The organism is Phascolarctobacterium sp. ET69 (genome assembly GCF_023336935.1).
In the GTDB taxonomy this organism is placed as follows: domain Bacteria; phylum Bacillota; class Negativicutes; order Acidaminococcales; family Acidaminococcaceae; genus Fusicatenibacter_A; species Fusicatenibacter_A intestinipullorum.
In genome coordinates, this window is record NZ_JAMBLR010000002.1 from 1 (window position 1) to 115,343 (window position 115,343).

General features: G+C 44.0%; 115 protein-coding genes and 1 pseudogene. 53 read left to right on the forward strand and 63 right to left on the reverse strand.

From position 1 onward, the window contains the following. Positions 1-49: 49 nt before the first annotated feature. The 5 genes from M3079_RS02755 to M3079_RS02775 all read right to left on the reverse strand — a co-directional run bounded on the left by M3079_RS02755 (position 50) and on the right by M3079_RS02775 (position 5,362). On the reverse strand, positions 50-670 hold the full coding sequence (locus tag M3079_RS02755; protein ID WP_249077112.1) for a hypothetical protein: 621 nt from the start codon (positions 668-670) through the stop codon (positions 50-52). A gap of 170 nt (positions 671-840) precedes the next feature. Continuing rightward, complete coding sequence (locus tag M3079_RS02760; protein ID WP_249077113.1) at positions 841-2,244, reverse strand: alanine/glycine:cation symporter family protein; 1,404 nt, start codon at positions 2,242-2,244, stop codon at positions 841-843. A 24-nt stretch (positions 2,245-2,268) separates the two neighbouring features. Next, complete coding sequence (locus M3079_RS02765) at positions 2,269-2,634, reverse strand: DUF1667 domain-containing protein (RefSeq protein WP_349293333.1); 366 nt, start codon at positions 2,632-2,634, stop codon at positions 2,269-2,271. Positions 2,635-2,639: 5 nt separating this feature from the next. Continuing rightward, complete coding sequence (locus M3079_RS02770; protein ID WP_349293334.1) at positions 2,640-3,905, reverse strand: NAD(P)/FAD-dependent oxidoreductase; 1,266 nt, start codon at positions 3,903-3,905, stop codon at positions 2,640-2,642. Further along, positions 3,902-5,362, reverse strand: a complete 1,461-nt coding sequence (locus tag M3079_RS02775; RefSeq protein WP_249077115.1) for an NAD(P)/FAD-dependent oxidoreductase — start codon at positions 5,360-5,362, stop codon at positions 3,902-3,904. Before M3079_RS02775 ends, M3079_RS02770 begins: the two co-directional genes overlap by 4 nt. Positions 5,363-5,563: 201 nt before the next feature. Between M3079_RS02775 and M3079_RS02780 the strand changes: the two genes are divergently transcribed. After that, positions 5,564-6,154, forward strand: coding sequence for a hypothetical protein (locus M3079_RS02780; RefSeq protein WP_249077116.1), 591 nt, complete (start codon positions 5,564-5,566; stop codon positions 6,152-6,154). A 57-nt stretch (positions 6,155-6,211) separates the two neighbouring features. Here the strand turns inward: M3079_RS02780 and gyrA are convergent, their stop codons facing one another. From gyrA to dnaA, 11 genes are all read right to left on the reverse strand, one after another. Then, positions 6,212-8,653 carry a DNA gyrase subunit A gene (gene gyrA, locus M3079_RS02785; protein ID WP_349293325.1) on the reverse strand — a complete coding sequence of 814 codons (2,442 nt, stop codon included), beginning with the start codon at positions 8,651-8,653 and terminating at the stop codon, positions 6,212-6,214. A 16-nt stretch (positions 8,654-8,669) separates the two neighbouring features. After that, positions 8,670-9,437: a TSUP family transporter gene (locus tag M3079_RS02790; protein WP_249077118.1), complete on the reverse strand. Its 768-nt coding sequence runs from the start codon at positions 9,435-9,437 to the stop codon at positions 8,670-8,672. 16 nt (positions 9,438-9,453) lie between these two features. Further along, positions 9,454-10,164, reverse strand: coding sequence for a thiamine diphosphokinase (locus M3079_RS02795; RefSeq protein ID WP_249077119.1), 711 nt, complete (start codon positions 10,162-10,164; stop codon positions 9,454-9,456). Next, positions 10,164-10,463, reverse strand: coding sequence for a hypothetical protein (locus M3079_RS02800; RefSeq protein WP_021715280.1), 300 nt, complete (start codon positions 10,461-10,463; stop codon positions 10,164-10,166). The genes M3079_RS02795 and M3079_RS02800 overlap by 1 nt, the downstream gene beginning before the upstream one ends. 14 nt (positions 10,464-10,477) lie before the next feature. Further along, positions 10,478-12,400: a DNA topoisomerase (ATP-hydrolyzing) subunit B gene (gene gyrB, locus M3079_RS02805; RefSeq protein WP_021715281.1), complete on the reverse strand. Its 1,923-nt coding sequence runs from the start codon at positions 12,398-12,400 to the stop codon at positions 10,478-10,480. Positions 12,401-12,411: 11 nt separating this feature from the next. Further along, complete coding sequence (locus tag M3079_RS02810; RefSeq protein WP_021715282.1) at positions 12,412-12,693, reverse strand: extracellular matrix regulator RemB; 282 nt, start codon at positions 12,691-12,693, stop codon at positions 12,412-12,414. A gap of 1 nt (position 12,694) precedes the next feature. After that, on the reverse strand, positions 12,695-13,507 hold the full coding sequence (locus M3079_RS02815; RefSeq protein ID WP_249077120.1) for a DUF721 domain-containing protein: 813 nt from the start codon (positions 13,505-13,507) through the stop codon (positions 12,695-12,697). Then, complete coding sequence (gene recF, locus M3079_RS02820; protein ID WP_249077121.1) at positions 13,507-14,637, reverse strand: DNA replication/repair protein RecF; 1,131 nt, start codon at positions 14,635-14,637, stop codon at positions 13,507-13,509. The genes M3079_RS02815 and recF overlap by 1 nt, the downstream gene beginning before the upstream one ends. Then, on the reverse strand, positions 14,627-14,851 hold the full coding sequence (locus tag M3079_RS02825) for an RNA-binding S4 domain-containing protein (protein WP_249077122.1): 225 nt from the start codon (positions 14,849-14,851) through the stop codon (positions 14,627-14,629). The genes recF and M3079_RS02825 overlap by 11 nt, the downstream gene beginning before the upstream one ends. A gap of 1 nt (position 14,852) precedes the next feature. Further along, positions 14,853-15,962 carry a DNA polymerase III subunit beta gene (dnaN, locus tag M3079_RS02830; protein ID WP_249077123.1) on the reverse strand — a complete coding sequence of 370 codons (1,110 nt, stop codon included), beginning with the start codon at positions 15,960-15,962 and terminating at the stop codon, positions 14,853-14,855. 252 nt (positions 15,963-16,214) lie between these two features. Further along, positions 16,215-17,648 (reverse strand): chromosomal replication initiator protein DnaA, encoded by a 1,434-nt coding sequence (dnaA, locus tag M3079_RS02835; protein ID WP_249077124.1) that lies wholly within the window; start codon positions 17,646-17,648, stop codon positions 16,215-16,217. Between the two features lie 285 nt (positions 17,649-17,933). Between dnaA and rpmH the strand changes: the two genes are divergently transcribed. From rpmH to M3079_RS02895, 12 genes are all read left to right on the forward strand, one after another. Next, entirely contained in the window at positions 17,934-18,068 is a 135-nt protein-coding gene (rpmH, locus tag M3079_RS02840; protein WP_021718820.1) for a 50S ribosomal protein L34, read from the forward strand. A gap of 53 nt (positions 18,069-18,121) precedes the next feature. Continuing rightward, positions 18,122-18,490, forward strand: coding sequence for a ribonuclease P protein component (gene rnpA / locus M3079_RS02845; protein WP_021715288.1), 369 nt, complete (start codon positions 18,122-18,124; stop codon positions 18,488-18,490). 10 nt (positions 18,491-18,500) lie between these two features. Further along, the gene (yidD, locus tag M3079_RS02850; RefSeq protein ID WP_021715289.1) at positions 18,501-18,710 is read left to right on the forward strand and encodes a membrane protein insertion efficiency factor YidD; all 210 of its coding nucleotides are present in this window, start codon (positions 18,501-18,503) and stop codon (positions 18,708-18,710) included. A gap of 51 nt (positions 18,711-18,761) precedes the next feature. Further along, positions 18,762-19,424: a YidC/Oxa1 family membrane protein insertase gene (locus M3079_RS02855; protein WP_021715290.1), complete on the forward strand. Its 663-nt coding sequence runs from the start codon at positions 18,762-18,764 to the stop codon at positions 19,422-19,424. A 15-nt stretch (positions 19,425-19,439) separates the two neighbouring features. Beyond that, complete coding sequence (gene jag, locus M3079_RS02860) at positions 19,440-20,213, forward strand: RNA-binding cell elongation regulator Jag/EloR (protein ID WP_021715291.1); 774 nt, start codon at positions 19,440-19,442, stop codon at positions 20,211-20,213. A 57-nt stretch (positions 20,214-20,270) separates the two neighbouring features. After that, positions 20,271-21,671, forward strand: a complete 1,401-nt coding sequence (gene mnmE / locus M3079_RS02865; RefSeq protein WP_249077125.1) for a tRNA uridine-5-carboxymethylaminomethyl(34) synthesis GTPase MnmE — start codon at positions 20,271-20,273, stop codon at positions 21,669-21,671. Between the two features lie 16 nt (positions 21,672-21,687). Next, on the forward strand, positions 21,688-23,571 hold the full coding sequence (gene mnmG, locus M3079_RS02870) for a tRNA uridine-5-carboxymethylaminomethyl(34) synthesis enzyme MnmG (protein WP_249077126.1): 1,884 nt from the start codon (positions 21,688-21,690) through the stop codon (positions 23,569-23,571). Beyond that, positions 23,564-24,280, forward strand: a complete 717-nt coding sequence (rsmG, locus tag M3079_RS02875) for a 16S rRNA (guanine(527)-N(7))-methyltransferase RsmG (protein WP_249077127.1) — start codon at positions 23,564-23,566, stop codon at positions 24,278-24,280. The genes mnmG and rsmG overlap by 8 nt, the downstream gene beginning before the upstream one ends. 13 nt (positions 24,281-24,293) lie before the next feature. Continuing rightward, positions 24,294-25,166: a nucleoid occlusion protein gene (gene noc, locus M3079_RS02880; RefSeq protein ID WP_249077128.1), complete on the forward strand. Its 873-nt coding sequence runs from the start codon at positions 24,294-24,296 to the stop codon at positions 25,164-25,166. A 161-nt stretch (positions 25,167-25,327) separates the two neighbouring features. After that, positions 25,328-25,606 carry a Lar family restriction alleviation protein gene (locus tag M3079_RS02885; RefSeq protein WP_249077129.1) on the forward strand — a complete coding sequence of 93 codons (279 nt, stop codon included), beginning with the start codon at positions 25,328-25,330 and terminating at the stop codon, positions 25,604-25,606. A 108-nt stretch (positions 25,607-25,714) separates the two neighbouring features. Continuing rightward, on the forward strand, positions 25,715-26,734 hold the full coding sequence (locus M3079_RS02890) for an alpha-hydroxy-acid oxidizing protein (RefSeq protein WP_249077131.1): 1,020 nt from the start codon (positions 25,715-25,717) through the stop codon (positions 26,732-26,734). Positions 26,735-26,747: 13 nt separating this feature from the next. Further along, positions 26,748-27,218, forward strand: a complete 471-nt coding sequence (locus M3079_RS02895) for a YbaK/EbsC family protein (protein ID WP_249077133.1) — start codon at positions 26,748-26,750, stop codon at positions 27,216-27,218. A 35-nt stretch (positions 27,219-27,253) separates the two neighbouring features. Here the strand turns inward: M3079_RS02895 and M3079_RS02900 are convergent, their stop codons facing one another. Further along, positions 27,254-27,760 (reverse strand): N-acetyltransferase, encoded by a 507-nt coding sequence (locus M3079_RS02900; RefSeq protein ID WP_249077135.1) that lies wholly within the window; start codon positions 27,758-27,760, stop codon positions 27,254-27,256. A 168-nt stretch (positions 27,761-27,928) separates the two neighbouring features. On the opposite strand from M3079_RS02900, the gene M3079_RS02905 reads away from it, so the two are divergent. The 9 genes from M3079_RS02905 (at position 27,929) to M3079_RS02945 (ending at position 35,995) form a co-directional block, all read left to right on the forward strand. Next, on the forward strand, positions 27,929-28,690 hold the full coding sequence (locus M3079_RS02905) for an AAA family ATPase (protein WP_021715301.1): 762 nt from the start codon (positions 27,929-27,931) through the stop codon (positions 28,688-28,690). Further along, positions 28,683-29,636 (forward strand): ParB/RepB/Spo0J family partition protein, encoded by a 954-nt coding sequence (locus M3079_RS02910; protein ID WP_249077136.1) that lies wholly within the window; start codon positions 28,683-28,685, stop codon positions 29,634-29,636. Before M3079_RS02905 ends, M3079_RS02910 begins: the two co-directional genes overlap by 8 nt. 53 nt (positions 29,637-29,689) lie before the next feature. Continuing rightward, entirely contained in the window at positions 29,690-30,388 is a 699-nt protein-coding gene (locus tag M3079_RS02915) for a DUF554 domain-containing protein (RefSeq protein ID WP_249077138.1), read from the forward strand. A gap of 15 nt (positions 30,389-30,403) precedes the next feature. Then, on the forward strand, positions 30,404-30,883 hold the full coding sequence (locus M3079_RS02920) for a DUF4446 family protein (protein WP_021715304.1): 480 nt from the start codon (positions 30,404-30,406) through the stop codon (positions 30,881-30,883). Positions 30,884-31,097: 214 nt separating this feature from the next. Further along, entirely contained in the window at positions 31,098-31,874 is a 777-nt protein-coding gene (locus M3079_RS02925) for a histidinol-phosphatase HisJ family protein (protein WP_249077139.1), read from the forward strand. After that, a complete protein-coding gene (locus tag M3079_RS02930; RefSeq protein WP_249077141.1) occupies positions 31,875-32,633 on the forward strand; it encodes a fumarylacetoacetate hydrolase family protein in 759 nt (252 codons plus the stop codon). Between the two features lie 113 nt (positions 32,634-32,746). After that, entirely contained in the window at positions 32,747-33,397 is a 651-nt protein-coding gene (locus M3079_RS02935; protein WP_249077142.1) for a DUF6198 family protein, read from the forward strand. Between the two features lie 103 nt (positions 33,398-33,500). After that, a complete protein-coding gene (locus tag M3079_RS02940) occupies positions 33,501-34,850 on the forward strand; it encodes an MATE family efflux transporter (protein ID WP_249077143.1) in 1,350 nt (449 codons plus the stop codon). Positions 34,851-34,870: 20 nt separating this feature from the next. Further along, the gene (locus tag M3079_RS02945; RefSeq protein ID WP_249077144.1) at positions 34,871-35,995 is read left to right on the forward strand and encodes a M20/M25/M40 family metallo-hydrolase; all 1,125 of its coding nucleotides are present in this window, start codon (positions 34,871-34,873) and stop codon (positions 35,993-35,995) included. 62 nt (positions 35,996-36,057) lie between these two features. Here M3079_RS02945 and M3079_RS02950 read toward each other — a convergent pair whose 3' ends face one another. The 6 genes from M3079_RS02950 to M3079_RS02975 form a co-directional block, all read right to left on the reverse strand. Continuing rightward, a complete protein-coding gene (locus tag M3079_RS02950) occupies positions 36,058-36,675 on the reverse strand; it encodes a flavodoxin family protein (RefSeq protein ID WP_249077145.1) in 618 nt (205 codons plus the stop codon). A 117-nt stretch (positions 36,676-36,792) separates the two neighbouring features. Further along, positions 36,793-37,740 (reverse strand): dipeptidase, encoded by a 948-nt coding sequence (locus M3079_RS02955; RefSeq protein WP_249077146.1) that lies wholly within the window; start codon positions 37,738-37,740, stop codon positions 36,793-36,795. A gap of 65 nt (positions 37,741-37,805) precedes the next feature. Next, positions 37,806-39,179: a C4-dicarboxylate transporter DcuC gene (gene dcuC / locus M3079_RS02960; RefSeq protein ID WP_021715312.1), complete on the reverse strand. Its 1,374-nt coding sequence runs from the start codon at positions 39,177-39,179 to the stop codon at positions 37,806-37,808. 165 nt (positions 39,180-39,344) lie between these two features. Beyond that, complete coding sequence (locus tag M3079_RS02965; RefSeq protein ID WP_249077147.1) at positions 39,345-40,304, reverse strand: sirohydrochlorin cobaltochelatase; 960 nt, start codon at positions 40,302-40,304, stop codon at positions 39,345-39,347. Between the two features lie 79 nt (positions 40,305-40,383). After that, positions 40,384-40,767 carry a metal-dependent transcriptional regulator gene (locus M3079_RS02970; RefSeq protein ID WP_021715314.1) on the reverse strand — a complete coding sequence of 128 codons (384 nt, stop codon included), beginning with the start codon at positions 40,765-40,767 and terminating at the stop codon, positions 40,384-40,386. Between the two features lie 93 nt (positions 40,768-40,860). Then, complete coding sequence (locus tag M3079_RS02975) at positions 40,861-41,352, reverse strand: hypothetical protein (protein ID WP_249077149.1); 492 nt, start codon at positions 41,350-41,352, stop codon at positions 40,861-40,863. A gap of 846 nt (positions 41,353-42,198) precedes the next feature. On the opposite strand from M3079_RS02975, the gene M3079_RS02980 reads away from it, so the two are divergent. From M3079_RS02980 to M3079_RS03000, 5 genes are all read left to right on the forward strand, one after another. After that, entirely contained in the window at positions 42,199-43,275 is a 1,077-nt protein-coding gene (locus tag M3079_RS02980) for an FkbM family methyltransferase (protein ID WP_249077150.1), read from the forward strand. Between the two features lie 185 nt (positions 43,276-43,460). Beyond that, positions 43,461-44,498, forward strand: coding sequence for an ABC transporter substrate-binding protein (locus M3079_RS02985; RefSeq protein ID WP_021715729.1), 1,038 nt, complete (start codon positions 43,461-43,463; stop codon positions 44,496-44,498). Positions 44,499-44,635: 137 nt separating this feature from the next. Next, positions 44,636-46,315, forward strand: coding sequence for an iron ABC transporter permease (locus tag M3079_RS02990; protein WP_044896735.1), 1,680 nt, complete (start codon positions 44,636-44,638; stop codon positions 46,313-46,315). Between the two features lie 15 nt (positions 46,316-46,330). Next, on the forward strand, positions 46,331-47,377 hold the full coding sequence (locus M3079_RS02995; protein WP_249077151.1) for an ABC transporter ATP-binding protein: 1,047 nt from the start codon (positions 46,331-46,333) through the stop codon (positions 47,375-47,377). A gap of 101 nt (positions 47,378-47,478) precedes the next feature. Then, positions 47,479-48,504, forward strand: a complete 1,026-nt coding sequence (locus tag M3079_RS03000; protein WP_249077152.1) for an extracellular solute-binding protein — start codon at positions 47,479-47,481, stop codon at positions 48,502-48,504. Positions 48,505-48,557: 53 nt separating this feature from the next. Here the strand turns inward: M3079_RS03000 and M3079_RS03005 are convergent, their stop codons facing one another. Continuing rightward, complete coding sequence (locus tag M3079_RS03005; protein WP_249077153.1) at positions 48,558-49,925, reverse strand: HAMP domain-containing sensor histidine kinase; 1,368 nt, start codon at positions 49,923-49,925, stop codon at positions 48,558-48,560. Further along, a complete protein-coding gene (locus M3079_RS03010) occupies positions 49,922-50,596 on the reverse strand; it encodes a response regulator transcription factor (RefSeq protein ID WP_249077154.1) in 675 nt (224 codons plus the stop codon). Before M3079_RS03010 ends, M3079_RS03005 begins: the two co-directional genes overlap by 4 nt. A gap of 170 nt (positions 50,597-50,766) precedes the next feature. Between M3079_RS03010 and M3079_RS03015 the strand changes: the two genes are divergently transcribed. Further along, positions 50,767-51,267 carry a PepSY domain-containing protein gene (locus tag M3079_RS03015; protein WP_249077155.1) on the forward strand — a complete coding sequence of 167 codons (501 nt, stop codon included), beginning with the start codon at positions 50,767-50,769 and terminating at the stop codon, positions 51,265-51,267. Positions 51,268-51,374: 107 nt separating this feature from the next. Here the strand turns inward: M3079_RS03015 and M3079_RS03020 are convergent, their stop codons facing one another. Beyond that, positions 51,375-52,058 (reverse strand): phosphoribosylaminoimidazolesuccinocarboxamide synthase, encoded by a 684-nt coding sequence (locus tag M3079_RS03020; RefSeq protein WP_249077157.1) that lies wholly within the window; start codon positions 52,056-52,058, stop codon positions 51,375-51,377. Between the two features lie 454 nt (positions 52,059-52,512). On the opposite strand from M3079_RS03020, the gene M3079_RS03025 reads away from it, so the two are divergent. After that, entirely contained in the window at positions 52,513-54,594 is a 2,082-nt protein-coding gene (locus M3079_RS03025) for a hypothetical protein (protein WP_249077159.1), read from the forward strand. Between the two features lie 60 nt (positions 54,595-54,654). Here the strand turns inward: M3079_RS03025 and M3079_RS03030 are convergent, their stop codons facing one another. Continuing rightward, a complete protein-coding gene (locus M3079_RS03030) occupies positions 54,655-56,964 on the reverse strand; it encodes a cation:proton antiporter (RefSeq protein WP_249077160.1) in 2,310 nt (769 codons plus the stop codon). Between the two features lie 96 nt (positions 56,965-57,060). Here M3079_RS03030 and M3079_RS03035 point away from each other — a divergent pair, with 96 nt between their 5' ends. Continuing rightward, on the forward strand, positions 57,061-57,678 hold the full coding sequence (locus M3079_RS03035; protein WP_249077161.1) for a YigZ family protein: 618 nt from the start codon (positions 57,061-57,063) through the stop codon (positions 57,676-57,678). Here the strand turns inward: M3079_RS03035 and M3079_RS03040 are convergent, their stop codons facing one another. Then, a complete protein-coding gene (locus M3079_RS03040; protein WP_249077163.1) occupies positions 57,679-58,329 on the reverse strand; it encodes a nicotinamidase in 651 nt (216 codons plus the stop codon). 142 nt (positions 58,330-58,471) lie between these two features. Here M3079_RS03040 and M3079_RS03045 point away from each other — a divergent pair, with 142 nt between their 5' ends. Genes M3079_RS03045 through M3079_RS03060 form a run of 4 tightly spaced genes read left to right on the forward strand, consistent with a single transcriptional unit; the run spans position 58,472 to position 61,764 of the window. Continuing rightward, positions 58,472-59,368, forward strand: coding sequence for a zinc ABC transporter substrate-binding protein (locus tag M3079_RS03045; RefSeq protein WP_249077165.1), 897 nt, complete (start codon positions 58,472-58,474; stop codon positions 59,366-59,368). After that, complete coding sequence (locus tag M3079_RS03050) at positions 59,365-60,084, forward strand: metal ABC transporter ATP-binding protein (protein WP_249077167.1); 720 nt, start codon at positions 59,365-59,367, stop codon at positions 60,082-60,084. The genes M3079_RS03045 and M3079_RS03050 overlap by 4 nt, the downstream gene beginning before the upstream one ends. An 11-nt stretch (positions 60,085-60,095) precedes the next feature. Beyond that, positions 60,096-60,959 carry a metal ABC transporter permease gene (locus M3079_RS03055; RefSeq protein WP_249077169.1) on the forward strand — a complete coding sequence of 288 codons (864 nt, stop codon included), beginning with the start codon at positions 60,096-60,098 and terminating at the stop codon, positions 60,957-60,959. Continuing rightward, complete coding sequence (locus M3079_RS03060) at positions 60,946-61,764, forward strand: PHP domain-containing protein (RefSeq protein WP_249077171.1); 819 nt, start codon at positions 60,946-60,948, stop codon at positions 61,762-61,764. The genes M3079_RS03055 and M3079_RS03060 overlap by 14 nt, the downstream gene beginning before the upstream one ends. A gap of 55 nt (positions 61,765-61,819) precedes the next feature. Here the strand turns inward: M3079_RS03060 and M3079_RS03065 are convergent, their stop codons facing one another. Further along, the gene (locus M3079_RS03065) at positions 61,820-63,133 is read right to left on the reverse strand and encodes an MATE family efflux transporter (RefSeq protein WP_249077173.1); all 1,314 of its coding nucleotides are present in this window, start codon (positions 63,131-63,133) and stop codon (positions 61,820-61,822) included. A gap of 156 nt (positions 63,134-63,289) precedes the next feature. Here M3079_RS03065 and M3079_RS03070 point away from each other — a divergent pair, with 156 nt between their 5' ends. Beyond that, positions 63,290-63,850, forward strand: coding sequence for a TetR/AcrR family transcriptional regulator (locus M3079_RS03070; RefSeq protein WP_249077174.1), 561 nt, complete (start codon positions 63,290-63,292; stop codon positions 63,848-63,850). 24 nt (positions 63,851-63,874) lie between these two features. Then, positions 63,875-65,008, forward strand: coding sequence for a DUF362 domain-containing protein (locus M3079_RS03075; protein ID WP_021715498.1), 1,134 nt, complete (start codon positions 63,875-63,877; stop codon positions 65,006-65,008). Positions 65,009-65,070: 62 nt separating this feature from the next. On the opposite strand, the gene M3079_RS03080 is transcribed toward M3079_RS03075, so the two are convergent. Further along, entirely contained in the window at positions 65,071-66,036 is a 966-nt protein-coding gene (locus M3079_RS03080; RefSeq protein ID WP_249077176.1) for a M14 family metallopeptidase, read from the reverse strand. A gap of 353 nt (positions 66,037-66,389) precedes the next feature. On the opposite strand from M3079_RS03080, the gene M3079_RS03085 reads away from it, so the two are divergent. The 5 genes from M3079_RS03085 to M3079_RS03105 are packed head-to-tail and all read left to right on the forward strand — an operon-like array spanning position 66,390 to position 71,070. After that, on the forward strand, positions 66,390-67,700 hold the full coding sequence (locus M3079_RS03085; protein ID WP_249077178.1) for a circularly permuted type 2 ATP-grasp protein: 1,311 nt from the start codon (positions 66,390-66,392) through the stop codon (positions 67,698-67,700). Continuing rightward, complete coding sequence (locus tag M3079_RS03090) at positions 67,682-68,362, forward strand: alpha-E domain-containing protein (protein WP_249077179.1); 681 nt, start codon at positions 67,682-67,684, stop codon at positions 68,360-68,362. The genes M3079_RS03085 and M3079_RS03090 overlap by 19 nt, the downstream gene beginning before the upstream one ends. Before the next feature lie 16 nt (positions 68,363-68,378). Continuing rightward, positions 68,379-69,146, forward strand: a complete 768-nt coding sequence (locus tag M3079_RS03095; RefSeq protein ID WP_249077180.1) for a transglutaminase family protein — start codon at positions 68,379-68,381, stop codon at positions 69,144-69,146. 53 nt (positions 69,147-69,199) lie between these two features. Then, positions 69,200-70,138 (forward strand): M14 family metallopeptidase, encoded by a 939-nt coding sequence (locus M3079_RS03100; RefSeq protein ID WP_249077181.1) that lies wholly within the window; start codon positions 69,200-69,202, stop codon positions 70,136-70,138. Further along, positions 70,135-71,070, forward strand: coding sequence for a M14 family metallopeptidase (locus tag M3079_RS03105; protein WP_249077182.1), 936 nt, complete (start codon positions 70,135-70,137; stop codon positions 71,068-71,070). The genes M3079_RS03100 and M3079_RS03105 overlap by 4 nt, the downstream gene beginning before the upstream one ends. 109 nt (positions 71,071-71,179) lie before the next feature. On the opposite strand, the gene M3079_RS03110 is transcribed toward M3079_RS03105, so the two are convergent. Both M3079_RS03110 and M3079_RS03115 read right to left on the reverse strand, forming a co-directional pair. Further along, positions 71,180-72,493: a DUF2130 domain-containing protein gene (locus M3079_RS03110; protein WP_249077183.1), complete on the reverse strand. Its 1,314-nt coding sequence runs from the start codon at positions 72,491-72,493 to the stop codon at positions 71,180-71,182. A gap of 13 nt (positions 72,494-72,506) precedes the next feature. After that, complete coding sequence (locus M3079_RS03115; protein ID WP_021715265.1) at positions 72,507-73,361, reverse strand: patatin family protein; 855 nt, start codon at positions 73,359-73,361, stop codon at positions 72,507-72,509. A gap of 149 nt (positions 73,362-73,510) precedes the next feature. Here M3079_RS03115 and M3079_RS03120 point away from each other — a divergent pair, with 149 nt between their 5' ends. Both M3079_RS03120 and M3079_RS09440 read left to right on the forward strand, forming a co-directional pair. Then, the gene (locus tag M3079_RS03120) at positions 73,511-73,903 is read left to right on the forward strand and encodes a pyridoxamine 5'-phosphate oxidase family protein (RefSeq protein ID WP_249077184.1); all 393 of its coding nucleotides are present in this window, start codon (positions 73,511-73,513) and stop codon (positions 73,901-73,903) included. A 110-nt stretch (positions 73,904-74,013) separates the two neighbouring features. Beyond that, positions 74,014-74,683 (forward strand): annotated as a pseudogene (locus M3079_RS09440) (DMT family transporter). Between the two features lie 102 nt (positions 74,684-74,785). Here M3079_RS09440 and M3079_RS03135 read toward each other — a convergent pair. From M3079_RS03135 to M3079_RS03150, 4 genes are read right to left on the reverse strand one after another with little or no spacing between them, the layout of a single operon-like run. Beyond that, positions 74,786-75,781: a hypothetical protein gene (locus M3079_RS03135; protein WP_249077188.1), complete on the reverse strand. Its 996-nt coding sequence runs from the start codon at positions 75,779-75,781 to the stop codon at positions 74,786-74,788. A 3-nt stretch (positions 75,782-75,784) separates the two neighbouring features. After that, a complete protein-coding gene (gene mnmA / locus M3079_RS03140; protein WP_249077189.1) occupies positions 75,785-76,867 on the reverse strand; it encodes a tRNA 2-thiouridine(34) synthase MnmA in 1,083 nt (360 codons plus the stop codon). Between the two features lies 1 nt (position 76,868). Next, positions 76,869-77,462 carry an HD domain-containing protein gene (locus M3079_RS03145; RefSeq protein ID WP_249077190.1) on the reverse strand — a complete coding sequence of 198 codons (594 nt, stop codon included), beginning with the start codon at positions 77,460-77,462 and terminating at the stop codon, positions 76,869-76,871. 43 nt (positions 77,463-77,505) lie between these two features. After that, a complete protein-coding gene (locus M3079_RS03150; protein WP_249077191.1) occupies positions 77,506-77,937 on the reverse strand; it encodes an Rrf2 family transcriptional regulator in 432 nt (143 codons plus the stop codon). 182 nt (positions 77,938-78,119) lie between these two features. Between M3079_RS03150 and M3079_RS03155 the strand changes: the two genes are divergently transcribed. The 3 genes from M3079_RS03155 (at position 78,120) to M3079_RS03165 (ending at position 79,873) form a co-directional block, all read left to right on the forward strand. Then, a complete protein-coding gene (locus M3079_RS03155) occupies positions 78,120-78,467 on the forward strand; it encodes a hypothetical protein (RefSeq protein WP_021715259.1) in 348 nt (115 codons plus the stop codon). A gap of 32 nt (positions 78,468-78,499) precedes the next feature. Continuing rightward, complete coding sequence (locus tag M3079_RS03160; protein WP_249077192.1) at positions 78,500-79,441, forward strand: AEC family transporter; 942 nt, start codon at positions 78,500-78,502, stop codon at positions 79,439-79,441. 120 nt (positions 79,442-79,561) lie between these two features. After that, a complete protein-coding gene (locus M3079_RS03165; RefSeq protein WP_021715257.1) occupies positions 79,562-79,873 on the forward strand; it encodes a LysM peptidoglycan-binding domain-containing protein in 312 nt (103 codons plus the stop codon). A gap of 81 nt (positions 79,874-79,954) precedes the next feature. Here the strand turns inward: M3079_RS03165 and dpaL are convergent, their stop codons facing one another. The 4 genes from dpaL to M3079_RS03185 form a co-directional block, all read right to left on the reverse strand. Continuing rightward, positions 79,955-81,154 (reverse strand): diaminopropionate ammonia-lyase, encoded by a 1,200-nt coding sequence (gene dpaL, locus M3079_RS03170; RefSeq protein ID WP_249077193.1) that lies wholly within the window; start codon positions 81,152-81,154, stop codon positions 79,955-79,957. Between the two features lie 73 nt (positions 81,155-81,227). Further along, positions 81,228-82,511 (reverse strand): adenylosuccinate synthase, encoded by a 1,284-nt coding sequence (locus tag M3079_RS03175; protein ID WP_249077194.1) that lies wholly within the window; start codon positions 82,509-82,511, stop codon positions 81,228-81,230. Between the two features lie 20 nt (positions 82,512-82,531). Next, positions 82,532-83,824: an adenylosuccinate lyase gene (purB, locus tag M3079_RS03180; protein ID WP_021715254.1), complete on the reverse strand. Its 1,293-nt coding sequence runs from the start codon at positions 83,822-83,824 to the stop codon at positions 82,532-82,534. 203 nt (positions 83,825-84,027) lie between these two features. Further along, a complete protein-coding gene (locus M3079_RS03185) occupies positions 84,028-85,137 on the reverse strand; it encodes an SLC13 family permease (RefSeq protein ID WP_249077195.1) in 1,110 nt (369 codons plus the stop codon). Positions 85,138-85,378: 241 nt separating this feature from the next. On the opposite strand from M3079_RS03185, the gene M3079_RS03190 reads away from it, so the two are divergent. Next, the gene (locus tag M3079_RS03190) at positions 85,379-86,242 is read left to right on the forward strand and encodes an EamA family transporter (protein ID WP_249077196.1); all 864 of its coding nucleotides are present in this window, start codon (positions 85,379-85,381) and stop codon (positions 86,240-86,242) included. 226 nt (positions 86,243-86,468) lie between these two features. Here the strand turns inward: M3079_RS03190 and M3079_RS03195 are convergent, their stop codons facing one another. Continuing rightward, complete coding sequence (locus M3079_RS03195) at positions 86,469-87,140, reverse strand: alpha/beta hydrolase-fold protein (protein ID WP_249077198.1); 672 nt, start codon at positions 87,138-87,140, stop codon at positions 86,469-86,471. A gap of 169 nt (positions 87,141-87,309) precedes the next feature. Between M3079_RS03195 and M3079_RS03200 the strand changes: the two genes are divergently transcribed. Next, positions 87,310-88,737 carry an RNA-binding domain-containing protein gene (locus tag M3079_RS03200; RefSeq protein WP_249077199.1) on the forward strand — a complete coding sequence of 476 codons (1,428 nt, stop codon included), beginning with the start codon at positions 87,310-87,312 and terminating at the stop codon, positions 88,735-88,737. Between the two features lie 266 nt (positions 88,738-89,003). Here M3079_RS03200 and M3079_RS03205 read toward each other — a convergent pair whose 3' ends face one another. From M3079_RS03205 to M3079_RS03240, 8 genes are all read right to left on the reverse strand, one after another. Next, positions 89,004-90,983 carry a hypothetical protein gene (locus M3079_RS03205; protein WP_249077201.1) on the reverse strand — a complete coding sequence of 660 codons (1,980 nt, stop codon included), beginning with the start codon at positions 90,981-90,983 and terminating at the stop codon, positions 89,004-89,006. 9 nt (positions 90,984-90,992) lie between these two features. After that, positions 90,993-92,489 (reverse strand): restriction endonuclease subunit S, encoded by a 1,497-nt coding sequence (locus M3079_RS03210; RefSeq protein WP_249077202.1) that lies wholly within the window; start codon positions 92,487-92,489, stop codon positions 90,993-90,995. Then, positions 92,486-93,964 (reverse strand): class I SAM-dependent DNA methyltransferase, encoded by a 1,479-nt coding sequence (locus tag M3079_RS03215; RefSeq protein ID WP_249077203.1) that lies wholly within the window; start codon positions 93,962-93,964, stop codon positions 92,486-92,488. Before M3079_RS03215 ends, M3079_RS03210 begins: the two co-directional genes overlap by 4 nt. A gap of 3 nt (positions 93,965-93,967) precedes the next feature. Further along, entirely contained in the window at positions 93,968-96,307 is a 2,340-nt protein-coding gene (locus M3079_RS03220) for an EcoAI/FtnUII family type I restriction enzme subunit R (RefSeq protein ID WP_249077204.1), read from the reverse strand. Between the two features lie 212 nt (positions 96,308-96,519). After that, entirely contained in the window at positions 96,520-97,656 is a 1,137-nt protein-coding gene (locus M3079_RS03225) for an aldo/keto reductase (protein WP_249077205.1), read from the reverse strand. Positions 97,657-97,785: 129 nt separating this feature from the next. After that, positions 97,786-98,370: a nitroreductase family protein gene (locus M3079_RS03230; RefSeq protein ID WP_249077206.1), complete on the reverse strand. Its 585-nt coding sequence runs from the start codon at positions 98,368-98,370 to the stop codon at positions 97,786-97,788. After that, positions 98,363-98,983 carry a hypothetical protein gene (locus M3079_RS03235; RefSeq protein WP_249077207.1) on the reverse strand — a complete coding sequence of 207 codons (621 nt, stop codon included), beginning with the start codon at positions 98,981-98,983 and terminating at the stop codon, positions 98,363-98,365. Before M3079_RS03235 ends, M3079_RS03230 begins: the two co-directional genes overlap by 8 nt. Positions 98,984-98,996: 13 nt before the next feature. After that, entirely contained in the window at positions 98,997-100,178 is a 1,182-nt protein-coding gene (locus tag M3079_RS03240; protein WP_249077208.1) for an iron-containing alcohol dehydrogenase, read from the reverse strand. Between the two features lie 152 nt (positions 100,179-100,330). On the opposite strand from M3079_RS03240, the gene M3079_RS03245 reads away from it, so the two are divergent. Genes M3079_RS03245 through M3079_RS03260 form a run of 4 tightly spaced genes read left to right on the forward strand, consistent with a single transcriptional unit; the run spans position 100,331 to position 102,742 of the window. Then, positions 100,331-100,762 carry a hypothetical protein gene (locus M3079_RS03245; RefSeq protein WP_021715245.1) on the forward strand — a complete coding sequence of 144 codons (432 nt, stop codon included), beginning with the start codon at positions 100,331-100,333 and terminating at the stop codon, positions 100,760-100,762. A gap of 14 nt (positions 100,763-100,776) precedes the next feature. Next, positions 100,777-101,478: a uracil-DNA glycosylase gene (locus tag M3079_RS03250; protein ID WP_249077209.1), complete on the forward strand. Its 702-nt coding sequence runs from the start codon at positions 100,777-100,779 to the stop codon at positions 101,476-101,478. Next, on the forward strand, positions 101,478-102,263 hold the full coding sequence (locus tag M3079_RS03255; protein ID WP_021715243.1) for a threonine/serine exporter family protein: 786 nt from the start codon (positions 101,478-101,480) through the stop codon (positions 102,261-102,263). Before M3079_RS03250 ends, M3079_RS03255 begins: the two co-directional genes overlap by 1 nt. Then, positions 102,251-102,742, forward strand: a complete 492-nt coding sequence (locus M3079_RS03260) for a threonine/serine exporter family protein (RefSeq protein ID WP_249077210.1) — start codon at positions 102,251-102,253, stop codon at positions 102,740-102,742. The genes M3079_RS03255 and M3079_RS03260 overlap by 13 nt, the downstream gene beginning before the upstream one ends. Positions 102,743-102,801: 59 nt before the next feature. On the opposite strand, the gene M3079_RS03265 is transcribed toward M3079_RS03260, so the two are convergent. The 6 genes from M3079_RS03265 to M3079_RS03290 form a co-directional block, all read right to left on the reverse strand. Beyond that, entirely contained in the window at positions 102,802-103,107 is a 306-nt protein-coding gene (locus tag M3079_RS03265) for a type II toxin-antitoxin system RelE/ParE family toxin (protein WP_249077211.1), read from the reverse strand. Further along, positions 103,100-103,369 (reverse strand): hypothetical protein, encoded by a 270-nt coding sequence (locus M3079_RS03270; RefSeq protein WP_249077212.1) that lies wholly within the window; start codon positions 103,367-103,369, stop codon positions 103,100-103,102. The genes M3079_RS03265 and M3079_RS03270 overlap by 8 nt, the downstream gene beginning before the upstream one ends. Positions 103,370-103,790: 421 nt before the next feature. After that, the gene (locus tag M3079_RS03275; protein WP_021715239.1) at positions 103,791-105,041 is read right to left on the reverse strand and encodes a site-specific integrase; all 1,251 of its coding nucleotides are present in this window, start codon (positions 105,039-105,041) and stop codon (positions 103,791-103,793) included. Positions 105,042-105,108: 67 nt separating this feature from the next. Continuing rightward, on the reverse strand, positions 105,109-105,315 hold the full coding sequence (locus M3079_RS03280) for a helix-turn-helix domain-containing protein (protein ID WP_249077213.1): 207 nt from the start codon (positions 105,313-105,315) through the stop codon (positions 105,109-105,111). Further along, positions 105,305-105,682, reverse strand: coding sequence for a hypothetical protein (locus M3079_RS03285; protein WP_249077214.1), 378 nt, complete (start codon positions 105,680-105,682; stop codon positions 105,305-105,307). Before M3079_RS03285 ends, M3079_RS03280 begins: the two co-directional genes overlap by 11 nt. After that, positions 105,663-107,606 carry a CpaF/VirB11 family protein gene (locus M3079_RS03290; RefSeq protein WP_249077215.1) on the reverse strand — a complete coding sequence of 648 codons (1,944 nt, stop codon included), beginning with the start codon at positions 107,604-107,606 and terminating at the stop codon, positions 105,663-105,665. The genes M3079_RS03285 and M3079_RS03290 overlap by 20 nt, the downstream gene beginning before the upstream one ends. A 224-nt stretch (positions 107,607-107,830) precedes the next feature. On the opposite strand from M3079_RS03290, the gene M3079_RS03295 reads away from it, so the two are divergent. Then, positions 107,831-109,330, forward strand: a complete 1,500-nt coding sequence (locus tag M3079_RS03295) for a hypothetical protein (RefSeq protein ID WP_249077216.1) — start codon at positions 107,831-107,833, stop codon at positions 109,328-109,330. Positions 109,331-109,461: 131 nt separating this feature from the next. On the opposite strand, the gene M3079_RS03300 is transcribed toward M3079_RS03295, so the two are convergent. From M3079_RS03300 to M3079_RS03335, 8 genes are all read right to left on the reverse strand, one after another. Next, positions 109,462-109,707, reverse strand: coding sequence for a hypothetical protein (locus M3079_RS03300; RefSeq protein ID WP_249077218.1), 246 nt, complete (start codon positions 109,705-109,707; stop codon positions 109,462-109,464). A 126-nt stretch (positions 109,708-109,833) separates the two neighbouring features. Continuing rightward, complete coding sequence (locus M3079_RS03305; protein ID WP_249077220.1) at positions 109,834-110,862, reverse strand: hypothetical protein; 1,029 nt, start codon at positions 110,860-110,862, stop codon at positions 109,834-109,836. Positions 110,863-110,941: 79 nt separating this feature from the next. Continuing rightward, complete coding sequence (locus M3079_RS03310) at positions 110,942-111,172, reverse strand: helix-turn-helix transcriptional regulator (RefSeq protein ID WP_249077221.1); 231 nt, start codon at positions 111,170-111,172, stop codon at positions 110,942-110,944. A gap of 153 nt (positions 111,173-111,325) precedes the next feature. Continuing rightward, entirely contained in the window at positions 111,326-111,949 is a 624-nt protein-coding gene (locus tag M3079_RS03315; RefSeq protein ID WP_249077222.1) for an ERF family protein, read from the reverse strand. A 115-nt stretch (positions 111,950-112,064) separates the two neighbouring features. Beyond that, positions 112,065-112,355 carry a hypothetical protein gene (locus M3079_RS03320; RefSeq protein WP_249077223.1) on the reverse strand — a complete coding sequence of 97 codons (291 nt, stop codon included), beginning with the start codon at positions 112,353-112,355 and terminating at the stop codon, positions 112,065-112,067. Between the two features lie 40 nt (positions 112,356-112,395). Then, entirely contained in the window at positions 112,396-113,286 is an 891-nt protein-coding gene (locus tag M3079_RS03325) for a hypothetical protein (protein ID WP_249077224.1), read from the reverse strand. 4 nt (positions 113,287-113,290) lie between these two features. Beyond that, on the reverse strand, positions 113,291-113,938 hold the full coding sequence (locus M3079_RS03330) for a hypothetical protein (RefSeq protein ID WP_249077225.1): 648 nt from the start codon (positions 113,936-113,938) through the stop codon (positions 113,291-113,293). 134 nt (positions 113,939-114,072) lie between these two features. Further along, positions 114,073-115,161, reverse strand: a complete 1,089-nt coding sequence (locus tag M3079_RS03335) for a DUF932 domain-containing protein (protein WP_249077226.1) — start codon at positions 115,159-115,161, stop codon at positions 114,073-114,075. Between the last annotated feature and the right edge of the window lie 182 nt (positions 115,162-115,343).

Below are 115,343 nucleotides of genomic sequence, written 5' to 3' on the forward strand. Positions count from 1 at the left end.
TAATAGCACTTACTTAAACCTGTGTCAACACTTTTTTTAGATTTTTTGTTTATTTTTTTACATATTTCAGATATTCAAATCCGTAATACTGCGTAATATTAAGCATTTCCAAGTAAACTATTACTTCTGCCAGTTCTTCCAAAATCTGATTTTGAGGATGAGTTAAAGCACTAAACCAGACATGTTCACCGCCATATTGCAAAATAAGAGCAATAATTCCAATAACCGCACTGATTATTGGAAATTTAATTTCAAAAATCAGTTTTTTCCATGGCATAAACTTATAAAACCCATATAAAATAACAACAATAACCGCACCAATAACGGCGTTAATAAAATTATGCTGAGGAATACTGTTCATACTTATAAACTCAGGCCCCATTTCAGTATAAATTCCTGTAGGGAAAAAGACCCTGCCCCAGCTCAGTTCCCTCATAAACATATCCAAATAGAGAAGCCCTACCGTAAATCCAATACCTTTAAAATAATAATAAGCACAGTTAAAGCAAAACATTGCGCCAATCAATAAAAGTATGGACTGAGCATTTTCTATAAAGCCGTTTTCCCAGCCGCATTCAGGCGGTAAAAATTGCGCTAACGGGTAACATGCCAAAAGCAAAAATATACTAAATAAATCCTGCGGTGTAACCTGAAATTTAAATTTTGGCATTTTATCATCCTTTTTTCATATAAATTTCATCTTATACTATTATAATTTTATTTTATATATTATACAATGACTTATCAGTCAATTTCAATATAAAAATAATACCCATACACTGCCGTAAATCAAAAGCAGTATATGGGTCTTTTTTTATTTATGATACTAGAAAAATCAAATCAATCTTTCCAAACTTCAACGCCGGTTTTATCTTTTAATACAGAAGCTTTAAAAACAGGGTCTTTAATACCTGCTTTTTTCTGTGCCAGATAATCTTTCAGCGCCAGATAAGCATTCGGAGCCAGCCTGCTGATAGCAATAAGGTTGGTAATTGCCATAAGCGCCATAAACAGGTCGGCAAGGTTCCAAACCAGGCTTACTTTGGCAACGGAACCAAACATAACCATTAATACTACAAATATACGGAAAATATTAAGCGCTTTTTTGCTCTGCCACATAAATGCAATATTAATTTCACCATAATAGTAGTTGCCGATAATGGAACTGAACGCAAAGAGGAAAATCATTACCGCCAGGAAAATAGACGACCAAGCGCCGATATGTTCAACAAGCGCATACTGCACAAGTTCAATGCCGCTGAGCCCTACGCCCATATAATCTTTGGAGAGCATTACAATAAATGCCGATGCAGTACATACCAAAAGCGTATCAACAAATACGCCCAAAGCCTGAATAAGGCCCTGTGTTACAGGATGATCGGTAGTTGCGGTAGCAGCAGCATTAGGAACCGAGCCCATGCCTGCTTCGTTAGAGAACAGGCCGCGCTTGATGCCGGTCATCATGGCAAGGCCCATGCCGCCGCCAAAAGCAGCATTCAGGCTGAATGCTGAAGTAACGATATCGTAAATAACCTGCGGCATTAAATTGATATTTTTAATAACAACATAAAAAGCAATTAACAGATAAATACCTGCCATTACAGGAACCATCCATTCGGAAACTTTGGCAATACGGTTAATACCGCCGAAAATAACCATGGCAGTCATAATGGAAACGATAATGCCCACGGTAGTCCTGTCAAAGCCAAAAGCGCCCTGCAAAGACAAAGTAATGGTATTTGCCTGCACGGAATTAAAAATAAGGCCATAAGTGCTGCATATTAAAACTACAAACAAAACAGCCATAAAATTATTATGCAGTGCATTTTTAATATAATAAGCCGGACCGCCGCGAAAACCGCCTTCTGCGCGCGGAACTTTATAAATCTGCGCCAGCGTGCTTTCAACAAAGCCGGTAGCAGAGCCTATAAGTGCCATTACCCACATCCAAAAAATCGCGCCCGGTCCGCCTACGATAATGGCGATGGCGATACCTGCGATATTGCCAACGCCTACGCGGGAAGCGGTACTGATACAAAAAGCCTGGAACGGGGAAATATGGTTTTTCTCGGTTGATGCACCAACATTAGTACAAAGCAGTCGTACCATTTCCTTAATGCAGCGCAGCTGCACAAAGCAGGTTCTGAATGTAAACCAGATACCAAGGCCGACAAGAAGAATAATAAGAACATAAGCGTATAAAACGTCATTTACCGAAAGAACTAAATTATCCAGAAAGTCCATTTAGGCACCTCTTACAATAAAATTTTACAGCATATCGCGGCTGGCAATAATATTAACGCCCAAACCCAATATATCCTTTACAATTACATCTCCGGTTTTTACCGGCGCTTTAACAGTTACGCCGCGCAAAAAAGCAGCGCAGTCCAAAACTTTTTCCTTCGGAAGCACAGTTTCGGACACTACCGGCAGTAAAGGCAGCATGCCGCCTTCAATACGTACGGTTGTTGTCAGCATTCTTTTGGGAGCAGTTACTTCGTCATTTGCATATTTTGCGCCGCGCGGGCAGGTATTGCCTTTCACATCAATAACCTTACCGTTTTCAACCGTAACAGTCATTTCGCAGCCCATAGGGCACATAATGCAGTTCATTACACGTGTTTCAGCCATCAGCCTTATCACTCCTTATCCAAAAATACAGTCAGGCTGTCGCCTATCAGTTCAGCTTTGGCAGCAGGTATATCAACAGCAATCATTTCGCTGGGTTTGGCAACCGGCAGCATTCTCTGCAAAACTACGTTTTCGCCGCTTTTTACTACCAATTTAACCTTGCGTTCGGGGTTTGCCACACGCATAAACAAGCGTACCTGTTCTCCTGCTTTGGGCAGATTGAGGCACTGGGGAACGCATGTGCGCACGCCTTTTTCTGCAGTTACCGTTACAAATTTAGTATCATTGTCAAGTTTTCCCTGTGCTTCAAGCGCAGCAAACTTACCGGCAATTTCCGCTTCTTCAGAAACAAAGTCAACAAGGTCATGCACATGCACAACGTTGCCTGCTGCATAAAAACCGGGCAGGCTGGTCTGACGGTGCTGGTCAACAACAGGTCCGTTGGTAAGCGGGTGCATTTTTAAATCCAGCCCGCGGCTGAGTTCGTTTTCCGGAATCAGGCCGACGGACAAAAGTACGGTATCACAGTCGATATCAAACTCCGTACCCGGAATCGGGCGCATTTTTTCATCAACTTTGGCAACAGTAATGCCGTTTACGCGGTCTTTGCCATGGATTTTTACAATTGTATGCGAAAGATACAAAGGAATATTATAGTCATTAAGGCATTGTACAATATTGCGTGTCAATCCGTTGGAGAACGGGCAGATTTCCAGAACAGCCTGAACCTTGCAGCCTTCAAGGCTCATACGGCGCGCCATAATAAGGCCGATATCGCCGCTGCCCAAAATTACAATTTTATGCCCCGGAATATAGCCTTCCATATTTACCATGCGCTGTGCAGCACCAGCTGTAAATACGCCTGCCGGGCGCTCGCCGGGAATACGGATAGCGCCGCGGGTACGTTCGCGGCAGCCCATGGTTAAAATTACGGTTTTGCCCTGAACTTTAATCAAACCGTGTTCCGGGCTGACAGCAATAACGGTTTTATCTTTTTCAACGCTCAAAACCATAGTATCGGTCAGGCATTCAATTTCAGGTTTGTCTTTTACAAGTTCAATGCAGCGGTGTGCATAACCGGGACCGGTCAGTTCTTCTTTAAAATGATGCAGGCCGAAACCATTATGGATGCACTGCTGCAAAATACCGCCCAGTTCACGGTCACGCTCAATTACAAGCACGCTTTTGGCACCGTTCTGCCATGCGCTGTAAGCAGCCGAAAGCCCGGCAGGACCGCCGCCGACAATTACTATATCATAAAGCTCTTTCATTATTCCTGTCCGCCTTTCACATCTGTTTTTTCGTAATATAAATGGGAATCTTTGCGTTCCTTCAGCACATCGGCAACGGAAATCCCAAGTTCACGTGCTAAAATCTGCGTTACGCGCGGCCCGCAGAAACCGCCCTGGCAGCGTCCCATACCGGCACGGGTACGGCGTTTAACAGCGTCAACGGTATTTGCACCGCAGGGAGCTTTTATGGCAGCTACAATTTCGCCCTCGGTTACTGTTTCGCAGCGGCAGATAACGCGTCCGAACAGCGGGTCTTTTTCAATCAAATCATGTTTTTCGTTATCAGTTAAACGTGTAAAGTGAATTTGTTTCGGCAAAGCAGCTTTAAAATCTGCTTTTTTCTCCAAAGGCATAAATTTGCCAACAGCTTCGGCAATTTCTTCTGCCACGGCAGGAGCTGCGGTTAAACCGGGAGACTGCATACCTGCAGCATTAAACAAGCCTTCAACTTCAGATGCACCGATAATAAAATCACCGGTATCAGAAACAGCACGCAGACCAGCAAATTCCGTAATGGCAGCGCCCATCGGCAGGTTCGGTATCAGCTTGCGTGCAGAAGCAATAATCTGGTCCATACCGCCTGCAGTAACGGAAGTATCTTCTTTATCTTCCATATCGTTGGCATTAGGGCCGATAAAAGTATTGCCATGAGTGGTTGTGCAAACCAGAATGCCTTTGGAATTTTTGGCAGGAGTAGGGAATACAACGCCATATACCAAATCATTGCAGGCAGTTTTGTCAAATAAAATATATTCGCCTTTGCGCGGATGAATTTTAAAGCTGTCATCACCGGCAAGATAGGCAATTTCATCAGCATAAACACCGGCCGCATTAATAACACATTTGGTTTTAATTGCGCCGAGATTTGTTTCAACAGCAACAATTTTGCCGTCTTCTTTAACAAATCCGGTTACGCGGCAGTTACGGATAACTTCTGCTCCGTTTTGAACGGCACACTGGGCAAAACGGAGCGCAGCTTCAAACGGCCAGCAAACACCGGCGCTCGGTGCCCACAAAGCGGCCACAGCTGTGGTAAGGTTAGGTTCTTTTTCCAAAACCTGTTCGCGGTTTAAAATTTCAAGGCCCTGTACGCCGTTATTTTTACCGCGTTCAAGCAGCTCTTTCAAGGTTTCAACTTCTTCATCATTAACAGCAACAACCAGAGAACCGGTCCATTTAATATCAAGGTCCAGCTCATCTTCCAGCTGATGATACAAACGGTTTCCCAAAACATTGGTAATTGCTTTCATGCTGCCGGTAGGTGCATCAAAACCGGCATGCAGAATAGCACTGTTGGCTTTGGTTGTACCGCAGGCAATATCCGGCTCTTTTTCAAGCAAAACACATTTTACATTATACCTGGAAAGTTCGCGCAAAATTGCACAGCCTACAACACCGCCGCCAACAACGACGATATCCGCCTCTTTGATAAAATCCATTTCGTCACATCCTAAACTGATTTCTTAATCATTATTTAAAGTAATTTTAACACATTTGTTACAAAAAAAGAATATTTTACGCGCCGAGTTTTCAGAAAAATTTAAGTAAAAACGCTGTGGGATAGACAATGTCCCGATTTTTTATTATTTGACACTGCCGTTACAGTATTTTAAAATTAAAGTAAGAAAGAAGGTGTGCCTATGAAAAAACTGGCTTTAATTTTAACCTTATGTTTTTTCTGCTTTGCCAATTTTGCTCTGGCAGCAGATAACGAAACAGAACAAACTGCCAAAGAACCGGCCGCTGCAGCCGAACAAAAAGAAGAAACAAAAGATAAAAACGCAAACGATGATATTAAAATTTTAATTGACAAAGAAGAAATGAACAGTGAACTTCAGCAGGGCACTAACAATAAATGCTACCTTGAACTTGAAGAAAACAAGTATATTGCTTATGTAATTGATACCAAGGATGACGATACGCGCCGCGATTTGTTCAAAAAAGCACCGGCAGAACGCGTAAACCATCTTTACACCAATAACGAAGAAATTTATAACTATCTTGTTAAATTTATCCAGAGCCGCGAAGAATCAGGGCGTAAATATTACGGTTACCGTATTACCGGCGGCATTGAAGAAAATGAAACTGCCGCCAACGGCACAGTTATTTATAAATTCTGGTTCATGAAACTTGATGAAGATACAGATAATGGCATGCACATTCCTATCGGAATAGGCATCGGCATAGGCGGCGGGCACCATCATGGTCCCTGGGTTGGCATAGGCTGGTAAAACTTAAAACTGCGTATAAAAAATCCGCACCGGAATATTCCGATGCGGATTTTATTTTTATTCGTTATCCTGCTGTACGGCGGCCAAAGATACTACTTTGTCACCTTCGTTCAAGGTCATCAGTTTAACGCCCTGTGCATTGCGTCCAAACTGGCTTATGCCTTCGCCGTCAATGCGGATGATGATGCCGGCTGCGGTTATTAAAAGTATTTCCTGCTCAGGGTTAATAACTTTCATACCAACAACAGCACCTGTTTTTTCGGTAACTTTAATATTAATTACACCTTTGCCGCCGCGGGTCTGCTTGCGGTATTCGCTGACCGCAGTACGTTTGCCAAGGCCTTCTTCGGTTGCCGTCAAAACTTCTTCATTTTCGTTGGTTACGCTGTCCATGGCAACAACTTCATCATCAAAGCCAAGCTGAATGCCGCGTACACCGTGAGCAGTACGTCCCATCGGGCGCACATCCTGCTCGTCAAAACGGATTGCAAGACCTCTGCGCGTTGCCAGCACAATTTCGCTGCTGCCATCGGTAAGCTCAACGCCGATAAGTTCTTCGTTATCATCCAGCGTCATGGCAATAAGCCCTGCTTTGCGCGCACTGTTAAAATCGTTAAGATTAGTCTTTTTCACAGTGCCATTATTGGTAGCCATAAACATGAACTGGTCTTCTTTAAATTCTTTAACCGGAATAACGGCAGTTATTTTTTCACCCTGTTCTATCGGCAGCAGGTTAATAATAGCCGTGCCCTTGGCAGTTCTGCCGGCTTCGGGAATTTCATAGCCCTTCTGGCGGTAAACCCTGCCTTTATTGGTAAAGAATAAAATATTATGATGCGTTGTGGAAAGGAACAAATGCTCTGCACAATCATCGTTTTTCTTGCCGCTGCCGCCGGTTTTGCCAACGCCGCCGCGTTTCTGGCTGCGGAAATTATCCAGCGTCTGACGCTTGATATAACCCTGATGGCTGATGGTAATAACAATATCTTCTTCGGCAATCAGGTCTTCAATTTCCATGGAAGAAGAATCAACGGAAAGTTCCGTGCGGCGTGCATCACCGAACTTTTTCTTCATTTCAAGCAAATCTTCTTTTATAATGCCCAAAACTTTATGTTCGTCTGCCAAAACACTCTCCAGCCAGTCAATGGTTTCCAAAACATCTATATATTCATCATCAATCTTTTTGCGCTCCAAACCGGTCAGCCTTTGCAGGCGCATATCCAAAATGGCCTGTGCCTGGCGCTGGCTGAGGCTGAATTTTTCCATCAGCGCAGCTTTGGCGGTATCGGCATTGGCGCTGCTACGGATAGTGCTGATTACTTCATCAAGATGGTCAAGCGCTATTTTCAAGCCTTCCAAAATATGGGCGCGTTCTTTGGCCTTGCCGAGCTCATATCTTGTACGGCGGGTAATAACGTCTTTCTGATGTTCCAGATAATAATTTAAAATCTGTTTTAAATTAAGAATACGCGGATGTCCGTTAACAAGTGCCAGCATAATAATACCGAAGCTTGTCTGCAGCTGGGTATGCTTATAAAGCTGGTTCAGCACAACATCAGGCACGGCGTCACTTTTCAGTTCAATTACCACACGCATGCCGCGGCGGTCAGATTCATCACGCAAATCAGTAATGCCTTCAATAACGCCGTCCTTTACAAGCTGGGCAATTCCTTCAATAAGGCGTGCCTTATTAACCTGGTAAGGAATTTCAGTTACAACAATGCGGTGCTTGCCTTTCTGCATCGGCTCAATTTCTGCGCGCGCGCGGATTTTAACAATGCCGCGTCCGGTATTATAAGCATTTTTAATGCCTTCAGTACCCAGAATTATTGCACCGGTCGGAAAATCAGGCCCTTTAATGGCAGTCATCAGCTGCGGAACTTCCACATCAGGATTATCAATAAGCATAACAAGACCGTCAACAACTTCACCCAGATTATGGGGAGGAATATTGGTTGCCATGCCTACCGCAATACCGGCGCTGCCGTTAATTAAAAGTGCAGGCACTTTGGCAGGCAGTACGCTCGGTTCTTTTAAAGATTCATCATAGTTGGGAACAAAATCTACCGTTTCTTTTTCAATATCTTCCAGCATGGTTTCGGCAATTTTTGTCATGCGCACTTCCGTATAACGCATTGCCGCAGCGCTGTCACCGTCCACGCTGCCGAAGTTGCCGTGTCCGTCAACCATCAGATAACGGGTGGAAAAATCCTGCGCAAGGCGTACAATGGCATCATAAACAGCCGTATCACCATGAGGATGGTATTTACCTAAAACTTCACCGACAATACGGGCGGATTTTTTATACGGCTTGTTGGAAGCCATGCCCGCTTCCTGCATAGCATATAAAATACGCCTGTGTACAGGTTTTAAACCGTCACGCACATCAGGCAGGGCCCTCTGCACAATAACGCTCATTGCATAATCAATATATGATTTCTGCATTTCTTCTTCGATATAAACGGGTAAAACCTTACCTGCTCCTGTTTCTAACTCCACAATATCACCTCAGTAATTACTTAAAGAAAATGTCATATATCTGTTTGCCTATTAAAAGCGTTGTTACCGTTAAAAATAATGGCCTTACATAAGCAGCCCCATGTTTTATTGCCATTTTTGTTCCAAAGTATGCGCCAGCTATCATGCTTAGGCCCATAATAATACCGTAAACCCATACCACGGAACCGTTAAAAATAAATGTTGCCAATCCGGCAAGATTACTGGCCGTATTAAGCGCTTTGCCGTTGCCGGCTGCCGTAACAAAATCGCATCCCAAAAATAAAAAACCGAAGATTAAAAACGTTCCCGTACCGGGTCCGAAAAAACCGTCATAAAAGCCCATGCATAAAGCCATTAAAAATGCCCCGGCCAGTGCCCAGAAACTAAAATCGGTACGGCTTTGAAAACTGCCCCATTCTTTATGACTGTAAGTATAAGCTGCAATCAGCACAAGCATAACTACAACTAGGTTGCGCATAAAATCCTGCGGCAGCAAATGCACCGTATAAGCACCGCACACGGAACCTATCATTGACATTGGCACCAGGGATATAACCAGTTTTTTATTTATATTGCCGGAACGCCAGAATGAAATTACGCTTGTAACGGCACCCATACTCGCGGCAAGTTTATTGGTTCCAAGCACCATGCTTACTGGCAGCCCTGATGTTAAAAGTGCAGGCACTGAAATCAGCCCGCCCCCGCCGACGGTGGAATCAATAAATGCAGCTACAAAACCGGTTGCAACAAATAAAACTATATTAAATAAATCAAGATTTTCCATATTTTACAAATACCTCTTACAGCAGTTCTTTACCTGCGGTTTTTAAATAAAAACCGGCAAAACCGCTGTGGCAGCTCATTTTTACAACTTCAGAAGTAATTTCATTGCTTATGGCATAAGGGTAACTTGTTAAAAGTTCTGCTTTTTTTAGCGGCCATCTCGTTCCGCTTAAACTTACACAGCTGTTTTCAAGCGGTATTAACGAAAGTGCTTTAAAATCAGCGCCAGCAGTAAATTCAAGGCTTTCGCCTGCTGCTAACAGAACCATCAGTTCCTGCTCATCAGCCATTATTACTGCTGTATTAGTTCTTTTTTTATAAGAGCATAACGAAAAGACATTGCTGTACAAATGGTCAAAACGCCCGCCCCAAATTCCCGTAATAAGCAAATTACTTTTTAAAGGCAAATTGTTTAAAAGAAGCTGCAAGTCGGTATCGTCTTTGGCAGGATTAAACAACAATGCTTTTATTTTTTCATCTTTTGCTTTCTGCAAATATGCCGGAGCGGTACTGTCAGCATCACCGCATAACAATTCAGGCTTAAAGCCTGCGTCAAAGCATATTTCTATACCTCTGTCGGCGCAGTAAATTTGTCTTCCGCAAGCAGCTTTTTTAAACCATGAAAGTTCAGGTTTTCTGCCACCGGCTGCGGCGATAACAAAATCCTCTTTTTCAGCACTGTTCTTTAATATAAAATTTCCCTGCGGTAAAGTTAAATTTAATTCCATCAGGATTTCTTTTTGGCTGCGGCAGGTTTAATAATAATCTGCCCGTTTTCTTTATAAACTTTCCAGTCTGCTTCGCCTTTGGTATTTTTAAACCAGTCCATACTTAATTCAAGCAGATAACGGTTTAATTTTTCAAGTGCTTCTTCCGGCAACAGAATTTCTTTGCCGCCTGCATTTTTAGCCGTTTTTATTTTTTTGTTTTTTACAGGCTCATCGCCGTAAACGGCATTTTCAAAGCTTACTTCTTCCTCGTAGCCTTTTAACATATCCTCATCAGATAAATTTTTTCTTATTTTCATTACATTTCACCTTATTACAAATCAAGATTACGTACCTTGCCGGCATTCTGCTCGATAAACTGACGGCGCGGCTCAACTTTGTCGCCCATAAGTACGGAGAAAATTGCGTCCGCCTCTGCGGCATCTTCCAGATGTACCTGCAAAACAGTGCGTGCTTCCGGATTCATAGTTGTTTCCCACAGCTGTTCCGGGTTCATTTCGCCAAGGCCTTTATAGCGCTGTACGTAAGGGTTATTATCGCGGCCTACTTCGTCAAGCACTTTCTGCAGTTCATCATCACTGTAAGCATACATGTGCTTCTGCCCTTTACGTACCAGATACAGCGGCGGCTGGGCAATAAACACATGCCCTTCCTTAATCAGCGGCTGCATATAACGGTAGAAGAATGTTAAAAGCAGTGTGCGGATATGAGCGCCGTCGACGTCGGCATCTGTCATGATAATAATTTTGCCATAACGGGCTTTGTTAATATCAAATTCTTCGCCAATGCCGCAGCCGAAAGCTGTAATCATGTTGCGGATTTCTTCGCTGCTTAAAATTTTATCAAGACGTGCTTTTTCAACGTTCAAAATTTTACCGCGCAAAGGAAGTATTGCCTGAAAACGTCTGTCGCGTCCCTGCTTGGCACTGCCGCCTGCGGAATCACCTTCGACAAGGTAAATTTCCGTTTCTGCGGCATCTTTACTCTGGCAGTCGGCAAGTTTACCGGGCAGGCTGCTTATTTCAAGCGCATTTTTGCGTCTGGTAAGTTCTCTTGCCTTGCGTGCCGCCAGCCTTGCGCGTGCGGAAATAATCGATTTTTCCACGATTTTCTTGGCAACAGCAGGATTTTCTTCAAAAAATTCTGCCAGCCCTTCGCTGACCATATTATCAACAATGGGGCGGATTTCGCTGTTGCCGAGTTTTGTTTTCGTCTGTCCCTCGAACTGAGGTTCCGGCACCTTTATGCTGATAACGGCAGTAATGCCTTCGCGCACGTCATCGCCGCTTAAATTATCGTCATTTTCCTTCAGCGTGCCGATTTTGCGGGCATAATCATTAATGGTACGCGTAAGCGCCTGTTTAAAGCCGCTTAAATGCGTGCCGCCTTCTTCGGTATTAATATTATTTACAAAAGTAAAAATATTTTCATTGTAAGTATCGCAATACTGTATTGCCACTTCTACAATATTGTTTTCCTTGATGCCTTCAATGTAAATCGGTTCTTCGTTAATTTTATCCTTATTTTCGTCAACGTATCTTACAAACTCAATAATGCCGCCTTCGTAATGGAAGGTTTCGGTTTTGCCGCTGCGCTCGTCGCTTAAAATAATTTTTACGCCCTTATTCAAAAAGGCCAGCTCGCGGATGCGGATTCTTAAAGTTTCGTAACTGTAAACAAGTTCGGTAAATATTTCGGCATCCGGTTTAAAATGCACGGTAGTACCGGTTTCTTCGGTAGTACCTTTTTCATACAGGGGAACCACCGTTTTGCCGCGTGCAAACTCAATGCCGTAAACTTTTCCGCCGCGGCGCACTTCAACTTCCATATGTTCGCTTAAGGCATTTACGCAGGAAACACCTACGCCATGCAGGCCGCCGGAAACCTTATAGCCGCCGTCGCCGAATTTGCCGCCAGCATGCAGTATCGTCATAACAACTTCCACGGCAGGCTTGCCTACTTTGTGCATATCAACAGGAATACCGCGCCCGTTGTCTTTAACGGTAATGCTGTTGTCATGATGAATAACAACCTCGATTAAAGAACAATAACCGGCCAGAGCCTCGTCGATACTATTATCTATAACTTCATACACCAGATGGTGCAGGCCCCTGCCGGAAATGCTGCCAATATACATACTCGGGCGCTTGCGTACCGCTTCAAGTCCTTCAAGAACCTGAATCTGGCTCGCGCCGTACTGACCTTTTACTTCTGTTGCTTCTTCTAAAACGGACATCTTTACCTCCATCAATTATCCCTGTCGCGGTTATAAACTTCAATGCCAAAATCATCTTCCGCACGCTTTTTCAGCGTAAGCGCCGAAATACCGGAAAGATAAATTTTGTCGTCAGTAAGTATACAGCTGGAATATTCACCGTTTTCCGATAAATCTATAACCTCGTATTTATGTTTTTCGCACTGCTTTTGCAGATAATTTTTAAATACATTGTTTTTCTGGTTTCTGATATTAAAAATAGCGATAATATCAGTATTTTTAATAACAAAATCAGAACCCAAATGTAAATACATGCTATTTCCCCCGCAAATTATTTAAAACATTCTGATATGTTTTATCATCAATCAAGTCAGGAGTTTTTCCTGTTTTAAAAATAACAGCCAGCATTTTTTCACTGCTGCTGGCAGTTTCATCCGCAACTTTGGCATAATAATGCTGCCGCAGATGATTTTTAACACTGTCATACAATATTTTATCACAATTCAGCGTTTTTTTACAATTTTCGTAATCGGACCACGGCTCCGTCAATAAAAATTTTACCAGTTCATCATGCAGTTTTTCCTGTTCATAACGGCTGCATACGGCACATAAATTGCCTTTTCCGTTAATAACGGCGCCGCAGCGGCTGCATTTTTTGCCGCCCTTTTTTAAAAGAGCTTTTTCGCGTTTTAACGCGGCGGCCTTAAAAGCCATCAATTTAAGCTGCAAACCGGTATTTTTTACGTTTCCTGCCAATGCGGAAATTTTTTGCCGTTCTTCTTCCTGCAGTTCAATTTTTTCAGGCTTATTTTCAGAAGCAGAGTCTTTTAAAAACTCGTTATCAACGCTGCCATTAAAAAATTTTAAATCTCCGACGGAACGTTTTTTTAAAACTCCGTTAATATTTTTTAAAAACTGCTTTTTCATTAAAAGCAGATGATTTGACCATACGGAACTGTCGGTATTAATATATAAAACTTTGTTTTCCAGCTTCACGGGCTTGGAATGTCTGGCAACATTTTCACCGCAAATGCTTTTCCACTTGCTTTGCAGGTAAAAAACAGTATAGGTATCGCGTTCTTCCTTGCCCGGAAGCATTTTCAGCAAAATCTGCTCCACATTATCCATCAGCCCTGCATTACCTTTCCGTTTTCAATATAAAAATAAGCGTTATTGTTTAAATCAGGTATTAAATGCTTGTCATTAACCGTAATAAAAGTCTGCACCCTGCCGTCGATAAACTTCAAAAGATGCGTGCGGCGTTCGGAATCAAGCTCGCTCATTACGTCATCAAGCAGAAGCACAGGATATTCACCGGTATTATTTTTCACATATTCAAGCTGGGCAAGTTTTAAAGCCAGTGCCGCGCTGCGCTGCTGTCCCTGCGAACCGAAGGCTTTCAGCAGCTTGCCGCTGACATAAAAGAATAAATCATCACGGTGCGGGCCAATGCTTGTATTTCCGCGCATAATATCCAGAGCCTGCCGCTCATGCAGTTCTTTTAAATAAAACTCCTGCCACTCATTTTCACTTTTATCGCTTTGCTGCAAAATAAAATCATTACTGGTTTTTAAAGCATAGTTAATCAACATGGTTTCGCTGCCGCCGGCAATGGAAGCATAAATGCCGGAAGCAATAACCAGCAGTTCTTCAAGCGCAGCCAGCCGTTTTTTTATGATGCGTGCGGCAGAAGCACTCAGTTCATTATTCCATAAATTCAGCTGGCTCTTATCGCCGTCATTATCGCGTATTTCTTTTAAAAGCCTGTTGCGCTGCTGCAAAAGGCGGTTATATTTTACCAGCAGTTCATAATAAGCCTTGTCGGTCTGGGCAATCTGCATGTCAAAAAAGCGCCTGCGCAGCTGAGGCTCTCCCTTAATAAGCTGCAAATCTTCCGGCGAAAACATTACCGTATTTAAAGTGCCGTAATGTTCTTTCGCCTTTATATTTACATTATCAAGCAAAAGTTCTTTTTTTATGCGCCCGTTTTGCTCGTAACGCTTTATTTTTATTTCATAATCAGAATCAAAACTCGTAAAATCAGCTTTTACGGCCATTTCACGCCGTCCGTCACCGAACAGGTCATCTTCCTGAAAAGTACGGTGCGACATGCCGAAAGCAGCATAAAAAATTGCTTCCAGCAGGTTTGTTTTGCCCTGGGCGTTTTTGCCGTAAAAAATATTTACCATTGCCGGAAACTGCAGGCTGCACAAACCGTAATTTCTGAAATTATGCAGATATAAACCTTTAATTTTCATTGCTTACAGTAATAGCTACCATGCCTTTAACGGTTACTTCGTCACCGGCGCGGATTTTTTTGCGTTTTTCCAGTACCGTCTGCCCGTTAAGGCTTACAAAGCCAGCTTCAATAAGTTCATGCGCCTGCCCGCCGCTCATTACAACACCGGCATATTTTAAAAGATTAGTTAAAGTTATATATTCCGTTTCAATCTGTACCGCAAGTTTTTCCATATCAGAACACAACCCTTACCGGAGTAACAATATAAATATAATTTTCTTCGCCCACCGGCTTAATGCATACAGGGCTTAAGGAATTATTCAGTTCCATAATGGCTTCTTCGTCGGAAAGATTCTTTAAAATATCAAGTATATACTTGGAATTAAAAGCTACGTTCAGTCCGTCGCCTTCGGTACGGCACTGAATATCTTCACGGCCTTTGCCGACATCAGGGCTGCTGGAGCTGATAATAATTTCCGTATCGCCGACGCTTACTTTTATAATGCTGTAATCGCCGTCGCTCGAAAACAAGGCAACCCTTTCCACAGCGCCTGCCAGTTCTTTAACATTAAACCTGGTTTTGGTATTAAAAGAAGGGGGAATAACACGTCTGTAATCAGGAAATTTACCTTCAATAAGCCTTGAAACAATTACTACCTGGTCTATTACAACCATAATCTGGTTATTTAAAAGAGAAATTTTAATTTCCTGCGGAATGTCGCTGTTCAGGTTGCGGGCAATTTCCGACAAAACCCTGGAAGGAATAATGATGGACATATCTTCATCGGAAGCATATGGCATGCTCTTAATGGCAAGCCTGTGCGTATTTGTACCGACAAAGGTAATCTTGCCGTCACTTATTTCCACAAGAATACCGGTAAACAAAGGCCTTGCTTCATCGGTAGAGCAGGAGAAAATAGTCTTTTTAATAAGCTCCTTTATTTTTTCGTCTTCCAACACAATCTGTTTTTCGGGATTAAACTCAGGAAATTTGGGATAATCATCTTCATTCATTAACAGCAGCTGAAAATCGGATTTTGCCGATTTTACGGAAATGGTTTTTTCTTCTTTATTTTTAATGATGGTAACGGTTTCTCCCGGGAGCTTGCGCATCAGCTCCGAAAAATGTTTGGCAGAAACCACAATTTCGCCGTTGGCTTCAGTATTGCTTTCAACGGTACAGGAAATTGCCATATTTAAGTCCATGGCCTGCACATATAAAATATTTTCGGCAGCAATGATATGGATACCGGAAAAAATCGGAGCGGTCGGTTTGGAAGAAATGGCTCGCTGTACAGTTTGAATTGCTTTGTTCAGGCTTGTTGTTGAGCATGTAAATTTCATGTTATGCAGACCTCCATTATTTTATAATAACTATATAGATTTAAAATAATTAGTAGTAGTTATAGTAGTAAGTGTGGATATGTGGAAATTATGTAAAGCCGCTGTAAAATCACATTTTAGCGCCTGTTTATAATATGTGGAAAACTGTTCATAACTTTTAACGTTATAAACTTTTCGTTTTCTGATTTTAATTTTTAACAAGTTATCAACAGGTTTAAACACATTTTCCACAGATAATTGTTGAAAACTTTATTACTGGTTAAGCTGCTCGGTTAAATAAACAATAGCTTTTTCTATTGTCGGGTCTTTTTTACGCTGGGCGTTGATTTTATCATAAGCATGAATAACGGTGCTGTGGTCACGCCCGCCATAGATTTCGCCGATGCGCGGATAGGATAAATCTATCAGCTCGCGGCAGAGATACATGGCAATATGCCTTGCCGTGGCAATGCTTTGGGTACGTTTTTTTGTAAATAATTCATCGGGCTTGATTTTAAAATATGCAGCCGTTGCTTCATTAATGGCTTCATAAGTTATTTGCCTGCTCTGAACGGTGGCTCCCATTTCGTCAAGAATGTTTCTGGCAAGTTCAACGGTTATGGGCATGCTCATAAGGCCGGCATAAGCAACTATTTTGGTATAGGCGCCTTCAATTTCCCTGATGTTTGTGGTAATGCTTGAGGCAACAAGCGTTATAACATCATGGGGAATTTCAATGCCTTCAAGTTCCGCTTTTTTGCGTAAAATTGCAATTCTTGTTTCAAGATCAGGTGACTGTATGTCGGCCATCAGGCCGCATTCAAAACGGGAACGCAGGCGGTCTTCGATATTTTTGATATGTTTGGGCAGTCTGTCGCTGGAAATAATAATTTGTTTGTTTTCTTCGTAAAGCGCATTAAAGGTATGGAAAAATTCTTCCAGGGTACGTTCACGTTTTTCCAGAAACTGAATGTCGTCTATAATGAGGCAGTCAATTTTGCGGTATTTGTTTTTAAAATTTTCCATTGTCCTTTTTTCAATGGAAGTAACAATTTCATTAAGAAATTTTTCGCTGGAAATGTAAAGCACTTTGGCATCCGGCTTATTTTTTTTAATCTGGTTGCCGATGGCATGCATTAAGTGGGTTTTGCCAAGGCCGACTCCGCCGTAAATAAAAAGCGGATTATAGGCAATGCCGGGTTTGGCCGCTACTGCCTGCGCTGCTGCATAGGCAAAACGGTTGGAATTGCCTATAACAAAAGTGTCAAAAGTATATTTTACATTTAAATTACTGGGAAACTGTTCTTCAAAAAGAACCGGCTGAACATAACTGCCGGTATATTCGGGCGGTTTTGCCGGCTGTGCCGGTGCCTGAACTTCTGTTTTTACCGGCTGCGGGGCAGGGGCAGGCGGTTCTTCCTTTGGAGCCTGCTTTTGTACCGGCGCGGCCGTAAAATCAAGGTTTTCTATCTGCAGGCTGAATTCCTTACCTGTTATTTCAGCAAGCAGATTTTCGATAATGGGTTTGTAATTTTCTTCCAGCCATTTTTTTAAAAAATTATTGTTAACGCCGATTATGAAAACTGTGTCTGTTGCCGAAAGCGGTACTGCAGGGCTGATAATAGTATTGTAAACTGTTTCGCTGACAGAATTTTTTAGCCTCTGAAGCAGTTGTTCCCATATTTCCGAAACATTATAGGAATTCATTATTGATAGTCCTTTCCACTGAATTATTTTTAATTTTTGCTGATTTTTCTGCAATATGTCTATCACTTTATTTTAACAAAATTGTCGTTTATTATCAATTGCTTTGTTTTTTTAATAAAATTACTGCCGTTAACCGGTTTTATGCGCAAAATTCTTGAAAAACTTTGTTTTAACGTATTCTTTATTCTTGACACTTAACGTACTATCTAATATAATTTTATCAGCTATCAATTCATTAAAATAGAGAATTTGATAAAACCGTTAATAGTAAGGAGGTAGCAGTTCATGAAGCGTACTTTTCAACCGAATAACCTTAGAAGGAAAAGAACCCATGGTTTCAGAGAAAGAATGAAAACTTTGGGCGGACGTCAGGTTTTAAAAAGAAGACGTGCAAGAGGCAGAAAGAAATTGTCTGCATAATATTATAAATAGGCCGCTCATACGGCCTATTTTTTCAATGCGGGCAGGTGTATATGCATAATTTGAAAACAGACAGTGATTTTTCTTTTAAAAAAGAAAACAGAATTAAATCGAAAAATGCTTTTCAGATTGTTTATAAGACAGGCAGGTCGGTAGTCGATTCCATGTCTGTAATGTACGTATTGGCAAATGATGAAAAAAATATAAAAATCGGTTTTGCTGTCGGCAAAAAAATGGGCAATGCTGTTGTACGCAACAGGGTAAAGCGGCTGATGCGCGAAGTTTTCCGCCACAGGCGCAGCGAGCTTAAGGATTCAATCCATATTATCTGGGTAGCGCGCAAAAAACTTATTGCTGCCGACATTTATACTTATGACAGGATTTTTATGCGTTTGGCCAAAAGGGCAGGTATACTAAAGTAAAGGTGAGAACATGAAAACGGTTATTATTTTGTTAATCCGTTTTTATCAGATATTTATTTCGCCGATGTTCCCTCCGCGGTGCCGGTTTTATCCTACCTGTTCACAGTATGCTTTGGAAGCTGTACGGAAAAAAGGCGCCGTTAAAGGAAGCTGGCTGGCGTTAAAGCGTATTTTAAAATGCCATCCGTTTCACCCCGGGGGATATGACCCGGTTGATTAAGCCGAAATTTATGTATTGCAATACATATATCAAATCAGGGAGTTGAAAAATTTGGACTTTTTAAGCAGTCTTGTACAGGAAGCAATTACTATTCTTTATAATATCAGCGCATCGTTTGGTTTTGCAAACTACGGCTTTGCCATTATTCTTTTAACTGTTATTGTAAAGATGGCAACTTATCCGCTTACCAAAAAGCAGATTCAGTCGATGAAAGCCATGCAGCGCCTTCAGCCTAAAATGAAAGCCATTCAGGAAAAATATAAGGGCGATAAAATGAAAGCCAACGAAGCATTGGCTCAGCTTTATAAATCCGAGGGCGTTAATCCTCTGGCAGGCTGCCTGCCGCTTTTAATTCAAATGCCTATCCTTATCGGTATTTTCTACGGCATCCGTGATTTCCAGTATGCAGGTTCCCCTTTGTTCATGGGGCTTGATATTTCCAGAAGCCTGAGCGAATTTATGTCTGCCGGCGGACCGGAAATGTATGCTTATGCTGTTTTGCCGGTATTGTCTGCATTAACTACTTTCCTTCAGTCTAAAATGACGATGCCTGATACTTCCACTACGCAAAATCAGGTTATGCTTTACGGCATGCCGCTGTTTATCGGTTATATCAGCATCAGCTTCCCGACAGGCCTTGTACTGTACTGGGTTGTAATGAACATTATGCAGATTGGCCAGCAGCTTTTTATGGAAAGAGGACAAAAGAAATAAAGGGAGATTTTAAAGATGGATTTTATTGAAAAAACCGGTAAAACCGTGGAAGATGCTTTAAATGACGCATTGGCTGAACTGAAAACTACTGCCGATAAAGTTAATGTTGAAGTTATAGAAGAAGCTAAAAACGGTATTTTTGGTTTATTTGCCAAAAAAGCCAAAATCAGGGTTACCTTAAAAGATGCTGCCAGAAAAATCGGTGATATTGTAGACGAAACAGTGGACAGCATTAAAGAAGATTATAAAGCAGGCAAACAGGAAGCTGCCGCTGCAAGGGAAGTTGCCAAAAAAGAAGAAGCAAAACCCGCAGTGCGCGAACATGTTATTGAAGAAGCTGCCGTTGAAGCCGCCAAAGAATTTTTGCAGAAGATTTTTAATGCCATGCGCATTGAAGTTGTAATGGAGAAATTCATCAACAAAAACGAAGGCATGGTTACTTTTAAACTTCATGGTTCCGATATGGGCATTTTAATCGGCAAACATGGCCAGACTCTTGATTCTTTACAGTATCTTACCAATCTTGTTGCCAACAAGAATTCTGCTGAGCGCATCAGAATTGTAATTGATATTGAAGATTACCGCGAACGCCGCGTTGAGACTTTAAACCGCCTGGCACTGCGCCTTGCCGATAAGGTTAAACGTACCGGCGAACGTGTTGTGCTTGAGCCGATGAATCCTCATGAAAGAAAAATTATTCATGTAGCATTACAAAACGACCGCCGTATTACTACGCTCAGCGAAGGTGAAGAACCGTACCGCCGCGTTGTAATTGAATTAAAAAAATAATTTTCTTAATTTTAAACCCAGTCGTTTGTACTGGGTTTTTCTTTTGGAGAACAGATTATGGAAAATACAGCAAAACAATATCAGGAAGAAACCATCAGTGCTGTTTGTACGGCTTTGGGCGAAGGCGCTATCGGCATTATCCGCATCAGCGGGGAAAACGCCCTTGCTGCCGGGGAGGCAATTTTTAAGGCAGCCTCCGGCAGAAAACTGGCTGATTATCCCGTAAATACTTTGGTTTACGGCCATGTATATGATGCAGACGGAAGCATGGTTGACGAAGTTATGGCCGTTTATATGCGCGGGCCTCATTCCTATACGGCAGAAGATGTTGTGGAAATTCAGTGCCATGGCGGTGTGCGTTCTTTGCAGAAAATTCTATCGTTAAGCTATGCCGCAGGTGCGCGCCCAGCTGAGCCCGGTGAATTTACCAAACGTGCTTTTTTGAACGGCCGTATTGACCTGGTGCAGGCTGAAGCCGTAATGGACATTATAAAATCCCGCAGTGATGCGGCCCTGAAGGTTGCGGTACGCCAGCAGGAAGGGCAGCTTTCTTCAGAGGTGCGCGGATTAAGAAAAGAACTGCTTGATGTAATTGTTAATTTGGAAGCGGTTATTGATTATCCGGAAGACGATATTGAAGAAATGACTTTTGCTTCCGTTTTGGATTCCGTAAATAAAACGGCAGAAGGAGTTAACAAACTTTTGGCAAATGCCCATACCGGTAAAATTCTGCGTGAAGGTTTGCGTGTGGCCATTATCGGTAAGCCTAATGTCGGTAAATCGAGCTTTTTAAACTGCCTTTTAAAAGAAGACAGGGCTATTGTTTCCGAATATGCCGGTACTACGAGAGACGTTATTGAAGAACAGTTTTTATTGGGCGGAATTCCTATTGTACTGGCTGATACTGCAGGTATAAGGGAAACGGAAGATTATGTTGAACGCATCGGCGTTGAAAAAAGCCGCCGTATACTGAATGAAGCAGAACTCGCAATTGTTGTGCTCGACGGTTCTGCACTTTTGTCTGAAGAAGATTTTGAAATATTGGAATTAGTTAAAGGCCGCAGTTATGTTATAATTATCAATAAGAGCGATTTGGGCAGCGCAAATATAAAGAACAGTTTAAACGGTGAATTTAAAAATGCGCCCGTTATTGAACTTTCTGCCAAAACAGGTGCGGGGCTTGATGTTTTTACAGGCTGGCTGCAAAAATTTGTTTATGGCAGTGATAAACATTTGGGCGACGGTATTTATGTTCAGAATGCCCGCCATGAAAATTTGCTTAAAAACAGCCTGGCAAGCATGCAGGATGCGCTTAGTGCTGCCGAAGCACAAATGCCTTACGACTGCATAATGATTGATTTGCGCAATGCGGCCGGTTTTCTTGGTGAAATAACCGGTGATACTGTGCGTGATGAAATAATAAACGAAATCTTTTCTAAATTCTGTATCGGTAAATAATTTTGCAGGTGAAAATATGTATATTACTGATAATTACGATGTAATTGTTGTTGGTGCCGGCCATGCCGGTGTAGAAGCAGCTTTGGCTGCAGCCCGTCTGGGCGGTAAAACGCTGCTGGCAACTCTTTCAATGGATAATATTGCTTTAATGCCGTGCAATCCTTCGGTTGGCGGCCCTGCCAAAGGGCATCTGGTGCGTGAAATTGATGCGCTTGGCGGTGAAATGGGCATAGCTGCCGATAAGGCCTGCATACAGATGCGCCTTTTAAATACCGGCAAGGGTTATGCTGTGCAGGCTTTGCGCGCGCAGGAAGACAAGCCTTTTTACCATACCATTATGAAGCAGACTGTTGAAAATCAGGACAGGCTTGATGTTAAACAGCTGATGATTGACAAACTGCTTGTAAGTAACGGCGAAGTAGTTGGGGTAGAGGCGGAAACCGGGGAAGTTTTTGAAGCCAAATGCGTAATTCTGGCAACCGGCACTTATTTGCGTGCCCGCATTGTTTACGGCCAGGTGAATTATGAATCCGGACCTAACGGTTTGCGCAGCGCCAATAAATTATCACAGTCGCTGCTGGAAAACGGACTGGAATTAATGCGCTTTAAAACAGGCACTCCGGCACGTATCGACGCCCGCAGCCTTGATTACAGCAAAATGGAAATACAGAGCGGCGACAGCAAGCTGCGCAATTTTTCTTTTATCAGCAGTATTACAGAGCGCAGCCAGGTGCCGTGCTGGCTTACTTATACCAATGAAAAAACACATAAAATAATCCGCGATAATCTGCATTTATCAGGTATGTTCAACGGTATGATTGAAGGCGTAGGGCCGCGTTACTGCCCTTCGATAGAATCTAAAATTGTGCGTTTTGCAAATAAAGAGCGCCATCAGCTGTTTATTGAGCCGGAAGGCCTGCGTACCAATGAAATGTACGTTCAGGGAATGTCAAGCTCGCTGCCGGCAGATGTGCAGCTGAAATTTATGCAGACAATACCCGGGCTTGAAAACTGCCGTATGATGCGTGCAGGTTATGCAATTGATTATGACTGCCTTGACCCGCTGCAATTAAAGGCTTCGCTGGAGCATAAAGGCATCAGCGGTTTATTTTCGGCAGGTCAGTCCAATGGCACAAGCGGTTATGAAGAAGCTGCGGCACAGGGCCTTATTGCCGGTATTAACGCCATGCGCAAAATTAACGGGCAGGAACCCTTTATTTTAGGCAGAAGCGATGCTTATATCGGAGTTTTGATTGATGACCTTGTTACTAAGGGAACTAACGAGCCTTACAGAATGATGACTTCGCGCGCGGAGTACCGCCTTTTGTTAAGGCAGGATAATGCCGATTTGCGCTTAACGGAAAAAGGGCGCAGCATTGGCCTTGTAAATGATGAACGCTACGAAAAATTTACAGCCAAACGCACTTTGCTGGAGCGTATTATTCATCAGCTCAGCACATCTAATGTGGCCCCTAATGCCGAAACCGAACAGAAAATTAAAAATATCGGTACTGCTCCGGTTAGGCCGGGCATGACTTTATTAGACATTTTGCGCCGCGGTGATGTTACTTATAAAAAACTGGCAGCGGAATTTGCTTTGCCTGAACTGCCGGAAGTTGTTGCCGAACAGGCTGAAATTTTTGCAAAGTATGAAGGTTATATAAACAAGCAGAAACAGGAAGTTGAACGTGCGCTGAAACTGGAAAACAAATTAATACCGCAGGATATTGATTACCATGCAATAAAGGAACTTTCTTCGGAAGCTGCCGAAAAATTAGCCAAGATTAAACCTGTTTCTATCGGCCAGGCATCCCGTATTTCGGGTGTATCACCGGCAGATATAAATGTCTTGATGATTGTTCTGGAAGTAAAGCGCCGCAGGGAGCAGGATAATGAGTGAATTTATAAAAATACTTGATGAAGCCGCTGGCAAGGCCGGTTTTAACCTTACGCCACTGCAGCTTGAACAGTTTGATACTTATTACAGAATGCTTGTTGAAACGAACAAGGTAATGAACCTTACTGCACTTACCGAACCGCAGGACGTTGCCGTAAAGCATTTTGTTGATTCTTTAATGGCTTACGATACTTATTTCCCGGGAAAAGTTTTGGCAGATGTCGGTACCGGCGCCGGTTTTCCGGGAATACCGCTTAAAATTTTCTGCCCTTCCTTAAAAGTTGTTTTAATAGATTCTCTTGCCAAAAGGCTGAATTTTTTGCAGAATGTTATTGAAGCTTTGCAGCTGCAGGATATTGAATGTGTGCACTTGCGTGCGGAAGATGCAGGAAAAAATGCCGCTCACCGCGAAAAATATGATATTGTAACGGCACGTGCAGTAGCAAGGTTGTCGGTACTTGCTGAATATTGCCTGCCGCTTGTTAAAACCGGCGGTATGTTTATAGCTTTAAAGGGTTCAAAATATAAAGAAGAAATTAATGATGCTACCAAAGCGCTGAATATATTGGGCGGCAAATTAGTTTCGGCACGTCAGGTGGAACTTCCCGGGCTTGATGACGGCAGGGCAGTTGTTGCCATAAAAAAAGTAAAGCCTTCGCCGAAGGCTTATCCGCGCAAGGCTGGTTTACCGGAAAAACATCCTTTGGAATAATGGAGGTTAGCCAATGTTTGTTGAAGATGGTTTTAAAATTTTACAAACAGAAAAAGAAAGCAGTTCTGTTATTAAACATTTCAGCAGTGAAATTAAGGTAGAACGTATCCCGGTTGAAAAAATTGTGCCCAATCCGTATCAGCCGCGTAAGGATTTTGAAGAAGATGCCCTTGACGATCTTGCAGCTTCCATTGCTGAATATGGTGTTTTGCAGCCGCTGCTTGTAGCCAGAAGCGATAATGGCGAATATGTGCTTATCGCAGGCGAACGCAGACTGCGCGCTTCCAAATTAGCCGGGCTGAAAGATGTTCCTGCCATTGTAAGCAGTTATACAAAGCAGCAGAGTGCGGAAATTGCTTTGATTGAAAACCTGCAGCGCGAAGATTTACATTATCTGGAAGAAGCAGAAGGCTATGAAAAACTGATGACGCAGTTTAACCTTACGCAGGAAGCAATGGCTTTGCGCGTGGGCAAAAAGCAGTCTACCATTGCCAATAAACTGCGTTTGTTAAACCTTCCTCCGGAAATCAGAACTGTTTTAAAAGAAAAACAGCTTACCGAAAGGCACGGCAGGGCGCTTTTAAAATTAAAAAACAAAGAGCAGCAGGAACAGGTTTTAAAACTGATTTTAAAAAATGGCTGGAATGTAAAACAAACGGATGAATATATTGCAAAATTCCTGGCAGACGAAGCTCCGAAGCCGAAAAAACGCCTTGTTATTGTTAATGATGTAAGAATTTATTTAAACAGTGTAAAAAAGATTGTCAGCACTATCAATGATGCCGGTATTCCTGCGCAAATCAAGCAGGAAGTTGACGGTGATGATGTTATTGTAACCTTGCGCATAAAAAATACCAAAAAACCTAATATTGCCAAAAATAATTAACTCTGTGGATAATGTTGTTATTTATGTTTAAAACAGAAACTGAAAATAGTTTCTGTTTTTATTTTGCCAGAATTTGAAATTTTATTATACTGTTAGATGAAGATATGGTACAATAAAAACAAGGAACGCTTTTATAAATTTAATTAAGGGGTGAGTTGTGTATGGGTGATATGATGATGTATGCCGTAATTGCAGGTATTGCTGCCGGAGTTTTTTTCTACATGTTTAAAAAAGTCAGCGGCGGCGATTACAAACCAATCGAACTTAAAAACTGCCCGTTATGCGGTAAGAAAACTGCAAAATTTGTTACCATGGGCACCTTTAAGCATGATACTCTGAATAAAGTTATCTGCACTTCATGCAGCGCAACTACCGATGAGTATACATCTTACAAACAGGCTGCCGAAGCATGGAACAACGGCAAAGTTAAAGTAAAATAAATTTTAAACTCCGGTTTATCAAGCCGGAGTTTTCTTTAATTTTATTAATGCTTTTTGTTTATAAATATAGTAAAATAGAATACAAAGCTGCTTTATGGAGGTATTGTTATGAATTATAATGATGTTTTGCAAAATGCACGTGCATGCATAGATACTGCTAAATGTAAGGCTTGCCCTGTATGCAACGGTCTTGCCTGCCGTAATACTATTCCCGGCCCCGGTGCTAAAGGGGTGGGGGATACTGCAATCCGCAACTATCAAAAATGGCAGGATATCCGCGTGCAGATGGATACTCTGCATGAAAATAAACCGGTTGATATGTCGGTGCAGCTTTTTGGGCGCAAGTTCAGTTATCCTTTTTTTGCCGGTCCGGTAGGTGCTATCGGCCTGCATTACGGCAATGCTTATGACGAACTTACTTATAATAAAATTCTGGTTTCGTCCTGCGCAGAAAATGGTATTGCCGCTTTTACGGGCGACGGGCTTGATGAAAAGGTAATGGTTAGCGCTTGTGAGGCGATTGCCGCTACCGGCGGAGCCGGTATACCGACTGTTAAACCGTGGAATTTGCCGCTTGTAGAAGAAAAATTGCAGCTTGTTAAAAAAAGCGGCGCTTTTGCCGTTGCAATGGATGTTGATGCCGCAGGGCTGCCGTTTTTAAAAAATATGCAGCCTCCTGCAGGAAGCAAATCTGTTGAAGAACTTGCTGAAATTGTAAAAGCCGCCGGTATTCCTTTTATTGTTAAAGGCGTCATGACCGTACGCGGCGCGCTTAAAGCTCATGCCGCCGGTGCTGCTGCCATTATAGTTTCCAATCATGGCGGCAGGGTTCTTGACCAGTGTTCTGCAACGGCAGAAGTATTGGAAGAAATCTGCCATGCAGTAGGCGGAGGCATGAAAGTACTTGTAGACGGCGGTATCCGCAGCGGCGTTGATATTTTTAAAGCTCTGGCGCTTGGCGCTGACGGTGTTGTAATTGCCCGTCCGTTTGTAACTGCTGTTTATGGTGGGGCAGAAGAAGGCGTTAAAGTTTATATTGAGAAACTTGCCGGTGAACTTGAAGATACCATGAAAATGTGCGGTGCCGAAAATATTGCCGCTATTTCGCGTGATATGGTACGCATTTAATGGAGGGGTTAATTTGTCGATTGAAAAAGTAAGAAAATATTTTGCCGCACGCGGCATGAAAGACCAGATTTTGGAATTTGATGTTTCCAGCGCGACGGTTGAACTTGCTGCCAAAGCCTTAAATTGCGACGGCTGCCTGATTGCCAAAACACTTTCTTTTTTGGTTCATGATGATGTAATTTTAATTGTTGCGCCGGGTGACGTTAAAATTGACAATCATAAATATAAAACGCATTTTGGGGTTAAAGCAAAAATGCTGCCTGCAGCAGAGGCTGAACAATTGATTGGTCATGCAGTTGGCGGGGTTTGCCCCTTTGCCGTTAATGAGGGTGTAAAAGTTTTTCTTGATGAATCTTTGAAACGTTTTGAATTTGTATATCCTGCTTGCGGAAGTTCCAACAGCGCCATTAAGCTGACGATACCGGAACTTGAAAAGAATACAGACCATTTTTCCGGATGGGTTGATGTTTGCAAGTTAAAATAAAAAATGCGGCTTAGCCGCATTTTTTATTTTCTGTATTAAACTATTTTAATTTCAGCTTTAATGTTTTTAAAAGTTTCCGGTACAAGTTCACATGCCAGCACAAATTTATCAGGAACTTCGCTGATGTTTTTTATATTATAAGTGTTTGTTTCCTTAAAACCAAAGCGTTTGTAATATAAAGGGCTGCCTATTAAAAAAGCCGCATTAAAGCCCTGTTTTACGGCTTCGTTTAAAGCGTATTTCATTAATGATGTACCTACGCCGCAGTTGCGATATTCTTTTTTTGCGCTGAGCGGCGCGACAAGAACGGCTTTAACCGGTTTGTTGCTTTTTAAATTTTGTCTGGTAAGCATTATGTGCCCGATAAGAATATTTTTATCATAAGCGGCAAATTCCAGTTCCGGTATGTAATTGCTGCTTTTACGCAGTTCCAAAACAAAATCCTGCTCGGTTCCGTCGCTTACTTCTGCAGTTTTAAAGGCTTCTTCTATAAAAGTATAAATTTTATCGTAATCATCTTTGTTAACTAATTTTATATCCATTTTAAGCTCCTTTCTTTGTTATTATATTTTAAATTTTTTCTTACGGCAAGTAATGCAATAAATGTTTCACGTGAAACTAAAAAACTTTTTCCTTTTCTATATGTTTGGCTGTGAAAATGTGATAAAATTATTAAGAAAGTTTTAGTGATTTTTTATGAGGTGAGTAGTTTGGTAAAAGTAATTGCAATCGCAAATCAAAAAGGTGGTGTAGGCAAAACAACAACTGCCGTTAACCTTGCAGCCTGCCTGGCGCAAAAGGGCCGTAAAGTTTTAATGCTTGATGCTGACCCGCAGGGCAATGCCACCAGCGGCCTTGGCTTTGATAAGCGCGATATAAAAAAATGTATATATGATACCTTAATTAATGATGTAATGATGAAAGATGTGCTTCTGCACAGCGATTATGAAAATCTGGATGTAATTCCGGCAACTATTCAGCTTGCCGGTGCGGAAATTGAACTCGTAAGCCTTATGAACAGGGAAGGTCGCTTAAAAAATGCGCTGGAACGCGTAAAACATGATTATGATTATGTTTTAATTGACTGCCCGCCTTCTTTGGGGCTTTTAACCATTAATGCCTTAACGGCTGCCAATTCTGTGCTTGTACCTATTCAGTGTGAATTTTATGCTCTTGAAGGTGTAAGCCAGTTAATGAATACCATTAAACTTGTGCAGCGCAACCTTAATCCGGCATTAAAGCTGGAAGGCGTTTTGATGACTATGTTCGACCAGCGTACCAATTTATCAAGCGATGTTGTTGGGGAAGTACGCAAATATTTTAATACCAAAATGTATAATACAATTATTCCCCGTAATGTACGTTTAAGCGAAGCACCTAGCCATGGGCAGCCTGTTATAGTTTATGACCCTAAATCCAAAGGCGCTCAGGTATATATGGAACTTGCCGCGGAGGTACTTGGCGATGAATAAAAAAGGTTTAGGAAAAGGGCTTGGCGCGATTTTTACGGATAATGAAACCATTGCGACGGTTGAAGAAGTACAGCCTCACGAAAAGGAAATAGAAATTGCTGTAAGTGATATAATTCCTAATCCGCTTCAGCCGCGTAAAACTTTTGATGCCGATAAGCTTGCTGAGCTTACTGAGAGTATTAAAGAACATGGCGTAATTCAGCCGTTAATAGTTAGAAAGAACGGTGGCAAATATGAAATTGTAGCCGGTGAAAGACGCTGGCGTGCTGCTAAAACTGCTAAGTTAAAAACTGTACCGGTTATTGTACGCGAATACGATAACGCTAAAATGGCAGAAATTGCCCTTGTTGAAAACATTCAGCGCCATGACCTGAATGCCATTGAAGAAGCTGAAGGCATTAAACGCTTAATGAATGAATTTGGCTTTAATCAGGAGCAGGCTGCAAAAAAAATCGGCCGCAGCCGTACAGCAGTTACCAATATTTTAAGGCTTTTAAATTTACCGGCAGCTGTGCGCGAAGCAGTTTCACGTGAAACGTTAACGATGGGGCAGGTAAGGCCGCTGTTATCGTTGGAAAACGCACAGGAACAGGAAAAACTTGCCCGGATAATTGCGGAGCAGGGGCTTTCTGCAAGAGCGGTTGAAGAAATTGTTAAGAAAATAAAAAACGGCGAAGAAATTACATTTGAAAACGATGCTGAAAAAACTAAAAAAGAAAAAACAGCCCGAAAAAATAAAAAGACGGAAATCAGCATTTATTGCAGAGATTTTCAGAACCGTTTGATTGAACTTTTGGGAACAAAAGTAAAAATTGTGCCTAAAAATGAAAAACAGGGTAAAATAGAAATTGAATATTATTCTGCTGAAGATTTGGAGAGAATTTATGAGCTGCTGGAGCAGCAGCCGAAGCAGAACAAAATTAAAAGAGAAAAATTTACAGTTTAATATGTTTATAAGGGTGAAAAGATGAGTGGGGTAATAAAAGGCGTGTGCTTATTATGAGCGGCCTGGGTACAATTGCCAATGCGGTAGCAATTATATGCGGAGCACTGGCCGGGATAGTTTTACGCAGGGGCCTGCCTGAAAAATGGCAGCAGACCATTATGCAGGGTGTTGCGCTGTGTATTGTGGTAATAGGGCTGCAAATGGCTTTTAAAACAGCTAATATTGTAATAGTTGTGGTAAGTCTTGTAATAGGTTCAATTATCGGCGAATATTTTGATATTGAAGGCAATTTACAGAAATTTGGCAGCTGGATAGCTTCCAAGGTGTACCATGGAAAGGACGGCAGCTTTGCAGCGCAGCTTGCGCGCGGGTTTATATCATCTACGCTTATTTTCTGCATTGGTGCAATGGCTGTTGTCGGAGCTTTGCAGGACGGGTTAAAACAGGACCCTACAATTTTATATGCCAAAGCAACGCTTGACGGTATTATTTCGGTAATTTTAACTGCAAACCTTGGTATAGGCGTGGCGTTTTCTGCTGTTAGTGTTTTTATTTATCAGGGCTGCTTAACTTTGCTGGCTGCTTTTTTACAGACGGTAATGACGGAAGCGGTTTTAAACGAAATAACTGCCTGCGGCGGTGTTTTAATAACTGCCATCGGCATAAATATGCTGAAAATATTGGAAATACGCATTTCGAATCAGCTGCCTGCAATATTTATTGCTTGTCTGCTGGCATACATATTTATTTAAAACGGAGGTAATATTTTGGAGAATATCAATTTAGTGCTGCAAAATTACTTGCTGCTTGTGATTATAGTTTTACTGGCATTGGTGATAATGTTATATGTAATGTATAAAGGCCAGAAAAAAGAATTGCAGGCACTTAAAGAAAAATATGATTTTTTTACCCAGGGTGATAATGTTAACTGGGATGAACTTTTAACAAAAACTTTAACGGAAGTGCGTGCTGCCAAAGCAGAGATGCAGGCGCTTGAAGAAAACCAGCAAGCAATGCGCGAACAGATGAAAGGCTGCGTTCAGAAGGTAAAACTTATGCGGTATAACGCTTTTGCCGATACCGGCAGTGATTTAAGCTATTCCTTATCTTTGCTTGATGAAAATAATAACGGCGTAGTGCTTTCAAGCATTTACGGCAGGGAAGACAACCGCACTTACGCAAAACCGATTGAAAACGGCAAATCAACTTATAATCTTTCCGAAGAAGAAAAAAAGGTATTGCCGTAAAATTTTGCTCTGAAAATTTCATGCGTTTAAATCGCTTTTAAGGAGCATAAAAAGCAAAATTAATATTCTGATAAGCGTTGACGCAAAAATACAGTTATAAACGATTTATATGGATATAACGGCGAAAAGGCAAAATATTATATTTAAGTAAAATGTTGAGTAATTTTAAAAATTTTATATAGATATGGTATAATAGTAAACACGAGGTTTGAAAATGATTTTTGATACACATATGCACTGCCAGTATTCCATAGATTCCAAAATGTCTGCTGAAGAAGCAAAAGCCGCTGCCTTACAGCAAAACCTTGGCATAATTATTACCGAACACTGGGATGAGGATTATCCTACCAACCCGGAGGCTTTTGTTTTTGACATTGAAGATTATTTTAAGCAGCTTGGCCCGTACCGCAGCAAAAAACTGCTGCTGGGAATTGAGGTAGGCATGCAGGAAGAAACAGCTGCTAACGATAATCTTCTTGGCAGAAAATATCCTTTTGATTTTATTCTGGGTTCTATGCACTGTGTGAACAGGCGTGATTTATATGAAGAAAAAACATACGCCGGAAAAACCAAACAGGAAGCCGTAGAGGAATTTTTGCTGGCGACGCTTGCAAACCTTAAGCTGCATGATAATTTTGACAGCTTTGCCCACATAGATTATATGTGCCGTTATATGCCTTACGACGATAAAGAACTGGTTTACGCAGAAGCGCCGGAGTTATTTGATGAAGTTTTTAAATTACTGGTAACGATGGACAAGGCAATAGAAATTAATACACGCAGGCTTGACAGTTCTGACGCGGTTAATTCTTTGCTTGTTTTATATAAAAGATTCCGCGAACTGGGCGGCAGGTATGTTACCCTTGGCAGCGATGCCCATTATAAAGAACATGTAGGCAGGCGCCTTGATATTGCCCGGGAAATAGCGGAAGTGGCAGGGCTGGTTCCGGTTTATTTTGAACAACGAAAAATGCAAAGGATGATTTTTTAAATGAAATGTATACGTTTTGAAGCGAATGGCAACAAAAGAATAGGTTTTATTGACGGAGATGTAGTAAGAACTGTTTATGGCAGCCTGGAAACTTTCTGGCGTATAACAGATGAAGTTTTCCGTTTGGAAGATGTTAAGCTTTTAGCGCCCTGTGTGCCTAAACAGATAATTTGCGTTGGTTTTAACTACCGCAGCCATGCTGAGGAGTTTCATGCTGAAGTACCGAAAGAACCGATGCTGTTCAGTAAGGCGGCACATACAATTATCGGTGACGGCGCTGCGATAGTATATCCCTGGCAGAGCAAAGAAGTAGTTTATGAAGCCGAATTGGGCGTAGTTATAAAAAAACGCATGCGCAACGTAAAACCGGAAGATGTAAAAGATTATATCTTGGGCTATACCTGCGCCAACGATGTAACTGCCCGCGATTTGCAGCTTGACGATGTGCAGTGGCTGCGCAGCAAATCCTTCGATACTTTCTGCCCGTTGGGCCCCTGGCTTGAAACAGACCTTGACCCGACTGACTTAAGCATTAAAACATATTTGAACGGTGAACTTAAACAAAACGGCCGTACAAGCGATATGGTATATAACCCGTATGAAATTTTAAGTTATATCTCCGAAAGCATGACGCTGGATGCCGGTGATTTGGTGCTGACAGGTACGCCGATGGGCTGCGGGCCGATGGTACCCGGCGATGTGGTTACGGTGGAAATTGAAGGCATCGGCAAACTGACGAATACCGTAGTAAAAGGCTGATTAAAAAGCTGACTAATATTATGTGGCTGTAAAAAAAGACGAGCTATCGTCTTTTTTTATTTGGGCAGCTTAAAAAATTTGCAAATGTATTTTTTTAAGGGGGATGATATATTTTGAATACAGAGCAGCATTTTAAAGCGCGGATTATTATGTTTATCTGCGGCATTGCTACAATGACTTTCGGCATAGCACTGTCGTGTAAGGCTAATTTAGGTACGTCGCCGATATCGAGCGTACCCTGGGTTTTAAGCCTTTGTACTCCGTTCAGCGTTGGCTTTTTAACCATAGCAATGAATTTGCTTTTTGTTGCCGTACAGCCGCTTTTACTGCGTGCTTTTTACTGGCGCGAACTGATGGGGCAGGTAATAGTTACCATTCCTTTTGGCAACAGCATAGATTTTTTTATGTGGGTTTTGCAGGATTACAACCCGGATACGCTTCTTGAACGCTGGATAGCCTGCCTTGCAAGCGTGGTTATTCTCGCCTCCGGCGTATTTTTGGAAGTGCGTGCTAAAATTTTTCTGGCAGCCGGTGAAGGCCTGGTAAATGTACTGGCATTTGTAAGCCATAAAAGTTTCAGCCTTATTAAAAACTGTTTTGATATTTCGCTGGTTACGCTTGCCGTTATTATTGCCTTTATGGAGTTCGGCGGCTTGCACGGCGTAGGGCTTGGCACGGTGGCTGCTGCCGTTTTGGCAGGCAGAATAATTTATTTATATGAAACCTACCTGCATTTTTTTGACAAATGGAAGGTAAAAGCCTGATTACAGGCGAATAATAAAATAGATTGTTTATTATTTAAAAAGATGTTACAATGAAAATGCTGACTAATAAGTCTGACTGATTAATATACAGGCAGGGATACTTATGAAAAATATGACGGAAGGCGAACCGCTGAAATTAATAATACCTTTTATGATACCGCTGTTAATAGGCAACGTTTTTCAGCAGCTGTACAATATCGCCGATATAATTATAGTTGGGCGTACCATAGGCGTTAACGCACTGGCAGCTGTCGGCGCAACCGCACCGCTTTTTATGATGCTGGTAATTTTAACGCTGGGCATGAGCGGTGGTTTCAGTGTTGTTACGGGGCAGCTTTTCGGTGCTGGAGATTTGGATGGCGTGCGCCGGAGCGCGGCAATGTCAACCATGCTTTGCACAATGTTTGTAATTATAATGATGGCCGCAGCGGTAATGTTTATTGACCCTGTATTGGCGCTTATGAACATACCGCCGGAGCTATATGCGGATGCCAAAAGCTATGTTATGATTATTGTTTACGGCCTGATTTTTATGATGGCCTATAACATGCTTTCCAACATTCTGCGATCGCTTGGCGACAGCAAAACACCGCTGTACTTTTTAATTGTGGCCACGCTGCTCAACATTGTTCTGGCGCTGGTATTCATTATCAACTTTGGCTGGGGCGTGCCGGGAAGCGCGCTGGCACTCGTAGTGGCACAGGGTTTTTCCGGGCTGCTTTGTATAATTTATATTGCCAAAAAGTTTCCGGTGCTGCATGTGCGTTTAAGCGATTTTAAATGGGACAGCCGTTTTGCGTGGGAACATATCCGCATGGGACTGCCGATGGCAGTGCAATTTTCGGTGCTTGGCCTTGGCATGATTATTATTCAGGCTATTTGCAATCAGTTCGGTTCCGAAACCATTGCTGCGTTTACTTCAGCTATGCGCATTGAACAGCTGGCCTTGCAGCCGATGATTTCATTCGGGCTTGCCATGGCTGTATATACGGCGCAGAATTTCGGTGCGCGCAAGTTTGGCAGAATAAGCCGCGGCGTAAAGAAATGCTCGCAGTTATCGCTGGCTTTCAGTCTGTTTGCAGCGGTCATAATGTATTTCTTCGGGCAGGAAATGATTGGCATCTTTCTGGATAACCCAAGCCCGAAGGTTATGGCAGAAGCCAAGCAGTATCTGCATTTAAGCGTGCCGTTCTATTTCTTTTTAAGCCAGATTTTTATTTACCGCAACTCTGTACAGGGCATGGGCATTTCAATGATTCCTATGCTTTCAGGCGTTGTGGAACTGCTTCTGCGTTCTGCGGCGGCCTCGTACTTAACCATTGATTACGGTTATACCGGCGTATGCTATGCCAGCCCGATTGCCTGGGTTGGGTCTTCTATATTTTTGTTTGCCAGCTACCATTACTTTTTAAGGTTGCTGGCGCGTAAAAATTTGGGTTTTAAACTAAAATAAATATCTGTTGGAGGTGCTGTATGGAAAACAAACAAATGCTGGAGGAATTTCTGGAGCTGGTACAGATTCCGGTAAACTCCCGTAATGAAAGGCAGATTGCCGATGTACTTAAAGCAAAGCTGGAAGCGCTGGGGCTGGAGGTTACGGAAGAAGACACCGGTGCCAAAATCGGCGGCAATGCCGGCAATATAAGGGCAGTGCTGCGCGGCACGGCAGATTGTGAGCCGCTGCTTTTTTCCGCGCATATGGACCGTGTTGCCAATAACGGTGCCATTAAACCGATTGTTGATGAGGAAAAGGGCATTGTGCATACCGACGGCAGTACGATTTTGGCTGCTGATGACGTTGCCGGACTGTGCATTATATTGGAGGCGCTCCGCAAATTAAAAGCCTCCGATAAGCCTCATGGAGATATTGAAGTGGCCTTTTCTGTCTGCGAAGAATTTGGCATTTTAGGCGGCAGGCATTTTGATTTCAGCAAATTCCGCGCTAAAAGCGGCTATGTTTTCGACGCTGAAGGCGATATCGGCGGCATTGCCATTCAGGCTCCGGCCAAATGCAGCTACTGCTATAAAATTCACGGCAAAGCCTCCCATGCAGGCGAAGCTCCGGAAAAGGGCATTAACGCCATCCGCGCAGCTGCAGCTTTGATACTGGCTATTCCGGATAACAGGCAGAGCGCAAACTCTACTGCAAATATTGCTTCGGTGCATGCAGGCGGCCCGGCGCTGAACATTGTATGCGATTATGCCGAAGTAAACGGTGAAATGCGCAGTACTGATGCCGGTGAATTTGAAGCGCTGCTTAAAAAATATGCAGATGTAGTGCCTGTGATTGAAAAAGAATACGGCGTTAAAGTAGATTATTCTTCGGACGTGCTTTATAAAGCCTTCTGCCTGAATGAAAGCAGCAGACCGGCGGCACTTACTGCCAAAGCCCTTCAAAAATGCGGCGTTGAGCCTAAATTTGAAAAGAGCGGCGGCGGTATGGACGCTAACCACTTTAACGCTAACGGCATTGAAACCGTAGGTATTGCGGTTGGTTATTTTAATTGCCATACCGGTGAAGAATACCTGAAATTGGAAGATTTTTACAAATGCGGCGAAATGGCAGCGCAGATTGCGTGGCTGGCAGCTGAAAAATAAAAAGAACGGCAGGGTTTAAAAACTCTGCCGTTTTTTATAAGTATTTTAATTTATAAGTAAAACTAATCAATGAAGTTGGTTAAAATCTGCGGCTCACGTTCAGGCAGGCCGTATTTTTCTTTGCCCAGGGCAATGCTTTTAATTAAAAATGCCATGTTTTTGCCAAGCGTACGCATGGTTTGCAGGCCTTCTTCATCTTTGCGCACATCCTCCGGTGTAAAGCCGTGTACGCTGTTCCAGTACTGGCTGGAGGCAACCGGCATGCCGACAATGGTGAAGTATTTGTTAAGTTCGTCAAAGGTGGCAGAGCAGCCGCCGTGGCGCGCGGATACAACGGCAGCGCCGACTTTCATGCTCTTATCAAACGGAGTGCTGAAAAAGAGCCTGTTTAAAAAGCTGATTAAATTGCCGTTGGCGGAAGCATAATAAACAGGCGTGCCGACAACAAGCCCGTCACATTCGGCAAATTTAGGTGCAACTTCGTTTACAATATCGTTAAAAACACATTTGCCGTTCTTTTTGCAGGCACGGCAGTCAATGCAGCCGCGGATTGCCTGATTGCCGATATGGACGATTTCCGTTTCTATTCCTTCCGCTTCCAAGGTTTTGGCAACTTCGCTGAGTGCGGTAAAAGTGCAGCGTTCGGCTTTGGGGCTGCCGTTTATTAAAAGAACCTTCATTTAAAATACCTCCTGAAAACTGATTAAATAACTGCTGTAATAATATATTACCACATTAAAGTTCACTTTAGTCAATAGCAAAATTAAAGGCACGGTTTAAGCCGTGCCTCGTTTGTTTTACAGTACCTTTTGCAGAAGGTTAATTACGTTTTGGTGGGTAATTTTATTGATGGTTTCGTTGCTGTAATACTTGCATAAATACTCTATAAGCGGTTTATAATCCTGCACGCCCTGGATATTATAGGGCGGATGGGAAATGCCGTCAAAATCGCTGCCAAAGCCGATATGGTCATCATTGCCGATAAGGTTCAGCATGTAGTCGATATGCTTATAAACGCTTTCTATGCAGGCATTGCGCCAGTCTTCTTCAAGAAACTGCCCTGCAAAGGTAATGCCGGCAAGGCCGCCGTTTTGTGCCAGTGCCTTAATCTGTTCATCGTTAAGGTTGCGCGGGTGAGAGCAAAGGCTTTTGGCATTGGAATGAGTAGCGATAATCGGCTTGGTGCTTGTTTCAATAACGCTCCAGAAACCTGCTGTGGAAATATGGGAAACGTCTACCAGCATACCCAGGCGGTTCATTTCCGCTACAACTTGTTTGCCGAAAAGAGTCAGCCCGCTGCCGGTGGCTTCTTCGTTAATGCCGTCGGCAATGTCGTTGCGGTTGCTCCAGGTAAGCGTCATGGCACGCACGCCAAGTTCGTACAGGCAGCGCAGTGCTTCCAGGCTGCCGTCAATGGCGCCGCCTTCTTCAATGGCAAGCAGGGTTGCCGCTTTGTGTTTCAACACATTGCCTGCATCTTCGGCAGTACGCACTTCCAGTACATCAATGCCGCTTTCGTGCAGTTTTTTTATTTCCTGGTTGTATTTATCAAGCAAGCACAGGGTATAACGCAGGCCGCCCTGATAGCGGAAAACTTCGGTAGGAACATAAATAGCGCAGAATTGCAGGCCGCCGCCAAGGGCAATCTGGCGTTTAATATCAAAGTGCTGTTCGTTTTCGTACAGCGAAGCGTTTTTATTGTAGAGTTCGGTTAAAGTATCGCAGTGGCAGTCGCAGATAAACATTGTATCAGTCCTTTCTTAAAAACAAATAGCTGCCGCAGAAGCAGCAGCTATTGAAATTAAACTTATTAAATTCCAGCGTAGTAATAGTAGAAGGTCATGCCGAGAGTTACAGCCAAAGCGCCGCACATCGGAATGAAGGTACGTTTAACAAGGTCGAAGCTCGAAACGTTGCCCATGCCGGAAGATACAACGATAACTGCCGTAATCGGGGAGCAGGTACGTGCAATGGAGGCTGCAAAGTGCATCGGCAGAAGCATGAGCACAGGATGCAGGCCCGTATGTGCCGCAACAGCAGGGGTAAGTGCCGCAAAGGCAAAGAACGGAGCGTTGCCGCTGCCCATAACGATGGAGCTGAATACGATAATGGAAACCATTACCAGCATCATTGCCATCGGGCCGAAGCCCAGGGTTTTGCTGCCTTCGATAAGGCTGTCGATAGTGCCCATGGAGAGCAGGCCCTGTGCGAAGGTCTGGCCTGCAATAATAAGGGTAATTACGTTGGCCATCTGCATACCAAGGCCGTCAAAGAAGGTCTGGATATCGGCAAATACTTTTTTGCCGTCGCGCCAGCGTGCAAATTCGCAGCAGGCACCTATGAACAGGCCGATGAACATAGCCATAACGATGTTCATTTTAATGGTGGTAATCCACAGGGAGCTGAAGGAAAGAATAAGGCTCAGAGGAATTACAGGCAGAACTGCATACCACAGCGGAGCAGAATCGGCAGGGTTTTCTTCTGCTTTTTCAACTTCCATCGGTTTAACAACATGGCCCATGCGTTTATCCATGTATTTCTGGGTAAAGTAATGCAGCGCACCTACAACTACAAAAGCTACCATAACAATAGGAACCTGATAGTTGGTCCAGTACAGTACGGGGTCTACGCCGGCGGTGGTTGCCGAAAGAATAGTACCGGTATCACTCGGGCTCCAGTCGAAGCACAGGGTGGAGGCAACTGCTGCCGTAGCGGCAAGGCGGCTTACGCCGAGGCCGATAAGAATCGGGAACATTGTTACCATTAAAAGCATGGCAAGGCCGGATGCACTGTTGATGCAAAGGCCGATTAACATGCCGACAACCCAGGTGCCGGAAAGTACAAGGTAAGGGGATTTTAATGCCAGCAGCGGTTTAATGGTTAAGCGTACCAGTGAGCGGGATGCGCCGATGCGGTCCATATAACGTGCAAACGCGCCTACGGACATAATGTTAAGGCCGAGGCCTGCGGCGTTGGAGCTCATGGTTTTGCGCATAAATTCAAATGCGTCGAAGAACCAGGAACCGGTAGATGCTTTTTCCGGCAGGATTGTGCCGTAACCGCAAAGCACGGCAATGTACATCAAAATCATGCCGCCCAGAAAAAGTACGGGCTGCGGCTTATATTTTTTATAGATAAGAAAGCCTACCCAAAATGTTACAAGTGCGGAAATTACAATACCCATCTAATCATCCTCTCTGTTTTATAGTTAGAACTAATTACAGTATAAGCTAAAACCGCAGGCAAAGGCAAGCAAAAAAGCTATAAATTTACAGAAAATTTTTAAAATATCAATAAATTGTTAAGTTTATAAGTGCAGCTTATATATTAAACGCTGAAAACAAAAACTTTATTCCGCAGTTAATTTCTGCCAGGCTTCCAAAGCGCGGGCAACAAACAGGCGGCGGATATTTTCGTTTTCGCCCATGCCGTGCAGATACGGTGTTACTTTAAAACCGCAGCTTTCCAAAATGGTTTTGTGCGAATCTTCATCATCACCGGCCATATCGTTATTGGCATGGTCACCTGCAACCATCATGGCGGGCATAATGGTAATTTCCTTAATATCTTTCGCTTTTAAAAGCGGAATAACGGTATCAAGGTGAGGCCAGCCTTCTACGGAATAAATATAAGCGTTGTCAAAACCGAGCTCGTTGAGGCGGTTCTGCATTACCGAATAATAGGCATTGGCCGGGTGCGGCGTGCCGTGCGCCAGAAGAAGGACTGCGCTTGCGGGTGCAGGCTGCGGGAACTGCGTGCTTAAAGCCTGCATGGTGTCTTTAATATCGTCACGCTGGTCTTCCTGGCCCATCCAGTACATCAGCGGCGTGCCGAGCGACATTTTTTTAAACAGGGTTTTATAGCGGTTAAAAACAAAAGTTTTATAAGCGTATTCAATGCCGGGAATAATATCCAGCGAGCAGATGGCAACGCGGGTATAGCCCTCCTTATGCAGCGCTTCAAGTGCTTCTTCCGGTGTCGGGTAAGTTATGCCTTCATTCTTTTTAATGCGTTCAATAACAATATGGGAGGTAAAGGCAAGTTCGGCTTTTACGCCCGGGCAGGCGGCTTTTATTTCTTCAAAAACCGCATCAATGGTGCGGCGGCGCGTTTCTTTATAAGTAGTGCCAAAGCTTGTAACAAGAATGGCGTCTTTATCCGGCAAAGCTGAAAGTTCGGGGTTTTCGTAAACGCATACGCCAATTTGTGCGGCGTCAAGAAGGGACGGGGTTGCCGTTTTTACTTCGTTGCTTAATTTGTAGCCTGCTCCCGTATCGGCAGCAAAAAGGGGGTTAAATGTTTTCTGCAAAAGATTCACTCCTTTAAATTTTATAAAAAAACCTTTCTGCCGCGACAGAAAGGTTCTGATATCCGCCTGATGGTGTTTTTTATTTGGTTTTAATGCTGCATTCAGCCAGATGTTTTTTTATGCCTTCAAAAGTTTCCGGGCTGATTACATGTTCAATGCGGCAGGCATCATGTTCGGCAATGTCGGCAGGTACGCCGATATGTTCGGCAAAGAAACGGGTAAGCACTTTATGGCGTTCAAGCACTTCCTGTGCTTTGGCAAGGCCGGCATCGGTAAGCACAATATTGCCGCCTGCTTCCACCAGAATAAAGTTTTCGCGTTTTAAAATACTCATGGCACGGCTGACGCTGGCTTTAGTAAAATTCATCTGTTCTGCCACATCAATGGCACGCACTTTACCCTGTTTCTGCTGTAATTGCAGAATCGTTTCCAAATACATTTCGCCTGATTCCTGCAAAATCATAATCAAGACCTCCGTGCTGCAGTTAAAATATTCTATCTAATATTTTAACATTATAGGGCAAGCGGGGCAAGTAATAATATTCTATCGCGGCTTTTAAGTTTGCTTTGGCATACGCGAGCGTTTTAAAACAGGCAGGCGGGTTAAAATACCGGCAATAAGCGGCGCGGCAAAGGCGGTAAAAATCATGCCCGGCACCGCGGCGGCGATAAGGGCATAAACGGCCTTCTCGACAAAAAGAGCCAGCACAAGGCGGCTTAAAGCGCTGGCAACAGGACCGGCAATTATATAAAAGGCTTTGCTGCTGCCCATAAAGGCAAACATTACGGCAATTACAGCGCGGAAAGAAAGCGCAATCAGCACATTAAAAACATTTTGCGTGCCTAAAATAAGGCAGATGGCAGAAGCCGCGATACCTGCCGTAAGGTATTTTTTTATGCCGAAAATACCGCAGGCCGCAACTGCAATCGGCGCCGAAAGCTGAAATTCGCTGCCGGGAATTAATGAAGGAATTTTAAAGCTGCCGCTGACGGCAATAAAAGCGGCGAGCAAAGCGGTCTGGCACATATCACTGACGGAAAAACGCATGGTTAACCTTCTTTTTTGTTATGGTTAACTATAATATAAAACAGGTTAACGATTAAGTCAAGAGATTATGTTTGGTTTGTTTAGATGGTTTTGGGACTTTGAATTTAGGTTATTATATTTTTATTTACATTTTTACTCATATTACTTTTTGTAGGCCAAAAAGTAACCAAAAAGCCTTCGCTCCTCAAAAAACTTAACGGCTCAGTATCAAATCAGTTTGCCACTTGCAGCGCCTGCGGAACTCGTTTGCTGCGCCGCAAACTCAAACATCCTCGGCTATTGCTGCAAGTGCCTTTTTATTTAAAGTTTTCGCCTGTTTTTTGAAAGTCGCGTTTTGTTCAAATTCGCACTTTGGTAAATTTTTATGAGCAAAAGCAATGTTGCCGTAGGTTTTAATTGCACAAAATCATTAGTTGCATATTTTTTGTTGTAAAGTACGATATAAAGACAAAATATACTAAATCAAGAAGTTAAAAAGTACTGGTTAAGTGCAATCGCGGCATTAAAAATTGAGCGGTATTTACTGAAAAGCAATAAAATTTTCCCGGTGTTTGAGCGAAGCGAGTTCCGCGGAAAATTTTATTTTTTGCTAAAGTGCCGCGTTAAAAATTTTTTCAGCCGCGTGACTTTTCTTGCTTCGTTCTTTTGGTCACTCAAAAGAATGAAGATGAGTAATAAAGTAAATAAAGAATAATTAAAGTATTATCAAAGGCATAAAGTAAAAAATAATATAGTAAATAAAAAACTAGAATATTAAATGCAAATGGTTAACCATATAAGCTATACTCACTCGCGGTTTTGTTGTACAATAAAAACAAAATATTTAACGAGGTATAAAAGGTAACAATGCTTGATTTTATAACAGAAACCAACAGTGTATGGCAGAATATGCGCAGCTGCGGGCTGCCGCTGGTGCTGTACGGTATGGGCAACGGTGCTGATGCCGTGCTTGACAGAATGGCGGCGGAAGGCCTGACGGCAGCCGGAATTTTTGCCAGTGATGAATTTGTACGCGGGCAGAACTTCCGCGGTTTTAAGGTGGAGCATTACAGCGATATTAAAGCCCGGCTTGGAAATTTTGCGGTAGTAATTGCTTTTGCTTCCGAACTGCCGGAAGTTATTAGCCGTTTTAAAGCGCTTGCCGCAGAGCATACAGTATTTGCGCCGCATTTGCCGCTTTATGCCGGCAGCGAAGAAGTAACAAATGCATGGCTTGAAAAATATGCCGGCAGGCTGCAAAATGTGTATAACAAGCTGGCAGATGAGCAGTCGCGCAAAGTTTTTGCAAACGTACTCAATTATAAACTCAGCGGCAGGCCGGAATATTTGTGGCAGTGCGAAACGGACAGAACTGAAGATTTAACGCAGCTTTTTACTTTTGGCAAAGAAGAAAGCTATCTGGATTTGGGCGCCTATGACGGCGATACGGTACGGGAGTTTTTGCAGCTTACCGGCGGCAGCTATAAAAAAATAACGGCGGTGGAAGCAGACCGCCGCAATTACCGCAAACTGTGCGCAAAAAAAGAAGGGTTAAAAAATGTACAGCTTGTTGAAGCCGCAGTTTGGGACGAAGATACGGAACTTGATTTTTCCGACAGTGGCGGCAGGCAGTCTACATTAATTAATGCACATAAACGCAAGGTGCGCGCGTTAAAAATGGATAACCTGCTGCAAAACGAAGCTGTAACATACATTAAAATGGATGTGGAAGGTGCGGAAAAGCAGGCGCTTTCAGGGCTTAAACAGCATATTAAAAGTGACAGGCCCAAAATGTTTATTGCCGCATATCATTATGATAATGATTTTTTTGAGCTGCCGGAGCTTTTATGGCAGCTGTGCCCGGAATATAAAATATATCTGCGCAAGCACAGATATGTACCGGCGTGGGAAATGAATTTTATGGCAGTTTATCAAGGGACTTAAAATGTCCCTATGGGTCAAAAATAGCATATTGTGCGTTTGTAATGGAAAATATGAAAAATATTTGCAAAAAGTAACAGAAATGTTAAAAATATGTAAAACATTTTACCTAATGTAAGCAGGAATTTTACAAAACCGGGAGAAGAATATTAATAGTATCTTAAATACGTTAAAAGGAGTGGAGACTCATGAAAAAAGCAAAATGGCTCTGTACTGCTGCGGCAGTTCTGGCATTATCGGCTGCAGTTGCAGGCTGCGGCGGCAGCGATAAGCAGGAAGCCGGCACTAAAGCAGGCGGACCGAAAGGCGAGGTAATGGTATATACCTCCATTTATCCTGATATTATTGATAATGTTTGCAAACCGGCAATGAGCAAAGTTTTCCCTGACATGAAAGTTGACTGGTTCCAGGGCGGTACCGAAAAAGTTATGACCAAAATGGCAGGCGAAATTAAAGCTAAAAAAATCGGTGCCGATGTTTTAATGGTTGCCGAACCTTCTTACTACCTGTCCCTTAAAAAAGACAACCTTCTTTTGGATTATGTTTCCCCGAACCTGAAGGACGTTATTACCGATAAGGACGAAAAAGGCGCATGGTCTTCCGTTCGTATCAGCAACATGATTATCGCTTATAACTCCGACAAGCTTTCTCCGGAAGAAGCTCCGAAATCCTGGAAAGATTTGACTGACCCGAAATGGAAAGGCAAAATTGCAATGCCTAACCCGATGCTTTCCGGTACTGCATTTGTTGCAGTTGGCGCACTTGCCGATAAATACGGCTGGGAATATTTCGACCAGCTGAAAGCTAACGGCATGCGTGTTGAAGAAGGCAACTCCGCAATTCAAAACAAACTTTTAACCGGCGAATATGCAGCAGCAATGATTCTGGAAGAAAACATCCTGAAACTGGCTGCTACCAAAAACGAGCCTTTGAAAGTTGTATATCCTGAAGACGGCGTAGTTATTATTCCTTCACCGATTGCTATTTTCAATACTACCAAAAACCCGGATGGTGCTAAAGCCATGGTTGACTGGTGGCTTTCCAAAGAAGGCCAGCAGGCTGTTGTTGAAGGCTGGATGCACTCCGTACGCGGCGATGTACAGCCTCCTAAAGGCGCTCCGGAACTGAAATCCTTCTCTGACAAAGCTGTAAAAGTTGATTGGCAGAAACTTGCCGACAACAAAGCTGAAATTAAGGAAGAGTTCCGCGTAAGGGTTATGGAATAACGGTTCTTTCTAAATCCGGCATGAAATAATTAAGTGAAGGAATTTAGGGGTCGCTATGTGGCGATCCCTTTTTTCCCATTATAAAAAGCAACCTTAAATTATGTTTTAGGGCGGCCCTTATGCCGTAGAAAGGAGTTATGGTGGGCTTTTTACAAAGAATAAACAGCAAATTTATTGTAATTTCGCTGTCGGTATTACTGCTTTTATATTTTGTGGTTTTTCCGCTGGGCGTACTTTTGTATGACAGCATTCTGGTGGACGGCTCTTTTACGCTGGCCAACTACCGTGAAGTTTACAGCCAGGACGTAAACTGGCGCGCTCTTGCCAATACTGTTGAGCTTTCGCTGATTGTAATGGTGGCAAGCGTTATTATTACTTTTCCGCTGGCATGGCTGGTTGGGCGTACCGACCTGCCGTTTAAAAGAGGCTACCGCACGCTTTTGGTTGCCAGCTATATGATTCCGCCTTATGTAGGCGCTATTGCCTGGGTACAGCTTTTAAACCCGAGCGTAGGTTATTTAAACAATGTGTTTAAATGGATTTTTAACTTACAGACTGCACCGTTTGATATTTATACCACAGGCGGCCTGGCCTGGGTTTTGACTTTATTCTATTCTCCATTTGCTTTTATTACTATTTCGCGTGCGATGGAAAAAATGGACCCGACGCTGGAAGAAGCTGCAAGGGTTTCCGGTTCTTCGCCGCTGCGCACTCTTATTGACGTTACGCTGCCCCTGATGGCGCCTTCTATTCTGGCAGGCGGCCTTCTGGTATTCATTGCGGCAGGCTCCTGCTTCGGTATTCCTGCTATTGTTGGTATGCCGGGCAATATTGAAGTTATGACAACCCGTATTGTTACTTATACTTATATGGGCGACGAAGCGGGCATCCGCGATGCAACGTCGCTGGCAGCTTCCCTGATGTTTATTGCCAATGCCCTGCTGTTCTTTATGACCTGGATGCTGGGCCGCAAGGATTATACCACTATCAGCGGCAAAAGCACCCGCCCGAACATTGTTGAGCTTGGCAAATGGAAATGGCCTGCATTCTTTGCGGTAGGCTTCTATGGCTTCGTTGCCGTTATCCTGCCGTTAGGCTCTATTTTGCTTACTTCGCTGTTAAAGAGTATGTCCAAGGGCATTACTCTTGACAACCTTGGCTTTGATGCCTGGATTCCTGTTATTACCAGCTCCCAGTATATGGAAAGCGTATGGAATTCCGTTGTATACGGCGTTATTGCCGCTACTATCGGCACAATTCTTTCGGTGTTTATCGCTTATCTTGCCGTTAAAACAAATGTTAAAGGACGCAACCTGCCGGATATGCTGACAATTATCGGCGGCTCCACGCCGAGTATCGTTATCGCGCTGGCACTTGTTATTACCTTCTCCGGCAACTTTGGCCTGAACCTGTATTCCACCATGTGGATTCTGGTTGTCAGCTACCTTGTAAAATATATGACGATGTCCGTGCGCACTATTGCAGCTTCCTTAAGCCAGGTACATATCTCTCTGGAGGAAGCGGCTCTTAACTCCGGCGCAAGCTGGCTGCGTACCTGCAAAGACATCATCATGCCGCTGATTGCACCGTCAATTATCGCCGGCTGGTTCTTAATCTTTATGCCGTCATTTTACGAATTGACGATGTCGCTGCTGTTGTACGGCAGTGATACCAAAACTATCGGCGTACTGCTGTACGATTTGCAGACTTATGCCGATACACAGAATGCTTCCGTGCTTTCGGTAATTATTTTGCTGATAGTTCTGGTGGGCAATGTTATTTTGAACAAGCTTACTAAGGGTAATGTTGGTATTTAAAAGGAGTGGAATAAATTGTCAGAAGTACGTATAGAGCATGTTTTTAAACGGTTTGGTGATGTTACGGCCGTAAGCGATTTTGACCTTACCGTAAAGGACGGCGAATTTGTTTCGCTCCTCGGCCCTTCCGGCTGCGGCAAAACAACTTCGCTGCGTATGATTGCCGGCTTTGAAAGAGCGACAGAAGGTGAAATTTATATCGGCGACCACTGCGTAAGCTCGCATATAAAAAATACTTTCGTGCCGCCCGAAAAACGCGATATCGGCATGGTTTTCCAGTCTTATGCCGTATGGCCGCACATGACTGTTACCGAAAACGTTGCATATCCGCTTAAAATTCAAAAAGTTCCTAAAGAAGAACGCGCTGCAAGAGTTGCGGAAATGCTTAAACTCGTTCATCTTGACGAGTACGGCAGCCGTTATCCGCATCAGCTTTCCGGCGGTCAGCAGCAGCGTGTTGCACTGGCGCGTGCGCTGGTAATGCGCCCCGGCCTTCTGCTTTTGGACGAACCTTTGTCCAACCTTGACGCCAAGCTGCGCGAAAGCATGCGCTTTGAAATTTCTTCTATTCAGAAGGAACTGGGCATTACCGTTATTTATGTAACGCATGACCAGTCCGAAGCAATGACTATGAGTGACCGCGTTGTTGTTATGAGCCGCGGCGTTATTCAGCAAATAGGCACGCCGTACGAAATTTACCGCAACCCGGCCAACAAGATGGTTGCCGACTTTATCGGCCTTGTAAACTTTGTGGAAGGCGAAGTACAGGGCGACCGCGTATATATCAGCGGCACCGGCGTATCCTTCCCCAATACCAGCGGCGTAACCGGCAGCGCTACCATTGCTGTACGCCCGGAAAACATTACGATGTCCCGCACAAGCGGCACTATCGAAGGCACGCTGGTACACCGTTTCTATCTTGGCGATGCGGTTGATTACCGTGTACAGTGCAAACACCATGTAATCCGCGTTATCGTAAAAGGTGCGGAACTGAAAGAGTTTACCGACGGCGAAAAAGTTTACCTTGATTTCGATAAGATTATGGTTTTCGACCGTGACTGATTTTTAAAAGTAAAATCCCGGACAGTTTGCCTGCCCGGGATTTTTGTTTATGCGCGCGGCTGTGGTATAATAAAAGAAAATCAGCTTGGCGAGGTTGAAGAATGAAAAAATTTTTGGCTGTAATTGCTGCGGCTTTTTGTATTTTAACAGTGCTGAATACGGCGCATACTGCCGGTAAAGATGAGGCAGAAAAAAAGGAACAGGTAAAAATCTGCATAAGTATGCCGGTGGATATAGCCGAGGCGCTGGCAGAAGATTTTACCAAAGCAAGCGGTATAGAAACGCAGGTAGTGCCGCTGCCGCCGGGAAGTGCGGAAAACCGTTTTAATTTTCTTGCTTCTTCCGGCAGCGATGTGTGGCTCGGCGGAACGGCGGAGGAGTTTTACCTTGCCGCTGAGCGCGGGCTTTTGGTAAGCTACCAGCCCAAAGAAGCGTATGCCATTCCGGCGGAATTCCGCCAGAATAACTGGCTGTGGACGGCTTTGTACATTGACCATATCGGCTTTTTAAGCAATAAAAGAAACCTGCATTATTTGGGGCTGTATGCGCCGGAAAGCTGGCAGGAGCTGCTGGCTGAACCGCTTAAGTATGAGCTTGCGCTGGCAGACCCTAAAAGCGGCGGCGCAGGCTATGGCATGATGACGGCCTTATGGCAGCTGAAAGGCGAAAGCGCGGCTATGGATTATGCTGAGCAGCTTAACCGCCAGCGCCCGGAATATTTTATTAATTTGCAGGAAACCATTGACGAGGTGCGCCAGGGTTATAAAACCGTGGCGGTAGTGCCGCTTTCGGTGGCACTGCTGTTGGAGCGCAGCGAAGAGAATCTTTTTGCAACGATACCTGCCGACGGCAATAAAAATTTAATCAGCGGCGCGTCGGTGCTGAACGGGCCTAATAACGCTGCGGCCGGTAAATTTATAGAATACCTGCTTTCGAACCGCGCGGCGGAAATTGTTGCGGAAAAAGGGCACGGGCTTGTATGGAGCTTAAGCGCGGCGGCAGATGACGAGCTGCGCAGCCAGTATACGGGCAAAATGCTTACGCCGGTTGACGATTTAAGCTGGACGGCAGGGCAGAAAGCCAATGTTATTGAGCGCTGGCTTACCGCAGGCAGGAAAACACAATAAAGTTTTAGGCATAAAAAGAGCCGGGAGCATAGAGCTTCCGGCTTTTAAGTTTATTATTGAATTTTGCAGCCGGGCTTCAGCGGCAGGGTGAAGGTAAACGTGCTGCCTTTTCCGGGCGTGCTTTCCGCCGTTATGGTGCCGCCGTGGAGGCTTGCAATCCATTGTACCATTGAAAGCCCCAGCCCTGCGCCGCTGCTGTTGCGGTGGCTGCTTTCGGCCTGATAGAACCGGCGCCATATTTTAGGCAGTTCCTCCGGCGCAATGCCGCAGCCGGTATCCTTAACGGAGCAGACAACGCTGCCTTTTTCTTTATGCAGGGTAAAATCAATTTTGCCGCCGTTTTCCGTATATTTAACGGCATTATCCAAAAGGTTCAGCAAAAGGCGCATTAAAAGCGTCTGGTCGCCTTCAACGTAAACTTCCGGTTCAATAGAGGCATTGACGGTTATTTCTTTTGCACCGGCAATCTGCTGCGTTTCTTCAATTACAATTTCAGCCATTTCGCTGAAATCAAACTTTTCAATTTCAAATTGAATTTTGTTGGCATCGGCACGGGCCAGCATTAAAAGCTGTGCCAAAAGGCGCGACATTTTGCGTGCTTGTGCAAGTATTTTTTGCAGGGCTTCGTCTTTTTCGGCAGGCGGTGCCTGTTTTAGGGCGTATTCCGCCTGGGCAATGATTGCTGCCGCAGGTGTGCGCAGTTCGTGCGAAGCATCCGCCGTAAACTGGCGCTCTGCGTCAAAAGATTTTTCCAGGCGCGAGAACATGCTGTCGAAGGTTTGCGCCAGCTGCATTATTTCTGGGTCGGCTTTGTTAAGATTAATGCGCTGCGATAAATCGCTGCCGCTGCCAATACGTTCTGCGGCGGCAGTAATCTGCTTTACGGGCTGAAAGGCTTTTTTGGTTATCAGGTAGCCGCCAAAGGCAGAAAGCAGTATTAAAAACGGAAAGAGCAGGGCACATTGCCATAAAATTTCATCGCGGGTGGCGTAAATGCTGCTTAGTGAAGTGCTGCCGCGCAGCCAGATGCTGTTTTCAAGCCGGGCGGGGCGCAACTGCAGGTCGAATACATACCAGGTCTGGCTGCCGTTGGTTACGGTTTGCAAAAGCTCGGAGCGGAAGGGGGTATACGGCATCTGCACCGGGTTCAGCCCGGCGATTAATGTGCCGTCGTTATTATAAACGGCAAGCATAACGCCGTCATGCAGAAAATCAAGCTCGTCAAGGCTCAGGGTGCCGTCGCGCCGCAGTTCAAGGCTGCTGGCGTTTCCGTAAACCTCGTTTTCCAGTTTGTCCTGCAAATTAAGCAGCAGTACGTCGTCGGCGGCAAAAAGCACGGCCGCAAAAATAACGCTTAATACTGCCACAATAAGCCCGGTATACCACAGGGTTATTTTTTGTTTAACGGATAATGCTCTCATTTTTCTTCCCTCAGCACGTAACCTGCGCCGCGGATAGTATGCAGCAGCTTTTTGTTAAAGCCGGTATCTATTTTTTTGCGCAGGTAACGTATGTAAACGTCAACAACGTTGGAACCGCCTTCAAAATCGTAATTCCATACATGGTTTTCTATTTTATCGCGCGAAAGCACGCGCCCGGGATTACGCAGCAAATATTCCAGCACGGCAAATTCCTTGGAAGAAAGGGTAATTTCCGTGCCGTCACGGGTAACGGTGCGGCTGTTTAAATCCATAACCAGCCCGCCGTATTCCAGCACGTTAGTTGTCTGCCCGCTGTGGCGGCGCAGAAGCACACGCAGGCGCGCCAGAAGCTCGTCATACGCAAAAGGCTTAACAAGGTAATCGTCGGCACCGGCATCAAGGCCGTTTACTTTATTTTCAATGCTGTCGAGAGCCGTTAAAAGCAAAACATGGGTAGTGTTGCCTTCGGCGCGCATTTTTTTCAGCAAAGTAAGCCCGTCAATGCCGGGCAGCATAATATCAAGCACAACCGCGTCATAGGTTGCCATTTTTAAATAATCTTCGGCGTCAAGCCCGTTGCCGCAGCCGTCAACGCTGTAACCGCTGCTTTGCAGCTGCTTTTTTAAGGCGTCAAGTAAATCCGGTTCGTCTTCAACAATTAAAATCCGCATAAGGCACCTCCTTATAAAATTATTATAACACACCATAAATTTTTAGATAATTTTTGAATTTCATTTTTGTTTTAATTTTTCTTTAATCTTTGGCAGCTATAATAAAGACAAGATAAGGGAACACCTCAAAACAAATAAGGACAGACCTTAAAATAAAGGAGGAAACAACAATGTTGAAATTAACCGGCAAAAAATTAACCGCTCTTGCAGCAGCAGCTCTCACCACCTTAACCATTTCCGCAACTGCTTTCGCAGCAGCCTTCACCTCGGCGGATGCGCAGTCCATGGCAGCAAAACTTGTACCGGCAAGCGCAACCCATGTGGCTACCAAAGAAGATTTCAATGAATATGAATTCAAATTCTTCGACAACGGTACCGCAACTTCCTACGAAGTAGAAATCAGCAAACTTACCCAGTCTGTAAAAGAATATAAAATGGAAGCACGCACCATCCTTGGCAGCAGAAATATTGTACTGAGCGCGGCTGACGCACAGGCTGTAGTTACCAAAGAATATCCCAACGCCAGCTTCCACAAAGTAAAACTCGATATGGACGACGGCCTGTATGAATATGAACTCAAATTCACCACTCCCGAACTCCGCGGCGAAATGGTGCTGAACCCCGAAACCGGCGCTGTAATTGAAAAAGAACTGCGCTACAACGTAAGATAACAAGTTTAACCAACAACAAAAGCCTGCACGCATTGTGCAGGCTTTATTTTTGCAGTAAGGCATAAAAAACGGCAGCCGTAAAAAGCTGCCGTTAAGTTTTAACTCAATTATTTGCCGAGAATAATGGAAGTTAAGGTTACAGGGTCAACATATTTGCCGTCTTTGTAAACGCGCATGTTGCCGCTGGCAATTTCATCAATGAGGATAACTTCGCCATTGTGGTAACCAAATTCAAATTTAATGTCGTACAGATCAAGGCCCATTTTAGCAAGGTCTTCTGCAACGATTTTGGTAATTTTAAGGGTCTGTTCTTTCAGGCTCTTGTAATCTTCGTGACCCATAATGCCGAGTACAACAAGTGCGTCTTCGGTAACCAGCGGGTCGCCTTTAGCATCATCTTTGAAAGTGGTTTCAACATAGCCGCCTTCAATAGCGGTGCCGTCAGCAATGTAATCGCCATAGCGGCGGATAAAGCTGCCGGTTGCTTTCAAACGGCAGATAACTTCCAGGCCTTTGCCGAATACGGTGCAGGGAAGAACTTCCATGGTAGCGTTTTCAACATCAGCACTTACATAGTGGGTTTTTACGCCTTCTTTTTTGAGAATTTCAAAGAAATGGATGGAGGTTTCGAGGTTAGCTTTGCCGATACCTTCAATGGTCAGGCCGATGCTGTTTTCGCCCGGGTCGAATACACCGTCTTTACCGGTGCAGTCATCTTTAAATTTTAAAAGTACGTTGCCGTTTTCAAGTTTGAAAACGGTTTTTGTTTTGCCTTCGTAAATTTTTTCCATAAAATTTGTTGCTCCTTTCAAACTATTCGGATAACTATACAGATATTATATACTTGGACGCCTTTTATGGCAATAGTTGTAAAAAATTTTATAGTTTTGCGACAAAAATATTAAAAACAAAATAGGGCGCCTTTGAAAAAACTGCGTGATTTTATCTGAAAACGGACGGCTATTATAATTTTATTAAACTTTTTATAAAAAAATAAATGGATTTACTCTGTTTTGGCAGCAATATAAGTGTAACAATGCTTACACTTAACGGCTTTTAAAAATATAATTTTTAAAATATTGCAAAAAATTTGCTTTTTATAAAAATATAAGGTATAATTAAAACATAAGCAGAGGATGCTTTACAATTTAATAAAACACTTAGTCGGACATATTTTTTAATTAAGACATTTCCTTCAAAGTAAAAGAAGGAAATGTCTTTTTTTGTTTTATATGGAGGTTTAACATGAGAAAATCAGCAAAATACTTTTTAAATAACAACGGCAAAAAATTACTGGCAGCATCCGTAATGTCATTGCTTTTGTCAGGCGCTGCCCAGCCGGTGCTGGCTGCAAGCGCAGAAATTTTAGACGGTACGGCCAATGATAAATATGCTCAGGTAAACTCCGGCGATATTTACGGAACTGTTTATGGTGTGCGTAATGATGCCGATGCTTCCGGCGGTACAATTAAAATGAATGAAGGCGCCGCATTTAACTTGTACGGAGGGCTCAGTTTTAACAAAAATGAGGCCAAGGCTGATAATAATGTTGTTACTATAAACAACGGCAAAGTTGTATTTGCTGTTTACGGCGGGCAGGCACAAGGGCATGATGCCGATGCTTCGGGTAATATCGTCAGCATAAGCGGCAGCAATTCTGAGTTAAGCTTTGAAGGAGGTGCTCATTCTGTTGCAGGCGGTTTTGCCCAAACATACAGCGCCAATACATCTGTAACGGCAAATAATAATGTGGTTGCGGTTACAGGCGGTTTATTAAAAGCAGGTATTGCCGGCGGTTATATATTGGGCAACCATAATGCAGCTTCAGTCCGGGGCGAAGCCAATGGCAATATTGTGTTTGTAGGCGGCAGTGCAAAGGTCAACGGCGATATTTATGGCGCTAATGCCGAATTTAAAACCGGTGATACCACTGCAACTATGAATAACAATATGGTAATTGTCAGCGGCAATGCCGATATCAGCAACGCGGCACTGCATGGCATAGGCAGCAGCGGGAGCAGCGGCGGTAAAATCAGCGGCAGCGGCAACACGCTTGTAATTAACGGCTGGCACGGCAGCGTAAAAACTGTGGACGGTTTTAATAATGTGGTGTTTAAGGAAGTTGCCTGGCAGGATAACGGCAAAGTGCTGAACATAACCGACGGCGAAAACAGCAGCCTGAAGGATGCTGAAATTGACGCCAGCCATATCCATTTTGATGATGCCAGTGATATTAATGATAATGACAGTATGATTTTAATACATGCTGAAAACGATGATAATGAACTGAGCAGCAGCAAAATACAATCCGGTAATTTTACGGCAGGTGTTGCCGTTGAGGGTGACGGCGAGGCGAAAGTGGAAAACGGTGACCTTGTTTACCAGATTAACGGCATACATGCGGCAAAACAAACAAAACTGGTTGCCGAAAACAGAGCTGTGGCAGCGGCGTTTATAAACCAGGGCACGGATTTAATCAGTGACAGCCTGGACGCTTTAGGCCGTGATGACAGCTACGGCATTAAAACTTTTGCGGCAGTGCAGGGCAATCGCAGCAAATACGATGTGAACAGCGATATTAAAATCAACGGCTGGAGCACGATTGTCGGTGTAGGCAATGCCGATAAGTTCAGCGGCGGTGATGAGTTTGCCTGGGGCGTATTTTACGAAAACGGCAGCGGCAATTACCGTACCTACAATGAATTTAACGACGAGTTTTTCCGCGGCGACGGCAGCCTTGTATATAATGGCGGCGGTGTTGCTGCAAGGTATGAAAATGCGCACGGCGTTTATACCGAAGGCAGCCTGCGCGCAGGCATGCTGAAATCTGAGATGGATAATGCCCTGCATGACGGCAGCGGTGCGGAATACGGCTATGACAGCAGCAGCGCTTATTACGGAGCGCATATCGGCATAGGGCAGGTTATACAGCTTAGTGATGACAGCAGTGTTGATGTGTATGGAAAGTTCTTCCATACTTATACGGAAGGAGATAATTTTAGTGTCGGCAATGATAAATTTGAGTTTGACAGTATTAACAGTGACCGCCTGCGTATTGGCGCCAGGGTTACAGCCAACAAAGAAAATAAGTTCAGCACTTATTACGGCTTAGCGTATGAATATGAGTTTAACGGCAGTGCCGGGATGCGTGCTGCGGGAATGGAGGTGCCGGAACAGAGTTTACGCGGCAGCAGCTATATGGCAGAAGCAGGGTTAAATTATCAGCCTTCGGCAGACAGCCCGTGGAGCTTTGACCTGAATATGCGCGGCTATGCCGGTGAACGCCAGGGTGCAAGCTTTAACGTACAGGCAACATATACCTTTTAACTGAATACCCATCAGGGTAAAAAAATAACACCGCTTGTGCGGTGTTATTTTTATGCGGTTTTATAACGTTGTATCGCGGAACAGGCTGCTTAACATCTGCCTGCTGCCGATAATCCAGAGAATATCGCCGTTATTGATAACAAAAGAAGCGTCCGGGTCGGATATGGTATAATCGCCGCGCTCCAGCCCCAGCGCCAGCCATTTGCCCTTGGAAAGAGTATCGCTTTTTTTCAGCGTGCTTCTGGCAAGCGGCGAAGCCGATGTTACAGGCATGGCATAGCACAGCAGCATGTCGTGCTCTTTGCGTACCTGGCTTTCGTGTTCCAGAAATTTGTGCAGCGTAACCGTTTCGGTAATTTTGGCAAGCCCAAGCCCCATGTTCTTTATTGCAGCGTCAAAAGTTTGCAGAACATTCAGCGGCGCGGTAATAAGCAGTTTGTCGCCGGTGCGCAGTACGGTATGCCCGGATGGAATCGGATGGTAACCGTGCTGGTTGCTGATTTCGATAACAAAAATTTTATAGTTGCGGTGTACGTCAAGGCGGCGTATGCTCCAGCCAATCCAGGGCGAGCCCGGTTGTATTTCGTAGGCGCAGGTGTAAAACTGTTCGTCAAGCCACATGCCGTGCCGCGCCGAAGCACGTTTTTGTGCGGCAGCAGCCAGGTTTTCGGCATTTAAATTAATTAAAAACTGCGATTCAATCTGCAAATAGCGGCCGATGAGATAATCGGACGAGTAAATGAATTTTGCCAGCACCAGTGCGGCGATAATGGCAATAATGATATGCAGCCCGAGCATGGTTGTGAAAACCTGCATGATGAAAAAGAGTCCGATTGCGGCTTTTAAAAACATTAAAACCAGTATCAGCGGGCGGTTGCTGCGTTTTTTAAACCATAAACCGGCCATCAAATCGCGCCGTCCCAAACGGCTTACCATCAGTGCTGCCAAAAACGGCGACATGAAAAGCAGTGTCACGGCAGCGGCCGATAAATCGCCGAAAGGCGGCTGTAAAACGCTGCGGCAGTACGGCAAAATATTGTAGGTGCCGATGTAGGAAATGAAAATTAAAATGACTGTATAAACGGTGATTTTTGTGAAATAAAGCTGCAAAAAGTCTTTCCAGTCCGACTGCTGGCGGGTATTTTTATTGTCGCGGTGCGCTTCAATAAGCATAACGGCTGTTTTTTTAGGCAGGCGGCGCAAAAAGCGGCGGTAAACCTTGTCGGTGCTGAGCAGGATGTGTGGCGTTAAAAAGATGGTGAGTACGGAAACCGTAACGAATACCGGGTACAAAAAGCTGCTTGTCAGCCCGTAGCTGGCGCCGATATTGGCAACGATGAACGCAAATTCGCCCAGCTGGGTAAGTGAAAAGCCGCAGCGCATGCTTGTTTTAAGCGGCTGGCCGGAAAGCATAACGCCGAGGGAGGTAAAGATGCATTTGCCAACAATGAGCGTTATTGCCAGGGCAATAATTGTAAACAGGCTGCCGCTTACTACGGAAGGGTCAACCATCATGCCGACGGATACGAAGAAGATGCCGGAAAACAAATTTTTTACCGGTTCAAGCAAAACCTTGGTGCGGCGCGTGTAAATCGTTCCCGAGAGCAGAGTGCCCATTAAAAAGGCGCCCAGTGCCGAAGAAAAGCCCATTTTGGAAGCCAGCACTACCATGCTCAGGCATAAGCCGAGCGAAACGATAAGCAGTGTTTCGTCGTTGAAATACTGGCGTGTTTTTTTGAAAAACGTCGGCAGAAAATAAATGCCGATAATAAAGCAGATGATAAGGAAAAATACCAAAAGCCCGATGCTTTCAAGCATGGACAGCGGGGAAATGGCGCTTCCGGCGGCGGCAACGGTGGAAAGCACTACCATCATGATAATGCCGGAAATATCTTCCAGAACCAGAATGCCAAAAGCAATGGGGGCAAAGGCCTGTTTTAAAAGGTTCAGTTCGCCGAGCGTTTTGCTTACAACGGCGGTGGAACTCATGGTAAGCATGCAGCCGGTAAAAATGCTGTCGGTAAGGCTCCAGCCCAGCAGCTGCGCACAGGCAAAGCCAAGGCAGGCAATGCCGGTAAATTCCGTTACGGCAGCTATAATGGCCGTATTGGCTGTGCTTTTTATTTTATTAAAATTGTAATCAAGGCCAAGGTCGAACAGTATGAAAATAACGCCTATATCAGACCATACGGTAATATTGTCGCTGTCGATAACGTTTGGCAGCAGCGAAAAGTGCGGGCTGGCCAGAAAACCTGCCAGCATATAGCCCAAAATAAGCGGCTGGTTAAGTTTTTTGCATAAAATTGTTGCCAGCCCGGCCAGCGTCAAAATCATGGCCAGGTCGCTGATAAGTGGTACTAAATGGCTCACGGCCAACCTCCGTAAAAGTTAAACACAATTTTAGGGGCAAGCCTTTATAAAAAGCCTGCCGGGATATGATATAATAATTTAGGAAAGGAGAAGGTTATGCAGACAATACAAAAAGATTGCCGGACGGAAATCGTAATAGAAAAATCACGTTTTATCTGTACGTTGAAAAAAGTAGGCAGCGAAACAGAAGCGCAGGAGTTTATCAAAAGCATCAAAAAAGAATTTTGGGATGCTACGCATAACTGCTCTGCCTATATTATAAATGATATGCAGCAAAGGTCGAGCGACGACGGCGAACCTTCGGGAACGGCCGGCGTGCCCATGCTGGAGGTTTTGCGCAAAAAAAGCCTTACCGGCGTAGCCGCCGTGGTAACACGTTATTTTGGCGGCATTAAGCTTGGCGCCGGGGGATTAGTGCGCGCATATACTAACAGCGTTGTGCATGCCGTTGAAGAAGCCGGGCTTGCACGCCGCGTTGAGATGGCCGTTTTTGCATTAAGCGCGCCTCCGGGCGAAGCCGGACGCATTATGAACAAGCTTTACAATCAGAACATTTTTACGGTGAACGGAGCTCAGTACGGAGAGCGCGTTAAGATTCTGCTGTACATGAAGCAGGAGCAGCAGGCGGAAGCTGAAGCCTGGCTGACGGCTGCACTGAACCGCCCCGTAACGCTTGAAGAAGTAAGCACGGAATTTGTGGAGGTTCCGGTATAATTACAGCAGGTTTTTAAGTTCTGCGCTGTTTTCGGCAATAATAATGCCCTGTTCCTGCATTTCCTTAATGGCAGCGGCAACGGTATCGGGCGCAATGCCGCGGCAGGCAGCCAGATTAAGAATAACCGTAAAACCGGCGCGTGCCAGCTGCAAGGCCGTTGTTTTAACGCAGTAATCGGTGGCAAGGCCGCCGCAGATAACGGCTTTAATGCCGCGGGCCTTTAAAAATTCAATAACGCCGGTAGAAAGCGTGTCTTTTAAATCGTGGTAGCAGGCGCCGTAAGGGTGCATGGCAGGTTCAATGCCTTTATAAACCTGATAGCTGTAGGCTTTTGGGTCAAGCCCGGGAATAAAATCAAAGCCCTTCGTGCCTACTATGGCATGGCTGGGCCAGTATAAATCGCAGTTTTCGTAACCTGTAACCGGCGTCAGCGGCGCGTGCCCGTTTTTGGCAATCCATACGGCATTGGGGCTGTGCGCATCGCGCGAGGCAACGCGGACGGAAGCAAAGGCTGCCTGGGCATTGAGTTCTTCTGCAATCATGTCGCCTCCGGCAACGGGCAGTTCATCCGGGCACAGCGGCGTAAAAGTCTGCTGTGCGTCTATATCAAAAGCGGCAATTTCATTTTTGGATAAATTTAATTTTTGCATATTCAGCACTTCCTGTTAAAATAAGATAGTAATATTATACACCTATTGCAGTTAAGTGTACATTAAGATAAAGTGAAAAAACAGGATTGACATTATTTATTTGCAATTATATTATTACTATGATTTTGTAAAGGAGCTATGTATGAAAAATTTTTGGGCGCTGCTGTTAATAACAGCGGTGTTTATTGTTTCCGGCTGCGGCAGTGCTGGCAACGGCAAAACTACGGACGAAAAAATTACGGTTGCGGCCAGTTTTTACCCCATGGCAGAGTTTGCCCGTGCAGTCGGCGGCAGCCATGCGGAAGTTTATACAATGATTGGCGACGGCATAGAGCCTCACGACTGGGAACCTTCGGCACGCGATTTAACGCGCCTTGCCAAAGCAAAAGTGTTTGTGTATAACGGCGGCGTGGAACCGTGGGCACAGCCTGCGCTGGATGCTGTTGCGGATGAAGGCGTGCTGCCAGTTGAAGCCGGCAAAGCGTTTATGGCGGAACAAAACAGCAGGCTCGACCCGCACTTCTGGTTAAGCCCGCGCAAAGCGGAAACCGAAGTTCTGGCTGTGCGCGATGCTTTTATAAAGGCAGACCCGGCCAATGCTGCCGCTTACGAAAAAAATGCGGCGGATTACATTGAGCGCCTTAAAGAACTGGACAGGAAAATGGCTGCCGTTACGCAAAACGCGCAGATAAAAACTTTTGTTACCACGCATGCGGCATTTGGGCATCTGGCAGCAGATTACGGCTTGAAACAGATTTCCATTATGGGGCTGTCGCCGCAGTCGGAGCCTTCTCCGGCGGCGCTGAACAAACTGGTTGGCGTTATGCATGCGGAAAATATTAAATACGTGTTTTTTGAAACACTGGTAAGCCCGCGCATTGCCGAAAGCATTGCCGCGGAAGCAGGCGCGCGCACCCTTGTGCTTGACCCGATTGAGGGGTTGAGCGGGGAAGGCCGCCGCAGCGGTGATGATTATTTAAAAATTATGGAGCGCAATATTAAAAACCTTGAAATTGCGTTAAACGGTAAAGAAGAATGAAAACGGTTATTGAAATAGAAAAACTTGGTTACAGCTATGGTGAAGGCTGGATTTTAAACGATTTGTCGCTGAAAATTGAGCAGGGGGATTTTGTTGCCGTTATCGGCCCTAACGGGGCAGGTAAAAGTACGCTGCTTCGCCTGCTGGCTGGAATTTTAAAACCTGCGCAGGGGCGCATTGCCATTTTTGGGCAGGACAGGGAAAACTTTACGGCGTGGGATAAAATAGGTTATGTGCCGCAGAACCCGGCACGCCAGCACAGGGCGTTTCCCATAAGCGTAAGGGAAGTGGTATCGCTCGGGCGTTTAAGCGGCGGCAGTATGTTCCAGCATTATACGCATGAGGACAAAGCCGCGGTAGACGATATTATAGAACGGTTTTCGTTAAAAGAACTGGCGCACCGCAAAATAGGCGAACTTAGCGGCGGCCAGCAGCAGCGCGTGTATTTGGCAAGGGCCATGGTGCGCAGTCCGCAGCTGCTTTTGCTTGACGAACCTGCAACCGGCGTTGACCCTGACGCCAAAGAAGAACTTTATACCATGCTTGGCGAAATCAACCGCGGGCAGGGCGTAACGATAGTTATGGTTTCGCACGATTTGGAGCTGGCGGTAAAGGTTTGCAAAAACGCGCTGTGCCTTGACCATAACATCTGCTTTTGGGGCGATGTGCACCAGGCGCTTGTGCACAGGCATAAGCACGGTTATTTTTACAGATAGAGGTAAGAGAAATGTTGGAAATGTTTTCTGCGGGATTTATGCAAAGGGCGTGGATAGCCGGGCTGATTGTAGCCGTTATCTGCCCGCTGATAGGCAGCTTTCTGGTGCTGCGCCGTCAGTCGATGATTGGCGACGGGCTGGGGCATATTGCCTTTGCAGGCGTGGCGGGCGGCGCGCTTTTAGGGGCGCAGCCGGTGGTAAGTGCGGCACTGGCAACCGTTGCGGGCGCGCTTGTTATAGAAAAAGTGCGCAGCAGGCTTAATACTTTTTCCGAAATGGTGCTGGCCATCTTTTTTTACAGCGGTATCGGGCTGGCGGTAATTTTCAGCAGCATGAACCGTATGGGCGGTTTTAATTTAAGCAGTATCCTGTTCGGCAGTTTAATGACCATCAGCACAAGCGATTTATGGGTGGTGGCGGTGCTGGGGCTGTTTGCCTGCGCGTTTACGGTGGTATTTTACCGCCCGCTGCAATATATTACGTTTGATGAAACTTCCGCACGCGTGGCAGGGATGCCGGCGGGTAAGCTTAATGTATGGCTGGCGGTGCTTACGGCGCTGACGGTTGCGCTTTCCATGCGTATTGTCGGTTTGCTTTTGGTATCGGCTATGATGGTCATACCAGTTGCCTGTGCGCTGCAATCGGCACGCAGCTTTGCGGGCACCATTATCGGCGGCATTATTTATGGCATTATCACGGTCAGCGCCGGGCTGACGGTATCATATTACGCAGACCTTGCGCCGGGCGGCACAATAGTGCTTACCGGAACGGCCTTGTTTATTTTAAGCTGCCTGAAAAGCAGCATGGTTAAGGAAGAGGCAGCGCTGCAGGCGGATTGCTGCCATCACCATGGGGGAGAAAATGAGAAAGGTTGATTTGCATATTCACAGTACGGCGTCCGACGGCACATGGACGCCGCAGGAACTTGTAAATGCCGCGCAGGCCGCAGGGCTTGGCCTTATTGCCGTTACGGACCACGACAGCACGGCCAATGTGGCGGAAACCATGCGTATTGCTGCTGCCAATGGCATTAAATGTCTTCCGGGCGTAGAGGTGTGCTCCACAAAGGATGGCATGTCGTTTCATATTTTGGGTTACGGCATTGATACAGCAAATAAGCCTTTGCAGGAACTGCTGGCGCATAATACTTATCTGTTGGAGAAAAAAGATGACGACAGCGTTCAGCTTTTAATTAAACAGGGTTGGCCGCTTGATTTTAAAGAGTTTCAAAATTACACTTACGACCGTAGGCGCGGCGGATGGAAATCGCTGGCTTACCTGATTGACAAAGGCTTGTGCAGCGGCGTTAACGATTTTTTTAAACGTATTTTTACGGCTGAAAACGATTTGGGCTTCCCGGAGTTTCCGCCTATCAGCGAAGTTATTGCGGCAATTCACGGTGCGGGCGGCTCTGCTCTGTGCGCCCATGCGGCAAGCTCTTTCCACGGGCCGGGGCTGGCGCAGACTCTGGTGGAATTGATTGAAGAACCCTTTGACGGTTTTGAATGTTACCATTCCGGGCACAGCGAGGAAGACACGCAGCTTCTTTTAACGCACTGCCGTGCGGAAGGCATGCTTATCAGCGGCGGCAGCGACTGCCACGGCAGTTTTGTTCCTACGCGCCATCTCGGCAAGCCTGATGTGTACGAAACGGACATCTTTTTGCCCGGCCTTATTTGAAATACTGGCGTAAAATAACCCTCTTTACCGGCTTTGGCTGATAAAGAGGGATTTTTTATGTGCGGTAAGGAAATTTTTTCAGCAGCGAAGGCACAAATATTAATAAAAATCCGCTGCGGGCAACGTAAAATACCAGAAAGGCCAGCCACAATCCGCTGTTGCCTAATTCCGGCACAAGCGCGGCTTTGGCAAGCAGGTAACTTGCGGCGGTAAACAGCATGGAAATGCAGATGGGCGTTGTTTGCAGCGTACCGTTAAAAACGCCGTAATAAACAATGCCCAGCGCCGATAAAACCGGGAAGAAAACGATAAACATATCATATCTGTTTACGGCAGCAAGAATTTGCGGCAAGCCGGTAAAAAGCCCGGCAATTTTAGCGCGCCATACAAAGTAAATACCTGTCTGCAAAAAGGCTGCTGCCAGCGACTGTACGGCACTGATTTTTAATGTGCTTTGCAAGAGTTTTTTGTTGCCTTCACCGGCGGCAATGCCGGCGTAAATGGCCGCTGCCTGCGAAAAGCCTGTAAAAATATCGCCCATAACGTACTGAATTTGCATTAAAATGGAGTTTGCCGCTAAAATTTCGCCGCCGAAGGCAGAGCTTTGCGACATAAAGGTATTAATCATTATCAGCATGCACAGGGTGCGGATAGCAAGATGCCCGCTGCAGTTAAGCAGTTTGGCAAAATCCTGCCCTCTGAAAAGCTGTGCAGGGCTTATGCTTTTTAAAGAACATGGCCTGCTTTTGTAAAATCCGTACAGCGCAAGAACTGCCGCCAGGATGTTTGCAAGGGCAGAAGCCGCAGCCACACCGGCAACGCCGAGGCCGCAGCCGTAAACCAGTATAAATGCCAGCAGGGCGTTGGCAATGTTTGCCGTAAGCCCCACGGCAACGGAAAAACGCACCTGCATAATGCCTGCCAGCCAGCCCTGCGCCGTTTGGTAAAACAGGGCGGCAGGTACGGTATAAACAATAATGTTAAAATAAAGGCGCATAAAAACCAGCGTTTCGGCAGGCGGGTTAAAAAACTGCACAGCCGCGTTAAAAATATGGTTTTGCAAAAGTATTATAACAAGCCCTATGCCGCAGGCAAGAATGCTGCCGCGCAAAAATGCGCATAATTCCTCCTGCTTGTTGCCGCTGCCCAGTGACTGCGAGGCAAAGCCGGAGGCCGTGAGCCCGAGAAAGTTAAACAGCCAGAAAATTGTGCTGAAAATGACTGAACCGAGCGCAACGGAATTAATGTAATGATAGCTGCCGAGCCCGCCCGCAATGGCGGTATCAACGGCGCCGATAAGCGGCACGGATACGGAAGCTGCTGTAAACGGCAGGCTGGTTATTAAAAATTTTTTGTGCGTTAGCTCCATTTTACTGCCTTTTTACCTTAATTAACAAACAAAGTGTATGATAAAAAACGGTTCATCTGTTATAATTATAGTAAGCAGTAAAGCCTCGGGGCAATAAACAAATCGGCGCAGATGTGCGTTAATGTACATTTTTTTAAATTTGTGCGGGGTGAGATAATGGACAGGCGTCAGCAAAAAACACGTGCGGCAATTTTTGAAGCCTTTACTGAGCTTTTGGCGGTAAAAAGCTATAATAAAATAACCGTGCAGGAAATAATTGAAAAAGCCAATATCGGGCGCAGCACTTTTTATGCGCATTTTGAAACGCGTGACGATTTGGTAAAAGCACTGTGTGATGATTTGTTCCAACATGTGTTTTCCAAAGCATTGGAAGCAGAAAAAACTCACGATTTTTCACTGGCGGGCGGCGGCTACCATATTATTCTGGTACATATTCTTTACCACCTGCGCGACAGCCGCAAAAACGTATCGGCACTGCTTACTGGCGAGAGCAGTTTGTTTTTAAAATACCTTAAAAACTATTTTTGCGAATACATAAATAATTATCTGCTGCCGGGGCTGCCTCAGCACAAAAACCTTCTGCCCGGAGATTTTCTGCTGAACCATATAACTTATTCGTTTGTAGGCCTTTTAATGTGGTGGATTAAAAATGACTGGCAGAATCCGCCCGAAGAAATGGCGCAGTATTTTGAAAAAACGGTGTTGCCGTTAATTTAAGCGTAAAATTATGGAGGGATGATTATGGAGAAAGCAAAGGTTTATTTTACCGACATGCGTACAGGCTACGGAGGGCTGAGCCTGCCGCAGAAACTGGCAAAACTTATTAAAGCGGCCGGCATCGGCAATATTGATTTCAACAAAAAGTTTGCCGCCATTAAAATTCATTTCGGCGAACCCGGCAACGTATCGTATTTGCGCCCCAACTATGCCAAGGCCGTGGCCGATGTTGTAAAGGAATTCGGCGGCATGCCGTTTTTAACGGACTGCAACACTTTGTATGTAGGCCGCCGCAAGCATGCGCTGGAGCATATTACCGCAGCTTATGAAAACGGGTTCAGCCCCTTTTCCACAGGCTGCCACGTAATTATTGCCGACGGGTTAAAGGGTACCGACGAGGCTTATGTTCCTGTTCCCGGCGGTGAAGTTGTAAAAGAGGCCAAAATCGGCAAAGCACTGATGGATGCCGATATTATCATCAGCCTGAACCATTTTAAAGGACATGAGGCGGCAGGCTTTGGCGGAGCTATTAAAAATATCGGCATGGGCGGCGGTTCGCGTGCCGGTAAAATGGAAATGCACCATGACGGCAAACCGCAGGTTGACCAGAGCAAATGTATCGGCTGCCATGCCTGCGAGCGTATCTGCGCTCATGGCGCGCCGGTTATTGAAAACAAAAAAGCCCACATCGACTGGGACAAATGTGTTGGCTGCGGACGCTGCATCGGCGCATGCCCCATGGATGCCGTTAATCCGCCGGAAGCTAGTGCCAGCATGGAAATGCTTAACAAACGCATGGCCGAATATGCGTGGGCAATTCTGGCAGGCAGGCCGCATTTCCATATCAGCCTGATTGTAGACGTATCGCCTTACTGCGACTGCCACGCTGAAAACGATGCACCGGTTGTGCCGGATATCGGTATGCTGGCTTCGTTTGACCCCGTTGCATTGGACCAGGCCTGTGCTGATTTGGTAAACGCCGCGCCGGTAATGCAAAACTCCATTTTGGCAGAGCATATTGCCGCCGACCCGGAAGAAGCAGCCAAGCATGACCATTTCCATAACATTACTCCGGAATCGGAATGGAAGGCCTGCCTTGAACATGCAGAAAAAATCGGCATGGGTACGCGCAGTTACGAACTTATTACAGTAAAATAACCATGCAAAATAAAAAGAGAAGCATATCATAACAGATGTGCTTCTCTTTTGCCGTTTTATGGTTAATCTTCGTTGTGTATTTTGCCGTAAGCCAGCAGTACCGTTCCCTGAGGTGCGGAAAGCGCCGGGCATACATACAGTACAATGCCGCTTTGCTTTGCGTAATAGGTTGTTAACGTTTCGCCGAATAAATCGGTTGTGCGGCCGAGAATCTGTCCTTCTTCCACAAAATCGCCGCTGTGAATATGATGAAGCCAGCAGCCTGTTTCCTGCGCTTCAAGGTAAATAATATCCGTTACGTCGCGCGGTATATAGCGCCGCGGTTTTACCGGTTCGTTAAGAAGGCCCAGCTTGCGCATAATATTTTTCAGGTCGGACTTGTATTCTTCTATGTCTTCATGCAGGCACAGCCCTGCGCCGCCGCGCTCAATTAAAAGCGAAGGAAGGCCGGTGGAAGCTGCGTAGTTGTAGGCTCCGCCCGTTGCCATTGAACGCACCATATATTCCACGTTCAATACCTTGGCAACGCTGCGGGCTTTTGCCGCCAGTTCCTCTGTCGGCTGGCCGGGATAATAAACATAGGGGTGCAGGCTTTCGTGAATATCGCCGCTGTGCAGGTCAACATAAAAATCTGCCAGAGGGAAGAAACTGCTGCTAATTAAACCGGCGGTTTTTTCGGATAAAGTGCCGTCAGGATTGCCGGGAAACACACGGTTTAAGTTTTTGCCGTCCTCCGGCACGATAAATTCTTGGCGTGCCCAAAAGCCCTGTATATTAACGGGATGAAGCATTATCAGGCTGCCGTGAATTTCCTGCGGGTCAAGGCTGCGGCCAAGCTCCATGGCGGCGGCAATGCCGGGGTATTCACCGCCGTGAATGCCTGCCGTTACCAAAAGGGTGGGGCCGTCGAAAGCGCCGTTTATAATTGTCAAGGGTATTTCTATTTCAGTGCCGGGTACAGGCAGCATGGTGCGCAGCTTGCTGCCGCGGCAGATTGTAAGGCCACATACGGATAAAGTATCGGACACAAAATCAACTCCTTTTTAGTAATTGTTAAATGCTTTATTCATTATAACATTAACAATAATTTACTGCAAATAAATATCAATTAAAATATCGTCACTAATAAAATGATATACCCATAGGGGTATGGCTAAAGTAAAATGTGCCGGGCTGGCGCAGCTTTTATATTTAAGCTGTAAAATCAAATGCAAATAATAGCCAAATGTAATTTATTGGCGCACATATAATTGACTAAACATACAAAAACAATTATAATATGTTAAAAGAGGCAAAGGAGCCGTAACTGGTTTCCTGTGCCTCTTTTGTTTTATATGCTCAGAAAGCTGCTGATGAAATTTTTAGAGTGGGGGGATTTGTAATGCAGGAGCTTATAGCTCATCAGGAAACTATTAACCGCCAGCTGGCGCGTTACGGCGTTAAGTTTGGCATTTATAAAAACGGCGAATTTAAAGAGCGCCTTTTCCCGTTCGACCCGTTGCCGCGCGTTATTCCGGCGGCGGAGTTTGCCGTGCTTGATAAGGGGCTTTGCCAGCGCGTAATGGCGCTCAACATGTTTTTAAAAGACCTTTACGGCGATAAAAAAATTATCAGCGACGGCGTAGTGCCGGAGGATTTTGCCTTTGCAGGCTCCGGCTACCTGCCGGTTTGCGAGGGGTTTACGCCGCCGAAAGGAATTTACAGCCATATTTCCGGCATCGATCTGGTGGAAGGCAGGGACGGCAGCTGGTTTGTGCTGGAGGATAACCTGCGCATACCGTCAGGCGCTTCGTATCCTTTAATTGCGCGCAGGCTGTGCCGCAGGTGCAGTCCGGAATCGTTCCGCCAGCATAATATTGTGGATAACCGCAACTACGGCGCGCTTTTGCGCGAAGTGATGAACAATGTAAACACAGGCGGCATTAATGTTATTTTTACGCCGGGGCGCTACAACGCAGCTTATTTTGAACACAGCTATCTGGCGGAACTGAGCGGTGCGGTGCTTGCCGAAAGCGGCGACCTGTTTGTTGAAGACAACAAGGTTTATTACCGCAGTGAAAAGGGCGCGGAGCGCGTCGGCGCGATTTACCGCCGCATCAGCGATGAATATCTTGACCCGACAACCTTTTTGCCCGAAAGCCTTATCGGTATACCCGGCGTAATGGGCGCTTACAGGACAGGCAATGTGGCAATTATCAATGCTCCAGGCAACGGTGCGGCAGATGACAAGGGCATTTACTACTTTGTGCCTAAAATGGTACGTTATTACCTTGGCGAAGAACCGGTGCTGCACAATGCGCCGACCTACCTGCCGTTTTATAAGGAAGATTTGGACTACACGCTGGCAAACCTTAATAAACTTGTTGTTAAGGACGTTGCCGAAGCAGGCGGTTATGGCGTGGTGTTTGGGCGCGAGCTGACGCAGGAAAAATTAGCGGAGCTTGCGGGCATGATTAAACGCGAGCCGCGCCGTTTTATAGCGCAGGAGGTTATAGATTTTAAGGACCTGCCGGTGATGGAAAACGGCGTGCAGGCAGAGCGCAAGGCCGACCTGCGTGCGTTTGTGCTGACTGGCGCGGAAACGAAGGTATGGCCCAGCGGGCTGACACGTTTCAGCCGTGAGCCGGACAGTTTTGTTGTTAACAGTTCGCAGGGAGGAGGCTTTAAGGATACATGGGTACTATCGGATTAAGCAGGACGAACCGCCTGTTCTGGCTGGGGCGTTATCTGGAAAGGGTTTACACAACTTTAAAAGCAACGCGTATTATGTTTGATGCGGAAACTGACGGCGCGGAAGCCGATTACAAGGATTACTGCCGCCGCATGGGCATTGCCTGCCATTATGAAAACACGGCTGCCTTTATCCGCAGCTACTATTTTAATGCGGAAAACGCAGATTCTGTTGCCGCGTCACTGGCACATGCTTATGATAATGCCATTGTACTGCGCGAAACGCTTTCCAGCGATACGCTGGCTTATGTGCAGATGGCTGTAACGGCAATGGAACTTGCCGCCAAAAGCAGCGGGCCTGCCGTAGAGCTGCAATGGGTTTTGGACGATATTATGGCGTTCCGCGGCTCGTGCGAGGAAAATATCGAAGAAGAAATTAACCGCAATATTATAAAATCGGGCGCAAGCCTTGAACGTGTGGATATTTTTCTGCGGCTCGGGTATCTGCAGGAGCAGTGCCTGAAAGAAGTTCGGCACCTTGCCAGCCGTTTAAAAAAGGCGCAGCTTGCCGTAAACGAAAACAATATGCAGTTTTTGCTTAACTCCCTGGCAGGCAGCCCGGAAAACCTGCCGCCTGCGCCGGTGCTTACAGCGGCGGTAGAAGGGCTGCTTGTAAATATCTGACTGATGGGTGATACTGATGAAACGCCTGCGTTTTGCTTTTATAACCACTGTGCAGTATTCGCAGCCAGTGCATGGGCACCAGCTGGCACTGCGCTGCGTGCCGTTAAACGATGCCGGGCAGCATTTGGAAACTTATACCGTTAAAATAATGCCCGGCAGGCTGCCTGCGCCGCAAAATGACGGCTTTGGCAATACCGTGTTCTGGTGCAGCATCGGCAGCGAGCATAATGTTCTGCGTTATGGCAGCAGGGGCATTGCCCGCGTGGAAGAACCTGGGCAGCCCGCACCGCCGCCTAATCCGTGCCTGCGTTTTGCCGGCTTTCGCACAAAACCCGGAAAAATATTGACGCAGGTTTCTTCCGCCATGGCTCGCGGTAAAACGCTTGCTGCGCTGGACGCGCTTTGCCACGCCGTGCACAGCCTTTTGCGCTATCAGCCCGGGGCAACAGGCATTTATACCACGGCCGAGGAAGCCCTGGCTGGCGGGCGCGGCGTGTGCCAGGATTACGCGCACGTTTTTATAGCGCTGGCGCGGCTTGCAGGCTGGCATGCACGCTACTGCATGGGGCTTACCGTTGGCGAGGGGGCAACCCATGCCTGGGCAGAAATTTATTACGAAGGCGCATGGCATGGCTTCGACCCGACGCGCGACTGCCGTACGGACGCAAGCTACCTGCGTTTTGCCACAGGGCGCGATGCTGCCGACTGCCCGGTGGAGCAGGGAACCTTTTACGGCCTTGCGGACCAGACGCAGACCGTTTTTATGCGCGTAAAAGAAATTTAAGGCAGTAGTACGCCGCTGCTTTTTAACATAGATACCGAAAGAGGTGCAGCAAAATGGACATAACAGTTGCCGGCCTTGGTCTTGCCGTGCACGAGCGCCTGGAACTGCATAAAAACAGAATAACGCCGCTGTCGGGGAAGGACGGGGGCAAACGTATTTCCGTTGTTACAGGCATACACGGCGACGAGCTGGAGGGGCAGTATGCGGCGTGGCTTTTAAACCGCCGCCTTATGGAACACCCTGAATATTTGCACGCCACCGTCGATATTTATCCCGCCGTCAATCCGCTGGGCATTAATACAATTCAGCGCAGCATACCCTTGTTTGACGTTGATTTAAACAGAATCTTTCCGGGGGAAAACGGCGGTCCGGCGGCAGAATATTTTGCAAATGAAATAATTAATGACGTTAAGGGGTCGGATATTGCTGTTGATATTCACGCCTCTAATATTTTTCTGCGCGAAATGCCGCAGGTGCGTATTTCCGAAGAAACGGCAGACGCACTGGTGCCGCTGGCACGGCTTTTAAACGTGGATTTTGTTTGGATTTACCCGGCTGCCACCGTGCTGCAAAGCACTTTTGCGTGCAGCATGAACTCTATTGGTACGCGCTGCCTGGTTGTGGAAATGGGCGTTGGCATGCGCCTTACGCCTGCTTACGGTGAGCAGCTTACCGAAGGAATTTTGAATTTGATGCGCAGCGAGGGCATGTGGGACGGAAAAACGCACTGTACCCATACGCCGCTTATCAGCCGTGACGAAGTGGCCTTTGTAAACGCCGGCGCCGCCGGTATTTTTATGGCGCAGGCACAGCACGGCAGTTCTGTAAAAAAAGGGCAGCTGCTTGGCATTATTGCCGACCCGCTGACTGGGAATATTAACGAGCGCGTTACCGCGCCTGCAGATGGGCTGCTGTTTACCCTGCGTGAATATCCCGTTGTTTATCCGGGCAGCCTGCTGGCGCGCATCGTAACGGGAGGCAGCAGAGAATGAAACGCGAAATTTTATATACAATGAAAATGCCTTACCGGCAGGACTTTCTGCTGGAAGGCTTCCGCTTCGGCGAAGGCGAAAAATCCTGCGCCGTTGTGGGCGGCATACGCGGCGATGAGGTACAGCAAATGTATACCTGCGCGCGCCTTGTAAAAGTACTGGCGGAAATAGAGCAGCGCGGCAATTTGCTGCCGGGGCACGAAATACTCGTCATTCCCTGTGCCAACCGCTTTTCCATGAATGTCGGCAAACGCTTCTGGCCGATGGATGGCAGCGACATTAACAGAATGTTTCCGGGGTACGATTTGGGTGAAACCACGCAGCGCATAGCGGCAGGGCTTTTTGAGGCTGTTAAGGATTACCGCTGCGGCATCCATATGGCAAGCTTTTACCTGCCCGGCAAATTTGTGCCGCACGCCCGCATTGTTAATACAGGTTACCAAAGCCCGGCGCTGGGCAGCATGTTCGGGCTGCCGTATATTGTAACGCGCGAGCCGAAGCCCATAGACACAACAACGCTGAACTATAACTGGCAGATATGGGACAGCGCCGCCTTTAACATTTATACGCAGGAAACCTCGCGCCTTGATGATGACAGCGCCGCAAACGCGGTGGACGCCGTACTGCGTTATTTAAGCCGTGTCGGTGCGGTAAAATACACCTGTTACAGCGGCTATCTTTCCACTGTCATCAGCGAAAGCGAGCTTATTAACGTACTTACACCGGCAGGCGGCATTTTTAAAGCGTTAAAAGCCCCGGGCGAAGAAGTACGCAGGGGCGAGGTGATAGGACAGATTATTGACCCCTTTACGGCGGAAATAACGCACGAAATAACCGCTGCCGCCAAGAGCATGGTATTTTTTGCCATGGAAAAGCCGCTGGTGCTGGAGCACGAAATTGCTTTTAAATTAGTGTGCCGCAAAAACGGATGAAAAACGGTAATTAAAAGCTATTAACTATAAATGAACAGCAAATAAAAAACAGCCTTTAGGGTGCGCCGGTAACGGCACTGCCTTAAAGGCTGTTTAATTTTATATTGTTTTAGTCTTTTTCCAAGTCTGCAAATTTGGCGGCCATGGTGGGGTTGTTGCGCGTTAAGCGCTTAATGGAAAGGTCCTCCGCTTTGTTGTTAGCAAGGCGCAGGTTATTTTCGGAAGATAAAAGCGCGTCCTTGGTTTTTTGCAGATGGTCAATCGTTTTGTCGATTTCTTCAATGGCTTTTTTAAATTTTTCGCTGGCAAGGCGGTAATTGCGCGAAAACTTATCTTTAAATTCATTCAAATCGTTTTCAAAATTGGAAATATCAATGTTCTGCGTTTTAATAACGCTTAATTCCTTGCGGTATTGCAGTGAATTCTGCGCCGCGTTGCGCAGCAGCGTGATGATGGGAATAAAAAACTGCGGGCGGATAACGTACATTTTGGGGTAGCGGTAAGAAACATCGACAATGCCGGTGTTGTACAGCTCGCTTTCCGATTCCAGCATGGAAACAAGCACGGCGTACTCGCAGTTCTTTTCACGGCGGTCTTTATCAAGTTCCTTAAAAAAGTCCTCGTTTTTCTTTTTGGTTGAAGTGGCGTCCATTTCGTTTTTCATTTCAAACATGATGGAAATAAACTCCGTTCCGTCCTCGTCCGCTTCGCGGTAAATATAATCGCCCTTGCTGCCGGTGCGCGCATCGTTGTCTTTTTCAAAATACGCGTTGGCAAAACCGGTCATTCTTAACTTGTTGAACTCTATTTCGCAGTGCTGCTCCAGGCTTTCGCCAACCATTTTTGTGGACTGGCGCAGTTTAAAGTCTTTATAGCGCTCAATTTCCTCGTCTTTAAATTTGAGCTTTTCTTGATACTGGGTAATTAAAGTCTGCTCGCGCAGTTCGCTTTCTTTTTTGCCGTTTTCAATGGCGGAAGTAAGCTGCAAAATGTTTTGTTCCTTGTCGTTAAGCTCTTGCTGTTTTTCGTTAACTACTTTGGCGATGGCAAGTTCAATTTCCTGTTTGCCTGCGTTTAAACGCGCCGTAAGCCCGGCAATAAGCTGGTCCTTCTGTGCAAGCTCCAGTTCTTTTTTGTTAAGCGCATCCTGTAAAGATGCGGCCTGCGACATTTTCTGCATATTCAGCTGGCTTTTTAAATCGTTAATTTCCATTGCTTTTTTTGCAAGCGCAACATCATACGCTTTGGCGGTTGCGGTTTTGGCAAGTTCTACCGAAGCGTTTTTTTCTTTCTCAAACTGTTCTAGGCGTTCGTGAATTTCCCTGTGGAATTCCTCGTCCCTTACCTGTTTTACAATGGCGGCGTAGCCGGTTTCGTCAACCTGAAACACCTCGCCGCATTTGGGGCATTTTATTTCCTGCATCTATTGGTTCTCCTTATTTGTAATTTAATTTTATAATTTTATTTGCCGCTTGCAGGCCGCAGTCATAGCCGTGGTCGTACAGCGCTAAAAGTTTTTCCTTGTCGAGGTCAAGCCGGTCAATCGTCAGCGGCTGCTGCGGGCGTATAATAACGGCCTTGCCTTCCTGTTCAAGTTTTTCAACGGCTTCTATTTGTTTGTTGTAATTTTGCGGGCGTTCTGCCAAAATCTGCTGCAAAAGCGGGTAATGCTTGTACCACAGCTTAACCAGCGCCGCCGGAACGGTGCTGCTTTTGCGGTAGCCCTTGTTGCGCGTCAGCACAATTACAAACTTATCGTAGCCTGCCCTTTGCCCGCGGTCAAACGGAATGGGGTCTGTCAGTGCGCCGTCCAGCAGGCGGCGTTTATCGAAATGCACAATGGGCGCTAGAAACGGCAGCGATGCCGAAGCGCGTACCGGCGTAAAATTCCTGCCCATATCCATCTGCGTGTACCATACCGATTCACCCGTGCCGCAGTCCGTTGTGCCAACCTCCAGCCTGCCGGGATATTTATAAAACGCATCGTAATCAAATGGAATTAAATGGCGGGGAATATCGTTTAAAATAAAATCGAAACCGAACAGCGAGCGTGTGCGCAGCCAGTTTTTTACGCTGCAGTAACGGTCATCGCCCACATAATCTTCAATAATCCGCCTGGTGCGGCCCTTTTGCCCCGACATATACGAAAGTATATTGCAGGCTCCCGCCGATACCCCGGCGATATGCGGAAAAACCAGTTCTTTTTCCAGAAAAGCGTCAAAAACACCGGCCGAAAACATGCCGCGCATGCCTCCGCCTTCCAGTATCAGACTGAGATTGGACAGTAGCATAAGGCACCTCCGTTAAACTTGCTGCTGATTTTTATTATAACATTTTACAGGCGAAGGGCATATAAGTTTGTTTATTTTTTGTGCGGGCAGAGTTATAATAAAAACGTAAGCCAAAACAAACCGGCTTACGGAAGGAGTATAAAAAAACAATGTCTGCTGTACTTGATTATTTAAAAGAAAGCGGCGTATTTTATCTTTCGACAATGGACGGCAATCAGCCGCGTGTACGTCCGTTCGGCGCTGTGTGCGAATTTGAAGGCAAATTGTATTTTATTACCGCAAAAACAAAAAACGTTTACAAACAGCTTTTGGAAAATCCGCGCGTGGAAATTTCTGCCATGAAAGGGCAGGACAGCTGGATTCGCCTTGACGGCGAGGTAAAAATGGACGACCGCCGCGAAGCGCGCGCTGCCATGCTGGAAGCCGTGCCGGTTTTGAAAAATATGTATAATGCCGATGACGGCGTTATGACCGTTTTTTATCTTGATAACATTAAAGCAACTGAATATTCCTTTACCAGTGAACCCAAAGAATTGGCATAACCGGGAATTTTTAAGGGGCGGCCTTTTTACAGGGCCGTCTTTTTTTGACGTTTTTTTACAGGAAACAGCAGACAGATTTTGTTATAATATTTTGTTAAGGAGGGAGTGCCGTGGATAAAACAAGAGGCCACGCAGCGGCAATTATAACCATTTTTGTGTGGGGCGTTACGTTTATTTCAACAAAAATACTGCTTACGGGCTTTTTACCGGTGGAAATTCTGTTCTGCCGTTTTTTACGGCACTGGCAGGTTTTGCGGCTTCGCGCGGTAAGGAACGCCCGCACCGGCGTTTTATTTTTGGTTTCGTCCTTGCCATGGCAGGCATTTACCTCATCAGCACTGCCGAAAGCGGTATGCAGTTTAACCTTACCCGTTAAGCGCTGCCGCCGTGTGGGCGCTTTACGCCGTGCTGACGCGCAAAATAACAACCTTCGGCTACAACACCATTTTAATTACGCGGCATATCTTTTTTTACGGGCTGCTGTTTATGCTGCCTGCGTTATATATCTTCGGCTTTACGCCGGATTTAACACGCTTTTATAACCCGGCATATTTGTTTAATATTTTGTTTTTGGGGCTGGGCGCATCTGCTATGTGTTTTGTAACGTGGAACTATGCCGTTAAAGTGCTGGGCGCCGTTAAAACAAGCGCTTATATTTATGCCGTGCCGGTGCTGACAGTTGCTTCGGCTGTAATTGTTTTAAACGAGCCGGTAACGGTAAAAATGCTGGCGGGCGGCGTGCTGATTATACTGGGGCTTTTGCTCTCGCAAAAAGCGTAAAACAAAAATTTTTATAATGCGGTATTGCTTACAACGCATAAAAAACCTGCCTTCGTTACGGAAATAATCCGTCCGGAGGCAGGTTTTGTTTATGTAAGTCTTTTAATATTTATCAAACAGTGAGCTTTGCCCGCACTGCAAACTGCGTGCGGAGTAATCCGCAAGGGGAATGAAGGTAAGGCGCTTATTTTCGGGGAACAGGTAAAAACCTGTGTACTGGTAGCCGCTGTGCTGCGTAAGCGTAAGGCGCAGCAGGCAGGACACATTGCCACTGGTGCATTTAAACTGCATATAGCGGGTGTTTAGCCCCTGAAAGGTTTTGTATTCGCCTGCTTCCGTAAGCACAAGGTTTTGCAGCTGGGGCGGCAGGTTTAAAGCTTCGGTATTTACCTGCCGGTAGCTGTACTGCGGCGGCGCTTCAAATTCGGTTATTTCAATAATTTCTTCGCCTTTTTCCTTCAGGTGGCGCGTTACCGGTGCAGGCGGCGCCATCAGCTGTTTGCCTGCCAGCGCGTCTTTAAACACTGCGGCTTTGCTGTCTGGAATGGAGGCGTTAAACATCATTGCCGTTGTGTCATCCGCGCCGCGGGTAATCATTGGGCCTTCTGCGGGCAGCCCTGCCAGCAAATCCGCGCCGAATGCCGTGGGTATTGCCAGGCTGTAAGACGGGGCTGTTTTATTAACATAGTAGGTAAAATCTGCCGGTTTGGTTAAATACCAGTTTTCTTTGGCAGGTTCTATTTTTACCGTGCGGCGTACAACGCGCGGCTGTTTAACCTGCTGCTGTACGGTGTTTTTGCCCTTTTCGGTGCCCTGTTCTGCGGTTTTTACATTTGCCGGTGTTTTTACGGCAGCTTCCTGTTCAGGGGCTGTGCCGTTTGGCGCAGTTGTATTACTGCCGGATTCCGGGCTGCCTTTTGGCGTTTGGGCGTTCTGCTGTTCCGTGCCGGATAGTTTTTCCGCTGGCGGGTTATTCAGTTTTGCCGTTGCTTCTGCCAGTAAATCCGGCGTAATTGTGTTTGGCGTCTGCGGCATTGCAGCGTGCGCAGCACCGGCTGCAAACAGGCAGATTGCCAAAGCGGCAATAGTTTTTTTCATGGCTTACTCCTTCAGCGCGCTTTGTATAATACCGCCGCCAACAATAAATTCGCCGTTATAAAATACAACGGCCTGCCCCGGCGTAACGGCGCGCATGGGTTCATCAAAGGTAACTTTTACGTATTCGCCGCAGGGTTCAATGGCTGCCGGTACATCCTGCTGGCGGTAGCGTGTTTTGGCGGTTACGCGCAGCGGGCCGGTAAGGGCGGCTTCGGTAATAAAATTACAGTTTTTGGCAAGCAGCCCGCGGCTGAACAAAGCTTCTGCCGGGCCTACCGTAACGTTTCCGGAAGCGGTGTCTTTTTCTATTACATATAATGGGTAATCGTAGGCAATGCCAAGGCCTTTGCGCTGGCCGATGGTGTAGTTTACAAGCCCTTTGTGGCGGCCGAGAACCTGCCCGTTAAGATGCACAAAATTACCGGCGGTATCGGAAGCTTTGTCGATGCGCCCGATTAAACCTGCGTAATCGCCGTCAGGCACAAAGCAGATATCCTGGCTGTCCGGCTTTTGGGCGGTAACAAGGCCTGCTTCGGCGGCAAGTTTGCGTATTTCGTCTTTGCTTACGCCGCCAAGTGGCAGCAGCACGTGCGAAAGCTGCTCCTGCGAGAGCGAAAACAGCATGTAGCTCTGGTCCTTGCGGTGGTCTTCTCCGCGCGCCAAAAGCCAGCGGCTCTTTGCGCTATCGTAAACTATGCGGGCGTAATGCCCTGTTGCCAGGTAGTCGCAGCCGAGCTCCCTGGCGTAATCCAAGAGTGCGCCGAATTTTATGTATTTGTTGCAGTCAACGCAGGGGTTGGGTGTGCTGCCGCAGCGGTATTCGCTGGCAAAGTGCTGTATAACGTGCCTGTTAAAGCAGGCTCTTAAATCAACAACCTTGTGCTCAATGCCAAGTTTCTGCGCTACGGCCTGTGCGTCTTTAATGTCGCGGTCAATATTAAGCGGCGCATCCGGCAGGCCGATATCGCAGCCGTTAAACATACGCGCCGTAACGCCAATAACTTCATAACCCTGCTCTAAAAGCAGCATTGCCGCGGCAGAACTGTCTACGCCGCCGCTCATGGCGGCAAGTACTTTTTTCTTCATGTTATTCCTTCGGCGGCAGCGCTGCGCAGATTTCGTTTATTTTGGCTTCGTCAACGCGCATGGCTTCAATGGTTTTTTCAAACAGTTCGTCAAGCGTCCAGCCAAGCATTTCGGCGCCCTGCGCAATTACCTCGCGGTGGCAGCCTGCCGCAAATTTTTTATCTTTAAATTTCTTTTTAATGGATTTTACTTCCATATCGCTTACGCTTTTGGAAGGGCGCATTAAAGCGGCCGCGCCGATAAGTCCGGTAAGCTCGTCGGCAGCAAACAGAACTTTTTCCATCTGGTGCTCCGGTTTAATGTCGCATACAAGTCCGTAGCCGTGGCTGGCGGTGGCGTGGATGAGTTTTTCGTCTATACCGCGTTCGCGCATAATTTCCTGCGATTTAATGCAGTGCTGTTCCGGGTACATTTCAAAATCAAGGTCGTGCAGAAGCCCGGCCAGTGCCCAAAAATCTGCTTCATCGCCGTAGCCGAGCTCGTTGGCGTACCAGCGCATAACGCCTTCCACTGTCAGCGCGTGGCGCAGATGAAACGGGTCTTTGTTATATTCTTTTACTAATTCCCAGGCTTCTTCACGTGTTAAATTTGCCATAAAAAATCCCTCCTGATTATTATAAAGCATGTTTAAAGCACTATTATTTACAGCAGCATTTTTCTTCCTGCCATTTCAGTAAATCCGCCAGCGTAATATTATCTACAACATTGTTGATGGCTTCGCCTATGCGCCGCCATACTTCTGTTGTAACGCAGTCATCAAGGCGCGGGCAGAGTGTCGGATGCACGGATGCCGCGCAGGCTACCGGTGCAAGGTCGCCTTCAAGCACGCGCAGTATTTCCCCAACGGTGCATTCTGACGGTGCTTTGGTAAGTTTATAGCCGCCCTGCGCGCCGCGGGCGCTTTGTACAAGCCCGGCTTTGCTCAAACGGCCGATAATCTGCTCCAGATATTTATCGGATATATCCTGCCGCAGGGAAATTTCTTTAACCGGCGTATATTCATGCTGGCTGTTGGCTGCTAAATCGAGCATCAGGCGCAGCGCGTAACGTCCTTTGGTAGATATTTTCATGCTGAACTCCTTTCATATAAAGTATTTTACTACTAATCAAGTAGGGATTCAACAAAAATTTAAAGGGCGGCATTTTGCCGGAACAAAATTAAAAATTTTAACGGTTTTTTTATATTGTTATGTGTGTTAAAATAAAAGCATAAATTTTATTTTTAAAATTCTACTCCGGAGGAATTGTAATTATGGAAAACAAAGAAAAGATGGATATTGAGAAGGAATTTCAACACTATCTTGAAATTTTCAAGCATGATAAAGAACTCGGCAAAGCCCTGAGCCTTGTGTCTTTCCCGGCATTGTTCAACGATAAGTTTTTGCAGGAAAACAGCAAGTTTACTTCCATGAACGATTTAATAATCCGCAGCGGTTTCGGCATTATGAACCTGCTGGAGGTGGAAAACGTAAACCAGGAAAAATGGAATGCTTATATTGCCAAAAACAGCAACTGCACCACCTGGTTTGAATTTGGCAAACTTGCCATGATTGAATGGATGAAAGCCAAACTGGAGGAAGTTAAGAACGCTGCAAATTAAAAAATAATGCTTTAAAAAGGAAGTGAGGCCGCGTGGATATTGTACTGCATGCGTTTGAAGGCGTTTTTACCGTCAGCCTGATGGTATTGGCCGGGTATTACCTTGGCAGCCACCACTGGTTTTCGGAAGAAAGCCTGAACCTGATTTCCAAACTGATAACGAAAATCTGCCTGCCGCTGTATATGATTGTGAATTTAACGGAAACGCTTACGCATGATACGGTTATACAAATGAGCAGCGGCCTTCCGGTAGCGGTTTCGTCGATGATAATCTGTTTTATCATCGGGCAGCTTGCCGTGCGCTTTGCCAAAATACCCAAAGGGCGGCGCGGCGTTCTGGCGGCAGTGTTTTTTGTAACCAACACCATTTTAATAGGCCTGCCGCTTTCCACCGAACTGTTTGGGACAAAGTGCATACCGTTTGTACTGGTTTATTATATGGCGAACACAGTGGTGTTTTGGGTTGTGGCGGCCCATATTATTGCCGTTGACGGAACGGAAAACGTACCGCCGCTTTTTAGCGTGCAGACGCTGAAGCACATTGTTAACCCGCCGCTGGCAGGCTTTGCCATTGGCTTTACCTTGGTAATGCTTGAACTGCACCTGCCGCATCCGCTGCTTGTTTCGTTTAAATACATGGGCAATATGACAACGCCGCTGGCCATGCTTTTTATAGGCGCCGTTGTAAGCAATGCTGACTGGAGCAAAATTCATTTTGACCGGCAGATTTTACTTGCCCTGTTCGGGCGTTTTGTAGTTTGCCCGCTGGGAATTATTTTAATGGCGCCGGTAATTGGCATACCGCCGCTTATGACGCAGGTGTTTACCATTCAGGCGGCCATGCCTGCACCTTCCGTGCTGCCTGTGCTTGCCAAAAATTATGGGGCTGATTACGAATATGCCGCTACCCTTACGGTTGTTACAACGGTTTTGGCTGTTGTTGTAATGCCGTTTTATATGTGGGTTGCTTCTTAATTTGTTTGCAGTATAAACTAAAAAATACGAACAAATTTTCATAAATATGCTTGACAAAATGCGCTGTTCGTTTTATTATAACTATAACGAACAAACGTTTTGAAAGGCAGTTGATTGTTTATGAAAAAGCTGACGGCAATAGTAATGGCAGTCTTTTTATTATACAGCGGTTACGTGTTCGGCACAGTATCCGCAGCAGATGAAATTTACACCACGCGCACGGTAACCGTGTACAGCGGCGATACCATGTGGGATATTGCTTCACGCTGGGCGGAAGATGACGAAGATGTGCGCGCCGTTATTTACCGCATCTGCGAGGCAAACGGTTTGCAGAATACGGATTTGCAGCCGGGGCAGAAAATTATGGTGCCGGTGCGTGTGCATGCCGGTGAGGGCGTAATGCTGGCGGAAGCAACGAACGGAAATTTATAAAATACGAACAAAATAAAAGCAGGCCTGGTGATTTTAAAATCATCAAGCCTGCTTATTTTTTTATGCCGTAAATAAAGCGTTTTATTTGTTTTCCGGCTTCCATTTGCCGCTGAGTACCTTAAGGTAGTTTACTTTGTCGGTAGCGCCTTCCGTACTTATTAAAAGCACGCGCGAGTTTTCGTCAAGCCCAAGTTCGTTGCGCAGCTGCGCAAGCTCTGGGTCCTGCATCAGCGCTGCCAGAACTCCGGCGGTTACCGCACCCGATTCGCCCGAAACAATGCGCGCATCGCCGCTTTGCGGCATACCCAAAAGCCGCATGCCGCTGGCTGCATAGTAATCACTGCATGCAATAAAGGCGTTTGCAAAATTATTGATTATATCCCAGCTTACAGTGCAGGGTTCGCCGCAGCAAAGCCCGGCCATCATGCTGTTCATTCTGCCGGTTACTTTGTGCAGCGTGCCGTCGTTTGCCGCTGCCGTTTTATACAGGCAGGCGGCTTTATCCGGTTCGCAGATAACGGTAACAGGCAGGTTGTTCTGCCAAAGCGATGCAAAATAGCCGAGTACCGCGCCTGCCATGCTGCCTACACCGGCCTGCAAAAACAAATGCGTCGGCGTTATGCCGTTTAGCTGAGCAGTAATTTCCTGCGCCATGGTGGTATAGCCCTGCATAATCCAGGTGGGTATTTCTTCGTAGCCGCTCCACGCGGTATCCTGCACCAACACCCAGCCGTGCTTGCGGCTCATGGCATAGGCAAGGCGCACGGCGCCGTCGTAGTTAAATTTTGTAATTTCCGCTTCTGCGCCCAGCGCGCGGATGTTGTTAAGCCGTTCCTGGCTTGAGCCTTCGGGCAGGTAAACAACTGCTTTATGCCCCAGAAGTTTGGCGGCCCAGGCTACGCCGCGCCCGTGATTGCCGTCTGTTGCCGTTACAAAGGTTACGGTGCCGAGTTTGGCTTTTGCTTCTTCGCTGCACAAAACGTTAAAACTGTTTCCGTCAACGGGTATATTTAATTTGCCGCATAAGTATCTGGCAATGGCGTAACTGCCGCCCAGCGCTTTAAAGGCGTTCAGCCCAAAGCGTGCTGATTCGTCCTTAACAAAAATCTGCCCAACGCCGAGCTGTTTTGCCAGATTAGGCAGGCTTACAAGCGGAGTTTGCGCATAACCTGCAATGCCGTTGTGAAATTCAAGTACGGCCTGCATAGCTTCCGGCTGCACAAATTTGAGGCTGCCGGTATTTTTATTTCCTTTATGAAGTACATATTGCAGATTGGCCATAAAACTGTTCTCCTGTACTAAAACGGCACAGCCTAAAGCTGTGCCGCAGTTAATTATTCAGTTTATGAACTTTTTAAAACAGTTCTTTTAAAATCATGGTCTGTTCGCGGTCGGGGCCTACGGAAACAATGCCTACTTCAACGCCTGCTACTTCGCTCATGCGTTTTAAGTATTTTTTGCAGTTTTCCGGCAGGTCTTCGTATTTGCGTACGCCGCTGATATCGGTCATCCAGCCTTCAAATTCTTCGTAGATAGGTTCAACCTGTGCCAAAACTTTCAGGCTTGCCGGGATTTGTTTGATTTCTTCGCCGTTATATTTGTAGCCTACGCACATTTTAATTACCGGCATTTCGTCAAGAATGTCAAGGCGGGTTACTGCCAGGCAGTCAAGGCTGTTTACGCGTGCGCTGTATTTCAGCATAAAGGCGTCAAGCCAGCCGCAGCGGCGCGGGCGTCCGGTAACGGTGCCGTATTCGTGGCCACGTTCACGCAGGGCGTTGCCGTCAGCGTCAAACAGTTCGCAAACAAACGGGCCTTCGCCAACACGGGTGGTGTATGCCTTAACAACGCCAACCACATGGTTGATGCACAGCGGGCCTACGCCGCTGCCGGTTGCCGCATTGGCAGCAGTCGGGTTGGAACTTGTTACATACGGATAGGTGCCGTGGTCAATATCAAGGAAGGTAGCCTGTGCGCCTTCGAACAATACGTTTTTGCCTGCTTCAAAAACTTCGCCAAGCACAACGCCGGTGTCGCAAACATGCGGGCGGAGTTCTTCGGCATAAGCCAGGTATTCTTTCAGCACGCTGTCATAGTCAAACGGTTCGCCGCCGTAAATTTTGGTAATAATTTCATTTTTGGCAGCCAGGTTTACACGCAGCTTGTCAGCAAAAGTATCGGGTTCCATCAAATCGCAGATGCGGATGCCGGTACGGGCTACTTTATCCATGTAGCAGGGGCCGATGCCGCCTTTGGTAGTGCCGATTTTGTGTTCGCCGAGTGCAGCTTCCTGCAGTTCGTCCAATTTTGCATGGTAAGGCATAACAACGTGGGCGCGGTCGGAAATCAAAAGATTGCTGCAGTCAATGCCCTGGGCTTTCATGCCTGCAATTTCCTGAAGTACAACTGCGGGGTTAATAACTACGCCGTTGCCGAGGATATTGATTTTATCTTTGTACAGTACGCCGGAGGGCAAAAGACGCAGTTTATAGGCAACATCGTCTACAACAACGGTGTGCCCTGCGTTGGAGCCGCCGGAATAACGTACAACAGCGTTGGCTTTCTGAGCCAGGTAATCAACAATCTTGCCTTTGCCTTCATCGCCCCACTGGGCGCCGATAACTACAACAGATGACATAACTATCTCTCCTTATATAATCATAATCCGAAGCGCGCCATAATGAGGTCTACATTGCGCAGCATCGGCATGGGGTCAAAGCAATGCTCAATTTCTTCGTCGGTGAGGTATTTTTTAATATCCTCATCGTGTTCAACATTGGTTTTAAAGTCTGCACCTTCCAGCCAGCGGGCCATAGCGTTGCGCTGTACCCATTTGTAAGCGTCCTCGCGCAGTACGCCTTTGCTTACGAGGGCAATCAGCAGGTTCTGGCTGTAAATAAGGCCGCCGGTTTTGTTCATGTTGGCAATCATGGCATCCGGATAAACCAGCAGTTTATCAACAATGTTGATGAATTTGCGCAGCATATGGTCCAGTGCAATGGTTGCATCCGGCAGAATAACCCTTTCTACGGAAGAATGGGAAATATCGCGTTCATGCCACAGGGTAACGTCTTCAAGGGCAGCAACGGCATAACCGCGCAGCAGCCTTGCCATACCGGAGATTTTTTCGCAGGTAATGGGGTTGCGTTTGTGCGGCATGGCCGAAGAACCTTTTTGGCCGGGCGCAAAATATTCTTCAGCTTCGCGGATATCGGTGCGCTGGAGGTTGCGGATTTCGGTTGCCATTTTTTCCAGCGAAGAGCCGATAATGGCGATGGTGGTTAAATAATCGGCGTGGCGGTCGCGCTGGATAACCTGGGTTGCCAGGCGTGCAGCCTTAATGCCGAGTTTTTCGCATACATATTCTTCAACAAACGGGTCGATGTTGGAATAAGTACCGACAGCGCCGGAAAGCTTGCCGACGGAAATAAATTCGCGGGCCTGTTTCAGGCGTTCCATATTGCGTTCGGTTTCATCCATCCACAGAGCAAATTTCAGGCCGAAGGTCATCGGTTCGGCGTGAATGCCGTGCGTGCGGCCAATCATAACGGTGTGTTTGTGTTCGGCAGCGCGGCGTTTTAAAACTTCGTGCAGCTTTTCGAGGTGTTTCATCAAAAGGTCTGCGGACTGCTGCATCATAACGCCCATAGCGGTGTCTTTAACGTCGCTTGAGGTTAAGCCTTTATGGATGTATTTGGAAGCATCGCCCACATATTCTGCAACATTTGTTAAAAAGGCGATAATATCGTGGTTGGTAACAGCCTCAATTTCTTTAATGCGTTCAATGCGGAAATCTGCTTTGGTCTGAATGTCATGCAAAGCATCATCAGGCACAATGCCCAGTTTGTTCATGGCTTCGCAGGCAAGAATTTCCACGCGCAGCATGGTGCGGAATTCGTTTTCAAGAGTCCAGATATTGCCCATTTCCGGATTGGTATAGCGTTCAATCATATTTTTGCCCCCCAAAGTGTTTTTTACAATAAGAAACAGGAAGCAGCCTCTTTTGTGCCCTTCCTTAACGACAAAACTTATTATCCTTTCTTATCATACCATTTATAGCATTTTACCGCAAGGCTATCCGGCTTTTTTATAAAAATATTCCTGCGGAAGATGCAAAACGGCAGCGCCAAAAATTTATGGCTGTGCCGTTTATATCAGTAAAAAGCATGCAGCGCATACAGTGCTGCCAAAAATATTAAATTGTCAACCGTAAAAATTGCCAGGTACTGCCTCCTTAAATGTGGATACTTTGCAGCAACCTGCTTGTAGGAGATAAGGCTTGCCATGGAAGCAATGAGCGTGCCGAGGCCGCCGAGGTTGGTGCCTACGATAAGCGCGGCGTAGTTATTGCTGTAACCTGAAAGCAGCATTGCCGCAGGTACATTACTGATAACCTGGCTGACGGCGACGCTTATTAAAACTTCGTTGCCGGCCAGAATCTGATTGATAAAACTGTGCAGGCTTCCGATATGGTTCATATTGCCGACAAAAATAAAAAAGAAAAGGAAGGTCAGCAGCAGGGAATAATCAATCTGTCGGAACAGACTTTTATTTTTGTATAAAAGTGCGGCGGCAACAATGGCCAGCAGTACTAGGTGCGGCACAAAGTGGGCCACGGTTAGCACGCACAAGGCAAATAAAACAAGGTAAAAGCAGACGGTGCGTTTGTCTTTAAGGCGTTCGGTTTTTATATCCAGCTGCAAATGTTCTTCCGGGTAAAATACAAGCACAACTGCCGTCAGCATAAAAGCGGCAAGGCCGGTATACAGCCACATCAGCTCCAAAAATTCCGGCACGCCCATGCCCGAAAGCGAAAACAGGTACAAATTCTGCGGATTGCCGATAGGCGTAAACATGCTGCCGAGGTTGGCTGCTATCGTCATCAGCGTAACGGTGCCGCAAAGTTTGTCCGTTAAATTAATCATTTCCAAAATCATAATGCCGAAAGGCACAAAGGTAATCAGCGAAACGTCATTGGTGATGAACATGCTGCTGATGAAGCATAGAAATATCAGTGTAAATACAATGCCGCGCCTTGTTTTTACCTTAATTAATATGCGGCTGCCGATAAACTGCAAAAAGTTCTGCCCGCGCAGGCCTTCAATAATCAGCATCAGGCAGAACAGCATGATGAGCGTATTAAAATCAATATAGCGCAGATATTTAAGGCTGGGCGGCTCAATGAGGCACGAAAGCAGCGCCAGCAGCAGCGAAACGCTTAAAACAACATCATTGCGCAGATAGTTTTTTATTTTTGTAAGCACTTGTTAAACGCCTTTCCGTAAAAGCAAAATAAATTCTTAAACATTGTACCATATTTGCAAGAAGATACAAAAGATTTTAATAAAATTTTAGCGGTTTATTTTTGTTTGCTGTGCTTTATTTGTTTACGTTTGTTGACATAATTCTTTAACGGAGTTACACTAATATCAATATATTAAAAGAAAACAGCAATATTTAAAATGCTGTTACAAAATTTATTTTGTTTTGAAAGGGAAAGATATTATGAAGGAAAGTGTACAGGCAAAATTAATGCTCAGTGCGGCTATGGTTATTTTTGGCACGCTGGGCGTTTTTACGCGCAATATCGGTGTAACAAGCGGTGAACTGGCGCTGTACCGCGCAGTGCTGGCATCCGTCCTTATCGGGTTTTACCTGGTATTTATAAAAAAAGGCGGGCTTAATTTAAAAAAAGCCGGGCGTGAGCTGCCGCTTTTACTTGCTTCCGGCATTGCCATGGGCATTAACTGGATTTTGCTGTTTCAGGCGTACCGCTATACAACAATTTCGGCGGCGACTTTAAGCTATTACTTTGCGCCTGTTATCGTTACGGTGGCTTCGCCGCTTTTGTTTCATGAACGGCTGACGGCGAAACAGATTATCTGCTTTGTAATGTCCACGCTGGGGCTGGTGCTTATTATAGGCACCGGCGGCGGTGAAGAAACTGCCGGTATTACAGGCATTTTGTTTGGGCTGGGGGCGGCGGTTTTTTATGCCGCTGTTATTTTGCTTAATAAATTTATTAAAAACGTGGCAGGCATACAGCGTACCATTTTGCAGATGCTGGCTGCCGTTGTTACTTTGCTGCCGTACGTGGCGGTAAGCAGCGGGTTTAATTTAAACCTGCTGGACGGTACCGGCTGGGCATGCCTGCTGACGGTGGGTCTGTTCCATACAGGCATTACTTACTGCCTATATTTTTCCGCACTGAAAGATTTGACGGGGCAGGAAGCCGCTATTTTAAGTTATATAGACCCCCTGGTTGCCGTAATAATTTCCGTACTTTTACTGGGCGAGCCCATGACGCTGATGCAGCTTATCGGCGGCGCACTGATACTGGGATTTACTTTGTGGAATGAGAAAGCGTAGCTTTATCATAATTTAAAAATTTAAAAGCATAGAGATATACTTCTGCGGCACGGCAAAAATGATGTGGCTTCTTCGATTCCGCCCGGGCTGCGCAGCCGGGCTCTCAAAAAATAGCATGCTGAATTTAACCGCCACATTTTTTGGCTCGTGCCTTGAAGCACATCTCTATGCTTTTGCTGAATTTACAATGTAAAACCCGCCGCATGATAACGGCGGGCTGCTTTTATTATTGGGTTAATAGCCACTTAATGCCGGCGGCGCTGCGGCTGATAATATTGCGGTAATGGCCGCCGGGGTTAAGTTCATAACAAGTGTTAATGCCAAGGCTGCGGTAATGCGCTGTCAGCTCTTCCGTACACTGCTGCACGGTTTTAAGGTACTGGTTGCGTGCGCGTGCTTCTTTATCGCCAAGCGAAAAATACAAATGCTGCGGAGTTTTACAAAGCACGCTTTGCATGGCAAAATCCTTAAAGCCGGGGTACCACAGTGAACCGCTCATACTTGCCGCGCGACTGAACAAATCCGTTTTGTACAGCGCGTATACGGTAAACAAACCTGCAAGCGAATATCCTGCAAGCCCGCGCCACAAAATTCCGTTCAAGCCTGCTTCGGCCTGCGGTAAAACCTGCTGCGTTAAAAATTGCAGGTAGGCGTCCGCGCCTCCGGTAAACATCTCGCTGTACTTAAATAAATTGCCTGCCGCCCATGGCGAAAGCTCCGCTTCCCAGTTCAAGCCGCTGACAGTTACCAGAGTAAAATCCGGGCAGCCCTGCTTTTGCAGCTCATCATAAACCTCGCCGCCATCATCATTGTAGGTAGTTAAATAAATTACCGGTTTGTTTTCCGCCAAAGCGGGATAGACCGTTATTTTTTTGTTGCCGCTTGTAAATGTAAACATAGTGCGCTTCAAATTATAGTAGTAAACACTATCATTGTAAATTTAATATTATTATACTGATATTATACATTACAAATAAAAATACTGATACTATATTTAATTAAAAAATATAATATAATTTAGTTGTGAGGGTAAGTTTATTAAGATTTTGCCAAGGAGATATAAATTAATGAATACTAAAATGCTAAAAACATTCTTTGAAATAGGTGAAAACATTGCAATAGAATTTAAGCGCTGCGACAATCAGATAGAAGTTGATGTTTATGAAACTGTTTGTGCATTTTTAAACAGATTTGGCGGAGATATATTTTTAGGTGTATTAGATGACGGTACAGTAGCCGGTATTTCTGAAAAAGCTGCGCCACAATTGATAAAAAATTTTATAAAATGTATTAGCAATCCAAATCTTTTTTCTCCAACTATTTATTTGGTACCTGAAATAAAAAAATATAAAGGAAAAACGATTATACACATTCATGTTCCGCCAAGTGCAGAGGTGCATAGATTTAAAAAAGTTATTTATGACCGTGTCGACGATGCTGACGTAAAAGTAACGGCAACATCGCAAATAGCACAAATGTACATACGTAAACAAAATGTTTTTACTGAAAAAAGAATCTATCCTTATCTAAAAATGGATGATTTACGTTTAGACCTTTTGCCAAAACTTAGAAAAATGGCAGTCAATAATTCCGGCGAGCAAACACATCCATGGAACAGTCTTAGCGATGAAGAACTTTTAAAAAGCGCCGGACTTTACGGAACAGACAGAACTACTGGAGAACACGGTTATAATTTAGCTGCTATTATGCTGCTTGGTAAAGATGAAGTTATTAAAGATGTTGTACCGGCATATATGACTGATGCATTACTTCGCAGAATTAATACAGACCGTTATGATGACAGGGAGATTATACAAACCAATTTAATTGAAAGTTATGAACTTTTAATGGAATTTGGACGTAAACATTTACCTGATAAATTTTATTTAGAGGGTGACCAAAGAGTAAGCCTTCGTAACATTATAACAAGGGAAATTATTGCTAACACTTTAATCCATCGCGAGTATACAAGTTCGTATCAGGCAAAATTTATAATAGAAAATAATAGGATGTATGTAGAAAACGCTAACCGTTCCGTCCAGTCAGGTATAATAACACCGGAAAATATGGAACCGAACCCTAAAAATCCTATTATTGCCTCGTTTTTTAGAAACATTGGATATGCTGACCAGCTTGGTTCTGGCGTAAGAAATTTGTTTAAATACAGTAAATATTATTCCGGAAAGGAACCGGAGTTTATTGAAGGCGATGTTTTTAAAATAATAGTTCCTCTAAATAGTGCTAATTCGGAATCCACCACCCAATCCACCACCCAATCCACCACCCAATCTCAAAATGAAGAAGTGTGGAAATATATTATAAAATTACTACAAAATGAACCGGAGATATCCCAAAAACAAATGGCAGAACGTTTAAAATTAAACGTAAATACAGTTAAATATCATATCAGAAAAATGCAGGAAGAAAATAAAATTAAACATATCGGGTCATTGCGTAAAGGAAAGTGGGTTGTAGTTATAAACGATGATAATTGAATAAAACCAAAACGTTGCACAGAATTATAACGGAACAATCAAAACGTGAAGGATTGAGTTTAAACCAATATGTTGCTAACATTTTAGCTTATGCCGCAGGTGAGCGCAACGCATTGACGAGGGAAAAGTAACAGTCAATATTGTAATTATGAACGATTGCGTAAAATTGTAACCAAAACTACCGATCTAATTTTTACTAAAATAATATAGAGCGGTAGTTTTGGTTATCCAATTATAAATATTGTTCGTTTTGAATAAAATACTTATTAGTTTTGTTTGTCTTGTTCAAGTATAGTTTTGTTTTTCGTTTTAAATATATTTTTTATATCTTTCTGAAATAAACTACCACTACTAATTAAGCCAACAGCTGTAGAAAAATGTTCTGTAATTTGAGATTGATATACATTTTCTAAAAAAATTGATAGAATTACTAATATAAAGACTAATAATATTTTACCAAAAAATATTGCTATATTTTTCTTTTTCCTTGCCTTTTCTGCTGCTTCTGCTTCTTTGCGTTCATATTCTTTAATCTTATCTTGTAACTTAGCGTTTTCGTCATCTTTTCCTTTTATTATATCTTTTTGTGAAGCAATAGTAGCTTCTTTTTCAGATAGTGCTTTTTGCGAATTTGCTTCTAAAGTTGCAATAAATTCTTCCTTTTCTTTTAGTGAAGTTTTTGTATTTTTTATATTTTCTTCATATCTACTCAAATATTCAGTCGAAAAGTTCATTATTTCATCTATATTATCTCCCTTTAAATCTTCTGGAAAGTTTGGTTTATTTCTAAGAGTAATTATTCGTGCTGCAACTTGATCTGCTGTTAAGTTACCATCTTCGTATTGCTTTTTCACTTCTGAAAATGCCTTTTCTGCTTTCTTTGCAATACTTGAAGATAAAACAACTCGTGCTTTTAATAATGCACTTACGCTTGATGGGAATGCTTTTTTAGAAAAACTATTTCCCAACTTATACCATAATAGGTTAGTTATTCTATCAAGCGAAACGGCAAAATTAGAAACATTGTCAATACTTTCTTGATTTTTAATAATATTTGATTGTTTATTTGACATAATAAGAGTAACTTTCGTATTAGTTACAATGAGATGTTCAGAATCAAGATCATTGCAATAATAATTACCGTTTCGAAGTTTGTTAATGTTGCTTATAAGTTTTAGTGCAGTTTCTTTTTTATAATTTTTATCATCATCTTCATCATCTTCATCATCTTCATCATATTCAAAACTTTCTAAATTAGTTGCAAAATAATTTTCATCATAGTAATTATTATGATAATCTTCTATAATATTATAACTATATTGTAATTTATAATAAAAATCAGATTTTTTAACTTCTACATCAGCTGATGTACTACAACCATTTATTATGGCTTTCATAGCCGGTTTGTCTAATAAATATTGGCGTTTGCCATCAACTATTTCTTCAGCAGTTTTAAAAAAATCATCAATTTCTCTTTTTATGTCAGAAAAATAACTAAGTGTAATTTTCTTTTGACCACTAGAGTTAGCTACTCGTACTTGCTCATAAAAATCATTTGCAAATTGCTGATAAATATCACCATTATATCCAACCAGACTAAATAGAATTTCTGTACCTAAATAAAGTGTTAGTGGTTTGGTAATACTACCAGTTTCTCTAATATTACAACTTAATCCCATATAAAGAATACTGCCTTCGCGTATTCTATTTAAGCCATCTTGAATATCTTTGTTATGTTCATTTTTTAGAATGAATTCTCCAATGAAATCAGTGTATTTAGATGAAATTAAAGATGAATCATCAATTAAGAAATTTATCAGTTCTTTAGTTAATATTTCTTCGTTAATAGGTGCAAAATTTGTTCTGCTTAATACATAATTGGATAAATCTTTAAATATAAATGAATTATATTCATCGGCTTCTTTTCTTTTTAATTCGAACAATGATTTTGAATTAATTTTTGACATTGAAACGTGATATATTCCATTTTCTAAAGAAATACCTGAAATATTTTTTAAAGTGGTTTTAATTACGGCTTCTGGAATTAAAAAGAAAAAATGTTCTTTTAATTTATTTTTCATTTCTACAGCAGAAAAACTATATAATGGGTCTGTTGTAATTATGTATATTATGAATTCTTTTAAAAGCTGATAAGAATTTTCAAACTTTTTTTCATCAGAAAGGCTTTTTAATGTAGCAAAAGAAGCTAATATGGAAGTCGTTTTCAAATTATCTATATTTATCATTTTTAAACCTCATTTCAATTTATCACATAATGACAAAAATTCTTTGATTTTAGCAATTATACGCTTTTGTTCGGCAAATGGTGGAAGAGGAATGTAGATAAATTCTTTCATATCTTCAGAGCCTATATTTCCTTGATTTGCAGTGCCGGTTTCTTTTTTGAAAATTAAATCGCGGATTATTTCGCTTTGTAAAACTTTTAACAAAAATTCTGGTACTAAACCATACACTATTCTAAAACATCCAACTCTTTGATTTAAAAACAAATTTCTAGCTTTTACATCATTTTTATTTATTTTGGTTGTATAAAGATAATCTTTTTTTCGTCTAGTTCCAGTCATTGTTATTAGTATATCATTAATTTGTATTTTAAAATTTTTGGTTTGAATGGAAAGTTCATCTGAAATATATACAGGTTTTGCATCAAGTAATAAAGTATCTTGCTTAATATTTCCTAATCTTAAAATTTGATTATTAGATTTTGATACATACGAATTACTTTTATAAGCGTATCCTCCTATAAAAATTATTACTTCCCCCAACCTTACCCACTTCCAATTTTCCGGTATTTCAAATGGCTTTTCGTCGTCAGTGATTGGCGGCAAGGGCTTTTCTTTTTTTATTTTACCTTCTTTAATAAGTTTTTGTTTTTCGGCTTGTATTTGTTTGTAAAGATCTTCGGCATTGCCTTCTTCCGGGCGTTGGGGAACAAGCTTGCCCTGGATGGCAAGCTGTAAAACAGATTTTTGTAAATCATCGGGGAAACGTTTATTAAGCTGCTGTAATTTGTTATAGGCAGTTTCGTAACGTTCAACATACGGCAAAAGTTCCTCGATTTTGGCAACAATACGTTTTTGCTCGGCAAGTGGGGGAAGTGGAACAATGAAAGAATTTATTGTTCCCATTGAAATATTATCATTTGTTGAGTTCTTGCTGTCTTTTATTATTTTTTGTATTAATGGAGATAGCACAATAAAATTAATATATTCTTGATGAACGAAAATACTCCTAATTGTAGCAACTCGCTGATTTGTCATCATTTGTTCGTTAAGTTTTTTGACAAAATAACTTTTACCAACTGTTCCTCCAGTCATACATAATATAATATCTTTTTCTTTTAATAAAAATGGTTCTAAACTTTCATCAAAAATATGACGTACTATTTTAGTGTTTATAAGTCCATTTTCGTTAAAATCCGATATACGAATTACCCTTATACCATTTTGTTTAAAGTTTTCACTTTTAAAAGCATATCCACCATTTATAAATGAAATTTCACCAAGCCTTACCCATTTCCAATTTTTCGGTATTTCAAAGGGCTTTTCATCATCAGTAATAGGTGGTAAAGGCTTTTCTTTTTTTATTTTGCCTTCTTTGATGAGTTTTTGCTTTTCGGCTTGTATTTGTTTGTAAAGGTTTTCGGCATTGCCTTCTTCTACGCGCTGCGGCACAAGTTTGCCTTGGATGGCAAGCTGCAAAATGCTGTTTTTAAGCTCCTGCGGCGTCATTGGTTTTCACCCCGCAACAGTTTAGTAATGTCTGCCAGTACGCAGTCTATTTCGGTATTCAGCGCTGCGCGTTCTTCCTGATAGCGCTGGATTAAATCCATCGGGTCAAGTATTTCTTCTTCTTCGTGTGGGTAGCCGCATAAATCAAGATTGTAGTTAAAATCTTCTATAAGCTGTTTTGCAGTATATTTTTTGGCTTTGTCAAAGCCGTCAATGTTAATTTCGGTGCGGTTATTCCACCAATCCATAACCGGCGTAAAATGTTCCAGCTTCATGGGCTTGGTTTTGCTAAAATGTTTGTAGCCTTTGGGCATATCAAGCCTGTAAAACCAGGTTTCTTCGGTTGGGTTGGTATTATCAAAAAACAAAATGTTAGTGGTAATGCTGGTGTAGGGCGCAAAAACGCTGCCCGGCATACGGATTACGGTATGCAGGTTAAATTCGGTAAGCAGTTTCTTTTTAATATTAATTTTGGCGTTATCTGTGCCAAACAAAAAGCCGTCTGGTAATATTACTGCTGCCCTGCCGTTTTGCTTTAAGCGGTACATTATTACGGACATAAATAAATCTGCTGTTTCGCTGCTGGCAAGGTCAGCCGGGAAGTTGCTTTTTACTTCGCTCTTTTCGCTGCCGCCATAGGGCGGATTCATTAATACAACGTCAAAACAGTCGTCATCGGTGTAATTAAGCACTTTATGCAGCAGGCTGTTGTCGTGGTAAACTCGCGGCGTATCGACATCATGCAGAAGCAGGTTGGTTATGCAAAGCATATAAGGAAATTGTTTCTTTTCGATACCGTAAATAGATGTGCCAAAGGCTTCGCGGTCAGCGGTGTTTTTAATCTGCGGCTGCAATTCTTTCAGCCAGCTTGTTAAAAAACCGCCGGTGCCGCAGGCAAAATCTGCCATTTGCTCGCCAATCTGCGGTTTTATCATTTTTGCCATAAAATCGGTAACAGCGCGCGGAGTGTAAAATTCACCGGCAGAGCCTGCGCTTTGCAGTTCTTTTAAAATATTTTCGTAAATTTCGCCAAAAGCGTGTATTTCGTCATAATCGCTTAAATCAAGCTCGTCAATTATATTGATAAGCTGTCGTAATTGTACGCCGTCTTTCATATAGTTGTTAGCGTCGGCAAAGGTAGTTTGCACAATGGCTTTTTTTATAGGCGTATCTTTATCTACGGGAAGTTTTTTCAGCGTGGGGAATAAAGTGTTGTTGACAAAGTTAAGCAAAGTGTCGCCCGTCATGGCTTTGCCGGATTTATCATCAACCGCCCAGTTTGCCCAGCGGCAGTTTTCGGGAATGATGGATTTATAATCGCTGTCGTCAAATTCCCAGTCCTGCTCTTTGGCGTCATACACCTTTAAAAATAAAAGCCAGGTAATTTGTTCTATGCGTTGGGCGTCGCCGTTAATACCTGCGTCATTGCGCATAATATCACGCAGTCTTTTAACAAATCCGGTTAAATTACTCATCTATTATCCTACCTCGTCCGTGTAAATTTCGTTTTCCAGTTCCTGCACAGCTTTTAAATAAGCGTCCCTGCTGCCAAAATAACTGGCAATTTTGCTGGGTTTGCCGTATTTTATAAACGGGTCAAGTTTTAAAATATCGGTTTTTTCAATTTCATAAATGCCGGTGTTCATGTATTTATCAAGCAGGGCATTTAAAATTTCGCGTGCCATGCCGCTGTATTTACTTAAAAAGTCGCGCTTTTTAACGTTGTTGGCGCGTTCTTTGCGTGTCAGCGGCTTTTTATCAAAGGCAATATGGCAAATAAAATCAAAATCGTCTACTTCCGTCATATTTTGTTCTGCTTTTAATTTTTCAAGGTCAATGCCTTCGTTAAGCAGCATTTCGCGGATTTTTTCTTTCTTCTGCTGCGCCGTCCATTGCCTGATAAAGTTATCAAGTGAAGCATATTCGTCAAGAATGTTCTTTTTGGTGTAATCGACAATGCTTTCCTGCCGCAGTAGTTTGCCGTTAACATCGTAAACGGATACAGTTTTGTAAATTACTTCTACTTTACAGCCTTCTTTATTGATGATTGGTTTGGGTATATACGGTTCAGGCGGCGGTTCGGCAATGCCGCCGGTATTTTTGCCGCCTTCCGGGTAAGCACCCGGTTTTTTAGGCGTATATTCATCGTCAATTTCAATCGGCCCATCCCAATCAGGGTCGGCAAACAGGCGGGTTACGTTGCGGAAATCCATTACTACAAAATGCGTTTTGCCTTCTTTGGGGCGTAAACGCGTGCCGCGGCCAATAATCTGTTTAAACTCCGTCATGCTGCCTATCATTTCATCAAGCACGATAAGCTTTGTCATTTTACAGTCCGCACCTGTAGAAAGCAGCTTAGAGGTTGTGGCAATTACCGGGTATTTGGCGCTGACAGATATAAAATAATCCAGTTTGCTTTTACCGTATTCATCACTGCCGGTAATGCGCACAATGTAATCGGGGTGTTCTTTTACAATATCGCTGTTTAAGTTTACAAGTGCCTGGCGCATACGTTCCGCAGCGTCTTCCGTTGGGCAAAAAACAATGGTTTTAGCCATGCGGTCTGTGGCTTTTAGGTAATTGGTAATTTCGGCAGCAACTTGTACAATACGGTCTTCGATAATGATGTTGTAATCATAATCGCTGTTATTGTAAATACGGTCTTCTATTTCGTTGCCAAAAATATCCTTTTGCCCTTTATAAGGCCGCCAGCCGTCACCGATATTGGTTGTTATGTTGATAACTTTAAACGGCGCTAAAAATCCGTCTTCTATGCCTTCTTTAAGGCTGTAAGTATAAACCGGTTCGCCAAAATAGCTAAGGTTAGAAATGTATTTGGTTTCTTTTGGAGTAGCGGTCATACCTATTTGCGTGGCAGAGTTAAAATATTCCAAAATTCTGCGCCAGCGGCTATCGTCCTTAGCAGAGCCGCGGTGGCATTCGTCAACAATTATTAAATCAAAAAAATCGGGCTTAAAAAGTTTGCTGAAATGTTCTTCATCGTTATCGCCAATTAATTGCTGATACAGTGAAAAGTATACCTGATGTGAGGTTATTGTTGTTTTGTTGTCTTTAGCAACATTAATTTTATGAATTACTTTTTCGAGCGGAGCAAAATCCTGCTGAATAGACTGATCAACAAGGATGTTTCGGTCGGCAAGATATAAAATTTTATGTTTTATTTCGCTTTGCAGCAGGCGGTAAACTATTTGGAAGGCTGTATAGGTTTTGCCGGTTCCGGTTGCCATAACAAGTAAAAGACGGTTTTGCCCTTTGGCAATAGCGTCAAGAGTTCTGTTTATGGCAATACGCTGGTAATAGCGCGGCGGATAAGTTGTTTGGCTGCTGTAATAGGGCTGCTCTATAAGTGTTTCCTGTTCAGTATTTATATTTGCTTCCTGTTTATAGCGGGCAATTAATTCTGCCTGACTGGGAAATTCATTTAATTGTAATATGCGCTCTTTGCCGGTTAAAAAATCGTGCTCGGCAAAGCCATCTCCGTTGGAACTGTATGCAAAAGGAAAATCGAGCATTTGGGCATATGCCATCGCTTGCTGCAAACCGTGAGAAATGCTGTGGTTATTATCTTTAGCTTCTACAACGGCAATAGGATTATTGGCATTGATGTATAAAAGATAATCTGCACGTTTGGCAGGTCCGCGGCTGGCGATGTTTCCTCGCAAATTATATTGCCCGTCCGTTATCTGCGTTTCCATGGTTATGTTTTCAACATTCCATTTGGCTGTTATGGCAGGCGTAATATAGCGCAGCTTGATATCTTCTTCTGTCATGTTCTTTTTGGATAAAAGGGAACTCATATATTTTCCCTCCTTTGCGCATATTTTGATACAGTTACTATTTTAAGTATAGTATAAATTTATAACATTAGCAATTATATAAAACATTTTAGCCTATGCCGCAGGGGAACGCCATGCACTGGCGGCAGAGAAGAAATAAAAATTCATAATAAACAGAGCAAAACCGGCAGCCGATTTTTATATTAGCTGCCGGTTTACTTTTACACATAATTTTAATTTACCCAGTCGATAAAGGTTTTAAAGTAGGCTTCTGCTTCTTTAACGGTTTCGGTAATGTCGTTGCCGTCTTTGTCGGTAATTGTGCCTTCTACCCAGCTGCCTTTAACGCCGCTTCTGAAATACGGTCCGGCATAATAGCTGAACTCTGCGCATATCGGGGCGCCGTGTTCTTTCTGAATCAGCCAGGCGTTGTAGCTTTCAAGCAGTGCTGCCAGCGGCAGGCCGTTATCAACAAGCCCGTCATATACGCTGAAATCTTTAATGTGGAACGGCCCCATTTCCCTGTACAGCGGTGCGCTGTCAATCAGCATTTGTTTTTCTTCGTCAGTCAGCGGTTCCGGGTATTCCATAACGGCGGTGTTTTCCAAAACCTGCTCTACGGTAGACATGCCGGAAAGAATTGCCTGTACGCCTTCCTGGTCAGCGGCAAAACGCAGAGCCCATGCGGCAGGTGTCATGCCGGGGCGTTTTGCCTGCAGCTGTTCAAACAGCGTTTTGGGCGGATAGGTAAGCATGCCGCCTTTAACTGGTTCCATAATGTTAACCAGTTTGCCGTGGCGGCGGATAATGTCGTAGCATTTTTTCGACTGTACCCACGCTGCGGAATAATCATAATAGTTAAAGGCAATCTGCACAAATTCAACTTCGGGATGTTCGTTCAGGATGCGTTCCAAAAATTCCGGCGCATCGTGAACGGAAAAGCCAAGGTGCTTGATTTTGCCTTCTTTTTTGTATGCCGAAAGAATTTCAAAAATATGGTACGGCGTAACGATGTTGTCATAAAAACCGCTGTTCAGATTGTGGACAAGGTAATAATCAAAATAATCTACGCCGCAGTTTTGCAGCTGCTCTGTAAAAATACGTTTAACGTCTTCTTCGCTTTTAATTGCCCAGGTTGGCAGTTTGGTGGCAAGCGTAAAGCTTTCGCGCGGGTGGCGTTCTACCAGCGCCTTGCGGGTAAATTCCTCGCTTTTGCCGTTGTGATAAACATAACTGGTATCAAAATAGGTATAGCCTTTTTGCAAAAATGCATCTACCATTTCACAGGTTTTCTCCAAATCAACATGTTCGGGGTTGTCGTCAAGCTGCGGCAGACGCATCATGCCAAAGGCAAGTTTTTTGTTCTGCATATAAATCCCTCCTTGTTAATTTTTATCATATCGTTGGAGTTAAGACTGCGTCAATAAGTTTTTATGGTTTACAGTAGCCTTAAAATGGCAATAAAAAACGTCAGCCGCATAATACGGCTGACGGTATTTTCAGCTGCGCCATTCAACAATGTCATCAAAATTTTTGCGCGGACGCGGGGCAGGTTCTTCATCAGCGTAGCCCAGTGCAAAAGCTGCGGCAAGCTCGCCGACCAACCATGTGCACAGCTCCTGTTGCGCAAAATAGGTGTCGCAAATCCACAGGCTGCCAAGCCCTGCTTCCACCGCCGCCAGCGACATGTTTTCCACGGCTGCGCCTATTGATTGTGTGTTGCATATTTCAAACACACGGTTTTCTGCATTCTGCGGTGTCAGTAAATCAAGCCCCAGCGGATTGACTACAAAAATAATTATGGGTGCCTGCCGCATAATGGCAAGCGTGTTCCACGCACCGGCTATATACTGCGCGCTTTCGGGCAAAAACGGCTGCTGCGCTTCACGGTGCAGGCCCTGTTCCATTGCGGCCAGCGCTTCTTCTTTTGCTTTGCCGGTTGTTACCACAAAATGCCACGGCTGCCTGTTTTTGGAGGACGGGGCAAGTGCGCCTGCTTTTATAATTTCTTCAATTATATGGCGCGGTACCGGCGTGTTTTTAAATTTGCGTATGCTGCGCCTTGCGGCGATTGCGTCAAGCATGCTCTTCCTCCGTCAGTATTTCCGACAGATTTTCAATAATCTGCCGCAGGGTTTTTACGGTTTCTTCAAGCGGCAGGGCTTTGCTTTCGTCCCATACCATCTGCGGGAGCAGCGGCACATGTGCAAAGCCGGTTTTTACTGGCGTGCCGTTAAAGTGGTGCAATGCGGTGTAAAAAATGTCGTTGCACACATAACCGCCGGTGCAGTAGCCAAGGTGAACCGGGCAGCCCTGCTTTTGCAGGCGTTTTACAAGGGTGTGCGTTGGTATGGTTGCAAAATACGCTGCCGGTGCGCCCGGCACAACGGGTTCGCCCCAGGGTGCTGCGCCTTTGTTGTCCTCTAAAAGCGCGTCGCGCAGGTTTACGGCAACAGCGTCAAGGTGCAGGCGTGTGCTGCCGCTGTCCATGCCCGTCATTAAAATAACGTCGTGTTTAAGGCGCTCAGCTTCTTCAAGCAGCAGCCGCCCGGCCGTGCCGTAAATATTAGGCAGCAGCATTTTATGCACGCTGAAGCTGCCGATTACTTCCGGCAGGGCCTTAACTGCTTCCCACGAGGGGTTAATGTTATAATGTGCAAAAGGGTCAAAACCTGTCAGTAAAAGTTTTTTCATCATATTCCGGCAGGCTTTATTTGGCCATCTGGTAAATCTTTTCCATGTCGTCAATGTTCAGTGCTTTAAAGCCGCCGATAGTGCGCGTGTTGTTAAAGCTGCATTTATAGGCCAGTTCTTTAATCTGTCCGTCGGTAAGATGAATATCCATATCGCTGATTCTCGTCGGCATGCCAATGCTCTTAAAAAATGCTTCCATAGCTTCAATGCCTTCAAGGGCAATTTTTTCTTCCGCACCGGCTGTATAGGGGATGCCGAAAACATTAACGGCAAGCTGCGCAAAGCGTGCGGGGTTAACCGGCATTACATAACGCGCCCAGCTGCCCCAAACTGCTGCAAGGCCTGCGCCGTGGGCGATATCAAACATGCCGCCGAGTTCGTGCTCCAGCTGATGGCAGGCCCAGTCGCCTAAAGTGCGGTCGCCGGTAATATCGTTATGGGAAAGAGTGCCGCTCCACATAATTTCGGAGCGTGCGTCATAGTCATCAGGCTTTTTAAGGGCGGTTTTTACGTTGCGCATTACGTTTTTAATCAGTGTTTCGGCAATGCCGTCCGTTAAATTAAGCTGTTTAACATTTGGTTTGGTAAAAAAGCGTTCCAGGCTGTGCACAATAATATCCGTGCAGCCGCTTGCCGTTTGGTAAGCGGGCAGGGTATAGGTAAGCTCCGGGTTCATAACGGCAAATTTGCAGTAAGCGTAAGGAGAATAAGCGCCGCGCTTTAACCAGCCGTTTTCATTGGTGATAATGCTGGCGTTGCTCATTTCGCTGCCTGCGGCGGCAATGGTCAGCACTGTGCCGATAGGCATGCAGGCCTGCGGTGCTTTGCCGGTGTAGTAGTCCCATACGTCGCCTTCGTTGGTAAGGCCGTAGCCGATAGCTTTGGCGCTGTCGATAACGCTGCCGCCGCCTACTGCCAGTATAAAATCTATTTTTTCTTTGCGGCCGAGCTCAATGCCTTCATAAACTTTGCTGAGGCGTGGGTTCGGCACAACGCCGCCCAATTCTGTATAGCTGATGCCTTCCGCCTGAAGCGAAGCGCAGATTCTGTCAATCAGGCCGGAGTTTTTGGCGCTGTGCCCGCCGTAGTGAATGAGTACCTTTGTTGCTCCGGCTTCTTTGCACAGTGCGCCGGTGCGTGCTTCGGTTCCGCGCCCGAAAATTACTTTGGTCGGTGCTAAATATTGAAAGAATTCCATATGGTTCAGCTCCTTTATAAAACTTATATATTAATGGTACGCCAAAAGAAAGCTGATGTAAATATGAAGAAAAAAGTTTTACATCGGGCAGGCGTTTATAAAAAAACGGCGAAGATAATTATATTGTAAAATTTTTAACAGGAGGTTTTACTATGCAGGGTAAAAAATATATAGCGGCTGCTCTGGTATGCGGCTTTATACTTGGCAGCAGCACTGCTCCGGCACAGGCCGGAATTTTGGGCACTGTTTTAAAAGGCGGCGCCATCGGCGTGCTTGTAAGCCAGTTTGATGACCAGCTTAACAGCGCCATTAACACTTTAACCGGCAAATATGCCGTAAGCAGTGATTACGCAACCAAGGTTGTGCCGGTAATTACCGTTGGCGACGGCAGCTATGCAGGTGCGGCGCAGGTAAGCGGCCCGCATGCGCAGGTAGAAAAATGCAAGGCTGCGCTTTTGATAGAAGCATCATTTTTCGGCAGTTTCCGCGCCAAAGCGCTGATACCGATTGACAAAGTTGATATTACCGATGTTAACCGTGTACAGGGTGTAGGCGTATCGGCACAGATTGATGTAAAACTTTAATGGCGGTAACAGTTGTGACGGCAGAAGAATTTATTGAAAAACTACAACAATACAGCAGCCCGCAGGTTTTTAACCCGTGGGCAGATTACGACACTGAATGTGACATTGGCCCGCAGGCGCCTGTAATACGTGCGGCGAACTTTCTGCGCTATTTAAAGCTGCGCCAAAATGCTCATTTTCTGTTCATTGCCGAAGGGCTCGGCTACCAGGGCGGGCATTTCAGCGGCATGGCCATGACCAGTGAGCGCATTTTACTCGGAAATCATCCGGATGTTGAGCCGCAGGCAGTTTTGGGTGAGTGGGATTACAGGCGCACCAGCAATCCGGACAGCCCGCGCCTGAACCGCACGCAAAAACTGTACGGCTTTAACGAACCTACGGCGACGGTTATGTGGAACGCCATTGCGCGCCACGGGTTATCTCCTTATGATACGGTTTTGTGGAACATTTTTCCGTTCCATCCGTATAAAGGCAGCAATATTTTAAGCAACCGTACGCCGACAGGCGAGGAGCTGGATGTTGGCATTGAGTACGCGTGGCTTTTAATGCAGCTTATTCCCGGCATGACGGTTGTGGCAATCGGGCGCAAATCGCAGCAGACGCTCGGCAAATACGGTGTTGCCTGCGAGTGTGTGCCGCATCCTTCCATGGGCGGCGCCAACGCTTTTAAAAAAGCGGTGGCAGAGCTTTTTGCCGCACAGGGCGGTGAAAAATAATGGCTAAAACAGATTTTACACGTGACCAGACAATCAATATAGCTGTAAAAATGGGCAAAATTCTGCTGAAAAGCGGCGCGGAAACCTACCGTGTGGAAGATACCATTTCGCGCTGCTGCCTGGCGCACGGCTATGAGGTTGACCCTTTTGTAACGCCCACCGTTATAATTTTGGGCAACGAAGATACCGACAGCTTTATCCGCGTAAGCAGAATTGGCTACCGCAGCACCAATTTAAGTCTTATCAGCGAAATGAACAGCATGTCCTACAATTTTGCCAAGTGGGATATGGGCTACGAAGATACCTGCAAATGGCTGGACAAAAAATGGCGGCAGCCCGCGCCTTACGGTAAATGGATGGTCTGCCTTGCCTCCGGCATTGGTTCGGCAGCCTTTGCGGCGATGCTGGGCGGCAACAGCCATGACTTTATTGCGGCCTTTATTACGGGCGGCGCTGCCATGGTTGCCTTAAAGCAGATTGCAGGCTACCACCCCAGCGCTTTTTGGGAAAATGCCGTGGCCGGTGTTGTCATTGCAACCGTTGCGCTTATCTGCTGCGCCATGAGCGTGCAGTGCACAATGGAAAAAATTATTGTAGGCGCGCTGATGCCCTTTGTGCCCGGCGTGGCTTTCTGCAACGGCCTGCGCGATTATATGGCAGGTAATTTAATGAGCGGCAATTCGCGCATTGCGGAAGCGCTGCTGTTTGCTTCGTCCATTGCCATCGGCATTGCGTTTGTGCTGCGTGCCTGGTTTATCTGGGGGTGGGATTTATGGAAATTATAACCGCCTTCGGGTTTGCCTGCATTGCTACTATGGCGTTTGCGGTGCTGTTTCAGGCGCCGAAAAAGATTGTGTTTATCGACGGCGTTATCGGCGCTATCGGCTGGGTGGTTTTTATATACCTGCGGCATGAGCTTGGCTATACGTCATTTGTTTCCAACTTTTGCGCCACTATTTCGCTGGCATTGGCTAGTGAGCTCAGTTCCCGCATTTTCAAGCAGCCGGTAACGGTGTTTGTTATACCGGGCATAGTGCCTCTGGTACCGGGGCTGGGCATTTATCAGGGCATGTTTGCCATTATTAATAATGAATATAACAACGGAACTTCCATTTTGCTTACGGCAATGACGGACTCCGTTGCCATTGCCATCGGCGTAATGCTGGTTTCAAGTTTGTTCCGTGTGCTGAAGGTGCGCCGCTTTATGCTGCAGTACCGGCGTTCCAAACGGCAGATGGAGTTAAAAGTTAAAGGCAGAAAATAAATAAACAGCACACGGAAAGCATTGTAAAAGCTGCTTTGGTGTGCTGTTATTGTTATAAGTTAAAAAATATCGGGATATTCCGTAGGCAGGTGGGCAATATGGTAAATATAAATAATGTGCTCCACCTTTTTACAGATACAGATATAGTTCTGGCTTTTTAAAATTTTAAAATTCCTGCTTTTCAGCGGCTCGTATTTAATGCTGTCGGCCGCCGGATAAAAGAGCTTCAGTTCTTTTAAATCGCGCAGTATTTTGCCGGTTATTCTGTCTGCTTCGTCCGGCGTAATGTTGCGCCGCCAGTAAGCGCCGATATTTTTCAGGTCGTCAACCGCGCGCGGCAGAAGCCTTATTGACGCTTCAACCATGGCTTTTCTGCTTCAGGCTTGCTTCAAATTCTTCCAGAGCGCAAGCGGCTGCTCCGTTTAATCTTGTGTTTTCGCTTTCCAAAACTACATTGCTGAGTTTTAATACTAAGTCGCGCAGTTCAAACGCCCGGGCGCACATCACCACTAAATCCTTTTCCCCATTTTTGGTAATGTAAATTGCATCGCCTGTTCTGCGTGCCAGTTCGGCAATTTGGTTGTAATCGGTACGCAGGCGTGTAGACGGCTTAATATAAACCATCATATTCCTCCTATCATCAAATTTTACCGCCTTTAAAAGTGACGGCAAGACGAGATTTTACCATAATCTTTAAACTTTGTAAAGATAGGGAATAAAATTTTTGAACAGGCGGCAGCAGGGAGGCTGGCCGGGTTTTAGAATATTGCCAAGCCGGAAAGGCTGTGATATAATTATTAATACAATTTACACATGCGGGTGTAGTTCAGTGGTAGAACAATAGCTTCCCAAGCTATGTGCTAAGAATTTTTACATATCTCGCAACCCCAGTATTTATGCCTGTTTCGGGACTTGCCGAAACAGGCTTTTTTAATACAGGTGCTTATTCAGGTGCTTATTTGTACGCAAATCATCATCAGGCATCTGAAATGATTAAAAATTATCTCAAATAATTATTAAAGTAAAGAAATTATAGCCAGTGCTAAATTTAGCACTGGCTATTAATTTCATCATTTGCAGTAATGGTCTCATCAATTAAATTATCCATTTCTTTAGCGGCACCTTTTTTTGCGACCGTTATTGGGTGTAAATATCTTGACGTTGTTTTCAAATCGCTGTGACCCATATTATCTTTTACCGTGCCAAGGTCAACGCCCCTTGCTAATGAATAAGTTGCCCCCATATGCCTCCAGCCATGTACGGTCATATGGTTAAAGTTGTTTCTGGCAATGAAATCCTGCAACCAATTATAAAATGATGACAAGTCTAAAATTTTCACGTTTTCACCAGATTTTATGCCTCGTGTTCTGACAAAAATCCAGTTTTGCGGATTCTTGAGATTCCTGCTCTTTAAATGTGCTTCCTGATTTTCTTTATGTTTGAGAAATAGTTCCTTTATTCGTGCACCAAAAGCCAATTCCCGTTTTGAAGATTTCGTTTTTGGGTCTTTGGTATTTATTCCCTGTCCCGGCACATAGTAACTGCTTTCTTCAATTTTAAAAACGCTTTGCTCAAAATCGACTCTGTCCCATGTCAATGCGTACATTTCTCCGCGCCTGCAAACATCCTGAAACGCCAAAAACAACAGCAACTTTTGCTTCACGTTGGTTGGCGTATCTTTTAATTCCCGCACAGCCTGCATAAAGCGTTTAAATTCATCATACTGATAAAACGGAGTCTTACTCTCAGCTGGCTTGGGACGCTGATAAACCGGTATTTCTTCACATGGATTCTTATCAACCAGCCCCCATTCAATACAGCGGTTATAAATTGAGCGCAGCAGTTTATATACGGAATGTACCGTTGTTTCAGATAGTTTTTTGGTCGGGTCACGCATTTTAGGACGATTGCGCAGTTCGGCAATAAGCCATAAAACATCATCTGCTTTAATAGCGTCTGCCTGGCGTTTACCTATATACGGCAGGATATTGTTTTTGATATTGATTTTATCGCTTTGTGCTGTTGTCGGGCTTAACGTGCTGCCATATTTTTCCGTCCATACATCAATCAAATCAGTGACTGTCATCTTTGTGCGTACAGCAGGTCTAACATTTTGTCTCTGCTTCTTTTGCATTTCAGCCTGTACCTGAGCGTAAAATACTGCAAGTTTTTTGTTAACAGCGGCTTTTGTTCGCGCTTCAACTGTTTTACAACGGCGGACTTGCGGACCATTCTTGTAACCGCATGATACTACTAATTTATACTTATTATTACCGAGTTCAACTATACTTCCAGGCATATTGCTTTCTCCTATCGATATTAAATAATAAAGCGCCGGTTTTACCCCGGCGCTTTATCATTTTTTATTAAATCATCTTGGCGAAAGCCGGGCGATTAAAATTTCTTTCCCGCCAAGCTATCAGTGCTTTTCGGCTAAATACATATTTCCTGCCAATCTTCTTGGCCGGTATCTTTCCACTTCGTACATATTGAAGCAGGGTTGAATACTTTATCATGCCCTCAAAAATTTCTTTGAGAACCATTTTGCTTGTCATTAAGTCATTATTTAACATGTTTATCACCTCCTTCAATCAGATTACCAAAGAGTCCGGGTTCCTCAACGTTCTGTTCAGGTCCAACAAAGCTGTAAAACTTGCGAAGTTTTTCTGGGTCGCGGTTGCGTTTTGAAATATTATAGTCAGGCTGCACTGCGGGAATCCTTACATCGCCTTCGCACCAAACATTCACGATGGTGTCCCGACCCAAAATAACAGCTTGTTTTTCTAACATTAATTCTTTGGAACCGCATTCAACCTTTACGCTAGCGCCGAAAGGCAAAGTTTTAAGTTTTTTAGCAACATCCAAAGGATCATTAGTTACACCGATTTCGTGGTTATCAATGAATAAATACGCTTTTTCTTCAATCATATTCTCTTTCATAAGAATACCTCCTTAATGTTATTAAATATCCGCGCGGACGTCTTGGTGATACCTGTCTGTCCTGCGTAAATCTTTTTCCTTCTGCTTCCTGCATAAATCCCATACTTACTAGTTTTTTACGCAGTTCAGAACCGAATTTAATGCTGTAATTTTTGCGAGCTGCATAACTTTCAACAAGGTTATTAACCATAGTAGTGATAATCCAATAGTTTCCGCTTTCTTCATTATAACCATCTGCGTCTTTGCTGGTTATGAAAGCAGACCTTGAAGCCGCTATACTAAATCCGCCGTTTTCGATTCCTTCAGTTATTGCGTCAATGGCAACTTGCTCAGGCGCCATTGTGGCTGCAACAAATTTCATCTCGCGTCCTAATCTGAGAATAGCTTCTCTGGCTGCGACTGAATCGAAAGCGATGTTTACAGAATCCGCAAAACTATTAAATATGTCTGCAACGCTTAACAGTGCAGCTATGCTGATGGTAAGTCGTTCGTATTCCAGCTTAATGTTCGTGCGGACTGTTGCCGTGTTAACTTCCTGTATTTGTGGTAGGTTACGCAAAATACAATCCTGGTTTCTTTCTAACCAGTCAATCCAGGAAGAAAAGAACGCTTGAACCAAATCAGGGCTTTTTTGTAATTCGGTAATGTATCCGAAATTAATCGTCCCCTTGCTTACGTTAAGAACCAAAGAACGGAGATAACTTGAAAGGGTGCATAGGTTAAAATACTCACCAGTCGCTATTATTCCACCCCTGAATGTTCTTTTGGGCAACGGCTTACGGTCAGGTCCACATTTATCTTTAATGCGCCCATCGCCGATTATTCTGGCAATTTCATCTGCTTTTTTTTGAAAATCCGATTGCCCAGGCTTGGGATAAAAATCGTCCACAAGTGTTAGCAGGTCGCTGTTGTTGGCGATTTTTTCTTCAATAATTGCTGTTGTATCATCAAAGCGCATATCGACGTTAAACCCCATTATGGATAGCCAGCTTATTAAGACTTTTGTCAAACTAGTCTTACCAGAGCCTGTTTCGCCAGCTATGTAGAGTATTGACCGGCAACCGCCGTCATGGCAAGCGTTCTCATAGAGACCAGCCATGTACGCATAAAGTGCATACATTAAAAGCGGTAAAACAATCTCTGCTGGAGCGGTTCTGCAAAAGATATTGTAGAACTCGTCTGCTTTACGATAGTCTGGACACAATTTTAAATTGTTCCGTACTTCGTGGTTGCAGTCTTTGTGGCCAGCATGAAGAAAGTTAAATTTGCCATCAATTACCACCCAGCCAATTTGATGATAAATTTTATAAATATCTTTTGGTTGAGTACTGCTGAATGTTTTTACCTGTTCGTAGATGTAAGTTTTAAAAACCTCATCCTTCCCGTGAAAAATAAAGCACAGAGAATTTTCTTTAGCAAGATTTTTTTCAAGCTTGTACAGGTTTTCACGTTCAATAACGTAAGTAAAGCTTTCTGCCGATGTAGTTACTATTAACTCATATTTATCAACACTACCTAAGGCATCAATTTCTTGGAACTTTTTGGTAAAGTTAATAAAATAAGTAGCAACTTCCTCATAAGTTCCATTCTTGTTAGGAACTAATAAGAACCCATTTTGCCATATAAACTTGCTTTGAGCAAATTCATCATTCAACGCTACCGTTTTATGCGGCGCGGGAATAGGCAAATTAGAGAACTGATGATTAGTTGGTACTGGATAAGTTACAACAGTTTCAGCATTACGCTTGAGCGGAGCAGCAATTAAAAGTTGCTGTGCATACTGGTCAAAATGGCCTGATGCTTGTTCCGACAGAACTACGTTTTCTCTAAGCTGTAGTAAAGCAGCTTTGTTGGCAGCGGCTTCCTCTGGAGATAGCGATGTCCTCGTACACATTATGTACTTTGGTTCGCTTAGTTTTAGCATAATTAAACATCTCCTTTTATTAAGTTTTTTCTGTAAGTTTTTTCTGAATGAACATATAAGTCTCACTTTCCTTTTTACTAGTAGCACATTCTATGCAAAATTTACAATCGCTGCTATAATTGTAAATAAGCAGAACAACCGTTGTGTTCTGCTTATAATTTAACATAAAAGTGCGAAATTATAATTCACTCTGCAAAGTTGGTACTGTTAAGGAGATTTTTAAAATGATAAATAAAGCAAACGGTAATAATTTAAAATATTACTTTAATGAGCCTTTAGAATATATTAAAAGTTACGAAAAACTTTTTAATCAGCTTAATTATTGTGAAATTACAAAATTCTTTTTATCTGTGGAAGCAAATGTTTCTGATGACTTTTTAAAAATTTTTATAGCAGTATTAATAGGCGATTACAGGGATATAAAAAAGGCAAGCATTTTATGTTTAACCTATTTAAGAAGTGAAATTATAATTAAACAAAAAAAGTATAATTTGCCAAAAGATGTTGCCCATCAAGAGGCTTTTGCGTTAATTGATAAAGAAATAGAATTATTACGCACCAAATATGACGAACCAAAGTATAAAAACATTAACAATGAGTTTGTTAAATTTATTAAAAAACATGATAAATTGTATTATTTTTCTTTTCTTGATGAAAGTACAGAGAAAACAATAAAAAATTTAGAAAATCAGCCTAATTTTGAATTAGGTTCAACAGGCATATCAATGTTTACACCAATACTATTTTCATATATTGTAAACACAAAAGAAATTATTAACAGTAATTTTTATGATTGCATCAATCCTGAAAAAAGGTCAGATGCTAAGGAACAAAAATATAGGTTAGATAGAATAAATGCTTTTATTTGGTCTTGCACATTAGTTGCTTCGCTTAATTATTGTAATGGAAATATGGAAATATTAAATAAAGCGCATTTAAGACTTTCTTATGATATTTTTAAAGAGTTTATAAATTTAAATAATGGTTTTAATATAACGGCCTTAGAACCATTATTGAAACCTTTACCACACCGTAATACAGCAGTGCCACACTATGATAAATTTATTCTTGCTAAAAAATTGCAATGTTTGAAACATGGATACGTAATTTTTGATTGTTATTATTTGGATGATCCGAATTTACCGATAAAATGTTTTGATAAATTAATCGATGAATGTCCGTATAGGTATGATAATAAAGAGCTTCCAAACGGACCCAAATGTAAGAAACTTTCGCCTGACAGATTATGTGAATTTTTTAACTCAAGAAATGCTTGGCTATCTGACTATGAACTTAAGGGTATTAATTTAACTTTAAAAGACCTTATATATCTTTTAGGTTCAGAAATTTCAGAATCGACTATGAAAAAATATATTTTGGGAAAAAGTATTAAAATTTCAGAAGATAATTTGGATGAACTAGTTTCGAAAACAGGTATTCCTGAAAGTTTTTTCATATCTTCAGGATTTGTTAATCGGGATGGTTTTAGAAAAATATATTATCATGACAAATTATTTGTGCTAATCGATAAAAGCGAAATTTTGTTATTAAAGAAAAAGTATGGAAAGAGCTTAAAAGGATTGCCAGAAGATATTAATAAAACTGATCAGAAAATAATTAAGCAATTATTTAATATATTTGAAAAAAATGAAGAACTTAATTCAATCAGAACATTCAAAAAAGTTTATGATAAAATTGAAAAATTAATAGGGAAAAATATATAAAAGCAGTTTATACTTTTTCCACTAACTTTTGACACTTTGATAGAGCGATATTATCGTTTGAGTATTGTTTGTATCATAAATCTTGAATTTTGAAACCGCAGGTAATAAAAGACCTGCGGTTCTTTTAATATTTATTGCTTTCTGTACCTTATAAGCGTAGATTTGCTAATGCCGGTCAGACGCTCAACATCTTTATAGCTTCTGGTCTTTTTCAGCTCTAACGCCAGTTCGATTTTATCACTTGAAATTCGCGGCCGGCCTTCTCTATAACCGTTTTTATTCTGGGCTATCAGACGTCCTTCGTAAGTACGTTCATAAATCAACGTCCTTTCAAATTTAGCAAAGACCAGTAGTACTGTAATGAAAAAATTACCCATTGCAGTGTTCTCCAAAAGGCCGATGTTCAAATAACGCCTTTTGTTCATAAATTAATAAGGCGCACTTGAAGTAACAAGTGCGCCTTATTAATTGCTAATATATAAATTTTTACTAAATTAATAGAATTAAAGCTGAGCCTGATTCAATTTTGCAGGATATCCAGCATAAAGTAGCCATCTAAGAGGTAATTCCATTGTATTTTTGTTATCTTTTATCCCAGTCTTAATTTTTACATATAGATCTTCATCCGCTGTAAAAGGCACTTTTCCTCTAACGCAATATTTAGCTCTTTGACCAGGATAAAGTTTATCACCATTATCCATAATTAATGCATAACTAGGATCTCCATTTAAATAACCTTGTAAACAGCTATCAACATCAGGGTCTAAAACTTCTTTTTCTTTACCCTCGTAACCAACCATGATAATTGGTGTAATTTCTAAAAGTTCATTATTACTTAAATTAGCCAATTCAAAAGTTAGAATAAATTCGCCATAATTTCCACCAAGGTGATTATATTTTCCTCCTATAAGAGCTGCCCCCAAAATCCCTTTTTGAAAACCATAAACCTCATAGGTGGACATAAATGGATCTGCTAATGTTTGCGTAGTATATAATTTATCAGCTAAACCTTTGCACAGATATTCATCAACCCATGCTTTTGAATGTGTATAATTTAAATCTAGATTTTCTGCAACGATTCCTCCTATTTTTCCTACTCGTTCGTCATATTTCACAGTTGCTAAAACATTCAAACTATCTAACGTAAGTTTAAACATATTGGACAAATCTGTTTTATATGTTTCTACATCTTCATTTAAAACAATACCATTTTCATTTTTAATTTTATCAATTTTAATTTTATCCAATTTATCATTTAAACTTTCTAACTGAAGTTTAGCATTTTTAGCTACATTTGATATGCCAACAAATTTTGTATATGGCATGAATTTTAAGTTAATAGGTTGAGCATCTCTGGATAGCTGCTTTAAATTTTCTTTATAATAAATATCGAAGTATTCATTTCTGATAGCAGTTAACTGTGAAATTTGTTTAGCCTTTTGTTCTTTTAATACGTTTTCATCATCATTACCACATGATATTGTAAACAAACTTATTATCACAATAAATATGATTAAAAATAATTTGCGCATAAAAATACCTCCAAAATAAGTTATATATTTTTATAAAATTTAAATACGCTTTATAAATATTTAGTATTAAAAATTTTTATTATTTATTTTCAATATCCTCTAATAATTTACTAATAGAAACATTCAATTTTTCAGCAATTCGCATTAGTGTTGATAACGATACACTCTTAGGATAATTTCCGTTTTCAATCCGCGAGAGATATTGTGGTGAGATGCCGACTTCTTCAGCTAATTTTTCTTGTGTTAGTCCATTTATTTTTCTATAATAAACGATACGTGCGCCAAGCTTTTTGTATTGTAATGCAAACAAATGACATCACCTTCCTTATATATTAATTATTGCACTTTTACAAGTTTCATGTATCTACTCCGTGGGTTTAGAACTTTACAAATAGATTAAGTGATAAAAAATAAGCGCAGAATTGAACTCCTGCGCTTATAATATTAAGTGTTTTTCGTAAATTTATGCTGCTTTAATAGCTGTTTTTTGGCATTCTCGGCAAAGAGGGCGCCCAAAATTTTTAATGGAATATTCAACTACCCTATCATTGGTTATTACATTGCCGCAGCCAGTACAGGTAATTATGTTATTTCCTGCTTTAGGTTGCGGTTTAACAGCAGCCCGGTGTTTAATGTTATTTTGCGGTTCAGCGTAATTATTCTCATCAGTCTTGCTATCTGCTTCCGGATCATCACCGGTGGCAATGCAGAAGCTAAGCATATAAGCGTACTTGTTTGCTGCCGTTTGCGCCTTCATTACTGCCTTATCACCAGCGTCCTGACCACTGCCTATTCCGTAAATTTTTACTTCCTCTCCGCTGTCACCGTCGATAAGTGTTATTTCTACCTTTACTGTTGCCAGATGCTCGATATTCCCCTTAAGATTGGTAACGTCTGTAAATTCTATCAACTCCGGCACAGCAACACAGGCTATTTTATTTTTCGTTAGCGATTCATTAACCTTTTGCAGTACATCTTCTGCCGTGGCATATTTATATTTGTGAAAGCTGTTCAATCCGTTTTTTGCTACATAAGCACATTCAGCCATAACGGCGAGTAATTTTTTAGCAATATTGGTGTTTTCCATTGTATGCAACTCCTTATGATTTTATGTCCAATGTCCGGATGTCCAGCAGTAAAATGGTGTGTTAGCCATTGCTTTCAGGCATTTTTACACCTTTTTTCCGCAGGACATGTGGACATCAATATTCATTTGGGAATAGAACAGTCAGCCTGTCATATTCATTACCTGTACTGCTTTCGGCAATAATCCATATTTTGCCCTTTGAGGTATTATACGCCCCTAAGACCATACTAAAAGTTTTAACAGCTTCGTTATTGCTTTCGGTATCAGTCTCCGATACATCGCCCCAGTCAAGCGATTTAAAACGGCGCATTGCTTCGTAAATTTCTCTTTGAAATTTGCCGTTATTGATAGTTTCGGTTGTTATCCCCAGTGTTTGAAATCTCTGTGCGTTATCAAATAAACTCATAATTCTTCCTCCTTTTAGGCATAAAAATAGCAGGCAGCTTTCACGCTGCCTGCTTCATACCCGCTTTTACCAGTCTGCCGTAAGGGCAGTTACCGGCAACTGCGCAGTAGTCTCTGCACTTCCTGTCATTCCAGCGTTCTTTAGGAGTGCAAAGCTGCGGCAGATAGCCTTTTTCGAGAGCTTCTTTTAAGCGTTTTGCTTTGGTTTCCATATAAAGCTTAATCCAACGGTCAGATATTTTGTTAATATTGATGATATATACCTGCCTCCTGATATTTCTTTCTTCTGCAATACGCAGACTGAAATCGCGGCAAAATGCCTGTATTTTCATGCTTTCAACCTTAAAGCCGCGCTGCTCTAAAAGTATGCGGTAATAGTTAACCTGTATTGCCCAGTCTAAGATATGGCGCACGCCGTCAGTACGCCATTCTTTCCTCGTCTTGGGCTGACCTTTTCTTAAGCCTGTCTTGTATACTTCGCCTGTAGGCACGTCTACTTTGTAGTAGCCCAAAGCACGCATAAGTTTATAGGAACTTGTTATTTTATAATCGCCAAGTGTTTTATCGCTGAGGTCTATAATCTGGCCGTACAGGTCAAATTTGCCGCTTGTCACTTCATCAGCAAGGCGTTCCTCGCTTAAAATATTACCTTCTGTAAAACCTTCATTAATGGTATGGACTGCACTGCCGTGCAGAGCGTAAAGCTGCTGCATGGGGTCAACGGCATAATCAGTTGTTTTCTTTAAATATGTTTCCCTTATGCCGCAGAGAAGCTCCGTCACCGTAGGCTCTTTAATGTTCCTTTCCAAAGACTGTGCTATTGCCCTCAGCGTCGGCAGAAACATACAACGCTGCTTTTTTACGCAGGATTTTAAACAATCCGTTATTTTTACTTTATCACCGTGCGGACAGATGAATGCTGTTGCTGTCATGCTGCTAATCCTCCTTATCATCTTTAATTTTTATTGCAATGCGTTCTCCGCTTTCAAACTTGTTAAAATTAAAATAATCTCCGGCTTTATCTGAGAAGTTGTATGTTTTTATAATTTTTTTACTTGCTTTCTCTAAATCTTCCTCGTAACCGAGATGAGATTTCGGAAAAGTAGTGTTTAAAAATTCTACTGCTTCTTTCCACCAGGTAAAGTAATAGGTATCGCCGTTGCCTTGATAGCTGTAATCAACTACATAACGATCGGTAAAATAAATGCCAAGCTTATCCGTATTGATATAAATTTCGCAACCCGGTTCTTCACTTTGGTACACCATTTTAACAGTTCCGTTATATTTTTCTTTCAACATATATTCCAGTACCGTCATATTTGGATTCCATGCACTCTCAGTATCTACACGCAGATAATAGCCTGCCGTATCTTTCTCGACATTAGCATCACAGTTTGCAAAATAATCCCTGCCATCGCAGTATTCGCCATTAGCGACTTTAGGTAAGCCGCAAAATTTTAGAAACTGCTTAATGGAATTAAGCTTCCGGTCGCCAAGGCATTTACTTACAAGCTGCCGTATTTCTTCTAGCGGCTTTTTTCGTTTACTGTAAAAAACTATGCTGTTGGAACAGTAATTTGCCAATTTTCATTCCTCCTAAAAGATGTCCAATGTCCTGATGTCCAGTAAGAAAAGGGTGTGCAAAAGCCTGTTTTGCGCCTTTACACACCTTTTTTCCGTTGGACACGCGGACATTGGACATTATAACTATATCTCTATTAGGCACTTTGGGCAGGGTGCGGCAACATAATAATTTTTCTGTTTTTAGCTGATTCCACGCTCTCGTCCAATAATGTTCCGCCAATGCGTTCCAGTTCCGTTGCTCGGTTATAATCCGCTACGTCCTGCGAACTTCTTGTAACGGCGTTAACCAAACCGTACTGGGTAAATTCACCGGCCATGATGAAGTGGCGCAGAATAGATGCCCTCTCATTTTTGTTTAATACATACCTGTCGCCGAGTACTTCTACCGTCTGTACCGGGTCATCACCTGTTTTAAGGTTCTTTGCCATGCGCAGCTTATTGACGGTAAGCATGAACTTTGTTTCATCAACGGCAGCACTTACAATGTCCTGCACTTTCATAAAATAGGCTTTATCGTCCTGGGCAAGCGTGGCGTCACTGTAAAGCTCGTAAGCGTTATCGGTATCTTCAACCTGCCTGCCGGTGTGGTATTTTTTATGGGCAAGGTCTTTGCTGATTAAACCGTTTTTGCAAACCAAACGGTATACCAACGGCTCTACCTTTAACGCTCCTAAACCGATTTCACTGTTGGACACTACAAAACCTGCTTGAACAATATCGCCGGGCACGATTTCTGTTTTCATGGTTTTGTTGATGACCTTTAAGTAGAGATGTGTTTCCGTTACATCACAGCTTGCAATCTCACAGCCTTTCATAGCTGCAATAACGGGCAGCACATGGTCTACCAGTTCCAGATTATCCAGCCTGCGGTAACGGTCGCTTAAAAAGGCACGCAGCTTACCGTCCAAAGTGCGGAGCATACGTTTCTCCGGCGTGGTATTAAGCCAGCTGTTGATATTGCTGTCGAGCAGCGCAGGATTTTCCTGGCGCATACGCTCATAATACTTGTATGGAATACCCAAGCGGTCGGCAATCTGCCTGTGGGCGATTTCGGAAATACGGTAGCTTAGCTTATCGCTATCTGTTGCAACGGTGAGCATACTTAACCCATTTACCGAATTAACGGTAATACTGCGGGTATCGGCAATTAAATCCTTGCGTGCAGCCCTTTGACGTTCCAGTTCCCCATAAAGATTTTGAATAGTTTTGATTCCCTGTTTCATAGTTAGTTCCTCCTAAGTTTTATTTATTAGATTTACTTATATATAAAAATAACGGCAGTCCAAAGCAAGGCTGCCGTTAGGATTTTTGAATATAGAAAAGCCGCTGACATTGCTATCAGCGGCTCATTTCTATGTTCCCTATGTTCCTTCGCAAGGGCTTCTGTGGCGGACACAGAGCTTGC

Bases quoted from the DNA above. Each gene is read 5' to 3' on its own strand.
- M3079_RS03295 (WP_249077216.1), top strand. From the start codon at position 107,831: ATGATAAATAAAGCAAACGGTAATAATTTAAAATATTACTTTAATGAG.
- yidD (WP_021715289.1), top strand. From the start codon at position 18,501: ATGAAAACGGTTATTATTTTGTTAATCCGTTTTTATCAGATATTTATT.
- mnmE (WP_249077125.1), top strand. From the start codon at position 20,271: ATGGAAAATACAGCAAAACAATATCAGGAAGAAACCATCAGTGCTGTT.
- dnaA (WP_249077124.1), bottom strand. From the start codon at position 17,648: ATGAATTCCTATAATGTTTCGGAAATATGGGAACAACTGCTTCAGAGG.
- M3079_RS03290 (WP_249077215.1), bottom strand. From the start codon at position 107,606: ATGCTAAAACTAAGCGAACCAAAGTACATAATGTGTACGAGGACATCG.
- M3079_RS03010 (WP_249077154.1), bottom strand. From the start codon at position 50,596: ATGCGGATTTTAATTGTTGAAGACGAACCGGATTTACTTGACGCCTTA.
- M3079_RS03200 (WP_249077199.1), top strand. From the start codon at position 87,310: ATGAATACTAAAATGCTAAAAACATTCTTTGAAATAGGTGAAAACATT.
- M3079_RS03205 (WP_249077201.1), bottom strand. From the start codon at position 90,983: ATGATAAATATAGATAATTTGAAAACGACTTCCATATTAGCTTCTTTT.
- M3079_RS03120 (WP_249077184.1), top strand. From the start codon at position 73,511: ATGTCTGCTGTACTTGATTATTTAAAAGAAAGCGGCGTATTTTATCTT.
- M3079_RS03220 (WP_249077204.1), bottom strand. From the start codon at position 96,307: ATGAGTTCCCTTTTATCCAAAAAGAACATGACAGAAGAAGATATCAAG.
- M3079_RS02790 (WP_249077118.1), bottom strand. From the start codon at position 9,437: ATGGAAAATCTTGATTTATTTAATATAGTTTTATTTGTTGCAACCGGT.
- M3079_RS02925 (WP_249077139.1), top strand. From the start codon at position 31,098: ATGATTTTTGATACACATATGCACTGCCAGTATTCCATAGATTCCAAA.
- M3079_RS03040 (WP_249077163.1), bottom strand. From the start codon at position 58,329: ATGCAAAAATTAAATTTATCCAAAAATGAAATTGCCGCTTTTGATATA.
- M3079_RS03050 (WP_249077167.1), top strand. From the start codon at position 59,365: ATGAAAACGGTTATTGAAATAGAAAAACTTGGTTACAGCTATGGTGAA.
- M3079_RS02940 (WP_249077143.1), top strand. From the start codon at position 33,501: ATGAAAAATATGACGGAAGGCGAACCGCTGAAATTAATAATACCTTTT.
- dnaN (WP_249077123.1), bottom strand. From the start codon at position 15,962: ATGAAATTTACATGCTCAACAACAAGCCTGAACAAAGCAATTCAAACT.
- dcuC (WP_021715312.1), bottom strand. From the start codon at position 39,179: ATGGGTATTGTAATTTCCGCACTTGTAACATTTTGGGTAGGCTTTCTT.
- M3079_RS03235 (WP_249077207.1), bottom strand. From the start codon at position 98,983: ATGATGAAAAAACTTTTACTGACAGGTTTTGACCCTTTTGCACATTAT.
- M3079_RS02955 (WP_249077146.1), bottom strand. From the start codon at position 37,740: ATGTTTATCTGCGACTGCCACTGCGATACTTTAACCGAACTCTACAAT.
- M3079_RS03240 (WP_249077208.1), bottom strand. From the start codon at position 100,178: ATGGAATTCTTTCAATATTTAGCACCGACCAAAGTAATTTTCGGGCGC.
- M3079_RS03045 (WP_249077165.1), top strand. From the start codon at position 58,472: ATGAAAAATTTTTGGGCGCTGCTGTTAATAACAGCGGTGTTTATTGTT.
- M3079_RS03255 (WP_021715243.1), top strand. From the start codon at position 101,478: ATGGCTAAAACAGATTTTACACGTGACCAGACAATCAATATAGCTGTA.
- M3079_RS02910 (WP_249077136.1), top strand. From the start codon at position 28,683: ATGAATAAAAAAGGTTTAGGAAAAGGGCTTGGCGCGATTTTTACGGAT.
- M3079_RS03025 (WP_249077159.1), top strand. From the start codon at position 52,513: ATGAGAAAATCAGCAAAATACTTTTTAAATAACAACGGCAAAAAATTA.
- M3079_RS02975 (WP_249077149.1), bottom strand. From the start codon at position 41,352: ATGCGTTTTTCCGTCAGTGATATGTGCCAGACCGCTTTGCTCGCCGCT.
- M3079_RS03210 (WP_249077202.1), bottom strand. From the start codon at position 92,489: ATGACGCCGCAGGAGCTTAAAAACAGCATTTTGCAGCTTGCCATCCAA.
- M3079_RS02985 (WP_021715729.1), top strand. From the start codon at position 43,461: ATGAAAAAAGCAAAATGGCTCTGTACTGCTGCGGCAGTTCTGGCATTA.
- M3079_RS02890 (WP_249077131.1), top strand. From the start codon at position 25,715: ATGAATTATAATGATGTTTTGCAAAATGCACGTGCATGCATAGATACT.
- M3079_RS03135 (WP_249077188.1), bottom strand. From the start codon at position 75,781: ATGAAAAAAACTATTGCCGCTTTGGCAATCTGCCTGTTTGCAGCCGGT.
- M3079_RS03190 (WP_249077196.1), top strand. From the start codon at position 85,379: ATGAAGGAAAGTGTACAGGCAAAATTAATGCTCAGTGCGGCTATGGTT.
- M3079_RS02760 (WP_249077113.1), bottom strand. From the start codon at position 2,244: ATGGACTTTCTGGATAATTTAGTTCTTTCGGTAAATGACGTTTTATAC.
- M3079_RS03245 (WP_021715245.1), top strand. From the start codon at position 100,331: ATGCAGGGTAAAAAATATATAGCGGCTGCTCTGGTATGCGGCTTTATA.
- M3079_RS03260 (WP_249077210.1), top strand. From the start codon at position 102,251: ATGGAAATTATAACCGCCTTCGGGTTTGCCTGCATTGCTACTATGGCG.
- M3079_RS02775 (WP_249077115.1), bottom strand. From the start codon at position 5,362: ATGGATTTTATCAAAGAGGCGGATATCGTCGTTGTTGGCGGCGGTGTT.
- M3079_RS02795 (WP_249077119.1), bottom strand. From the start codon at position 10,164: ATGGAATTAAATTTAACTTTACCGCAGGGAAATTTTATATTAAAGAAC.
- M3079_RS03155 (WP_021715259.1), top strand. From the start codon at position 78,120: ATGGAAAACAAAGAAAAGATGGATATTGAGAAGGAATTTCAACACTAT.
- M3079_RS03105 (WP_249077182.1), top strand. From the start codon at position 70,135: ATGAAACGCGAAATTTTATATACAATGAAAATGCCTTACCGGCAGGAC.
- M3079_RS03005 (WP_249077153.1), bottom strand. From the start codon at position 49,925: ATGAGAGCATTATCCGTTAAACAAAAAATAACCCTGTGGTATACCGGG.
- M3079_RS03305 (WP_249077220.1), bottom strand. From the start codon at position 110,862: ATGCGCAAATTATTTTTAATCATATTTATTGTGATAATAAGTTTGTTT.
- M3079_RS02915 (WP_249077138.1), top strand. From the start codon at position 29,690: ATGAGCGGCCTGGGTACAATTGCCAATGCGGTAGCAATTATATGCGGA.
- M3079_RS03110 (WP_249077183.1), bottom strand. From the start codon at position 72,493: ATGCAGGAAATAAAATGCCCCAAATGCGGCGAGGTGTTTCAGGTTGAC.
- M3079_RS03000 (WP_249077152.1), top strand. From the start codon at position 47,479: ATGAAAAAATTTTTGGCTGTAATTGCTGCGGCTTTTTGTATTTTAACA.
- dpaL (WP_249077193.1), bottom strand. From the start codon at position 81,154: ATGGCCAATCTGCAATATGTACTTCATAAAGGAAATAAAAATACCGGC.
- M3079_RS03215 (WP_249077203.1), bottom strand. From the start codon at position 93,964: ATGAGTAATTTAACCGGATTTGTTAAAAGACTGCGTGATATTATGCGC.
- rsmG (WP_249077127.1), top strand. From the start codon at position 23,564: ATGAGTGAATTTATAAAAATACTTGATGAAGCCGCTGGCAAGGCCGGT.
- M3079_RS03090 (WP_249077179.1), top strand. From the start codon at position 67,682: ATGGGTACTATCGGATTAAGCAGGACGAACCGCCTGTTCTGGCTGGGG.
- M3079_RS03095 (WP_249077180.1), top strand. From the start codon at position 68,379: ATGAAACGCCTGCGTTTTGCTTTTATAACCACTGTGCAGTATTCGCAG.
- M3079_RS02945 (WP_249077144.1), top strand. From the start codon at position 34,871: ATGGAAAACAAACAAATGCTGGAGGAATTTCTGGAGCTGGTACAGATT.
- M3079_RS02825 (WP_249077122.1), bottom strand. From the start codon at position 14,851: ATGGAAAAACTTGCGGTACAGATTGAAACGGAATATATAACTTTAACT.
- M3079_RS03300 (WP_249077218.1), bottom strand. From the start codon at position 109,707: ATGGGTAATTTTTTCATTACAGTACTACTGGTCTTTGCTAAATTTGAA.
- M3079_RS03065 (WP_249077173.1), bottom strand. From the start codon at position 63,133: ATGGAGCTAACGCACAAAAAATTTTTAATAACCAGCCTGCCGTTTACA.
- M3079_RS03270 (WP_249077212.1), bottom strand. From the start codon at position 103,369: ATGATGGTTTATATTAAGCCGTCTACACGCCTGCGTACCGATTACAAC.
- M3079_RS03315 (WP_249077222.1), bottom strand. From the start codon at position 111,949: ATGGAAAACACCAATATTGCTAAAAAATTACTCGCCGTTATGGCTGAA.
- M3079_RS03055 (WP_249077169.1), top strand. From the start codon at position 60,096: ATGTTGGAAATGTTTTCTGCGGGATTTATGCAAAGGGCGTGGATAGCC.
- recF (WP_249077121.1), bottom strand. From the start codon at position 14,637: ATGAAAATTAAAGGTTTATATCTGCATAATTTCAGAAATTACGGTTTG.
- M3079_RS03320 (WP_249077223.1), bottom strand. From the start codon at position 112,355: ATGAGTTTATTTGATAACGCACAGAGATTTCAAACACTGGGGATAACA.
- M3079_RS02970 (WP_021715314.1), bottom strand. From the start codon at position 40,767: ATGATTTTGCAGGAATCAGGCGAAATGTATTTGGAAACGATTCTGCAA.
- M3079_RS03280 (WP_249077213.1), bottom strand. From the start codon at position 105,315: ATGTTAAATAATGACTTAATGACAAGCAAAATGGTTCTCAAAGAAATT.
- M3079_RS02885 (WP_249077129.1), top strand. From the start codon at position 25,328: ATGGGTGATATGATGATGTATGCCGTAATTGCAGGTATTGCTGCCGGA.
- M3079_RS02950 (WP_249077145.1), bottom strand. From the start codon at position 36,675: ATGAAGGTTCTTTTAATAAACGGCAGCCCCAAAGCCGAACGCTGCACT.
- M3079_RS03265 (WP_249077211.1), bottom strand. From the start codon at position 103,107: ATGGTTGAAGCGTCAATAAGGCTTCTGCCGCGCGCGGTTGACGACCTG.
- M3079_RS03085 (WP_249077178.1), top strand. From the start codon at position 66,390: ATGCAGGAGCTTATAGCTCATCAGGAAACTATTAACCGCCAGCTGGCG.
- jag (WP_021715291.1), top strand. From the start codon at position 19,440: ATGGATTTTATTGAAAAAACCGGTAAAACCGTGGAAGATGCTTTAAAT.
- M3079_RS03275 (WP_021715239.1), bottom strand. From the start codon at position 105,041: ATGCCTGGAAGTATAGTTGAACTCGGTAATAATAAGTATAAATTAGTA.
- M3079_RS03020 (WP_249077157.1), bottom strand. From the start codon at position 52,058: ATGGAAAAAATTTACGAAGGCAAAACAAAAACCGTTTTCAAACTTGAA.
- M3079_RS02900 (WP_249077135.1), bottom strand. From the start codon at position 27,760: ATGGATATAAAATTAGTTAACAAAGATGATTACGATAAAATTTATACT.
- M3079_RS02980 (WP_249077150.1), top strand. From the start codon at position 42,199: ATGCTTGATTTTATAACAGAAACCAACAGTGTATGGCAGAATATGCGC.
- M3079_RS03115 (WP_021715265.1), bottom strand. From the start codon at position 73,361: ATGCTACTGTCCAATCTCAGTCTGATACTGGAAGGCGGAGGCATGCGC.
- M3079_RS02810 (WP_021715282.1), bottom strand. From the start codon at position 12,693: ATGTATTTACATTTGGGTTCTGATTTTGTTATTAAAAATACTGATATT.
- M3079_RS02815 (WP_249077120.1), bottom strand. From the start codon at position 13,507: ATGGATAATGTGGAGCAGATTTTGCTGAAAATGCTTCCGGGCAAGGAA.
- M3079_RS03150 (WP_249077191.1), bottom strand. From the start codon at position 77,937: ATGAAAATATCTACCAAAGGACGTTACGCGCTGCGCCTGATGCTCGAT.
- M3079_RS03335 (WP_249077226.1), bottom strand. From the start codon at position 115,161: ATGAAACAGGGAATCAAAACTATTCAAAATCTTTATGGGGAACTGGAA.
- M3079_RS02755 (WP_249077112.1), bottom strand. From the start codon at position 670: ATGCCAAAATTTAAATTTCAGGTTACACCGCAGGATTTATTTAGTATA.
- M3079_RS02800 (WP_021715280.1), bottom strand. From the start codon at position 10,463: ATGAAAATAAGAAAAAATTTATCTGATGAGGATATGTTAAAAGGCTAC.
- rnpA (WP_021715288.1), top strand. From the start codon at position 18,122: ATGCATAATTTGAAAACAGACAGTGATTTTTCTTTTAAAAAAGAAAAC.
- M3079_RS02930 (WP_249077141.1), top strand. From the start codon at position 31,875: ATGAAATGTATACGTTTTGAAGCGAATGGCAACAAAAGAATAGGTTTT.
- gyrB (WP_021715281.1), bottom strand. From the start codon at position 12,400: ATGTCCGTTTTAGAAGAAGCAACAGAAGTAAAAGGTCAGTACGGCGCG.
- M3079_RS03285 (WP_249077214.1), bottom strand. From the start codon at position 105,682: ATGAAAGAGAATATGATTGAAGAAAAAGCGTATTTATTCATTGATAAC.
- purB (WP_021715254.1), bottom strand. From the start codon at position 83,824: ATGATTGAACGCTATACCAATCCGGAAATGGGCAATATCTGGACTCTT.
- mnmG (WP_249077126.1), top strand. From the start codon at position 21,688: ATGTATATTACTGATAATTACGATGTAATTGTTGTTGGTGCCGGCCAT.
- M3079_RS03015 (WP_249077155.1), top strand. From the start codon at position 50,767: ATGTTGAAATTAACCGGCAAAAAATTAACCGCTCTTGCAGCAGCAGCT.
- M3079_RS03035 (WP_249077161.1), top strand. From the start codon at position 57,061: ATGCAGACAATACAAAAAGATTGCCGGACGGAAATCGTAATAGAAAAA.
- M3079_RS03060 (WP_249077171.1), top strand. From the start codon at position 60,946: ATGAGAAAGGTTGATTTGCATATTCACAGTACGGCGTCCGACGGCACA.
- M3079_RS03230 (WP_249077206.1), bottom strand. From the start codon at position 98,370: ATGCTTGACGCAATCGCCGCAAGGCGCAGCATACGCAAATTTAAAAAC.
- M3079_RS03225 (WP_249077205.1), bottom strand. From the start codon at position 97,656: ATGCAGAACAAAAAACTTGCCTTTGGCATGATGCGTCTGCCGCAGCTT.
- M3079_RS03145 (WP_249077190.1), bottom strand. From the start codon at position 77,462: ATGGCAAATTTAACACGTGAAGAAGCCTGGGAATTAGTAAAAGAATAT.
- rpmH (WP_021718820.1), top strand. From the start codon at position 17,934: ATGAAGCGTACTTTTCAACCGAATAACCTTAGAAGGAAAAGAACCCAT.
- M3079_RS03165 (WP_021715257.1), top strand. From the start codon at position 79,562: ATGAAAAAGCTGACGGCAATAGTAATGGCAGTCTTTTTATTATACAGC.
- M3079_RS03175 (WP_249077194.1), bottom strand. From the start codon at position 82,511: ATGTCATCTGTTGTAGTTATCGGCGCCCAGTGGGGCGATGAAGGCAAA.
- M3079_RS02780 (WP_249077116.1), top strand. From the start codon at position 5,564: ATGAAAAAACTGGCTTTAATTTTAACCTTATGTTTTTTCTGCTTTGCC.
- noc (WP_249077128.1), top strand. From the start codon at position 24,294: ATGTTTGTTGAAGATGGTTTTAAAATTTTACAAACAGAAAAAGAAAGC.
- M3079_RS02990 (WP_044896735.1), top strand. From the start codon at position 44,636: ATGGTGGGCTTTTTACAAAGAATAAACAGCAAATTTATTGTAATTTCG.
- M3079_RS03195 (WP_249077198.1), bottom strand. From the start codon at position 87,140: ATGTTTACATTTACAAGCGGCAACAAAAAAATAACGGTCTATCCCGCT.
- M3079_RS03100 (WP_249077181.1), top strand. From the start codon at position 69,200: ATGGACATAACAGTTGCCGGCCTTGGTCTTGCCGTGCACGAGCGCCTG.
- mnmA (WP_249077189.1), bottom strand. From the start codon at position 76,867: ATGAAGAAAAAAGTACTTGCCGCCATGAGCGGCGGCGTAGACAGTTCT.
- M3079_RS03075 (WP_021715498.1), top strand. From the start codon at position 63,875: ATGGAGAAAGCAAAGGTTTATTTTACCGACATGCGTACAGGCTACGGA.
- M3079_RS03325 (WP_249077224.1), bottom strand. From the start codon at position 113,286: ATGACAGCAACAGCATTCATCTGTCCGCACGGTGATAAAGTAAAAATA.
- M3079_RS03070 (WP_249077174.1), top strand. From the start codon at position 63,290: ATGGACAGGCGTCAGCAAAAAACACGTGCGGCAATTTTTGAAGCCTTT.